General features: G+C 59.2%; 100 protein-coding genes (1 of these 100 running past the window's edge). 53 read left to right on the top strand and 47 right to left on the bottom strand.

Features of this window, described 5'->3' with window-relative positions; genetic code table 11:
* Positions 1-2,650 carry the 3' portion of a YhaN family protein gene (locus tag HCK86_RS03280; RefSeq protein ID WP_176083063.1) on the top strand. It extends 791 nt beyond the left edge of the window, so only the last 2,650 of its 3,441 coding nucleotides appear in the window; its start codon lies beyond the left edge, outside the window; its stop codon occupies positions 2,648-2,650.
* 38 nt (positions 2,651-2,688) lie between these two features.
* Here HCK86_RS03280 and HCK86_RS03275 read toward each other — a convergent pair whose 3' ends face one another.
* The 4 genes from HCK86_RS03275 to HCK86_RS03260 form a co-directional block, all read right to left on the bottom strand.
* On the bottom strand, positions 2,689-3,114 hold the full coding sequence (locus HCK86_RS03275) for an HIT family protein (protein WP_176083062.1): 426 nt from the start codon (positions 3,112-3,114) through the stop codon (positions 2,689-2,691).
* Between the two features lie 20 nt (positions 3,115-3,134).
* Complete coding sequence (locus tag HCK86_RS03270) at positions 3,135-4,313, bottom strand: GNAT family N-acetyltransferase (RefSeq protein WP_176083061.1); 1,179 nt, start codon at positions 4,311-4,313, stop codon at positions 3,135-3,137.
* Positions 4,314-4,390: 77 nt separating this feature from the next.
* A complete protein-coding gene (locus HCK86_RS03265; protein ID WP_176083060.1) occupies positions 4,391-5,104 on the bottom strand; it encodes a glycerophosphodiester phosphodiesterase family protein in 714 nt (237 codons plus the stop codon).
* Positions 5,101-5,574 carry a RidA family protein gene (locus HCK86_RS03260; protein WP_176083059.1) on the bottom strand — a complete coding sequence of 158 codons (474 nt, stop codon included), beginning with the start codon at positions 5,572-5,574 and terminating at the stop codon, positions 5,101-5,103. The genes HCK86_RS03265 and HCK86_RS03260 overlap by 4 nt, the downstream gene beginning before the upstream one ends.
* A 96-nt stretch (positions 5,575-5,670) precedes the next feature.
* On the opposite strand from HCK86_RS03260, the gene HCK86_RS03255 reads away from it, so the two are divergent.
* From HCK86_RS03255 to lpxB, 14 genes are all read left to right on the top strand, one after another.
* Positions 5,671-6,495: a DUF1849 family protein gene (locus HCK86_RS03255; protein ID WP_176083058.1), complete on the top strand. Its 825-nt coding sequence runs from the start codon at positions 5,671-5,673 to the stop codon at positions 6,493-6,495.
* 215 nt (positions 6,496-6,710) lie between these two features.
* A complete protein-coding gene (rpsB, locus tag HCK86_RS03250) occupies positions 6,711-7,496 on the top strand; it encodes a 30S ribosomal protein S2 (protein WP_176083057.1) in 786 nt (261 codons plus the stop codon).
* Positions 7,497-7,774: 278 nt separating this feature from the next.
* On the top strand, positions 7,775-8,701 hold the full coding sequence (gene tsf, locus HCK86_RS03245; RefSeq protein WP_176083056.1) for a translation elongation factor Ts: 927 nt from the start codon (positions 7,775-7,777) through the stop codon (positions 8,699-8,701).
* A gap of 92 nt (positions 8,702-8,793) precedes the next feature.
* Entirely contained in the window at positions 8,794-9,513 is a 720-nt protein-coding gene (gene pyrH, locus HCK86_RS03240) for a UMP kinase (protein WP_281409580.1), read from the top strand.
* A gap of 68 nt (positions 9,514-9,581) precedes the next feature.
* Positions 9,582-10,142, top strand: coding sequence for a ribosome recycling factor (gene frr / locus HCK86_RS03235; RefSeq protein ID WP_176083054.1), 561 nt, complete (start codon positions 9,582-9,584; stop codon positions 10,140-10,142).
* 32 nt (positions 10,143-10,174) lie between these two features.
* Complete coding sequence (locus HCK86_RS03230) at positions 10,175-10,918, top strand: isoprenyl transferase (protein WP_176083053.1); 744 nt, start codon at positions 10,175-10,177, stop codon at positions 10,916-10,918.
* The gene (locus HCK86_RS03225; RefSeq protein WP_176083052.1) at positions 10,918-11,790 is read left to right on the top strand and encodes a phosphatidate cytidylyltransferase; all 873 of its coding nucleotides are present in this window, start codon (positions 10,918-10,920) and stop codon (positions 11,788-11,790) included. Before HCK86_RS03230 ends, HCK86_RS03225 begins: the two co-directional genes overlap by 1 nt.
* Positions 11,790-12,917, top strand: a complete 1,128-nt coding sequence (gene rseP / locus HCK86_RS03220) for an RIP metalloprotease RseP (RefSeq protein ID WP_176083051.1) — start codon at positions 11,790-11,792, stop codon at positions 12,915-12,917. Before HCK86_RS03225 ends, rseP begins: the two co-directional genes overlap by 1 nt.
* Positions 12,918-13,291: 374 nt before the next feature.
* A complete protein-coding gene (gene bamA / locus HCK86_RS03215; RefSeq protein WP_176083050.1) occupies positions 13,292-15,628 on the top strand; it encodes an outer membrane protein assembly factor BamA in 2,337 nt (778 codons plus the stop codon).
* Between the two features lie 45 nt (positions 15,629-15,673).
* The gene (lpxD, locus tag HCK86_RS03210) at positions 15,674-16,732 is read left to right on the top strand and encodes a UDP-3-O-(3-hydroxymyristoyl)glucosamine N-acyltransferase (protein ID WP_176083049.1); all 1,059 of its coding nucleotides are present in this window, start codon (positions 15,674-15,676) and stop codon (positions 16,730-16,732) included.
* A gap of 1 nt (position 16,733) precedes the next feature.
* Complete coding sequence (gene fabZ / locus HCK86_RS03205; protein WP_176083048.1) at positions 16,734-17,201, top strand: 3-hydroxyacyl-ACP dehydratase FabZ; 468 nt, start codon at positions 16,734-16,736, stop codon at positions 17,199-17,201.
* Positions 17,198-18,022 carry an acyl-ACP--UDP-N-acetylglucosamine O-acyltransferase gene (lpxA, locus tag HCK86_RS03200; protein WP_176083047.1) on the top strand — a complete coding sequence of 275 codons (825 nt, stop codon included), beginning with the start codon at positions 17,198-17,200 and terminating at the stop codon, positions 18,020-18,022. The genes fabZ and lpxA overlap by 4 nt, the downstream gene beginning before the upstream one ends.
* On the top strand, positions 18,019-18,882 hold the full coding sequence (gene lpxI, locus HCK86_RS03195; protein ID WP_176083046.1) for a UDP-2,3-diacylglucosamine diphosphatase LpxI: 864 nt from the start codon (positions 18,019-18,021) through the stop codon (positions 18,880-18,882). Before lpxA ends, lpxI begins: the two co-directional genes overlap by 4 nt.
* Positions 18,883-18,916: 34 nt before the next feature.
* Entirely contained in the window at positions 18,917-20,068 is a 1,152-nt protein-coding gene (gene lpxB, locus HCK86_RS03190; protein ID WP_176083045.1) for a lipid-A-disaccharide synthase, read from the top strand.
* A gap of 53 nt (positions 20,069-20,121) precedes the next feature.
* Here the strand turns inward: lpxB and hspQ are convergent, their stop codons facing one another.
* The 3 genes from hspQ to HCK86_RS03175 form a co-directional block, all read right to left on the bottom strand.
* On the bottom strand, positions 20,122-20,451 hold the full coding sequence (gene hspQ / locus HCK86_RS03185) for a heat shock protein HspQ (protein WP_176083044.1): 330 nt from the start codon (positions 20,449-20,451) through the stop codon (positions 20,122-20,124).
* A gap of 155 nt (positions 20,452-20,606) precedes the next feature.
* Positions 20,607-22,016, bottom strand: a complete 1,410-nt coding sequence (gene glnA, locus HCK86_RS03180) for a type I glutamate--ammonia ligase (protein WP_176083043.1) — start codon at positions 22,014-22,016, stop codon at positions 20,607-20,609.
* 69 nt (positions 22,017-22,085) lie between these two features.
* Positions 22,086-22,424, bottom strand: coding sequence for a P-II family nitrogen regulator (locus tag HCK86_RS03175; protein WP_176083042.1), 339 nt, complete (start codon positions 22,422-22,424; stop codon positions 22,086-22,088).
* Between the two features lie 346 nt (positions 22,425-22,770).
* Between HCK86_RS03175 and HCK86_RS03170 the strand changes: the two genes are divergently transcribed.
* Together HCK86_RS03170 and HCK86_RS03165 are read left to right on the top strand one after the other, a co-directional pair.
* Positions 22,771-24,234 (top strand): NAD(P)H-hydrate dehydratase, encoded by a 1,464-nt coding sequence (locus HCK86_RS03170; RefSeq protein ID WP_176083041.1) that lies wholly within the window; start codon positions 22,771-22,773, stop codon positions 24,232-24,234.
* A 171-nt stretch (positions 24,235-24,405) separates the two neighbouring features.
* Positions 24,406-24,852: a type II toxin-antitoxin system RatA family toxin gene (locus HCK86_RS03165; RefSeq protein ID WP_176083040.1), complete on the top strand. Its 447-nt coding sequence runs from the start codon at positions 24,406-24,408 to the stop codon at positions 24,850-24,852.
* Here HCK86_RS03165 and HCK86_RS03160 read toward each other — a convergent pair.
* Both HCK86_RS03160 and HCK86_RS03155 read right to left on the bottom strand, forming a co-directional pair.
* On the bottom strand, positions 24,843-25,343 hold the full coding sequence (locus HCK86_RS03160; protein WP_176083039.1) for a CinA family protein: 501 nt from the start codon (positions 25,341-25,343) through the stop codon (positions 24,843-24,845). The two genes, HCK86_RS03165 and HCK86_RS03160, sit on opposite strands and share 10 nt — an antisense overlap.
* Positions 25,340-26,551, bottom strand: coding sequence for a bifunctional 2-C-methyl-D-erythritol 4-phosphate cytidylyltransferase/2-C-methyl-D-erythritol 2,4-cyclodiphosphate synthase (locus tag HCK86_RS03155; protein WP_176083038.1), 1,212 nt, complete (start codon positions 26,549-26,551; stop codon positions 25,340-25,342). Before HCK86_RS03155 ends, HCK86_RS03160 begins: the two co-directional genes overlap by 4 nt.
* Before the next feature lie 147 nt (positions 26,552-26,698).
* Between HCK86_RS03155 and dusB the strand changes: the two genes are divergently transcribed.
* The 8 genes from dusB (at position 26,699) to hflX (ending at position 37,443) form a co-directional block, all read left to right on the top strand.
* The gene (gene dusB / locus HCK86_RS03150) at positions 26,699-27,721 is read left to right on the top strand and encodes a tRNA dihydrouridine synthase DusB (RefSeq protein WP_176083481.1); all 1,023 of its coding nucleotides are present in this window, start codon (positions 26,699-26,701) and stop codon (positions 27,719-27,721) included.
* Positions 27,718-28,851 carry a nitrogen regulation protein NR(II) gene (locus HCK86_RS03145; protein WP_176083037.1) on the top strand — a complete coding sequence of 378 codons (1,134 nt, stop codon included), beginning with the start codon at positions 27,718-27,720 and terminating at the stop codon, positions 28,849-28,851. Before dusB ends, HCK86_RS03145 begins: the two co-directional genes overlap by 4 nt.
* A gap of 20 nt (positions 28,852-28,871) precedes the next feature.
* Positions 28,872-30,329: a nitrogen regulation protein NR(I) gene (gene ntrC, locus HCK86_RS03140; protein WP_176083036.1), complete on the top strand. Its 1,458-nt coding sequence runs from the start codon at positions 28,872-28,874 to the stop codon at positions 30,327-30,329.
* Between the two features lie 201 nt (positions 30,330-30,530).
* Positions 30,531-32,840: a PAS domain-containing sensor histidine kinase gene (locus tag HCK86_RS03135; protein ID WP_176083035.1), complete on the top strand. Its 2,310-nt coding sequence runs from the start codon at positions 30,531-30,533 to the stop codon at positions 32,838-32,840.
* Positions 32,830-34,194 (top strand): sigma-54 dependent transcriptional regulator, encoded by a 1,365-nt coding sequence (locus tag HCK86_RS03130; protein WP_176083034.1) that lies wholly within the window; start codon positions 32,830-32,832, stop codon positions 34,192-34,194. The genes HCK86_RS03135 and HCK86_RS03130 overlap by 11 nt, the downstream gene beginning before the upstream one ends.
* An 89-nt stretch (positions 34,195-34,283) precedes the next feature.
* On the top strand, positions 34,284-35,660 hold the full coding sequence (gene trkA / locus HCK86_RS03125; protein ID WP_176083033.1) for a Trk system potassium transporter TrkA: 1,377 nt from the start codon (positions 34,284-34,286) through the stop codon (positions 35,658-35,660).
* A gap of 176 nt (positions 35,661-35,836) precedes the next feature.
* Positions 35,837-36,079, top strand: a complete 243-nt coding sequence (gene hfq, locus HCK86_RS03120) for an RNA chaperone Hfq (protein WP_141146982.1) — start codon at positions 35,837-35,839, stop codon at positions 36,077-36,079.
* A 14-nt stretch (positions 36,080-36,093) separates the two neighbouring features.
* Complete coding sequence (gene hflX, locus HCK86_RS03115; RefSeq protein WP_176083480.1) at positions 36,094-37,443, top strand: GTPase HflX; 1,350 nt, start codon at positions 36,094-36,096, stop codon at positions 37,441-37,443.
* 39 nt (positions 37,444-37,482) lie between these two features.
* On the opposite strand, the gene mazG is transcribed toward hflX, so the two are convergent.
* Positions 37,483-38,316 carry a nucleoside triphosphate pyrophosphohydrolase gene (mazG, locus tag HCK86_RS03110; RefSeq protein WP_176083032.1) on the bottom strand — a complete coding sequence of 278 codons (834 nt, stop codon included), beginning with the start codon at positions 38,314-38,316 and terminating at the stop codon, positions 37,483-37,485.
* A 28-nt stretch (positions 38,317-38,344) separates the two neighbouring features.
* Positions 38,345-38,932, bottom strand: coding sequence for a nucleoside deaminase (locus HCK86_RS03105; RefSeq protein WP_176083031.1), 588 nt, complete (start codon positions 38,930-38,932; stop codon positions 38,345-38,347).
* A gap of 199 nt (positions 38,933-39,131) precedes the next feature.
* Between HCK86_RS03105 and cysG the strand changes: the two genes are divergently transcribed.
* The 5 genes from cysG (at position 39,132) to HCK86_RS03080 (ending at position 44,143) form a co-directional block, all read left to right on the top strand.
* A complete protein-coding gene (cysG, locus tag HCK86_RS03100; RefSeq protein ID WP_176083030.1) occupies positions 39,132-40,583 on the top strand; it encodes a siroheme synthase CysG in 1,452 nt (483 codons plus the stop codon).
* A complete protein-coding gene (locus HCK86_RS03095) occupies positions 40,573-40,890 on the top strand; it encodes a DUF2849 domain-containing protein (RefSeq protein ID WP_176083029.1) in 318 nt (105 codons plus the stop codon). Before cysG ends, HCK86_RS03095 begins: the two co-directional genes overlap by 11 nt.
* Positions 40,891-40,893: 3 nt before the next feature.
* Entirely contained in the window at positions 40,894-42,549 is a 1,656-nt protein-coding gene (locus tag HCK86_RS03090) for a nitrite/sulfite reductase (RefSeq protein ID WP_176083028.1), read from the top strand.
* Positions 42,550-42,559: 10 nt separating this feature from the next.
* A complete protein-coding gene (locus HCK86_RS03085; RefSeq protein ID WP_176083027.1) occupies positions 42,560-43,057 on the top strand; it encodes a DUF934 domain-containing protein in 498 nt (165 codons plus the stop codon).
* Positions 43,058-43,330: 273 nt separating this feature from the next.
* Positions 43,331-44,143, top strand: coding sequence for a ferredoxin--NADP reductase (locus tag HCK86_RS03080; RefSeq protein WP_176083026.1), 813 nt, complete (start codon positions 43,331-43,333; stop codon positions 44,141-44,143).
* Positions 44,144-44,224: 81 nt separating this feature from the next.
* On the opposite strand, the gene HCK86_RS03075 is transcribed toward HCK86_RS03080, so the two are convergent.
* From HCK86_RS03075 to HCK86_RS03065, 3 genes are read right to left on the bottom strand one after another with little or no spacing between them, the layout of a single operon-like run.
* The gene (locus HCK86_RS03075) at positions 44,225-45,430 is read right to left on the bottom strand and encodes an ABC transporter permease (RefSeq protein WP_176083025.1); all 1,206 of its coding nucleotides are present in this window, start codon (positions 45,428-45,430) and stop codon (positions 44,225-44,227) included.
* Complete coding sequence (locus tag HCK86_RS03070; protein ID WP_176083024.1) at positions 45,420-46,139, bottom strand: ABC transporter ATP-binding protein; 720 nt, start codon at positions 46,137-46,139, stop codon at positions 45,420-45,422. The genes HCK86_RS03075 and HCK86_RS03070 overlap by 11 nt, the downstream gene beginning before the upstream one ends.
* A gap of 19 nt (positions 46,140-46,158) precedes the next feature.
* Positions 46,159-47,517: an efflux RND transporter periplasmic adaptor subunit gene (locus HCK86_RS03065; protein WP_176083023.1), complete on the bottom strand. Its 1,359-nt coding sequence runs from the start codon at positions 47,515-47,517 to the stop codon at positions 46,159-46,161.
* A gap of 268 nt (positions 47,518-47,785) precedes the next feature.
* Here HCK86_RS03065 and HCK86_RS03060 point away from each other — a divergent pair, with 268 nt between their 5' ends.
* Positions 47,786-48,319, top strand: coding sequence for an invasion associated locus B family protein (locus HCK86_RS03060; protein ID WP_176083022.1), 534 nt, complete (start codon positions 47,786-47,788; stop codon positions 48,317-48,319).
* A gap of 389 nt (positions 48,320-48,708) precedes the next feature.
* The gene (locus HCK86_RS03055; protein WP_176083021.1) at positions 48,709-49,260 is read left to right on the top strand and encodes an AAA family ATPase; all 552 of its coding nucleotides are present in this window, start codon (positions 48,709-48,711) and stop codon (positions 49,258-49,260) included.
* Positions 49,261-49,277: 17 nt separating this feature from the next.
* Here the strand turns inward: HCK86_RS03055 and tgt are convergent, their stop codons facing one another.
* The 5 genes from tgt to coaD all read right to left on the bottom strand — a co-directional run bounded on the left by tgt (position 49,278) and on the right by coaD (position 53,222).
* Complete coding sequence (gene tgt / locus HCK86_RS03050; RefSeq protein WP_176083020.1) at positions 49,278-50,411, bottom strand: tRNA guanosine(34) transglycosylase Tgt; 1,134 nt, start codon at positions 50,409-50,411, stop codon at positions 49,278-49,280.
* Positions 50,408-51,478, bottom strand: a complete 1,071-nt coding sequence (gene queA / locus HCK86_RS03045) for a tRNA preQ1(34) S-adenosylmethionine ribosyltransferase-isomerase QueA (RefSeq protein WP_176083019.1) — start codon at positions 51,476-51,478, stop codon at positions 50,408-50,410. The genes tgt and queA overlap by 4 nt, the downstream gene beginning before the upstream one ends.
* Positions 51,479-51,559: 81 nt before the next feature.
* Positions 51,560-52,069: a peptidylprolyl isomerase gene (locus HCK86_RS03040; protein WP_176083018.1), complete on the bottom strand. Its 510-nt coding sequence runs from the start codon at positions 52,067-52,069 to the stop codon at positions 51,560-51,562.
* Positions 52,070-52,109: 40 nt separating this feature from the next.
* On the bottom strand, positions 52,110-52,682 hold the full coding sequence (locus tag HCK86_RS03035) for a peptidylprolyl isomerase (RefSeq protein WP_176083017.1): 573 nt from the start codon (positions 52,680-52,682) through the stop codon (positions 52,110-52,112).
* A 45-nt stretch (positions 52,683-52,727) separates the two neighbouring features.
* The gene (gene coaD, locus HCK86_RS03030; protein ID WP_176083016.1) at positions 52,728-53,222 is read right to left on the bottom strand and encodes a pantetheine-phosphate adenylyltransferase; all 495 of its coding nucleotides are present in this window, start codon (positions 53,220-53,222) and stop codon (positions 52,728-52,730) included.
* A gap of 255 nt (positions 53,223-53,477) precedes the next feature.
* Here coaD and modD point away from each other — a divergent pair, with 255 nt between their 5' ends.
* Positions 53,478-54,314 (top strand): ModD protein, encoded by an 837-nt coding sequence (gene modD / locus HCK86_RS03025; RefSeq protein WP_176083015.1) that lies wholly within the window; start codon positions 53,478-53,480, stop codon positions 54,312-54,314.
* A 77-nt stretch (positions 54,315-54,391) separates the two neighbouring features.
* On the opposite strand, the gene gyrA is transcribed toward modD, so the two are convergent.
* On the bottom strand, positions 54,392-57,175 hold the full coding sequence (gene gyrA, locus HCK86_RS03020) for a DNA gyrase subunit A (RefSeq protein ID WP_176083014.1): 2,784 nt from the start codon (positions 57,173-57,175) through the stop codon (positions 54,392-54,394).
* Between the two features lie 218 nt (positions 57,176-57,393).
* Between gyrA and HCK86_RS03015 the strand changes: the two genes are divergently transcribed.
* On the top strand, positions 57,394-58,038 hold the full coding sequence (locus HCK86_RS03015; protein ID WP_176083013.1) for a MarC family protein: 645 nt from the start codon (positions 57,394-57,396) through the stop codon (positions 58,036-58,038).
* A gap of 52 nt (positions 58,039-58,090) precedes the next feature.
* Here the strand turns inward: HCK86_RS03015 and HCK86_RS03010 are convergent, their stop codons facing one another.
* Complete coding sequence (locus HCK86_RS03010; RefSeq protein WP_176083012.1) at positions 58,091-58,633, bottom strand: single-stranded DNA-binding protein; 543 nt, start codon at positions 58,631-58,633, stop codon at positions 58,091-58,093.
* A gap of 242 nt (positions 58,634-58,875) precedes the next feature.
* On the opposite strand from HCK86_RS03010, the gene uvrA reads away from it, so the two are divergent.
* Both uvrA and HCK86_RS03000 read left to right on the top strand, forming a co-directional pair.
* The gene (gene uvrA, locus HCK86_RS03005) at positions 58,876-61,797 is read left to right on the top strand and encodes an excinuclease ABC subunit UvrA (protein WP_176083011.1); all 2,922 of its coding nucleotides are present in this window, start codon (positions 58,876-58,878) and stop codon (positions 61,795-61,797) included.
* 10 nt (positions 61,798-61,807) lie between these two features.
* Positions 61,808-62,605, top strand: a complete 798-nt coding sequence (locus tag HCK86_RS03000; protein WP_176083010.1) for a DUF72 domain-containing protein — start codon at positions 61,808-61,810, stop codon at positions 62,603-62,605.
* Between the two features lie 280 nt (positions 62,606-62,885).
* Here the strand turns inward: HCK86_RS03000 and lipA are convergent, their stop codons facing one another.
* From lipA to HCK86_RS02935, 13 genes are all read right to left on the bottom strand, one after another.
* Positions 62,886-63,860 carry a lipoyl synthase gene (gene lipA, locus HCK86_RS02995; RefSeq protein WP_176083009.1) on the bottom strand — a complete coding sequence of 325 codons (975 nt, stop codon included), beginning with the start codon at positions 63,858-63,860 and terminating at the stop codon, positions 62,886-62,888.
* Between the two features lie 63 nt (positions 63,861-63,923).
* Positions 63,924-64,169 (bottom strand): GlsB/YeaQ/YmgE family stress response membrane protein, encoded by a 246-nt coding sequence (locus HCK86_RS02990; RefSeq protein ID WP_176083008.1) that lies wholly within the window; start codon positions 64,167-64,169, stop codon positions 63,924-63,926.
* 61 nt (positions 64,170-64,230) lie between these two features.
* Positions 64,231-65,673 (bottom strand): dihydrolipoyl dehydrogenase, encoded by a 1,443-nt coding sequence (gene lpdA / locus HCK86_RS02985; RefSeq protein WP_176083007.1) that lies wholly within the window; start codon positions 65,671-65,673, stop codon positions 64,231-64,233.
* 77 nt (positions 65,674-65,750) lie between these two features.
* Positions 65,751-65,987 carry a DUF465 domain-containing protein gene (locus HCK86_RS02980; RefSeq protein WP_176083006.1) on the bottom strand — a complete coding sequence of 79 codons (237 nt, stop codon included), beginning with the start codon at positions 65,985-65,987 and terminating at the stop codon, positions 65,751-65,753.
* A gap of 90 nt (positions 65,988-66,077) precedes the next feature.
* Complete coding sequence (locus HCK86_RS02975) at positions 66,078-66,716, bottom strand: SGNH/GDSL hydrolase family protein (protein ID WP_176083005.1); 639 nt, start codon at positions 66,714-66,716, stop codon at positions 66,078-66,080.
* 18 nt (positions 66,717-66,734) lie between these two features.
* Positions 66,735-68,078: a pyruvate dehydrogenase complex dihydrolipoamide acetyltransferase gene (locus tag HCK86_RS02970; RefSeq protein ID WP_176083004.1), complete on the bottom strand. Its 1,344-nt coding sequence runs from the start codon at positions 68,076-68,078 to the stop codon at positions 66,735-66,737.
* 12 nt (positions 68,079-68,090) lie between these two features.
* Positions 68,091-69,467: a pyruvate dehydrogenase complex E1 component subunit beta gene (locus tag HCK86_RS02965; RefSeq protein ID WP_176083003.1), complete on the bottom strand. Its 1,377-nt coding sequence runs from the start codon at positions 69,465-69,467 to the stop codon at positions 68,091-68,093.
* Positions 69,468-69,487: 20 nt separating this feature from the next.
* A complete protein-coding gene (gene pdhA, locus HCK86_RS02960) occupies positions 69,488-70,519 on the bottom strand; it encodes a pyruvate dehydrogenase (acetyl-transferring) E1 component subunit alpha (protein ID WP_176083002.1) in 1,032 nt (343 codons plus the stop codon).
* Between the two features lie 152 nt (positions 70,520-70,671).
* Positions 70,672-70,989, bottom strand: a complete 318-nt coding sequence (locus HCK86_RS02955) for a septum formation initiator family protein (RefSeq protein WP_176083001.1) — start codon at positions 70,987-70,989, stop codon at positions 70,672-70,674.
* Between the two features lie 155 nt (positions 70,990-71,144).
* On the bottom strand, positions 71,145-72,419 hold the full coding sequence (gene eno / locus HCK86_RS02950; RefSeq protein ID WP_176083000.1) for a phosphopyruvate hydratase: 1,275 nt from the start codon (positions 72,417-72,419) through the stop codon (positions 71,145-71,147).
* A gap of 207 nt (positions 72,420-72,626) precedes the next feature.
* Positions 72,627-73,466, bottom strand: coding sequence for a 3-deoxy-8-phosphooctulonate synthase (gene kdsA / locus HCK86_RS02945; RefSeq protein ID WP_176082999.1), 840 nt, complete (start codon positions 73,464-73,466; stop codon positions 72,627-72,629).
* A 1-nt stretch (position 73,467) separates the two neighbouring features.
* Positions 73,468-74,349, bottom strand: a complete 882-nt coding sequence (locus HCK86_RS02940; RefSeq protein ID WP_176082998.1) for a VOC family protein — start codon at positions 74,347-74,349, stop codon at positions 73,468-73,470.
* 351 nt (positions 74,350-74,700) lie between these two features.
* Positions 74,701-78,543: an autotransporter-associated beta strand repeat-containing protein gene (locus HCK86_RS02935; RefSeq protein WP_176082997.1), complete on the bottom strand. Its 3,843-nt coding sequence runs from the start codon at positions 78,541-78,543 to the stop codon at positions 74,701-74,703.
* A 302-nt stretch (positions 78,544-78,845) separates the two neighbouring features.
* On the opposite strand from HCK86_RS02935, the gene HCK86_RS02930 reads away from it, so the two are divergent.
* The 5 genes from HCK86_RS02930 to glp are packed head-to-tail and all read left to right on the top strand — an operon-like array spanning position 78,846 to position 84,313.
* Positions 78,846-80,738 (top strand): SurA N-terminal domain-containing protein, encoded by a 1,893-nt coding sequence (locus HCK86_RS02930; protein WP_176082996.1) that lies wholly within the window; start codon positions 78,846-78,848, stop codon positions 80,736-80,738.
* 15 nt (positions 80,739-80,753) lie between these two features.
* Positions 80,754-81,785: an anthranilate phosphoribosyltransferase gene (gene trpD / locus HCK86_RS02925; RefSeq protein ID WP_176082995.1), complete on the top strand. Its 1,032-nt coding sequence runs from the start codon at positions 80,754-80,756 to the stop codon at positions 81,783-81,785.
* Positions 81,782-82,597 carry an indole-3-glycerol phosphate synthase TrpC gene (gene trpC / locus HCK86_RS02920; protein WP_176082994.1) on the top strand — a complete coding sequence of 272 codons (816 nt, stop codon included), beginning with the start codon at positions 81,782-81,784 and terminating at the stop codon, positions 82,595-82,597. The genes trpD and trpC overlap by 4 nt, the downstream gene beginning before the upstream one ends.
* A complete protein-coding gene (gene moaC / locus HCK86_RS02915) occupies positions 82,594-83,088 on the top strand; it encodes a cyclic pyranopterin monophosphate synthase MoaC (RefSeq protein ID WP_176082993.1) in 495 nt (164 codons plus the stop codon). The genes trpC and moaC overlap by 4 nt, the downstream gene beginning before the upstream one ends.
* Before the next feature lie 4 nt (positions 83,089-83,092).
* The gene (gene glp, locus HCK86_RS02910) at positions 83,093-84,313 is read left to right on the top strand and encodes a gephyrin-like molybdotransferase Glp (RefSeq protein WP_176082992.1); all 1,221 of its coding nucleotides are present in this window, start codon (positions 83,093-83,095) and stop codon (positions 84,311-84,313) included.
* A 104-nt stretch (positions 84,314-84,417) separates the two neighbouring features.
* Here the strand turns inward: glp and HCK86_RS02905 are convergent, their stop codons facing one another.
* Entirely contained in the window at positions 84,418-84,735 is a 318-nt protein-coding gene (locus HCK86_RS02905) for a DUF1476 domain-containing protein (protein WP_176082991.1), read from the bottom strand.
* A gap of 287 nt (positions 84,736-85,022) precedes the next feature.
* On the opposite strand from HCK86_RS02905, the gene HCK86_RS02900 reads away from it, so the two are divergent.
* From HCK86_RS02900 to purQ, 3 genes are read left to right on the top strand one after another with little or no spacing between them, the layout of a single operon-like run.
* Entirely contained in the window at positions 85,023-85,787 is a 765-nt protein-coding gene (locus HCK86_RS02900; protein WP_176082990.1) for a phosphoribosylaminoimidazolesuccinocarboxamide synthase, read from the top strand.
* A 16-nt stretch (positions 85,788-85,803) separates the two neighbouring features.
* Positions 85,804-86,046, top strand: coding sequence for a phosphoribosylformylglycinamidine synthase subunit PurS (gene purS, locus HCK86_RS02895; protein WP_176082989.1), 243 nt, complete (start codon positions 85,804-85,806; stop codon positions 86,044-86,046).
* 22 nt (positions 86,047-86,068) lie between these two features.
* Positions 86,069-86,743 (top strand): phosphoribosylformylglycinamidine synthase subunit PurQ, encoded by a 675-nt coding sequence (gene purQ, locus HCK86_RS02890; protein ID WP_176082988.1) that lies wholly within the window; start codon positions 86,069-86,071, stop codon positions 86,741-86,743.
* A gap of 454 nt (positions 86,744-87,197) precedes the next feature.
* Here purQ and clpA read toward each other — a convergent pair whose 3' ends face one another.
* The 3 genes from clpA to HCK86_RS02875 form a co-directional block, all read right to left on the bottom strand.
* The gene (gene clpA, locus HCK86_RS02885) at positions 87,198-89,603 is read right to left on the bottom strand and encodes an ATP-dependent Clp protease ATP-binding subunit ClpA (protein ID WP_176082987.1); all 2,406 of its coding nucleotides are present in this window, start codon (positions 89,601-89,603) and stop codon (positions 87,198-87,200) included.
* A gap of 10 nt (positions 89,604-89,613) precedes the next feature.
* Positions 89,614-89,967, bottom strand: a complete 354-nt coding sequence (clpS, locus tag HCK86_RS02880) for an ATP-dependent Clp protease adapter ClpS (protein ID WP_176082986.1) — start codon at positions 89,965-89,967, stop codon at positions 89,614-89,616.
* Positions 89,968-90,442: 475 nt separating this feature from the next.
* The gene (locus HCK86_RS02875; protein ID WP_176082985.1) at positions 90,443-91,426 is read right to left on the bottom strand and encodes an extensin family protein; all 984 of its coding nucleotides are present in this window, start codon (positions 91,424-91,426) and stop codon (positions 90,443-90,445) included.
* Positions 91,427-91,703: 277 nt separating this feature from the next.
* On the opposite strand from HCK86_RS02875, the gene HCK86_RS02870 reads away from it, so the two are divergent.
* Together HCK86_RS02870 and HCK86_RS02865 are read left to right on the top strand one after the other, a co-directional pair.
* Positions 91,704-92,093: an acyl-CoA thioesterase gene (locus tag HCK86_RS02870; protein ID WP_176082984.1), complete on the top strand. Its 390-nt coding sequence runs from the start codon at positions 91,704-91,706 to the stop codon at positions 92,091-92,093.
* Positions 92,094-92,177: 84 nt separating this feature from the next.
* A complete protein-coding gene (locus HCK86_RS02865) occupies positions 92,178-93,026 on the top strand; it encodes an RDD family protein (RefSeq protein WP_176082983.1) in 849 nt (282 codons plus the stop codon).
* 7 nt (positions 93,027-93,033) lie between these two features.
* Here the strand turns inward: HCK86_RS02865 and HCK86_RS02860 are convergent, their stop codons facing one another.
* Both HCK86_RS02860 and HCK86_RS02855 read right to left on the bottom strand, forming a co-directional pair.
* The gene (locus HCK86_RS02860) at positions 93,034-94,203 is read right to left on the bottom strand and encodes a DUF1501 domain-containing protein (protein ID WP_176082982.1); all 1,170 of its coding nucleotides are present in this window, start codon (positions 94,201-94,203) and stop codon (positions 93,034-93,036) included.
* A 10-nt stretch (positions 94,204-94,213) separates the two neighbouring features.
* Complete coding sequence (locus HCK86_RS02855; protein ID WP_176082981.1) at positions 94,214-95,584, bottom strand: DUF1800 domain-containing protein; 1,371 nt, start codon at positions 95,582-95,584, stop codon at positions 94,214-94,216.
* Positions 95,585-95,885: 301 nt separating this feature from the next.
* On the opposite strand from HCK86_RS02855, the gene uvrB reads away from it, so the two are divergent.
* Together uvrB and HCK86_RS02845 are read left to right on the top strand one after the other, a co-directional pair.
* A complete protein-coding gene (uvrB, locus tag HCK86_RS02850; protein ID WP_176082980.1) occupies positions 95,886-98,663 on the top strand; it encodes an excinuclease ABC subunit UvrB in 2,778 nt (925 codons plus the stop codon).
* Between the two features lie 198 nt (positions 98,664-98,861).
* Positions 98,862-99,566 (top strand): 2OG-Fe(II) oxygenase, encoded by a 705-nt coding sequence (locus HCK86_RS02845; protein WP_246739441.1) that lies wholly within the window; start codon positions 98,862-98,864, stop codon positions 99,564-99,566.
* Here HCK86_RS02845 and HCK86_RS02840 read toward each other — a convergent pair.
* The 3 genes from HCK86_RS02840 to HCK86_RS02830 all read right to left on the bottom strand — a co-directional run bounded on the left by HCK86_RS02840 (position 99,552) and on the right by HCK86_RS02830 (position 102,567).
* Positions 99,552-100,529 carry a mitochondrial fission ELM1 family protein gene (locus tag HCK86_RS02840; protein ID WP_176082979.1) on the bottom strand — a complete coding sequence of 326 codons (978 nt, stop codon included), beginning with the start codon at positions 100,527-100,529 and terminating at the stop codon, positions 99,552-99,554. The genes HCK86_RS02845 and HCK86_RS02840 overlap by 15 nt on opposite strands.
* Positions 100,526-101,866: a dGTP triphosphohydrolase gene (gene dgt, locus HCK86_RS02835; protein WP_246739440.1), complete on the bottom strand. Its 1,341-nt coding sequence runs from the start codon at positions 101,864-101,866 to the stop codon at positions 100,526-100,528. The genes HCK86_RS02840 and dgt overlap by 4 nt, the downstream gene beginning before the upstream one ends.
* Before the next feature lie 68 nt (positions 101,867-101,934).
* The gene (locus tag HCK86_RS02830) at positions 101,935-102,567 is read right to left on the bottom strand and encodes a DnaJ domain-containing protein (RefSeq protein ID WP_176082978.1); all 633 of its coding nucleotides are present in this window, start codon (positions 102,565-102,567) and stop codon (positions 101,935-101,937) included.
* 467 nt (positions 102,568-103,034) lie between these two features.
* Here HCK86_RS02830 and HCK86_RS02825 point away from each other — a divergent pair, with 467 nt between their 5' ends.
* The 3 genes from HCK86_RS02825 (at position 103,035) to proX (ending at position 106,537) form a co-directional block, all read left to right on the top strand.
* The gene (locus HCK86_RS02825; RefSeq protein ID WP_176082977.1) at positions 103,035-104,261 is read left to right on the top strand and encodes a glycine betaine/L-proline ABC transporter ATP-binding protein; all 1,227 of its coding nucleotides are present in this window, start codon (positions 103,035-103,037) and stop codon (positions 104,259-104,261) included.
* 14 nt (positions 104,262-104,275) lie between these two features.
* A complete protein-coding gene (locus HCK86_RS02820) occupies positions 104,276-105,187 on the top strand; it encodes a proline/glycine betaine ABC transporter permease (RefSeq protein ID WP_176082976.1) in 912 nt (303 codons plus the stop codon).
* A gap of 348 nt (positions 105,188-105,535) precedes the next feature.
* The gene (proX, locus tag HCK86_RS02815; RefSeq protein WP_176082975.1) at positions 105,536-106,537 is read left to right on the top strand and encodes a glycine betaine/L-proline ABC transporter substrate-binding protein ProX; all 1,002 of its coding nucleotides are present in this window, start codon (positions 105,536-105,538) and stop codon (positions 106,535-106,537) included.
* Positions 106,538-106,651: 114 nt separating this feature from the next.
* On the opposite strand, the gene HCK86_RS02810 is transcribed toward proX, so the two are convergent.
* The 4 genes from HCK86_RS02810 to HCK86_RS02795 all read right to left on the bottom strand — a co-directional run bounded on the left by HCK86_RS02810 (position 106,652) and on the right by HCK86_RS02795 (position 112,007).
* The gene (locus HCK86_RS02810; RefSeq protein WP_176082974.1) at positions 106,652-107,743 is read right to left on the bottom strand and encodes a hypothetical protein; all 1,092 of its coding nucleotides are present in this window, start codon (positions 107,741-107,743) and stop codon (positions 106,652-106,654) included.
* A 115-nt stretch (positions 107,744-107,858) separates the two neighbouring features.
* Positions 107,859-109,130: an anaerobic sulfatase maturase gene (locus tag HCK86_RS02805; RefSeq protein WP_176082973.1), complete on the bottom strand. Its 1,272-nt coding sequence runs from the start codon at positions 109,128-109,130 to the stop codon at positions 107,859-107,861.
* A gap of 135 nt (positions 109,131-109,265) precedes the next feature.
* Complete coding sequence (locus HCK86_RS02800; protein ID WP_176082972.1) at positions 109,266-110,264, bottom strand: HAD family hydrolase; 999 nt, start codon at positions 110,262-110,264, stop codon at positions 109,266-109,268.
* A 96-nt stretch (positions 110,265-110,360) separates the two neighbouring features.
* On the bottom strand, positions 110,361-112,007 hold the full coding sequence (locus tag HCK86_RS02795) for an arylsulfatase (RefSeq protein WP_176082971.1): 1,647 nt from the start codon (positions 112,005-112,007) through the stop codon (positions 110,361-110,363).
* A gap of 1,374 nt (positions 112,008-113,381) precedes the next feature.
* Here HCK86_RS02795 and HCK86_RS02790 point away from each other — a divergent pair.
* Together HCK86_RS02790 and HCK86_RS02785 are read left to right on the top strand one after the other, a co-directional pair.
* A complete protein-coding gene (locus HCK86_RS02790) occupies positions 113,382-114,359 on the top strand; it encodes a helix-turn-helix transcriptional regulator (protein WP_176082970.1) in 978 nt (325 codons plus the stop codon).
* Positions 114,356-114,652: a hypothetical protein gene (locus HCK86_RS02785; RefSeq protein ID WP_176082969.1), complete on the top strand. Its 297-nt coding sequence runs from the start codon at positions 114,356-114,358 to the stop codon at positions 114,650-114,652. The genes HCK86_RS02790 and HCK86_RS02785 overlap by 4 nt, the downstream gene beginning before the upstream one ends.
* Positions 114,653-115,343 lie beyond the last annotated feature (691 nt).

Genomic DNA, 115,343 nt, shown 5'->3' with positions numbered 1-115,343 from the left:
TCTCGCGCCGATTTCGCCGGAAATGGCGCGGCGCATTGGCGTGCTTGCCAGCGAGATCGACGACAATGCCACAGCACTTGCGGAGCGCCGCCAGGACGCCGGAACCCTGCATGAGGCGCTGCAGGCGGTTGCGGTCGATGAGACCCTGCTGGCCCACGGTGCTGAAATCGATGCGCTGACGCTCGATGAGGCCGTTTATCGTCAGGCCGTCGAGGATCTTGGCGAGATTGACGGGCTTTTGCTGCGCTCGGAAGCGCTGCTTGCCGAGAGCGCGCGGCGGATCGGCGAGGCGGACGCATCGGCTTTGCCGCACCGCCTGGCCGATGACATGGCGCTGGCACGGCTGGCGCAGGCATTGCGTGACGGCAAGGAGCTTGCCGGTAACCGCAAGCGCCATGGCGAGGAGTTGCAGCGGGCGCAGGACCGTCTGCAGCTGCTTGAAGCGGACGCTCCCGGTGAACGGGTTATCGATCCGGCGCCGCTGCGGCAGCGTTTTGACAGCCTGAGCGAGGATTTGCGGCAGGCCCTCGAAGCCGACCAGCTCGCCCGGACGCTGGCCAGGGCGGAGCGCGAGCTGGCCGATGAAGCTGCAGCCCTGCGGCCGCCGCTTGGCGCGGTCATGACGGTTTCGCCCGCCGATCTGCCGGATATGGATGCGCTGGCAGAGGCCGAGCGGCAGCATCGCGATGCAGCCCAGGCCTTGCGTGAGGCCGAAGCCGGATTGCTGAGGCTGCGCAGCGAAAGGGCGGCGCTCGAAAGCCAGCTGGCGGAGATTACCGGCAAGGACATGGTCCCGAGCCGCGAAATGCTGACCGAAGCACGCCGTGAGCGCGACAGGATCTGGCGGGAGGCCACTGCACAACCCGACGATCAGAGCCTCAGGCTTGGCTTTGTCGATCTCGTTTCCAGAACCGACAGACTGGCCGATCAGCTTCTTGATGAAGCCGACCGTGTAGCCATTCGAGAAGAAAAAGTACGTAATATCAGAAGACTGGATGCTAATATTGAGAAATCAATGGAAGACGTCCAGCGGTGTGAGACAAGATTTAGCGCCGTCAAATCGGCCATAGCCGCCTTGTTTGCGGCACTTGGTTCGGCGCCTGAACCGGGCGACATGCTGGTCTGGCGGCAGGACGCCGGTCACCTGTTGAAGCGACGGGCCCAGTTACGTGACGAGCGCGACAGGCTTTCCGGTCTTGAGCGCGCGGCGGCTGGGCTGCATGCGGCGCTGGAGGCGCTTGCCGGCTCCATGCTGCTTTCCGGCGGCGACAGCCTGCCGCTTGGGCCGCTGGCGCGGCTGGTGGCGGACCGGATCAGGGAGATTGGCGACACTTTCGAGCGTCAGCGTGGCCGCGAAAGTGATCTGAAGGCGCTGCGCGGCGAGATTGACCGTCACATGGCGGCAGGCGCAAGGCTCGCCGCGGTTGAGGCGGACTGGCGTGACGGCTTTGCCGCAGCACTTGCCGCCTGTCACCTGAGCGCCGATACCGTGATCGAGGGCGGCGAGGCGGCGCTGGAGGTGCTGAAACAGCTGCCGGCGCAGCTCGACGATCACCAGCGCCAGACCGCCCGCAAGGCGCGCAGCCTCGGGATAACCGAAAGCTTTGAGGCCCGCGCCCGTGCTCTTGGCGAAGCCGCAGACAGGACGCTTCTGGCTGGCCATCCGCTCACCATCGCGGCCACGCTGAAGAAACGGCTCGGTGAGAACCGTGCAGCCGAGGAGCGGCTTAGATCCGGCCGTGAGCAGGCGCGGTCGGTGGCGGCGAAGCTTGAAGCGCTTGAGACGCATGAGGCGGTGCTGCGCGCGGAATTTGCCACACTCATTGCCGCGCTGGAGGCGGGGGTCGTCGCGAACGATCTTGTTGCACGGCTGTTGCAGCGGGCGGATCTTGCCGACAAGCTTTCGGCAGAGAGGCGCCATTTTGCCGCGATTGCCGGTGATGCGGACGAGCCCGCGATCCGGGCCGCGATCGGCGAAAAGGATGCCGATGCGATGGCGCGTGAGATTGCCGGTCGCGAGGCTGATCTTGGCGATCTGCGACGCCGCTGGGACGGGCTGATTGAGGAACGCTCGCTGCTGCGTCAGCGCCGTGACGCGCTGGAGGAGGGCGAGAGCGCGGAAATGGCCGCCTTCACCCGGATGTCCGCCGAAGCAGAGGCACTGGAAGCGGCCCGCGAATGGCTGGTGACCAGGCTTGCCGCCGATCTTCTCGACCAGGCCTCTGAGCGGTACCGGCAGAGCCGCGCCGATCCCGTTATCACTGCCGCCGGGCGGCATTTCGCGACACTGACCTGCAATGGCTTTTCAGGCCTTGGACAGAGCTTTGATGATCAGGATAATACCATCGTGACGGCAAAGCGCATCGACGGTTCCGAGGTTGGCATTGCGGGGCTCAGCGATGGCACGCGCGATCAGCTTTATCTGGCGCTGCGGCTGGCCTTTGTCGAGGATTATGCCCGGCGCAACGAGCCGTCACCGCTGATCGTCGACGATATTTTCCAGACCTTTGACGATCAGCGCAGCCTTGCCGGATTGCGGACGCTTGCCGGGCTTGGCGGTGTGCAGACGATCCTCTTCACCCATGAACGCGCGCTGGCCGACATGGCGGGCGAGGCGCTGGGCGATGCTGTTGACATGATCATGCTGTGAGCGGGGCCGGCCCGGCCCCGTCTCGCCGGGCGCCGCGTTCAAAGCGCGGCGCGGATCTTTTCGGCATTGGCTGCCAGCACGGCACTGTCTTCCATCTTGTCGTGATGGCGCTTCAGTTCGATGCCCTCGTGCCGCGGAATGACATGGAAATGCAGGTGAAACACCGTCTGTCCTGCGGCGGGCTCGTTGAACTGGCAGACGAATACGCCGTCCGCTGCAAAGGCCTTCTTCACCGCCACCGCGATCTTCTGAACGGTCGGGATGATGGCCGACAACACCGCCGGATCGGCATCGAGAATGTTGCGGGACGGTGCGCGCGGGATCACCAGAACATGGCCGGGCGCCTGCGGCATCACATCCATGACCGCGATGGCATGCTCGTCTTCATAGACGCGGACGGAAGGGATATCGCCTTTCAAGATCAGGGCAAAGATATTGCTGTCATCATAGGCTTGTGTCGTCATGATTTCCTCCAGAGCTGCGGTTAGTCCGCATCGGTTTTTCTGAATGGCGTATGTTCGGAAAGATAGGCCTTGGTGTCCGCCACGCCTTCACGTTCATGTTCGAGATAATCGGCGATGGCACGGCGCAGCCCGGCATGGGCGATGTAATGCGCGGAATGGGTGGTGACGGGCAGATAGCCGCGGGCCAGCTTGTGCTCGCCCTGGGCGCCGGCTTCGACCCGCTTGAGACCGCGCGCAATGGCGAAATCGATCGCCTGATGATAGCAGACCTCGAAATGCAGAAAGGGGTGGTCCTCGATACAGCCCCAGTGACGCCCGAACAGCGCCTCCGAGCCAATGAAATTGATGGCGCCGGCGATATAGCGGCCATCCCGCTTTGCCATCACCAGCAGAATATCGTCGGCCATGCGCTCGCCGATCAGCGAATAGAAAGCGCGGGTAAGATAGGGCCGTCCCCATTTGCGGCTGCCGGTATCCATATAGAAGGCAAAGAACTGGTCCCAGATGTCTTCGGTCAGGTCAGAACCGGTCAGCCAGTCGATGGTAATGCCGTTCTCAAGAGCGGCGCGGCGTTCCTTGCGCAGCGTCTTGCGCTTGCGCGAGGCCAGCGTTTCCAGAAAATCCGCGTGGCTGGCATAGCCCTCGTTGAAAAAATGGAACTGCTGATCGGTGCGGTGAAGAAAATCGGCCTCTTCGTAAATGCCGATCTCGTCTTCCGGCACAAAGGTGACATGGGCCGAAGAGACGCCGAGCCGCTGGGTCACCTCTTTCAGCGCGTCGGCCAGGAGAGCCTGACCCGCGCTCAGATTGAGGCCGTCGGCGATCAGGAGATGAGGCGCGGTTGCGGGCGTGAACGGCAGGGAGGCCTGCAGTTTCGGATAATAGCGTCCGCCCGCGCGCTCAAAGGCATCGGCCCAGCCATGGTCGAAGACATATTCGCCCTGACTGTGATTCTTCAGATAGCAGGGCAGTGCGCCAACCAGCGTCCCGCCCTCGGTTTCCAGGAGCAGGTGATGCCCGAGCCAGCCGGTATCGGCGGTCGCCGAGCCTGATTCTTCAAGGGCGGACAGAAACGCGTGCGACAGAAAGGGATTGTAAGGCGCCGCACCGCCGCGTGTGACATGCGGCAGCGCCGCCCACTGTTCCGGTGCGATGTCGGCAAACGCGTTTTCGATACGGATTTGCAGGTTTTCGCTCAAGATCGACTCATGACTGGGGCGGATCCGGGGCGATGCGCTGAGCACAAGCCGGCCCGGAGCCGCAGGATGAAGGGGCGTCAGACGCGCGGATCAAAGCCTTCAAAGGTCATCTGATCGGCGTTGGCAAAGGTGATGTCTCGTGCGCGCTCGTCCCGTACGGTCCAGGTGATGATCGTCTTGCCATCCGACCTGAGGCCGGCGATGAACGCATTGGGGAGATGATCATAATAATAAGAGATAAAATCAAGGCCGATCGACATGGCCTTGCGATGCGCGTCGAAAGCTTCTTCGGTATCACCCATCGCGGTCAGACCCAGCGGTTTGGGGGCGCCTGCGCTTTTGAGGTCACGCAGGAGCTGGGCGTCGAAGCTCATCAAGGCGACCGGCCCCTTGTAGCCTGCCAGGCAATCAAGCACGGCGGTGGCAAAGAGCGGGTTATGCGTCGGCGCCGTTTTCAGTTCCACCACCAGCGGAACGCGACCGTCGGTCAGCGCCAGCAGATCGGTGAAGCGCGGAATGGTCGCTTGCGTGGTGCCGATGCGGATGGCGGCGAGACGGTCTGCGGTCTCGTTTTCGGGGATGAGATCAAGGCCGCACAGGCGTTTCAGGTCATCGTCATGAAACACCATGGGAATGCCGTCTGCGGAAAGATGCAGGTCGCATTCAATGGCAAAACCGGCATCGATCGCACGACTGAAGGCGGGCAGAGAATTCTCCCACACCGCCTTGTTCATGTCGTGATAGCCGCGATGCGCGATTGGCCGGGCTGTCAGGAACGGAAAATCGCTCACAGAGCGATTTCCATGATGGCGTCGATCTCGACCGCTGCGTTGAGCGGCAGCGAGGCCATGCCAACGGCGGCGCGCGCATGCTTGCCGGCATCACCGAAGACATCGCCGAACAGGTTCGACGCGGCATTGATGACGAGGTGCTGATCGGTGAAATCCGGCGTCGAGGCGACGAAGCCATTCAGCTTGACGACCCGGACGATGCGGGAAAGATCGCCGCCGAGTGCAGCATTGGCCTGAGCGATGAGATTGATGGCGCAGGCCCGCGCGGCCTTCTGGCCGTCCTCGAGCGATACGCCGTCACCGAGCCGGCCTGAGGCGACCATGGCGCCGTTTTCCGTCGGCAATTGCCCGGAAATGATGAGCTGATTGCCTGAGATGACAAAGGGAACATAGTTCGCTGCGGGTGCCGCCGGCGAAGGCAGCGTGATGGAAAGGGCTTTCAGACGGTCGTCAATGGAACTTGCAGTCATGGCACACCTGATGGACTTGTATGAAAATTGAAAGAGAATTGGCAGAGCCTAGGCTTTTCTATACGATCATGTTTCAAAGCCAAGGGGAGTTTGCCAATGCGGGTCGTTGCCGCCGTAAAAACCATAACCCTTTCTGTTGGCCTGGGTGTGACAGCCCTGCCGGCAGCCGGCATGGCTGCAGCGCTTGCACCCCACCGCGCAATCTACGATCTTTCGCTGGAATGGGCTTCCAAACAGTCGGGCATTGAAGGCATTGACGGTCGTTTCGTCTATGAATTCACCGGCGGCCTCTGTTCCGGCTACATCACCAATATGCGCATGGTGACCGATATACTGAAGGAATTCGAGACGGTGAATTCCGACCAGAGCTCCTCCAGCTTCGAGGATCTGGGCGCCGGTACATTTTCATTTTCGTCCAAGGTCTTTTCCAACGCCGATCTGCAGTCGGAGCGCAAGGGGGAGGCCGTCCGCCAGAGCGACAAGGCGATTGACGTGACCGTTGAAGACGGTGACGGCGCCAAGCTTCCGGAGGCGGAATTCCCGACCGAATATATGGAAGGCATCATCAGGGCGGCGGCGAACGGAAAAACGGTCTATCAAGCCAGGACCTTTGATGGCTCCGGCAACGAGATCATGCTTGCGGTGACGATGATCGGTCATGCGGTGGATGTGCCGAAGGCTGCAGATCTCAAGGCCGTGAGCGGGCCGCGTGAGCGCGCCTGGCCGGTCACCACCGCCTATTATCCGACCGGCGATGCGACGAGCGACGAGATGCCGAGCTACACCATGTCGATGCTGCTTGGCGAAGACGGAATCAGTCACGATCTGCTGATGGATTTCGGTGATTTCCGCATTTCGGCGGAAATGAAGGCGCTTGACCTGTTGCAGCCTGTTGCCTGCACCGCCAAGAAAGACGGCTGATCAAAACGCCCCGAAAGGCGCATTTTCCGCAGCCTTGGCGCGAAAAGACGCGCTTTCGCCTTGCATTTGGCGGTGAAAGCAGGTATCGGCCAGCCATTCCACACGCAGGCTTTGGGATCTTCCGGGAGAAATCCGGCTGGTTCCGCCGGTGATGTCCGCCCCTTGGGCGTTCATTCATGGGCCTGCGGAGGTTAAACCGGAAAAGGAGAAAAGGCATGGCATTGCCTGATTTTACCATGCGTCAGCTGCTTGAGGCTGGTGTGCATTTTGGTCACCAGACCCACCGCTGGAACCCGAAGATGAAGCCCTTCATCTTTGGCGAACGCAACAACATTCACATCATGGACCTGGCCCAGACCGTTCCGATGCTGAGCCGTGCGCTGCAGGTTGTCTCTGACACCGTTGCCCGCAATGGCCGCGTTCTGATGGTCGGCACCAAGCGCCAGGCTTCGGAAATCATCGCCGACAGCGCTCAGCGTTCGGCCCAGTATTACGTCAACTCCCGCTGGCTCGGCGGCATGCTGACCAACTGGCGCACGATTTCGAACTCGATCCAGCGCCTGCGCAAGCTCGACGAAATCCTGTCCAACGAAGCTCAGGGCTTCACCAAGAAGGAACGCCTCAACCTGGAGCGCGAGCGTGAAAAGCTTGACCGTGCTCTCGGCGGTATCCGCGACATGGGCGGCGTTCCGGACCTGATCTTCATCATCGACACCAACAAGGAAAAGATCGCGATCGAAGAAGCCAAGCGTCTTGGCATTCCGGTCGTGGCCGTTGTTGACTCCAACTGCGATCCGGATGAAGTCGATTACCCGATCCCCGGCAATGACGACGCTTCGCGCGCCATCTCGCTCTACTGCGACCTGATCGCGCGCGCTGCCATCGACGGTATTGCCCGCCAGCAGGGCGCTGCAGGCATCGATCTCGGTGCAGCCGTTGAAGCACCGGCTGAGCCGGCGCTTGACGATGCTGCCGACGATGCCGAAGGCAAGGCCGAGTAAGGCTAAAATGATGTGGCGGCCGGGCTGAGGCGCGGTCGCCGATCCTCCAGTTTCTGGAGGAGGGATGGCCGGGCGCTGCAAGGCGCTGCACCATCGAGATGCAAGGGCCGCAAGCGGCCTTTCATCGGTTTTCGACCATCCGGACGCGCATGGCGCGGATTGCGGGTGGTGACGGCGGTGTTTCATCACCCTGTCACAGTTAAGGGTACATTTCGTTGCCCAAATGCGGCGCTGGCCAGACGGTGCTGCGCCCTGAGCGAATGGACAAGAGGCAAGATATGAGCACGATTACGGCTGCTATGGTGAAAGAGCTGCGCGAAAAGACCGGCGCAGGCATGATGGATTGCAAGAAGGCTCTGGCCGAAACTGACGGCGACATGGAAGCCGCGATCGACTGGCTGCGGGCCAAGGGCATCGCCAAGGCGGACAAGAAGTCCGGCCGTACCGCTGCCGAAGGTCTCGTCGGTATCGCCAGCAATGGCACGGACGCCGTTGTCGTTGAAGTCAACTCCGAAACCGACTTCGTTGCGCGCAATGACGCTTTCCAGGAACTGGTTGCCGGCATCGCCGATGTTGCACTCGGCACCGACGGTACTGCTGAAGGCATTGCTGCTGCGACCTATGCCAAGACCGGCAAGTCGGTTGACGAAAGCATCAAGGATGCGGTTGCCACCATCGGTGAGAACATGCATCTGCGCCGCGCGACCAAGCTGTCGGTTGCCGACGGTGTTGTCGCGACCTATGTTCACAACTCCGTTTCGGATGGTCTGGGCAAGCTCGGCGTTCTCGTCGCGCTCGAATCGACCGGTGACAAGGACGCTCTGGTCGCCATCGGCCGCCAGGTTGCTATGCATGTTGCCGCCACCAACCCGCTGGCCGTGACGCCGGACGATGTTGATCCGGAAATTGCCGCCCGCGAACGCGCCGTGTTCCTGGAACAGGCCAAGGAATCGGGCAAGCCCGCTGAGATCGCCGAAAAGATGGTCGAAGGCCGCATGCGCAAGTTCTTCCAGGAAGTCGCGCTTTTGTCGCAGGCTTTCGTCATCAACCCTGATCTGACGGTCGCTGCTGCCGTCAAGGAAGCGGAAAAGGAAGTCGGCGCACCGATCAAGGTTGCTGCGATTGCCCGCCTCGCGCTTGGCGAAGGCGTCGAGAAGGAAGAAAGCGACTTTGCTGCTGAAGTTGCTGCGACGGCCAAGGGCTGATTTCGCTTTAGATCTGTAAAACCGTAGGGCACCGCGTGACAATGCGGTGCCCTTCGTGTATCCGGGTTTTATTGCATTTCGGGAGTGGATTTTTGGCTAAACCTATTTTTAATCGTGTTCTTCTGAAAGTCTCCGGCGAAGCGCTGATGGGTAATCAGGGGTTCGGGATCGACGTCGCGATCGCTGACCGGATTGCTGCAGATATTGCAGAAGTGCGGGCGATGGGCGTCGAGATCGGCCTGGTTGTCGGTGGCGGCAATATTTTTCGCGGCGTCGCCGTTGCCTCCAAGGGAGGCGATCGCGTGACTGGCGACCACATGGGCATGCTTGCCACTGTGATCAACGCACTGGCTCTGGCGACATCCTTGCGCAAGATCGGTATTGAGACTGCTGTGCTGTCGGCGATTGCCATGCCGGAAATCTGCGAATCCTTTTCCCAGCGTGCGGGTCTTGCGCATCTTGCAGCAGGCCGCGTGGTTATTTTCGCCGGCGGTACCGGCAATCCCTTCTTCACCACCGATTCGGCCGCTGCTCTCAGGGCTGCGGAGATGGGTGCCGAGGCGATCTTCAAGGGTACGCAGGTTGATGGTATCTATTCGGCCGATCCGAAGAAGGATCCTGATGCCGTGCGCTTTGACGAAATCAGTCACGCCGAGGTGCTCGAACGCGGATTGCAGGTCATGGATGTGGCCGCTGTTGCGATTGCGCGGGAAAACAATATACCGATCGTCGTCTTCTCGATTCATGAAAAGGGCGGTTTTGGGCAGATCATGACGGGCAGCGGCTTGAAGACGATCGTTGCCGACGTCTGATATGGAACGCAGGCACGCGCCGGGCGCCGCGAGAAGAGAGCCCCGCGTGCTGGAACGGGAGAAATTACATGAGTGACGCTAACGATCTCAGTGATCTGAATCGCCGTATGGAGGGCGCAGTCAGCGCTTTCATCAGTGATATCAATTCGCTTCGTACCGGCCGCGCTTCGGCCAATATTCTCGATCCGGTGATGGTTGAAGCCTATGGTTCGCGCGTGCCGCTGAATCAGGTCGGCAATATCACCGTACCGGAATCGCGCATGCTGGCGGTCAATATCTGGGACAAGTCGATGGTGAACGCCGTCGACCGAGCGATTCGTGAATCGCATCTCGGCCTGAACCCGATTATGGATGGCCAGACGCTGCGCATTCCGCTGCCTGAGCTCAATGAAGAGCGCCGTCGCTCACTGGTCAAGGTCGCCCACGAATATGCCGAAAAGGCGCGTGTGGCCGTGCGCCATGTCCGCCGCGATGGTATGGATGACCTCAAGAAAGCGGAGAAGAACGGCGACCTCGGTCAGGACGAGAGCCGTGCACTTTCCGACAGGGTTCAGCAGCTCACCGATGCGGCTATTTCACGGGTAGATGAATTGCTTGCTGACAAAGAAAAGGAAATCATGCAGGTTTAGCCTTCCTTTGGTCTGAAGTGTCGAGTGTTCGAATGACAAAGTATCCCAATGATACGGTGCCTGAACACGTAGCCATCATCATGGATGGCAACGGACGGTGGGCCAATGGGCGTGGTCTCAAGCGCATCTTTGGTCATCGCAAGGGTGTCGATGCTGTCAAGGTGGCTGTCGAATCGGCCAGAGATGCGGGTGTCGGTTACCTGTCTCTGTTTGCGTTTTCTTCGGAGAACTGGAAGCGGCCCAAGGATGAGGTTGACAGCCTGATGGGGCTGATCACGATTTTCATCCGGCGCGAGCTTGCCAATTATCATCGTCAGAATATCCGGTTTCGCATGATTGGCGACAAGAACGGCCTGTCGGATGTGGTCGTGGCGGCCCTGAATGACGCTGAAGAGACGACGCGCGACAATACCGGACTGACCGTGATTGTCGCCGTCAATTACGGTGGTCGGGCAGAGATTGCCCGTGCCGTTGCCGATATTGCCCGGGATGTGGCGGCGGGGCGGCTTGATCCAGAAGATGTCGGCGAGGACGCAATCGCGGCCAGGCTCGACACATTTGGCATCCCCGATCCGGACCTTATCATTCGCACAAGCGGTGAGCAGCGCCTCTCCAATTTCATGCTCTGGCAGGCGGCATATTCGGAATTCCTGTTCCTTCCGGGCCACTGGCCGGACTTCTCGAAAGAGACCTTCTTGTCCGCACTGGAAACATATGCCCGTCGTGACCGACGTTTCGGTGGCGTGGTCGAGCGGGCCGCATTGACGGGTATCTGATGCAGCGAGAACTGAAACTTCGCATCCTTTCGGGGATCGTCATGGCCGTTGTCGTGCTGGCGGCCACCTGGTTTGGCGGCCTGTCCTTCAGGCTGCTGTCGGTGCTGATCGGCCTGCTGGCCTATTATGAATGGTCGACAATGGCTGGCGGCAGCAAGGGCCGGTTTCGCTCGGAATTCCTGATCGGCTGGGCCGGGCTGCTGCTGGTCTGTGCACTCGTTCTCGCGGATGTCTATGGTTTTGCATTGCTGGTGTTGCTGGTCGCCGGCGTGGTCGTGGCGACGGGCATTGTCGGGCGGATGCAGCGCATGTTCGCGGCCGGCGGGCTGGTCTATGCCGGTCTCATCGCCATTGCGCTGGCATCGCTGCGCGGCGAGGGGCAGGGCGGGCTGTTTGCGCTGCTCTTTCTGTTTGCTGTGGTCTGGGCCACGGATATCACTGCCTATTTCGTCGGCCGTGCGGTCGGCGGCGCGAAGCTTGCGCCGTCGATTTCACCTGGCAAGACCTGGTCGGGCGCGATTGGCGGCACGATCGGTGGTGTGATTGCAGGGCTTGTCGTGGTGCTGATCGCGCTCGGCTCTGTCGGGCCGGCTTTCGTCGTGCTCAGCCTTGTGCTTTCGATTGTCAGTCAGATTGGCGATCTTGCTGAATCAGCGATGAAGCGTCACTTCGGCGTCAAGGATTCCAGTCATCTCATTCCGGGTCACGGTGGGGTCATGGACCGGGTCGACGGACTCGCCGTCGCCGCATTCCTGCTGTTTGCTGTTGCGGCGATTCTCGTCGGCTTCAGCGGCGCAACATCGCTGCAATCGGCAGGTCATATGCTGTTCGGTGCTGATACTGTGCTCCAGCAACCGATGGGAACTGATTGATGGATCTGATCTTCACCAGTGTAATCGGACGCATTGTGGCGTTTATCGTCGCGGTCTCGTTTCTGGTCTTTTTTCATGAGCTGGGGCACTACCTCGTTGCGCGCTGGTCGGGCATTCGCATTCTTGCCTTTTCGATCGGCTTCGGTCCGGAGATCTTCGGCAGGACTGACAAGCATGGTACGCGCTGGAAGGTGTCGGCGATTCCGCTTGGCGGCTATGTTCGCTTCTATGGGGATGAGGATGCGGCGAGCCAGCCGGATTTCGAATCGCTGGCCGCGCTTTCGCCGGAGGAGCGGGAAACGACGTTCAATGGCGCGCGATTGTGGAAACGTGCTGCCACCGCTGCTGCCGGCCCGATCGCCAATTTCCTTCTGGCAATCGTGATCTTTGCCATACTCTTTTCAGTCTATGGTCGTCAGGTTGCCGATCCGGTTGTCGCGCAGGTGCAGCCGGACAGCCCAGCTGCAACAGCGGGAATCGTCGCTGGCGATGTGATGAAGGCGCTCGACGGGCATCCGGTTTCGACCTTCGACGACGTCAGCCGCTATGTCAGTGTCCGGCCGGAGACGCCGATCACGGTAACGGTCGATCGTGATGGCAAGCTTCTGGACATCAAGCTGGTGCCCGAGCGCGTCGATATCAAGGATCAGTTTGGCAACAGCGTCGAGCTCGGCCGGATCGGCGTGGTTACCAACAGCAAGGCCGGCAATTTCCGGGTTCAGGCCTACGGCCCGCTTGAAGCGATCTGGCAGGGCGTGATCCAGTGCTGGCATATCGTTTCCGGTACCTATGATTACCTGGTCAGCGTCTTTGCCGGGCGGATGGCGGCCGATCAGATCGGTGGGCCTGTCCGGGTCGCGGAGATGGCCGGGCAGATGGCTTCGCTCGGCTTTGCCACCTTCCTGAACTTTGCCGCAGTGCTTTCGGTTTCCGTTGGCCTGTTCAATCTGCTTCCGGTGCCAATGCTCGATGGCGGGCACCTTCTGTTTTATGCGATCGAGGCCGTGCGCGGCCGCCCGCTCTCGGAGCGTTCGCAGGCGATTGCGTTCAGGATAGGGTTGGCGCTGGTTGTCTCACTGATGATTTTTGCCACCTGGAATGACACGATCGGCAGGATGGCGGGCTGAATATATTCAATTCAGAGTTGATATATCATCAATTTACGACTAACGATTGATATTTGGGATTGATGATTCAGTATGCGGTCTGCGTCGGGATGCGACGTCGCTGCGCTTGCTCCGGCGGCAAAGCTATGCAAATGTGCGCTTGCGTTTGTGCGGGGACATGTTACGAACGGGTTAATGATGCGTAAACAGCCACTTGTGTGCTCAGGTTACGGTTCATTTACGATAATTCAAAGAGATAGTGGCGATTTGGTCACTCTTGCGGTGTATTAGGTATTTCTGGCACAAGGCATCTTGCGATCCGGGGCCGGTTCATTGCAAAAATGCTGATGAAGTCTGGGCAGAGATTCCGAGCGAGTACAAAGGTAGATTTTAGCATGGCCGGTTCAAAGTTCTTGAACACAGTTTCTGGTGCGGCACTTTCCATAGCTTTGGCTGTTACAGGTGGCGTTGTCTCCGCTGTCGCCTTGCCGGGAGAAGCGTTGGCCGCCGTGGTCAGCAAGATCGTCGTCAACGGAACGGGCAATGCCGGTACCGATGCGGTGAAGTCGAAGCTCACGATCGTTCCCGGAAAGAGCTTTACCGATGCCGACATCAATCAGTCGATTCGCAATCTCTACAGCTCGGGCTATTTCTCTGACGTGAGCATGTCGGTTTCCGGCTCGACGCTCGTGGTCAATGTTTCCGAGAATCAGATGATCAACCAGGTCGTCTTCAACGGAAACAAGAAGGTCAACGACGAGAAGCTGAAGGGCGTTGTCCAGCTGAAGTCGATGGGTCCCTACAACAAGGCACAGGCAGAGCTTGATGCGCAGCACATCAAGGATGCCTATGCGCAGATCGGCCGTTCCGATGTTGAGGTGACGATCGATACCGCGACGGTTCAGGACAATCGCGTCAACGTAGCCTTCGTGATCAATGAGGGCGGTCGCACCAAGACCAAGAAGATCATCTTCAACGGCAACTCCGCTTTCGCTGACGCGCGCCTTGCCGGCGTGATCGCAACGCGGAAGTCGACGCCGCTGTCCTTCCTGACCCGCGCGGATATCTATAATCCCGACAAGGTGCGTCACGACGAAGATCTGTTGAAGACCTTCTACAACAATCACGGTTATCCTGATTTCATCGTTAAATCGACCGATGTCGATTACGATGAAGACAGCAACAGCTACACGATCACCTTCAATCTCGATGAGGGCGACAAATATTCCTTTGGTGATGTTGCCATTGATAATTCGGTTTCGGGTGTCGATGTTGCCAAGCTGCAGAAGCAGATCAAGACCAAGGCTGGCAAGACCTATGATGCAGACAACATTCAGGAGTCTGCCGAATCGGTGACCGCTTCGGTATCGTCGCAGGGATATCCTTTCGCGCAGGTGACGCCGCGCGGGACGCGTAATTTCACGGACAATACCGTGTCGCTGAAATATTCGATCGATCCCGGTCCGCATGCCTATATCGAGCGTATCGATATCGTCGGTAATACCCGCACGCGTGATTATGTCATCCGTCGCGAGTTCGATCTCGCCGAAGGCGATGCCTATAACATCGAGATGATCAATCGCGCCAAGCGCCGGCTCGAAGCACTGGGCTATTTCAGCAAGGTCGACGTGACGACCCGGCAGGGTAGCACGCCTGACCGCGTGATCGTGACGGTGAACGTGACGGACGAACCGACCGGCTCATTTGCAATCGGTGCAGGTTATGACGCCGAAGGCGATTCGCTGGTGCTCGAACTTTCGATCCAGGAAAAGAACTTCCTTGGTCGTGGCCAGTTCATCCGTGCATCGGTTGGTGCAGGCGCCGACAACTCGCAGATCTATAATTTCAACTTCACCGAGCCTTACTTCCTCGGTTATCATATCGCTGCGGGCTTTGATCTCTATCGCGCCGTGTCGTCTTCGAACGATTATTACGATTATGCCGAGACCGCAGGCGATATCCGCTTTACGGCTCCGCTGACGAATAATCTGTCATCGACGTTCCAGTATAATCTGCAGCACTTCGATTATACCGGTTCGGGTGACTGGGAGAACGACAGCAATCTGTCGCCGATCTATCAGAACCTGATCACCAATGGTCCGTGGACGGTTTCATCGCTCTCGCAGAGCTTCGACTATTCGGATATCGACAATCCGCAGCTGCCGCGCGAAGGCATTCTGGCGTCTCTGACAAACGAATTCGCCGGTATCGGTGGCGACTCGCACTACTACAAGATTTCCGGTAAGGCGCGTGCCTACCAGATGCTTTCTGACGAGGCCGATATCATCGGTTCGTTGACGGTGCGTGGTGGTTACGTCGTTCCGACCGATGGCGATCTGAATGTGTTTGACCAGTTCGTCATCGGCGGCAATGAAATCCGCGGCTTCAAGTCCAACGGTATCGGTCCGCGCACGACTCAGGGCGATGCGCTTGGCGGTACGACCTATGCGACGATTTCTGCAGAGGCGAACTTCCCGGTTCCGTTTATTCCGCAGGATATCAGCCTGCGCGGCGCGGCCTATGTTGATGCAGGTACGCTGTTTGGCAACAAGGTCGACACCCAGGGTTACTCGATCAACGGTGCAACGGCAGCGATGCGTGCTTCGGTTGGTATCGGTCTGATCTGGAACTCGCCCTTCGGTGATCTGCGCTTCGACTATGCTGTGCCGTTCATGAAGCAGAGCTACGACGACGTCGAGAATTTCCGTTTCGGTATTGCAAACACGTTCTGATTTCGTCATCCAGAACCTGGATATTTTGTTCTGGAGCTTTGGCTGATGGAAAACACCAAATTCTTCGGCACGCGTAATGCGGTTCGTCTCGGCGAACTTGCTGAGCGTGTCGGAGCTGAATTGAGCGACCGGTCCGCGAGCGAAAGGCTCGTCGAGTCGGTCGCCCCGATTTATCGGGCTGGCGCATTCGATGTTTGCTATATCCTCTCGCGTGGAAGTCTTTCCGAACTGACAACCTGTCATGCGGGCGGAATTTTCTGTTCGCCGGAGATGCGGGATTCGATCCCTGCGTCGATCCCGGCGCTTGTGGCGAAGAACCCGCAATTTGCATTCGCCCGTGCTGCAGCTCTGCTGTATCCCTTGGCGGTGCGGCCGCAGATTGCGATCGAGGGCAGTGACCGTATCTCGCCCTTTGCCTCTATTGATCCGACGGCGGTGCTGGAAGAAAGCGTCGAAGTTGGTCCGAACGCCGTTATCGGCGCACGGGCGCAGATCGGTCGCGGCTCATCAATCCAGTGCGGCGCGGTTATCGGTGCGGATGTGAAGATCGGCCGCAATACCACCGTCAGCGCCAACGCCTCGGTCTATTATGCCCTGATCGGCAATGACGTGATCCTTCATCCCGGTGTGCGCATCGGCCAGGATGGCTTCGGCTATTCAGGGTCGCCGACGGGCCTGTTCAAGATCGTCCAGACCGGACGCGTCATCATCCAGGACAAGGTCGAGATCGGTGCCAATACGACCATCGATCGCGGTGCCATGGATGACACGGTGATCGGTGAAGGCACCAAGATCGATAATCTCGTTCAGATCGGCCATAATGTCCGGATCGGACGCCATTGCGGCGTCGTCAGTCAGGTCGGTATTGCCGGCAGTACCGAGATCGGCGATGGCGTGATGATTGGCGGCCAGGTTGGCATCAACGGACATATCCGCATTGGCGATGGCGTTCAGATTGCCGCCAAGAGCGGTGTGTTTACCGATGTGGAAGCGGGCCGGCGCATTGGCGGTATTCCGGCGATATCGATCCGGGATCACTTGCGGCATGTAGCGGAGATCATGGCGCGCTCTGCGGGCCGAGAGCGTAAGCGGGGAGAAAAATAGCTTGACAGACGCAGCGACAGAGACGTTGGGAGCCATGGAACTTCTGGAGATCATGAAGTTTCTCCCGCATCGTTATCCCTTTTTGCTGGTCGATCGGATCGTTGAGATCAACAGCGATCACAGTGCGGTCGGCATCAAGAATGTGACGGCGAACGAGCCGCATTTTGTTGGCCATTTCCCCGAAATGCCGATCATGCCGGGCGTGCTTCTGGTTGAGGGCATGGCGCAGACGGCAGGTGCCATCTGTGCGCGCCAGGCTGGCGAGACGGGCAATCTCGTATATTTCATGACCATCGATAACGCCCGCTTCCGTAAGCCGGTCGTGCCCGGTGATCAGGTGCGCTTCCACGTCGAGAAGCAGAAGCAGCGCCGCAATGTCTGGAAATTCCACTGCGAAGCGAAGGTGGATGGTATGCTCGTTGCCGAGGCTGATATCGGCGCGATGATGGTGCATAAGGAAGACGAATGAGTGCGATAGCCAGCTCGGCGCGGATCGACCCCCGGGCATGTGTCGAAGATGGTGCTGTGGTTGGCGAGAACGTCTCGATCGGCCCGTTTGCTTATGTCGGTGCGAAAGTTCGGCTGGGTGATGGCGTGACACTGATGCATCATGCGGTGGTTTCGGGTGCGACGACGATCGGCCCGAATTCCAGCGTCTTCCCGATGGCGGTTATCGGCGGGGATCCGCAGAGCGTGCGTCATGATGGCAGCGAGACGACCCTTGAGGTTGGCGCGAACTGCATCATGCGCGAAGGCGTGACGATGAATACCGGCTCGTCTCATGGCGGCTGCAAGACCGTTGTCGGCGACAACAATCTGTTTCTCGCCAATTCGCATGTCGGACATGACTGCATTCTCGGAAACCAGATCATTCTGTCGAATAATGTCATGGTCGGCGGTCATGTCGAGATTGCGGACCGGGTGATCCTCAGCGGCGGAGCGGCAATTCACCAGTTTGTCCGCATCGGTCGACAGGCCTTTGTCGGCGGCCTCGCCGGTGTGGTGAACGACGTGATCCCTTATGCCATGATTGTCGACAATCCGGCTTTCATGGGTGGGCTGAATGTCGTTGGCATGACCCGTTCCGGCATTGCGCGCGCTGATGTACACGCTGTGCGTCGCGCCTATAAGGCGATTTTTGCCGATGGCCGCATCAATGAGAATGCCAGTGCCATCCGAGCAGACTTTGAAGACTGTGTGCCAGCGCTCGAGTTGATCGACTTTGTCCTCAACCGCGGCGAACGTGGTCTGACGACGCCGGGGTCGCGGCGCAAGGGAAGCGACGATTGACGACGTTGCCAGCAGGCGAAACGGTTGCGATCATCGCCGGAAACGGGCGCTTGCCGCATCTGGTCGCCAAGGCGGCCAGGGATCGCGGATTTTCGCTTCTGATCGTGCAGCTTGCTGGCGAAAACAGCCTGCCCTGGGATGGCTATGATGACCTCATCGAGGTCGATCTCGGCGCCTTTTCAGCCGTTGTTGGCGCGTTGAAGGCGCGTGGTGTGCGCAAGATTGTCCTGTCGGGTGGCGTGCGCCGTCGGCCGGAGCTGCGTTCACTCAGGCCAACGCTGCGGCTGATTTTCTCACTTCCTTCGATCCTGGCAGATCTTCGCGGCGGCGGTGACGATCGCGTGCTCAGAATGGTGATCAGCCTGTTTGAGCGGCACGGATTCGAGGTTGTTGCCGCGCAGGATCTCGCCGATGATCTTCTGGTCACCTCTGGCGTACTCGGCCGGTACGCTCCTGATTCGACGGCGCTTTCGGATATCAAGGTGGCGGCGGATGCGGCGCACGCGCTCGGAGCGCTCGATATCGGGCAGGGCGCTGTCGCCATTGGCGGACGCGTGGTTGCCGTTGAGGGGCCGGAGGGGACGGACGAGATGCTCGCCCGCGTGGCGGGCATGCGCCAGACGCGACGGATTTCACCAACGCGGCCCGGCGTCTTGGTGAAGATGTGCAAGCCGTCGCAGGACATGCGTGCCGATCTGCCTTCAATCGGTGTTGACACGGTCAGGCGCCTTCAGGACGCTGGTCTGAACGGGGTCGCGGTGGAAGCGGGGAAGGCCTTTATTCTCGATCGTGGCGAAACCATTGCCGCAGCTGATCAGGCCGGGCTTTTCATTTACGGGCTTGAACCGGAATCTGACTGACGCCGTACCAATCTCATTCATGAGGTGAGCAGATATGTCCGCGCCGTTGAAAATAGCCGTTATCGCCGGGGAAGCGTCGGGCGACCTTCTGGCGGCCGATGCGATCGCCGAGATGAAACAGCTCAGCGACCGACCAATAGCACTGATGGGGGTTGGTGGCGATCAACTGGCAGCCCAGGGTCTGCAGTCGCTCTATGACTATTCGGAATTGTCGGTCATGGGATTTACGCAGGTGATCGCCAACCTGCCGCGGCTGCTGCGGCGGATTTCCGAGACTGCCAGTGCCGTGATCAAGGCGCGGCCGGACATCTTGTTTATCGTCGACAGCCCCGATTTCACCCACCGCGTTGCCCGGCGCGTGCGCAAGGCGCTGCCCGACCTTCCGATCGTTCAGTATGTCTGTCCCAGTGTCTGGGCCTGGAAGGAATATCGCGCACGCGAAATGACGGCCTATGTCGATCATGTTCTGGCTGTTCTGCCGTTCGAGCCGGAGGCCATGGCGCGGCTCGGCGGGCCGCCGACGACCTTTGTCGGACACCGGCTGACGGCGAATCCGCAGGTTGTCAGGGCGCGCCAGACCATCCGTGGCACCGATGCGGAGGGGCGCAGGACCATTCTGATTTTGCCAGGTTCGCGCAGCGGCGAAATCAAAAGCCTGTCACCGGTGTTTGCAGATGTGGCTTCTATCCTTTCTGAGCGAGGCGGCAACTACCGCTTCATCACGCCGACCGTTCGCCATCGTGAGAGCCAGGTGCGCGCTGCCATCGAAAGCTGGCCGGTAAAGCCGGACATCGTTGTCGGCGAGGAGGCCAAATGGCAGGCATTTGCCGTTGCCGATGCAGCTGTGGCGGCCTCCGGCACTGTGGTGCTGGAGCTGGCGCTCGCCGGTGTTCCAGTCGTTTCCGCCTATAAGGCAGATTTCATCGGCCGGTTCCTGCTCAAGAAAATCGTCATATGGTCGGCCTCGCTGCCGAACATTATCGCAGATCGTCCGCTGGTGCCGGAATATTTCGACGACACAATGCGCGCCGGCGCACTGGCCCGCTGGATGGAATTGCTCGCTGCCGAGACGGCGCAACGACGCGTGATGCTGGATGGCTTTGCCACGGTCTGGAAGACCATGCTGACCGATGTGGCGCCTGGCCGCAGGGCGGCGGAGATCCTGCTTGAATATGTGAAAGCCTGACGCTGCTTCCTGCTAAAAAAAGAGCCGGTCTAGGCCGGCTCTGATCCAGTTTGTCAGTGTGCCACCGCGTGGCGGGGCGTGAAGTGGCCCGTCTCATTCGTCTGAAACATCTCCTCAAGCCTCGGATTGCTCAAGGGCTCTCCACTGCGGTCGTTTTCGATATTGCTCTCTGCAATATAGGCGAGGTAGCTTCCCTCGTCATTTTCCGCGACCAGCGTATAGAAGGGCTGGTTCTTGTCGGGACGAAGCTCCAGCGGCAGCGAGCGGTACCATTCCTCTGTGCGGGAAAAGACCGGATCGACATCCAGAACAACGCCGCGCAGCGGAAGTGAACGGTGAGACACAACATCACCAATGCAGAATTTCGCGTTCCGTATTTCCATGGTTTTTCCTTTCATCAATTGATATGGCGATGAAAAGCCCGAAAACAAGAGCTGATAGCGGTGTCAGTACGCGTTGCTGCACGATCGAAGCGCTCAACAAAAAAAACCGGCCGCTTGAAGCGGCCGGTTTCCGGAATTGTGAACTGATCGAAAGATCAGACCGAATAGTACATGTCGTATTCGACCGGATGCGGGGTCATTTCGAAGCGCTGAACTTCTTCCATCTTCAGGTCGATATAGGCGTCGATCTGGTCGTCGTCGAATACGCCACCGGCGGTGAGGAATTCGCGATCCTTGTCGAGGCACTCAAGCGCTTCGCGCAGCGAGCCCGAAACGGTCGGGATTGCCTTGAGTTCTTCCTTCGGCAGGTCGTACAGGTCCTTGTCCATGGCATCGCCAGGATGGATCTTGTTCTTGATACCGTCGAGGCCAGCCATCATCAGGGCAGCGAAAGCGAGGTAGGGGTTCGCGCCCGGATCGGGGAAGCGGACTTCAACGCGCTTTGCCTTCGGCGAGGAGCCGAACGGAATACGGCAGGAAGCCGAACGGTTGCGGGCGGAATAGGCCAGCAGAACCGGAGCTTCAAAGCCGGGGACCAGACGCTTGTAGGAGTTGGTCAGCGGGTTGGAGAAGGCGTTGATGGCCTTGGCATGCTTGATAACGCCGCCGATGTAATAGAGGCAGGTTTCCGACAGGCCGGCATATTCATCACCAGCAAAGGTCGGCTTGCCGTCTTTCCAGATCGACTGGTGAACGTGCATGCCCGAGCCGTTGTCGCCATAAACCGGCTTCGGCATGAAGGTTGCGGTCTTGCCATAGGCATTGGCAACCTGGTGGACGCCGTACTTGTAGATCTGGGTCTTGTCGGCCATGCGGGTCAGCGTGTCGAAGACCATGCAGAGTTCGTGCTGGGCAGCAGCAACTTCGTGGTGATGCTTTTCAACGACGATGCCCATTTCAGCCAGAACCGTGAGCATTTCCGAGCGCATGTCCTGAACGGAGTCGACCGGCGGGACCGGGAAGTAACCGCCCTTGGTGCGCGGACGATGGCCGAGGTTGCCGGTTTCATAGTCAGCATCGTTGTTGCTGGGCAGCTCGGTGCTGTCGACCTTGAAGCCAGTGTTATAGGGGTCAGTGGCGAACTTGACGTCGTCGAAGACGAAGAATTCCGGCTCGGGGCCGAAGAATGCGGTGTCGCCGATGCCGGTCGACTTCAGATAGGCTTCAGCCTTCTTGGCCGTGCCGCGCGGATCGCGGTTATAGGCTTCGCCGGAGAGCGGCTCAAGAACGTCGCAGAATACGACGAGCGTGGACTGCGCGAAGAAGGGGTCCATGTGGGCGGTTGCCGTATCGGGCATCAGCACCATGTCGGACTCGTTAATGGCCTTCCAGCCAGCGATCGACGAACCGTCGAACATAACGCCATCTGCGAACATGTCTTCGTCGACAGCCGAAACGTCCATCGTCACGTGCTGCAGCTTGCCCTTGGGGTCGGTAAAGCGCAGGTCGACGAACTTGACGTCGTTGTCCTTGATTTGTTTCATAATATCTGCTGCGGTCGTCATTAACGTTTTCCTTGCATGTGATGACGATATGATTTCCCCGCCTTGAAAAAGGTGGAGGGAAGGCTCGGATTAGATGGCGTCTACCCCGGTTTCACCGGTTCGGATGCGAACTACACCCTCGATGTTGGAAACGAAGATCTTTCCGTCGCCGATGCGTCCGGTCTGAGCGGCATTGCGGATAGCCTCGATAACGGCGTCCACATTCTCGTCGACCAGTACAACCTCGACTTTTACTTTCGGCAGAAAGTCGACGACATACTCAGCCCCGCGATAGAGCTCGGTATGTCCTTTCTGGCGCCCGAAGCCCTTTGCTTCGGTAACTGTAATGCCTTGCAAGCCGACTTCCTGAAGGGCTTCCTTCACTTCGTCCAGCTTGAAGGGCTTAATGATCGCTTCGATCTTTTTCATGAGAAAATTTCTCTCCGCTTCTCCCGTTGAAGCAGGCATGGACCCGCTCGGACAGACAGATGCAGTTTGTGTGCCAGTTTCACACCAGCTCACGCAGCTGCCGCAGAAAATGCGGTATCATCCCCCAAGCCCGGTGCCTCGTTGATTCAAGACGCTTAAACAATCATCAAATAGCGGGTAAGCGTCAAGTGGTCATTCGCGTGATTGACATGGCTTTGATATGGCAGGCTTTTTATGTCAAAATTCGTGACTAAATTATGAGCATCTGATTATCGCTTGTTCACAGTCTGCGTGCAGACTGCCTGTTTTGCAAGCGGGGTGAAGAAAAGGGAAATCGGAGATCGCGATGCAGATTCTCACACCTGAGGAAATGGCGGCAGCCGATAGGCTTGCAGCGCAAAGCGGCATTGATAGTTTCGGCCTGATGGTCAAGGCAGGGCATGCCGTCGCGGCCGCAGCTCTGCGTCACTTTCCCGCAACTCGGCGGGCCGTCGTCTTCTGCGGGCCCGGCAACAATGGCGGCGATGGCTATGTCGCGGCCAGTGTGCTGGCGGATTCTGGCGTTCCTGTCGCGCTGTTCCATCTGGGGGATCCGGCGCGGCTGAAGGGCGATGCTGCGATTGCGCGCAATAGCTGTAATCTTGAAAGCCGTGATATTGCCGCCTTCCTGCCGGAGGCGGGGGATCTGATCATCGATGCGCTGTTTGGTGCGGGTCTGTCGCGGCCTCTGGGCGGCGCAGTTGCGGCGCTGATCGAGACGGTGCGGACGAGCGGTACGCCGGTGCTCGCCGTCGATCTGCCGTCGGGCCTGTGCGGGCGGCGTGGCATCATTCTCGGCGCAGCATTCGAGGCAACGCGAACGATAAGCTTCATGGCGCCGAAGCCCGGTCACTATCTGCTGCCCGGTCGATCATTATGCGGTGCTGTCGACATCGCCGATATCGGCATTCCCCGGCGGATCATCGATCAGGCCGCCGGACGCTGGGTTCTGAACGGACCAGAGGCATGGTGCAGCCTGTTGCCGAGGCCGGGGGCGGAAAGCCACAAATACAGCAAGGGGCATCTGGTCGTCTTTTCCGGACCCCGCCATGCGACGGGTGCGGCCCGGCTCGCGGCGCATGCCGGGCTGAAGGCCGGAGCCGGTCTTGTGACCCTGGCCGTCCCTTCGCAGGCGGCAGATATTGCCGCCGCGCATGAGACGGCCATCATGCTGCGCAGCATGGATACGGTGGATGCGCTGGAGCGCTTTGTGGAAGATCGAAGGCTCTCAGCCTTCGTTCTCGGTCCAGGCTTTGGCGAGGCGGCGAGGGCGCGCGCCTTTGTCGCGGTTCTGGCCGGTCGGCCACTGGTTCTGGATGCCGACGGGATCTCGGCCTTTGCCGGCGAGCGGGATCGGCTGTTCACGTGTCTGAAGAGCGGGGCGGTGCGCACGGTCATGACGCCGCATGAGGGCGAGTTTCGGCGGATGTTCCCCGAAATCGCCGCGGACCCTGAGGCGGGCAAGGTTGAGAAGGCGCTCAGGGCTGCGGCCCTTTCCAATGCGGTCTTATTGTATAAGGGGGCCGACACCGTCATCGCCGCGCCGGACGGGCGCGCAGCAATCAACGCCAATGCACCGCCATTTCTGGCGACCGCGGGGTCCGGTGATGTGCTGGCCGGGGTGATCGGCGGTCTCATGGCCCAGGGCGTTGCCGCCTTCGAGGCAGCCTGTGCGGGGGCCTTTCTGCATGGCGAGGCCGGAAACCGTGCTGGTCGCGGGCTTTCTGCGGAAGATCTGGCTGCCAACCTGCCGCCGATCGAGGCGCTTTGATAAAACGGCGATGTCTTTCCCTGGCAATCGGCAGGAAGCAGATGTGTTGATCTTGAAATTTCGCGCTATATCTGTGATTGCGGTCACGTGTCGCAATTTTGCAGGCGCTGCGTCGCCAGAGACTTGCGCATGGGACTTGCGTTTAGAGTGACAGATCATTAGCTGGAAGACATGCCGGAATATAAAACCACCCGCCACGTTAAGCACTCGGCCGAGCGAATGTTCGATCTCGTTGCCGATATCGAACGCTATCCCGAATTCGTGCCGCTCTGCGAAGCGCTGATCGTGCGTTCCCGCCGGGAGCGTGATGGCAAGCAGCTCGTGATCGCGGACATGACGGTCGGCTACAAGGCCATCCGCGAAACCTTCACCACCCAGGTGGCGCTGGACCGGCAGATTCGGCGTATCGACGTCAAATATGTCGACGGGCCGTTCCGCTTTCTCGATAACCAGTGGCTGTTCGAGGATAATGGCGAAAACGCCTGCGATGTGAAATTCTACATCAATTACGAGTTCAAGAACCGGTTGCTCGGCGGGCTTATGGGGTCGATGTTCGACCGTGCCTTCCGCAAATTCTCCGAAGCATTTGAGGTTCGGGCCGACAAGATCTATGCCTGAGCGAGCGCCTCGAGCATGCCCAGCGCCGATCTGACGGTCGCCCGGCGGATCGCCGCGCGGCCGATATCGCCATAACGGCTCTCGATATGGTGGACATGTCCGGCGCGGTTCCGGGCGACGAGGTGAACGAGGCCGACGGGCTTTTCATCCGTGCCGCCGGTCGGGCCGGCAATACCGGTCACGGCAATCGCCATCCGGGCATTGGAGCGCCAGAGCGCACCGCTTGCCATCTGCAGCGCAGTTTCACGCGAGACGGCACCATATTGGTCGAGAATGGCTTTCTGGACGCCGAGCATCTCCATCTTCGCCGCGTTGGAATAGGTGACGAAGCCACGATCGACAACCGCGGACGAGCCTGAGATTTCCGTCAGCGCAGCAGCGATCAGGCCGCCGGTGCATGATTCAGCCGTTGCGATCATCGCGCCGGTGCGGCTGCAATATTCGATCAGAACGCGGGCGCGCTCCTCCAGGTCTGGATCGAGAATACTCATTCAGGCTCTCCGTAGTGCACCGAGGCGGTTGCGATCGCCGCTATGCCTTCCCTCCGGCCGACAAAGCCGATGGTTTCGTTGGTGGTTGCCTTGACCGAAGCGCGTTCGAGCGCAATGCCGAGGCATTGGGCGATGTTCTCGCGCATGGCAAGGCGATGCGGGCCGATCTTCGGGGCCTCGGCAATCAGCGAAACATCGGCATTCAGGATGGTGCCGCCTTTGGCGCGGACGATCCCTGCCGCATGTTCGAGAAAGATCCTGGAGGCCGCGCCACGCCATTGCGGATCGGATGGCGGGAAATGATCGCCGATATCGCCTTCACCGCAGGTGGCAAGAAGCGCGTCGGTCAGGGCGTGAAAGGCGACGTCCGCATCCGAATGACCGGACAACGTCATATCGTGAGGAATAAAGACACCGCAGAGGGTTACGCCATCACCTTCAACCAGTTTGTGAACATCATAGCCATTACCGGTGCGAATATCGGGAATGGTTGCGGAGGACAGTTTCTCATCGGCCATGGCGATATCCCGCTTCAGTGTGAGTTTGACATTGTCGGCAAGGCCTTCGACCAGGGTCACCGGCAGGCCCGCCCATTCGGCAATGCCGGCGTCGTCGGTAAAGTCCAGTTTTCCGGCCGCGAAGGCTTGCTCATGGGCCTGCCGGATGGCCGGATAGGCGAAGGATTGCGGTGTCTGCGCCGCATAAAGCCCGTTGCGTGGCACGGTCTCGGCAACCGTTCCATCCTCGGCGCGGCGCTTCAGCGTATCGGCGACGGCTATCGCCGGCAGCACGGCGGGCGCGCCGCGCTTCAAGGCATCCGCAATACGCTCCAGCAGCGCGATGTCGAAAAAGGGGCGGACGGCATCATGAATAAGCACATGAGTCGCGCCGTACGGCTCGAGCGCGCGCAGACCGGCGAGCACGGAAAGCTGCCGTGTCGTACCGCCATGCACAAATGTGATGTCTTCCGCACCTGCGACAATAGCGCGCGCTGCAGCAAACAGGTTCTCATCATCCGGGTGGATGACGACGACGATGCGTCCTTTGGCCTGGCGCCAAGATGAAAACACTGAAAGCGTGTGGGAGATAACGGGTTTTCCGCCGATCGGGCGATATTGTTTGGGCCCTTCCTCGGGGGCGCCGGCCCTTTCACCGCGTCCGGCGGCGACGATGATGACGGCGGGCTGAAAGCTTGATCCGGGTTGCATGGCCGATAAAAGTCCGAGAAAATGATTCCTGTTGGCGCCGACGTTACAGTGATAGCGTCATATTTCCAGCGTTTGCCTAAAATTTGTGTATCGCAACCGAATTCACTTGGCAGATCGGATCATTTTGTCTAAAAATAGGGCAAAATAATTGACTGCGTGAAAGATAGTCATTTGCACAAATTCAACCCTTCCGACACATTTGAAATCGGTGGCGTGACACTTCGCAACCGGGTGGTCCTTGCACCCATGTCCGGTGTGACGGATCTTCCCTTCCGGCAGATCGCCTGGCGCTACGGGGCCGGTCTGGTCGTGACCGAGATGATTGCCAGCCGGGAACTGACCTTTAATACCGCCGAAAGTTGGGCAAGGCTCAAGGGTGCCGGTCTGAAGCCGCATATGGTTCAGCTTGCGGGCCGGGAGCCTGCCTTCATGGCGGAGGCGGCGCGGATCTGCGAAGGCGAGGGCGCTGACATCATCGATATCAATATCGGCTGTCCGGCGAAAAAGGTCACCGGCGGCTTCACCGGTTCGGCGCTGATGCGCGAGCCGGAGCGTGCCATTGCCCTGATCGAGGCAACCGTTCAGGCCGTCAAGGTGCCGGTGACGGTGAAGATGCGGCTTGGCTGGGATTCAGACAGCCTGAATGCGCCTGAGCTTGCTCATGCCGCTGAAAAAGCGGGTGCACGCGCCATCACGGTTCACGGGCGGACCCGGATGCAGTTCTACAAGGGCCGGGCGGACTGGGATGCGATTGCCGCTGTTGCAGACCGGCTGACGGTGCCACTGATTGCCAATGGCGATGTCGAAACCGAAGCAGATGTATCGGAGATTGCGCGCAGATCGGGCGCGACGGCGGTAATGCTCGGTCGCGGCTGCCAGGGGCGGCCCTGGCATGCCGGGGTGCTGGCCGGGCATTCAGGGCCTGATGCCGCCGAGACGAGGGCGATTGTACTGGAACATTACGAGGCGATGATGGCCTTTTACGGTTCCCACGTCGGCGTGCGGCATGCCCGCAAACATGTGGCGTGGTATCTGGAGCGCCTGGCTCCTTCGCTTGATGATGGTCGGAAGGCCGAAATCATGACGGCACGGGACCCCGGTTTCGTGCTCAGACAGCTTGAAGATATTCTTGGCGATCAGGGCGCCACGGAAGGCAGGAAGGCCGCATGAATATGAAGAAGAACGGTCTCGGTGACGCAGTGCGGCCGGAAGATTCGCTCGCCGCCGACGTGCTGAATGCAATCCAGAACCCGGTGGTGCTTGTGGATGAGCAGGGGCATATCACTTACGCGAACTGGGAGGCCGAAGTGTTTTTCGGCGCGAGCGCGGCGCATCTCGCCCGTCAGCCGCTGTCAAAATATATCCCCTTCGACAGCCCGCTTCTGTCGCTGATCTCTCAGGTGCGCGGGCGCCGTGCGCCGGTCAATGAATATCGCGTCGATCTGTCGTCGCCGCGGCTCGGTCAGGACAAGCTGGTCGATATCTATGTCGCCCCGGTCGGCGACCAGGGATCGGTGGCGCTGGTGTTTCAGGTTCGCTCGATGGCCGACAAGATTGATCGCCAGCTGGTACATCGGGCTGCTGCCCGTTCGGTCACCGGACTTGCCGCGATGCTGGCCCATGAAATCAAGAACCCGCTGTCAGGGATACGCGGCGCCGCACAGCTTCTGGAAACCAATGCCAGTGATGACGACAGGGCGCTGACCCGGCTGATCTGCGACGAGACCGACCGTATCGTGTCGCTTGTAGACCGGATGGAGATCTTCTCTGACGAGCGGCCGATCGATCGGGTGCCGCTCAACATCCACTCGGTGCTTGACCATGTGAAGGCGCTGGCTCAGGCCGGATTTGCCCGGGATATCAAGATCATCGAGAATTACGATCCGTCGCTGCCGCAGATCTATGCCAATCGCGACCAGATGGTGCAGGTGTTCCTGAATCTGGTGAAGAATGCTGCCGAAGCCGTTTCCGGCAAGCCGGATGCCGAAATCGTGCTGACAACGGCCTATCGGCCGGGTATCCGTCTTTCCGTAGCCGGTTCACGCGAGAAGATTTCGTTGCCGCTGGAATTTTGCGTGCATGACAATGGACCTGGTGTTCCGCCAGATCTGATGGCACATCTTTTCGATCCCTTTATCACGACGAAACCGAACGGAACGGGGCTCGGTCTTGCTCTTGTTGCCAAGATCATTGGCGGCCATGGTGGCATAATCGAGTGCGAAAACCAGAGCAGCCGCACGACATTCCGTATTCTGATGCCGGTTTCGAAAGACGTCTCGACAGGCGCGATCACACAATAAGACAGACAGGACATTTTCCGATGACCGCTACCATTCTTGTCGCAGATGACGATGCAGCCATTCGCACCGTTCTCAACCAGGCACTGAGCCGCGCCGGTTATGATGTTCGCATTACATCAAATGCCGCAACGCTGTGGCGCTGGGTTTCATCCGGCGAAGGCGATCTGGTTCTCACCGATGTGGTGATGCCGGATGAAAACGCGTTCGATCTCCTGCCCCGGATCAAGAAGTCTCGCCCCGAGCTGCCGGTGATTGTGATGAGTGCGCAGAACACCTTCATGACCGCTGTCAGGGCGTCGGAGAAGGGGGCCTATGACTATCTGCCCAAGCCCTTCGACCTGACCGAGCTGATCGCGATTGTCGGCCGGGCGCTGTCGGAGCCGAAACGCAAGCCGGCACCCATGGATGATGACATGCAGGATGGCATGCCGCTGGTCGGGCGCTCTGCTGCGATGCAGGAAATCTACCGGGTTCTGGCGCGGCTGATGCAGACTGACCTGACGCTGATGATCACCGGTGAATCGGGAACGGGCAAGGAACTGGTGGCCCGTGCGCTGCATGACTACGGCAAGCGCCGCAACGGTCCGTTCGTTGCGATCAACATGGCCGCCATCCCGCGTGATCTGATCGAGTCGGAGCTTTTCGGTCACGAAAAGGGGGCCTTTACCGGTGCCCAGACCCGTTCTTCGGGCCGGTTCGAGCAGGCTGAAGGCGGCACGCTGTTTCTTGATGAGATCGGCGACATGCCGATGGATGCCCAGACCCGGCTTTTGCGCGTGCTCCAGCAGGGCGAGTATACCACCGTCGGCGGACGCACGCCGATCCGCACCGATGTCCGCATCGTCGCCGCCACCAACAAGGATCTGAAGCAGTCCATTCATCAGGGCCTGTTCCGTGAAGACCTCTATTACCGCCTGAATGTCGTACCGCTTCGCCTGCCGCCTCTGCGCGAGCGGACCGAGGACATCGGTGATCTGGTCCGCCATTTCGTCCAGAGCGGCGAGGCTGAAGGGCTTGGCGGCAAGCGCTTCGAGCAGGAGGCGATTGATGCGATGAAGGGCTATGGCTGGCCGGGCAATGTGCGCGAGCTTGAAAACCTCGTGCGGCGGCTGATGGCGCTTTATCCGCAGGATGTGATCACACGCGAGATCGTCGAACAGGAATTGCGTTCCGATCAGCCGGAAGCCCCCGTGGACAAGGCAAGCAGCCGCAATGGCATGCCGACAATTGCCCAGGCGGTTGAGGAAAATATGCGCAGTTATTTCGCCAGTTTCGGCGAAAGCCTGCCACCTTCGGGCCTTTATGAGCGGGTATTGAGCGAAGTCGAGTATCCGTTGATCCTTGCCGCACTGACTGCGACACGCGGCAATCAGATACGCGCCGCCGATCTTCTGGGGCTGAACAGAAACACCCTGCGCAAGAAGATCCGTGAACTTGGCGTTTCGGTTTACCGCAGCTCGCGCAGCGCGTCGTCATAAGTCGCTGCAGGGCTCGACAAAAATTCAGTGGCTGCGGTTGTGAACCGGAAGGATTTCCCGTCATGAATGGCGTGGTCGGCGGCATGGTCGTTGCATTTGTGCCACAATCTGTTGCATATAATCCACATATATCGTTGACGCGGCAGGCCTGATTCCGGTTCACCGCTCGATACTGGTGTTCAGTCTGGCAGACGGTGGGGCATGGCCGCTTCGGCAAGTGATAGTGATGATTTTCAGCAGCAGGATGCTGACGCGCGCGCGGATGAGCTCGATTATCGCCAGGGTACGGCGCGGGCTATCCTGCGCTCTCCGGGCATGGCGCTTGTTGGCGGCGCCCTGCTGATTGCGATAGCAACGCTGTTTATTTTGCTGGGGCTGACGCCGGTCAAGCCGACCGGACATGTGGTTGTCGGCCTCGTGGCAACCAATTCCCTTTCGGTCCTTGCGCTCATCTATCTGATCTCGAGCGAAGTGATCCGCCTGCTGAAGGCCCGCCGCCGCGGCCGCGCTGCCGCGCAATTGCACATTCGCGTTGTTCTGCTGTTCTCGATTGTTGCGGTGACGCCGGCGATCCTGGTGGCGATCTTCGCGACATTGACGCTGAATGCCGGCCTGGACCGCTGGTTCTCGATGCGCACGCAGGCGATCGTGGAATCATCGCTCAGTGTTGCCGAGGCCTATATGGAGGAGAATAACAGCATCCTTCAGGGGCAGACATTGTCGATGGCCAATGATCTGGAACGCAACCGCTCGCTTTATGTGCTTGATCGCAAGGGCTTTACCGATCTCGTGACGCGTCAGGCACGCGGTCGCGGCATGATGGGGGCATTTCTGGTACGCAGTGATGGCAGCGTGATCCTCCAGGCCGATATGGGGACGGGCGAACCGAAACTGCCGGATGTGCCCAAGGATGCGCTTGAGAAAGCCGCTGCAGGCCAGCCGACGCTCATTCCTTCGGGGCCGACCAATTTCGTCGGCGCCGTTGTCGCTCTTGAAGCGATACCGGGCAGCTATCTTTACACCATCCGCGCCGTAGACGCCAACGTCATGGGGGCGATGCGGATGATCAAGGACAACTTCACCGAATATCACACCATGGAGAAGGGGCGGCTGTCGCTGCAGATCGCCTTTGCTGTTCTTTACCTCGGTTTTGCTCTGATCGTGTTGCTGGCAGCGATCTGGACCGGTATCGCCGTCGCCGACCGGATCGTGCTGCCGATCCGGCTGCTGATCGGCGCGGCTGACCAGGTGGCCTCCGGTGATTTGCGGGTGGTTGTTCCCGTCCGCACGATTGACGGCGATGTCGGCCGGCTGTCGCGCACGTTCAACAAGATGGTTGCCGAGATTCGCGGCCAGCAACGCGAAGTGCTGCTGGCCAAGGACGAGATCGATGATCGCCGCCGGTTCATCGAGGCCGTGCTGTCCGGTGTGACGGCGGGCGTTATCGGCGTTGACGAGAACCGCGTCATCACCATCGTGAACCGCTCGGCGGAAGATATGCTCGCCCTCAACGAAGGCGAATTGTCGGGGCGCAAGCTCAAGGAAGTGGCACCCGAGATCGATATCGTCATGACAGCGGCGATGCGCCGGCGTCGCAAGAATTTCCTGCGTCAGGTCAACCTCATGCGCCACGGCAATGAGCGGACCTTGTCCGTTCAGGTGACGCGCGAAGAGGCCAATGATGTCGACAGTTCCTATGTCATCACGCTGGATGATATTACCGATCTCATCATCGCACAGCGGTCCTCCGCCTGGGCTGATGTCGCACGGCGCATCGCCCATGAGATTAAGAACCCGTTGACGCCGATCCAGCTTTCGGCAGAGCGGCTGAAGCGCCGCTTCGGCCGGCAGGTCGAAAGTGAGGACGACCGCAAGGTCTTCGATCAGTGTACCGACACGATCGTTCGTCAGGTTGGGGATATCGGCCGGATGGTCGACGAATTCTCGGCCTTTGCCCGCATGCCCAAGCCATCAAAATCGCAGGTGGATCTGCGTGAGATCCTGGTGGATGCCGTGTTTCTGAGGGAAATGGCGCAGAATGATGTGACCTTTACCCGTGAACTGGGCGACAAGCCGCTGAAGGGCTATTTTGATGGCCGCATGCTGGGGCAGGCCTTTGCCAACATTATCAAGAATGCCGTCGAGGCGATCGAAGCAGTTCCCGCTGATGAAATCGACGGTGAAAAGAAAATACTGGTGCGCGCCGGATATGACGCGGCGAGAGACCGTTTCGTTGTTGACATTATCGACAACGGAAAAGGCCTGCCCGTTGAAAACCGGCATCTGATACTCGAACCATATATAACCATGCGCGAGAAGGGGACGGGGCTGGGGCTGGCCATCGTCCGCAAGATTATCGAAGAGCATGGCGGTACGCTTGGCCTGCATGATGCGCCAGACGATTTTGCCGGTGGTCGAGGAGCTATGATCCGCGTGGAACTGCCCCACATCCAGGATGTGGAAGGCGGGCGTGAAGAAAAAGACAAGGAAGCAAAACAAGATGGCGTCTGATATTCTTGTCGTTGACGACGAAGCAGATATACGAGACATCGTTTCCGGCATTCTCTCCGATGAAGGTCATGAAACCCGTGTCGCTCATGACAGCGACAGCGCGCTAGCGGCGATTGCCGACCGCGTTCCGCGCCTTATCTTTCTGGATATCTGGATGCAGGGAAGCCGGCTCGATGGGCTCGGCCTTCTGGATGAAATCAAGGCCCGTCACCCGGATCTGCCGGTCGTGATGATTTCTGGCCATGGCAATATCGAAACGGCGGTATCGGCAATCAAGCGGGGGGCCTTCGATTTCATCGAAAAGCCGTTCAAGGCCGACCGGCTGGTGCTGATTGCCGAGCGGGCGCTTGAGAATTCTCGGCTGAAGCGCGAAGTCTCCGAACTGAAGCGCAAGAGTGGCGACCCGGAAGAACTGGTGGGATCTTCCCTGTTGATTTCTCAGCTGCGCCAGACGATCGAGAAGCTTGGGCCGACCAATAGCCGGGTGATGATCTTTGGCGGTTCGGGCAGCGGCAAGGAAGTCGCCGCACGCCTGCTGCACAGCCGCTCACTGCGCGCCGAAGGGCCGTTTGTCGCCGTGAACGCAGCAGCAATCACGCCGGAGAATATGGAAATCGAGCTTTTCGGTGTCGAAGGCGGCGGTGGCAATACCCGCAGGACCGGTGCGCTGGAACAGGCCCATCGCGGCACGCTTTATCTTGACGAAGTCGGCGAGATGCCGCGGGAAACCCAGAAGAAGATCCTGCGTGTGCTGGTCGATCAGCAGTTCGAACGTGTCGGCGGCAGCCGGCGGGTGAAGGTTGATGTTCGCATCATTTCCTCGACCGCGCTCAACCTGCAGCAGCGCATTGATGACGGCCTGTTCCGCCAGGATCTCTATCACCGTCTTGCCGTGGTTCCGGTGCGCATTCCAAGCCTTGCCGAGCGGCGCGAGGATATTCCCTTTCTTGTGGATCTGATCCTGCGTCAGCTTTGCGATCAGGCGGGCATCCGCCAGCGCAGGATCGGCGATGATGCAATGGCGATCCTTCAGGCGCATGACTGGCCGGGCAATATCCGGCAGCTGCGCAACAATCTGGAGCGGCTGATGATCCTGGCGCGTGACGAGGATGCCCAGACGCCGATTTCGGCTGATCTCCTGCCCGCGGATCTGTCCGACGTGCTGCCGCAGATCCAGGGCTCCGGCGATGCCCATATCATGACGTTGCCGCTGCGTGAGGCGCGGGAGCGATTCGAGCGGGATTATCTGATGGCGCAGATCAACCGGTTCGGCGGGAATATTTCCCGAACGGCAGAATTTGTCGGCATGGAGCGCTCTGCTTTGCATCGCAAATTGAAATCGCTTGGCATATAGATATGCTCCGGAAGCAGACGCGGCGATCGCGTCTGCTTCGACTGGCAAGCGACTGAACGTGAACATGGCCATGCGCCGGAACGGACGACATGAAGATCATCATCTGCGGGGCAGGGCAGGTCGGCTTCGGTATCGCCGAGCGACTTTCCCAGGAATATAACGATGTCTCGGTCATCGATACATCGGCAACGCTGATCAGCGCGATCACCGAACTTCTGGATGTGCGTGGCTATGTCGGCCACGGTGCGCACCCGGATGTGCTGGCCCGGGCCGGCGCCGATCAAGCTGACATGATCATCGCCGTGACGCTGCATGACGAGATCAACATGGTTGCCTGCCAGGTGGCCCACTCGCTGTTCAACGTTCCGACCAAGATCGCCCGAATCCGCTCGCAGAGCTATCTTCAGGCGCATTATTCGGATCTGTTCTCACGCGATCACATGCCCATTGATGTGACGATTTCGCCGGAAGTCGAAGTCGGCAGGATGGTGTTGCGACGCATCTCCTTCCCCGGCGCCACCGACATCGTACGGTTCGGTGACGGCAATATCGCCATGCTCGCGGTCGAGTGCCACGATGACTGCCCGGTGGTGAACACGCCGCTGCAGCAGCTCAGCCAGCTTTTCCCCGATCTCAGCGCGACGGTGACCGGCATCTACCGTCATGACAAGATCATCATTCCGCATTCCTCCGACCAGATCCTGGTTGGCGACATGGTCTATGTGGTCTGCGAACAGGATCAGATCCGCCGGACGCTGGCGCTGTTCGGCCACGAAGAGCAGGAAGCGCGGCGGATCGTGATTGCCGGTGGTGGCAATATCGGCTTCTTCGTTGCCAAGTCGCTGGAAGAGCTGCAGCCCAAGACCAAGGTGAAAATCATCGAGAATGATCGCGAGCGTGCCATTGCCGTCTCCGATCAGCTGCACAATGTGATCGTGCTGCAGGGCTCGGCACTCGACCAGAACCTGATGATCCAGGCGGATGTGCCGGATGCGCATCTGATGGTGTCGCTGACCAATAACGACCAGACCAATATTCTGGCTTCCGTGATTGCCAAGCAGCTGGGCTGTGATTCCAATCTGGCGCTGCTGAACAATCCTTCTTTCCACGATGTGACCAAGTCGCTCGGCATCGATGCCTATATCAATCCGCGCGCGGTGACGATCTCGCGCGTTCTGCAGCATGTTCGCAAAGGGCGTATCCGCTCGGTCTATGCGGTGCAGAAGGGGGCGGCGGAAGTGGTGGAGGCCGAGGCGCTCGCAACGTCGCCGCTGGTCGGAACGCCGTTCCGCGATCTCGAACTGCCGGAAGGCATCAGGATCGGCGCAGTCTACCGGGGCGAATCATTTCTGCGGCCGACCGGCGACATGAAGATCAAGACCGGTGACCGGGTGATTCTTTTTGCCGCGGCCTCGGCCGTCCGCCATGTCGAGCAGCTGTTTCGCGTCTCGATTCAGTATTTCTAGTCCTGGATGCAACGATTTGTGCGGTGCGACGTTTACGGGTATCGTTTTCACCGTTGCGGAAAGCATAACGATTTGGTACGACCGTCAAAGAGATTTCACTTGGTCAGTAGGACATGGCGAAATCAATGAGGTGGATACCGGCGAAATTCCGGCAAAAGTAAGAAAGAAGCGGCGCTATGGCGGAACGTTCTCAAAATCTTCAAGATCTTTTTCTTAATACAGTTCGTAAGCAGAAGATTTCATTGACGATTTTTCTCATAAATGGGGTCAAACTTACGGGTGTTGTGACATCCTTCGACAACTTCTGTGTTCTGTTGCGTCGCGATGGCCACTCCCAGTTGGTCTACAAGCATGCAATCTCGACCATTATGCCCGGTCAGCCGGTTCAGATGTTCGAGGGCGAAGACAGTTCGTCGTAATCGGGTGAACCCACATTTCTGAGCAAGACAAATCGAAATTTCCGGAAAGTGAATACGAGAACAGGGATTCCTCCCGCGCCCTCGTTTTGGTTCCGGTCCTGAAAGCAGCGCGCGGCGGAGACGCCGCAGCGTCGTTGAGCACGCGTTCGGCGGAGAGCCGTCAGCAGGAAGCTGAAGGGCTTGCCCGCGCGATTGGGCTTGAGGTGGTCAGATCGGTGATCGTTCCGGTCAACGATCCGCGTCCCGCAACACTGATCGGTCAGGGCAAGATCGAGGAAATCGACCAGGCCCTTGATGACAACGATGTCGGTCTTGTTATCGTCGACCATCCATTGACACCGGTGCAGCAACGCAATCTGGAAAAAGCCTGGGTGGCAAAGGTCATCGACCGTACTGGCCTCATTCTCGAAATTTTCGGTGAGCGCGCGTCGACCAAGGAAGGCCGGCTTCAGGTTGAACTGGCGCATCTGAATTATCAGCGCGGCCGGCTGGTACGAAGCTGGACCCATCTTGAGCGTCAGCGCGGTGGCGGTGGCTTCATGGGTGGTCCGGGTGAAACGCAGATCGAGGCAGACCGTCGCCTGCTGCGCGAACGTATCGTCAAGCTGGAGCGTGAGCTGGAGCAGGTGGTGCGTACGCGTCAGCTGCATCGTTCAAAGCGCAAGAAGGTGCCGCATCCGATTGTTGCCCTGGTCGGCTATACCAACGCCGGAAAGTCGACACTGTTCAACCGGATCACCGGCGCAGGCGTTCTGGCCGAGGATATGCTGTTTGCCACGCTTGACCCCACGCTCAGGCGGATGAAGCTTCCCCATGGGCGCACCGTCATCCTTTCCGATACGGTTGGTTTTATTTCCGATCTGCCGACACATCTCGTGGCCGCATTCCGTGCGACGCTGGAAGAGGTGCTGGAGGCCGATATCATCCTGCATGTGCGGGATATGTCGGATCCGGACCGGGATGCGCAGGCGGAAGATGTTCTTCGCATTCTTGGCGAGCTCGGCATTGATGAAGATGATCGCGATGCCAGGATTCTCGAGATCTGGAACAAGGTCGATCTGCTCGAGCCCGAGGCGCATGATGCGCTGATGGAACGCGCCAGCGGCGACGATGCGGTGATGGGTGTATCGGCCATCACCGGCGAAGGCGTCGAGGCGTTGATCGACCGGATCGCCAAGCGGCTTGCCGGGGTGTTGACGGAAACGACCATCACGCTCGCGGTGACGCAGCTGCAGATTCTTCCCTGGCTCTATGAGCACGCCATCGTTGACGACCGGCGTGATCTTGAAGACGGCTCGGTCAGTCTCGATATCCGTCTGCCGGCGAGCGAAGCCCAGCGGCTGGAAAGCATGCTGGAGGGCTGAGCGTCTGACAGCTTTGCTGTTTGCTGAACGGGCGCGAACTCAGCCGAGTTTGCGCTCGATCTTTTTTGCATCCTGCCAGAGCGCTTCCATACGTTCCAGCGTTGCGTCGTCAAGGCTTTCGCCTGCATTCTCAAGAGACGTCTCTATGTAATTGAACCGACGCCTGAATTTTGTATTGGTTCCACGCAGAGCCTGTTCGGGGTCGGTGCCCGTATGGCGGCCGAGATTGACCGCGGCGAAAATCAGGTCGCCCAGCTCGTCAGCGATAGCCGCACGATCGCCGGCCGTGAGCGCCTCGCGCAGCTCGCCGATCTCTTCTTCGAACTTGTCGAGAATAGGCTCCGGCTCGGACCAGTCGAACCCGACACGAGCGGCGTGTTCCTGCAGCTTCAGCGCTTCGGTGAGGGCCGGGAAGGAGCGCTGCACGCCACCGAGATGACCGGCCTTGAAATCCTCGGTCAGCCCCCGTTCGGCGCGGCGCGCGGCGCGGGTCTGCTTTTCCTTCCGTTTGACATCGTCCCAGATTGCCTTGACGGCCTCCGGCGTATCGGCATCGGAGCGGGCGAAGACGTGCGGATGGCGGCGGATCATTTTCGACGTCACGGCATGAACCACATCGCCGAACGAGAATTCGCCGGCCTCTTCGGCCATGCGGGCGTGAAACACGACCTGCAGCAGCAGATCGCCGAGCTCGTCGCAGAGATCGTCGAGGTCGTTGCGCTCGATCGCATCGGCAACCTCATAGGCCTCTTCGATCGTATAGGGCTTGATGGTCTCGAAATTCTGCCGGACATCCCAGGGGCAGCCGGTTTCAGGATCGCGCAGGGCGGCCATGATTTCGAGAAGGCGCGCAATATCGCGTGACGGTTCCATCACATCTCTCCGGGATTGGGCAGAGCGTTCAGCTCAGGGGGATCTTCGTATCGCCCTTATGCGACTGATAGGTGGATGACGCAAGCTGGTAGGTCGCCTTGATCGCGGCTATGCGTTCCAGAAAGGCGCTGCGTTCCGGTGCCTTCGCCAGCGCGGCCATGTCGACGATGGAGCGGGCGGTGAAGAAGGCATTGCTGCGCCGATAGCCACCGGGTTCAAGCCCGTAGAGCTCCTTCATGATCTTCAGATCATGGGGAATGCCGAAGCTGTCGCGGGAATCTTCGTGGCTGAAGAAATAGAAATAATTGTCAAAACCGGCCCATGTGATTGCTGACATGCACATGGTGCAGGGTTCATGGGTCGACAGAAACAGAAGGTCCTTGGTGGCGGGCAGGTCGGCCAGCTCATAGAATTGTTTCAGCGTGTTCACTTCGCCATGCCAGAGCGGGTTTTTGGTCTCGTCATTGGTGCCGGCGATGACGAGTGAAAGGTCGGATTTGCGCAGGATTGCCGCACCAAAGACCTTATTGCCCGTTTCAACCCCCTTCATGGTGAGGGGCAGGATGTCCTGTTCGATCACCGCGAGCAGGCGGTCGGTGAGGGCGCTTTCGTTCATATATGGTCTCCGGAACACGTCTGCCTGCGAAAATATCGTTTCGCATGAGCCAAGTAAATCGCAATGCGGGGCAAATTTGCCCCGCTTTCGGTGAATTTGAGGAATGAAATGTCGTTGCCTCTATCGCCGCGCATTTTCGTTTCTTCAATTTCAGCCGCCGAACAACGATCATTCTCACAAACGAAAAAGGTTTGTAGCGATGACCGCAAAAGAAGAATTGCTGACGACATTTCCGGCATTTTTCCGCGTTGACGGCCGCAAGGTCGCGATTTTCGGAAACGGTGACGAGGCCTATGCCAAGGCCCGCCTGATGGCCAAGACGTCAGCTGCTATCGTTGCCTATAGCGACGCGCCCGAGGATGATTATGCTGCCTTTCTGAGCGAGCACGGCTATGCGCGCATTGATGCGCCCTTCTCCGCCGGGCAGCTCGAAAATGCCGCCATGATCTTTGCCGCGACAGGCGATCAGGCACAGGATGCCCATATTGCCGAAACGGCACGGGCGCATTCAATCCCCGTCAACGCTGTCGATCAGCCGGAGGCCTGCGATTTTCTGACACCGGCGCTGGTCGTCCGGCCGCCGGTTGCCATCGCCATCGGCACGGAAGGAGCGGGCCCCGTTCTGGGGCAGCTGATCCGTGCGCGGATCGATACGATACTGCCGCCTTCGCTTGGCCGTCTGGCACGCCTGGCGCAGAATTTCCGCGGCAAGGTGGAGGCGCATGTGCCACGCGGAAACGCGCGGCGCGCCTACTGGTCGCGCTTCTTCAACGGTTCGGTTGCCCGTGCGCTCGAGAAGGGCCGCGACATCGAAGCTGAGTGCCTGGCCGATGAAATGCTCTCCGATGCCCATCGTCAGAACGGACATGTGGCTCTGGTGGGGGCCGGGCCGGGCGCCGAGGATCTGCTGACCCTTCGGGCCCATCGCCTGCTGATGGAAGCCGATGTCATTGCCTATGACGCGCTTGTGCCGCAGGCGATTGTTGATATGGGGCGTCGTGACGCGCAGCGTGTCGCGGTTGGCAAGCGTAAAGGCTGCCACTCGAAGTCACAGAATGAAATCAATGATCTGTTGGTTGATCTTGCCAAAGAAGGCAAACGTATCGTTCGCCTGAAATCCGGTGATCCGCTGATTTTTGGCCGCGCCGGCGAGGAAATGGCGGCGCTGAGGGCTGCCGGTATTTCCTACGAGATCGTGCCTGGCATCACATCTGCAGTTGCCGCAGCCGCCGATTTTGATCTGCCGCTGACATTGCGCGGTGTGGCCTCATCACTGGTTTTTACGACCGGCCACGACCTCAATGGTGAAACCCTGCCGGACTGGGCACAGCTTGCTGCCCGGGGTGCAACCATTGCCGTCTATATGGGCCGTTCCGTCGCTGCCAAGACCGGTGCCCGGCTGGTGGAGGCGGGCGTTCCCGCTGATACCACGATCGCTGTCGTCGAGAATGCAAGCCGCAAGAACCGGCGGCTGTTTCATGGAGTCCTCGCTGAGCTTGGTCTGCTCGAGGACCGGGAAGATCTGACCGGTCCGGTCATGGTCATCATTGGTGATGCCGTTGCCGGTGCTGATTTCAGCCAGTCGAGTGCTCTGGCGCTCAACAATAATTCGACCGCACTGCCGAAGAAGGAGGTATCCCATGTCCGCTAAGGTTTTGACCGCCAATCGCCTCACGGATGGCATATCTGTCTGGCTCGACGTGAATGGACGCTGGGTGACCGATCTGCAGACCGCGCTGATTGCCCGTCACGATGCCGCAATCGTTACGCTGCAGGAGATCGGCAAGCGTGATTTCTCCGAAAACCGTGTTGTCGATGTCAATCTGATTGATGTCGAGGAGCGGCCGGATGGCTCGATATGGCCGCTGAGGCTGCGGGAGCGCATTCGCGCCGAGGGGCCGACAATTTCCTATGCGCCGGGCTTTCCCGTGGCGCGAGCCGAGCGCGTGGAGGCCTAGAACATGTATCGCTACGATGAGTTCGATCGCAGCTTCGTTGAACAGCGGGTTGCGCAATTTGCCGATCAGGTTGCGCGACGGCTTTCGGGTGAGATCACCGAGGATGCCTTCAAGCCGCTTCGCCTGATGAATGGTGTCTATCTGCAGCTTCACGCCTATATGCTGCGTATCGCCGTTCCCTATGGCACGATGAACGGCCGGCAGATGCGTATGCTCGCCCATATCGCCCGCAAATATGACCGTGGCTACGGCCATTTCACCACCCGCCAGAACATCCAGTTCAACTGGCCGCGGCTGGAAGATATTCCGGCGATCCTGCGCGAGCTGGCATCGGTTGAGATGCACGCGATCCAGACCTCAGGCAACTGCATCCGCAATGTCACGGCGGATCATTTTGCCGGGGCTGCCCATGATGAGGCCGATGATCCGCGGCCCTATGCCGAGATCCTGCGTCAGTGGTCATCGCTGCACCCGGAATTTTCCTTCCTGCCGCGCAAGTTCAAGATTGCCGTGACAGGTGCGGAGCATGACCGTGCGGCGATCCAGGTCCATGACATTGGCCTGCAGCTGAAGCGCAATGAGAACGGCGAACTCGGCTTTGCCGTCTATGTCGGCGGTGGCCAGGGGCGCACGCCGATGATTGCCAAGAAGGTGCGTGATTTCCTGCCGGAGCAGGATCTTCTGGCCTATGCGACGGCTATCCTGCGCGTCTACAATCTCAGTGGGCGCCGCGATAACAAGTATAAGGCGCGCATCAAGATCCTCGTTCATGAGACGGGCACGGAAGAACTGACGCGGCAGATCGAACAGGAATTCGACCAGCTGCGCCACGGCAACCTGCAACTGCCCGCAGCCGATATTGCTGCGATTCGCTCCTATTTTGCTGCACCCGACCTGCCGCAGCGCGAGCGCGACCGATATGACACGGCCGATGCCGAGTACATCACCTGGCTTACGCGTAACACCGGCCGTCACAAGCGCGATGACTACGCCATGGTGACAATTTCGCTGAAGCCGATCGGCGGCATTCCGGGCGACGCAACCGACCATCAGATGGATGCCGTGGCAGCGATCGCGGAAAGATACGGGTTCGACGAGATCCGTGTCAGCCATGAGCAGAACCTGATCCTGCCGCATGTGGCGCGGGCAGATCTGCCGGCGGTCTATGCAGCGCTGAAGGAGGCAGGTCTGGCGACCGGCAATGCCGGTCTGGTGACCGATATGATCGCCTGTCCCGGGCTTGACTATTGCGCGCTCGCCAATGCCAGATCCATTCCGCTGGCGCAGGAGATTTCGGCGCGTTTCGGCAGTGCGCGGCGGCAGGAAGAGATCGGGGATCTGAAGATCAAGATTTCCGGCTGCATCAATGCCTGCGGTCACCATCATGTCGGCCATATCGGCCTTTTGGGGGTCGAGAAGAAGGGGGCGGAGCTGTACCAGATCACGCTTGGCGGCTCTGCCGATGAAAATACGTCGATCGGTGAGATTGTCGGACGCGGTTTCGAACCGGAAAAGGTGACCGACGCAATCGAGACGATTGTCGATACCTATCTGGGGCTGCGGCTCAGCCGCGATGAAGCCTTTATCGATGCCTATCGTCGGGTCGGCGCGCAGCCTTTCAAGGATGCGCTCTACGGCGACAATGCCAAAGCCGCCTGAGGAGAAAAAGATGACACGTATATGGCGTCAAAGCGGATTCGCGGAGAATGATCCATGGGTGGTGGAGACGGATGACCTGAAGGCGGGCGAGGGGCAGCGCCGGCTTGTGCCTTTCGAAGAGGCTGTTGAAAGTCCCCTCGGCGGAAATGGCTCTTTCGGCGTTATCGCTGGCCCCTTCGACGATATCCGCCTGCTCGCACCGGTGCTGGACCGGATCGAAATCATTGCGCTGACCTTTCCGGGATTTGGCGACGGCCGGGCTTTCAGTCAGGCCAGCCTGCTGCGTGACCGGCTCGGCTATCAAGGTGAGTTAAGGGCCGTCGGCGATATCCTGATCGATCCACTGGTGCATATGCTGCGCTGCGGCTTTGACAGCTTCGCTGTTTCAAATCCGACGGCAATCCGGCGGCTGGAGGAGGGGCGGTTGCCCGAGGTTACGCTCTATTATCAGCCAGCAAGCCGCGATGCGAAAAGCGAAGGTGGCTATAGTTGGCGACGGAGCCTCTAGAGCGCCGTGCGTCCTTTTGCATGCACAAGGACGCTCCAATTTATTGAATCTGCGCATCGTTCTTTTTGAAAATCGATTCCGATTTTCGAGCCGGTGAGCTAGGCCGGGGCGGTGCTTCTGCCGATATAAAAGATGACGCTGAAAGGCATGTTTTTCGCCGAATTCAGCAGACAGTTTTGCAATCGCCGGGCTTCGGTAGTATGGAGAGGTCAATAGACCTGCTGAATTGAAGCGTGGCCGGACCGGAACCAGAAAGAATCTGACAGGACCCACATGAATGTTGAAGTGAAGACAGAAGACACGACAGCCGCCCTGCCGGCTGGTGTCTTTGCCGAAACCGTGCTGAGTGTCACCCATTATACGGACCGGCTGTTCCGTTTCTCGATGACCCGCCCGGCAAGTTTCCGTTTCCGTTCTGGCGAGTTTGCCATGATCGGCCTGATGGTCGATGGCAAGCCGCTTTATCGTGCCTATTCGGTCGCAAGCCCGGCCTGGGCGGAAGAGCTGGAGTTCTTTTCGATCAAGGTGCCGGACGGACCGCTGACTCAGCATCTGCAGAAAATTCAGCCTGGTGATACCGTTCTGATGCGCAAGAAGCCAACCGGCACGCTGGTGCTGGATGCACTGACGCCCGGCAAGCGGCTTTACATGTTCTCGACGGGTACCGGCATCGCACCTTTCGCCAGCCTGATCCGTGAACCGGAAACCTATGAGAAATTCGAGCAGGTCATTCTGACCCATACCTGCCGTGAAGTTGCCGAGCTGCAATATGGCTTCGATCTCGTCAACGAGATCCGCAATGACGAAATCCTGAGCGAGATCGTTGGTGACAAGCTGATCCATTATGCCAGCGTCACGCGCGAACCCTTTGAACGGCAGGGACGCATCACTGACCTGATGTCGAGCGGCCGCCTGTTTGAAGAACTCGGCGTGCCGTTGCTTGATCCGGAAACCGACCGGGCGATGATTTGCGGCTCGACGGAAATGCTGAAGGACACCAAGGCGCTGCTGGAAGCCGCGGGCCTCACCGAAGGCGCCAACAACAAGCCATCGGAATTTGTGATCGAGCGTGCTTTCGTCGGCTGATCAGCCGGAGCGCAATGCTGACAGATTGAGAAAGCCGCCTGCTCCGTCCCGAGCCGGCGGCTTTTTGTTTGTGTCCGCGCGCTATTCGTGGCGCAGGGCATCAATCGGGCTCAGCCGTGCTGCCCGACGCGCCGGATAATAGCCGAAGACGACGCCGATCAGCGCCGAGACGGCAAAGGCGATGGCGATGACCGGCAGGCTGATGACGAAGGGAACGGCCAGATAGTGCACGACAGCAAAGGCGACGGCGAGCCCAATGATGATCCCGCCGATCCCGCCGGAGATCGAAAGCGCTATGGCTTCGACCAGAAACTGGGTGAGAACCTGACGTTCCAGCGCACCGATGGCGAGGCGAACGCCAATCTCGCGGGTTCGCTCGGTGACGGAGACAAGCATGATATTCATGATGCCGATGCCGCCGACCAGGAGTGACACTGCGGCTACTGCGCCGAGAAGTCCGGTGAGCGTGCGGGTTGTGCCGGTCATGGTCTCGGCCATCTGAACCATGTCGTTGACTTCAAAATCATTCGGCCGGCCGAAAGGCACATTCCGGTTTTCCCGCAGCAACGAGGTGACATCAGCCTGTACCGTCGCAGTGGAGACACCATCGCGCGCCGAGAGGATGATGTTGTCGATATAGGCGGCGCCGCCGATCCGCCGCTGAAACACGCCGATCGGCATCAGCACGATATCGTCGCGATCATTCCCCATGCCGCTGTCGCCCTTGGGTGCGAGAACGCCAACGATATTGCAGGCGACATTGCCGACACGCAGGCTGTCGCCGACCGGGTCGGCGGCGCCGTAAAGCGCGCTGCGCACGGTCTCGCCAATGATGCAGGCCGTGGCGCTGCCGCTGTTCTCGGCCTCGTTGAAATCGCGACCGCTGGCGATGGTCCAGTCCTGCGTCGACAGGTAGTCGTTGGTGGTTCCGATGATCACGGTACGACGGTTGGCGCCGCCGGCGACGACCGTGTCGGTGGTGACATTATAGGGGGCAACACCGCGCAGGCCGCGGATCTGATCGCGAATGGCTGCAATGTCGCGCTCGGTGAAGCCCTTGGCACTTGCCGTCGGACCGCCCGGGTCGCGCTGTCCGGGACGGACATAGAGCACATTCGTTCCCAGTTTGGTGAGTTCGGCCTTCACTTGCGCCGTCGTGCCGTTGCCGATGGTGACCATGGCGATCACGGCAGCAACGCCAATGACCACACCAAGCACGGTCAGAAACGAGCGCAGAAGATTGCGGCGGATCGCCCTGAGCGCCAGTCGAAGCGTTTCAAGAAACATGTTCGCCCTCCTCGGCGCGGGAACCCGGTCCCGAAACCAGATGGCCGTCAAGGAAACGGATCCGGCGAGCCGCATGGCTCGCAATGGCGTGGTCGTGCGTTACCATGATGACCGTGATGCCGCGGCTGCGATTGAGGTCTGAAATCAGGTCCATGATTTCCGAGCTCGTCCGGGTGTCGAGATTGCCCGTTGGCTCATCGGCCAGAAGCACGGCCGGATCGGTGACAATGGCGCGGGCAATGGCAACGCGCTGCTGCTGGCCGCCGGAAAGCTGCTGGGTGAAATGGTGCATCCGGTCACCCAGACCGACATTTTCGAGCGCGGCCTCCGCCATCTGACGACGTTCCCGCCGGCCTATGCCACGATAGACCAGCGGAAGTTCGACATTCTCGAGCGCCGAAGTCCGGGGCAGAAGGTTGAAGCCCTGAAACACAAAACCGAGCAGGTAGCGGCGCAGCAGGGTGAGCTTGGAGGAGGGGAGGTCGGCGGTTGAAACCCCCTGGAACATATATTGGCCGCTCGACGGTGCATCGAGCCAGCCGAGAATATTCATCGCCGTCGATTTTCCCGAACCGGACGGTCCCATGATGGCAACGAACTCGCCCGCCTCAATCGAGAAGCTGACACCGTTCAGCGCCGAAACTGTCGCTTCGTCCATGCCATAGGACTTGTAGACGTTGCGGAATTCAATGAGCGCGGCTGTACTCATGATTGCCCCCTCTCAAGCATCATGGCTGTGAACCTGTGATAACCTGGTCACCGGTTCTCAGATCGCCGTCAACGACCTGTGTCTGGGTGCCGTCGGATGGGCCAATGGTGATATTGATCGGCATCGGATCGCCATTTCTGAGGATCCAGACGATACGGTGATTGCCGCCGTTCGTTGCCGCGCTATCGGTCTGCGCTGGTTCAGAGGCGGGCTGCCCTGCGGGCAGCGGCGTGGAGGGCCGCAGCAGCTGCAGACCGGTGCGTGTTTCCGATCCGGCAGCGCCGTTTCTGCTGGCCGGCACAAAGCGCAGCGCCGCATTGGGAACGAGCAGCACATCGTTCAGCTGGTTCACCAATATGCTGGCCGTGGCCGTCATGCCCTGCCGCAACAGCAGATCGGAGTTATCGACGCTGAGCACGGCCTGATAGGTCACCACGTCATTCTTGATGGACGAGGCAAAATGGATCGACTGGATCTCTGCGGGAAAGCTTTTGCCGGGATAGGCCGAAACGGTGAAATTGGCTTTCTGGCCAACGCTGACCATGCCGACATCGGCTTCATCGATATCGACCTGCAATTCCATATCCTGAAGATCACCGGCGATGACGAAAAGGGTTGGTACTTCCAGAGAGGAGGCGACGGTCTGGCCGACATCGACATCGCGGTCGAGCACGATACCGTCAATCGGGCTGACAATATCGGCCTTGGACAGGCGAAGCTGAGCGAGCTCCACATCGGCCTGTGCAACAGCGACCTGCGCTTCTGCGCTCTGAAGCGCTGCCTCGGCAGCGTTGACGGCAAATTGCGCGTCCTCGAGGTCCTGACGCGGGGCGACATTGCGTTCGGCGAGCCTCTGCGTTCGCTCCAGCGTGGTCTTCTTGGCCTCAAGATCGGACTGGTCGCCAGCCACATCGGCGTTGGCGGCAGCAAGCCGGGCCTTTGCTGCAAGAACGTCGGCGTTCAGCTCGTCGGTGTCGAGCCTCAGCAGAACATCACCTTTTTTGACCGCGTCATTATAATCGACAAGAACCGCGCGCACGGTACCGGAAAGCTCGCTGGAGATCTCAACCTGCTCCGTCGGTTCGACCGAACCGGTTGCCGTCACCGAAACGGTGAGATCACCATGCCTGACGTCGGAGGTAACGTAATGGATGGCCGGGGCAGGGAGAATGGAGCCACCGCGCGAAAACGCCATATAGCCACCGGCGCCGAGCGCCAGCACGATGACGATCGCCGTCGCAGATTTCCAGGGAAAATGACGCTTTCGCGAAGCCTTGTGATTGCCGAGAATGGCATTGATATCGGGCATTGCCGGCGTCGGACGGGAAACAGGCTGTTCGTCGGCAGGCTTGTTTTCGTCACCCGAGACTTCGGACATGAATAGACCTCACATTAACGCCGGGCAGGCGGGCCGCACGGGCTGAATGCAGCTCTACCGCCCCTGAATTACTCCCCAAGGTGGTCGCATAATTGCAGCCAAGATGGAAGCGCCGAGTTTGATCTTTTCCGCAATGGATTTTGTCGCCGACCATTCCCTGATCGGCGGGCTCTGAACTTGACACCGGACGTTGAGGCAGGCACAAAACTCACCCATGAATACTGCCCCTGTGCGTTTTTCATTTTATTTCGGATATTTAGGGACGACTATGAAGAAACTCCATATCTCTGCCGGACTGGCCGGCCTGTCGCTTGCCGCAGCCTTGTCTGTCCCCGCCTTCGCCGAGCTTCCCGGCGGTGCAAACTCCCTGAACGAGACCTACCAGGACTGGCAGGTGAACTGTGTCAGTGGCGAAAAAGGCGTGCAATGCGCCATGACACAGAAGCAGCTCGACAAGGATTCCGGCCGCACCGTATTGTCGCTGGAACTGATGTCGACACAGGACGGCATCCTGCGCGGCGTCATCGTCATGCCGTTCGGTCTGGCCGTGACACAAGGTGCAACCGTTTCGATTGATGACCAGACCACCGGCAAGAAATACGACTTCTCGACCTGCCTGCCGCAGGGTTGCCTCGTTCCGGTCTCGCTCGACAAGGACATGATCGACAAAATGAAGAGCGGCACCAAACTCAATGTCAGCGGCACTGTGGTGAACAACGGCAAGACCGTGACGATCGCTGCGTCGCTCAGCGGGTTCACTGCGGCGATGAACCGGCTCGGTGTGCTGAAGTCGGCGAAGTAGCCCTGGCAATCGATCACCGCCTTGAGGGCTTCTTCGCAGTGATCTGAGCCGGACAGCAACCGGCCTTTCAGGCAGCGCGCTGCAATTGCACGCTGCCTGACATTCTTACGCAGCTGAGCCGTTGGCTATGGCAAAAGTTCCATAATCTGCATTATATGATTTTGATTTCACCCAGGATGTCCTGAAGGCTGACCCTGCCCGGATGGTTGTTTGGCGCCCTTTTGAAATGTCACCGGCGCGCCGAGTGCAAAAGCGCCAGTCATGTGACCGTCCGGTGTCGCTCCATGTGATTTTCACATTGGCAATTCCTGTCGGATCATAACTGTTTGACATCCGCTCAGGACGGCCTCATTGGTTGTCGCCCCAGTTCATCATAGCGGTATCGGATCATGACCAGTCTTGCGACGCTTGGCCAGCGCATCGTTATCCTCGGGCCTTCAAATGCCGGTAAGTCGACCCTGTCTGTGGCGCTGTCACAGAAGCTCGCTCTGCCAGTCATCCATCTCGATCAGCTCAGGCATCTGCCGCATACCGACTGGCAGGAACGGCCGGACGATGAATTTGCCCGGCTGCATGATGCCGCCATTCTTGGAGATCGGTGGATTATCGAGGGCAACTATACCCGCCTGATGCCGAAGCGGCTGGATCGGGCGACCGGTGCCATTCTGCTGACATCCAGCCCCTGGCTGCGGCTCTGGCGCTATTTCAGGCGGACTCTGATCAATCGTTCAGATCGCGCCGGTCATCTTGATGGCGCGAAAGACAGCATCAAATGGGCGATGATCAAGTGGGTCTTGGTGAAAAGCCGCAACAGCGACAAGCGCTATGCGGCCATTCTGCGTGATACCGGAATGCCGCTGGTGGAGTGCCAATCGGCGCGGGCGGTGAAAGAACTTTACCGGGACTGGGAGCTGCCCTGGCCCGGCAAGCCCGCGCGCTGAGGCGGCCTGTCGCCCCGTCAGACCGGGTCGATATCGCCCCTCGCCCACATTTCCTGGGTTTCTGCCATGAAATCGGCAAACCGGCCTTCGGCGATGGCACCACGTATGCCCTTCATAAGGTCCTGATAATACGCCAGATTTGTCCATGTCAGCAGCATTCCGCCGAGGGATTCATTGGCGCGGATCAGGTGATGAAGATAGGCACGGGAGTAATCGCGCGCGGCCGGGCAATCGCTTTCTTCGTCCAGCGGGCGCAGATCTTCGGCATGGCGGGCATTGCGCAGGTTGACCTTGCCACGCCGCGTATAGGCAAGACCATGCCGCCCTGCCCGGGTCGGCATGACGCAATCGAACATATCGATGCCGCGGGCAACCGATTTGATGATGTCGTCCGGCGTGCCGACGCCCATCAGATAGCGCGGCTTGCTGGTTGGCAGAACCGGCAGGGTGATGTCGAGCATCTCGAGCATGACGTGCTGGGGTTCGCCGACGGCCAGTCCGCCGACGGCATAGCCCTTCAGGTCCAGATCGGCGAGGCCCTGTGCCGAGCGGATGCGGAGTGCGCCGATATCACCGCCCTGAACAATGCCGAACATGGCCTTGCCCGGCTGCGTGCCGAAGGCAACGCGGCAGCGCTCGGCCCAGCGCAGCGACATTTCCATCGATTGCTCGATCTCCTTCGGCCCCGCCGGAAGGCGCACGCATTCATCAAGCTGCATCTGGATATCGGAACCGAGCAGGCCCTGAATCTCGATCGAGCGCTCCGGGCTCATCTGGTGAATGCTGCCATCGACATGGGAGCGGAAGGTAACGCCCTTCTTCTCGTCGATCTTGCGCAGATCCGACAGTGACATGACCTGGAAACCACCGGAATCGGTGAGGATCGGATGTGGCCAGCGGATCAGCGAATGCAGACCGCCAAGCCTGGCCACCCGTTCGGCACCCGGCCTGAGCATCAGGTGATAGGTGTTGCCGAGGATGATATCGGCGCCAAGATCGCGCACCTGATCGAGATACATCGCCTTGACTGTGCCGGCTGTGCCGACGGGCATGAAGGCAGGGGTGCGGATCTCGCCGCGCGGCATGGTGATTTTGCCAAGACGCGCCTTGCCGTCCGTTGCCTTGAGGTGAAACTGGAATTCTTCGCTCATCGGTCTTTCCGCATCAGGAGGCTGGAATCGCCATAGGAATAAAAACGATAGCCCGATGCAATGGCATGGGCATAGGCGGCCTGCATGGTTTCAAGGCCTGAAAAAGCCGAAACCAGCATGAAAAGCGTCGATTTCGGCAGATGAAAATTGGTCATCAGCGCATCCACCGCCTTGAAGCGGTAGCCGGGCTGAATGAAGATGCCGGTTTCGCCATGCCATGACGGGATCGTGCCATCGTCACGTGCGGCGCTTTCCAGCAGCCGCAGTGATGTCGTGCCAACGGAGACAATCCGTCCGCCGCGCGCCTTCACCGCATTGAGTGCCGCCGCCGTTTCGTCGGTGATATAGCCACGTTCGAAATGCATCTTGTGATCGTCGGTGTCATCGGCCTTGACCGGCAGGAACGTCCCTGCGCCGACATGCAGCGTGACGAAATGGCGCTCCACCCCGGCCCGGTCCAGCGCCTCGAACAGCGACGGCGTGAAATGCAGCCCCGCGGTCGGCGCGGCAACGGCGCCGCGTTCACGGGCGTAGATCGTCTGGTAATCGTCGCGATCGCGACCGTCTTCTGCACGCTTTGAAGCAATATAGGGCGGCAGCGGAATATGGCCGACGGCCATCAGCGCCTCGTCCAACGCGCCACCACGTTCAGAAAAGGTCAGGACAACTTCGCCAGCCTCGCGCTTTTCCGTCACCTCGGCTTCAAGCTGTGCATCATCCTTCTGGAACACGAGCCGGTCGCCTTGCTTGATCCGCTTGCCAGGTCTGGCAAAGGCATGCCAGACATTGTCGGCGCTTCTGAGATGAAGGGTCGCCGAGACGGGCGTTTCCTGAGCCCCTGCCCTGATCCGAAAGCCTTCCAGCTGCGCCGGAATGACCTTGGTGTCGTTGAACACCAGCGCATCGCCGGGCCGCAGAAATTTCGGCAGATCGAAGACCTGATGGTCGGACAGCGTTGTTTCGCCGTCAGGCTCGACCAGCAGCAGCCGGGCGCTGTCACGGGGATTGGCCGGGCGAAGTGCAATCCGCTCATCCGGGAGGTCGAAATCGAACAGATCGACGCGCATGGGTATGTCCTTCAAATTCAAAAACCCGCCGGCGCTGCTTGAAGCGCCGGTCGGGCCATAGTCGTGCGTTCAGTACGCCACTCAGAGGTCGGCTTCAACCTTGACCGAGATGATGTGGTCAGGGTTGCGGACGGGTTCGCCGCGCTCGAATTTGTCGACGATATCCATGCCTTCGACGACCTTGCCCCAGACGGTGTACTGCTTGTCGAGCCAGGGTGCATCGGTAAAGCAGATGAAGAACTGGGAGTTGGCCGAGTTCGGGCTCTGCGAGCGGGCCATGGAGCATGTGCCACGCACATGGCGTTCGGCGGAGAATTCTGCAGCAAGGTCCGGCTTGTCCGAACCGCCCATGCCAGCGCGGCCGGGATGGTAGCTTGAGGATTCCTTGTTGCCGAACTGCACATCGCCGCCCTGGGCCATGAAATCGGAAATCACGCGGTGAAACACGACGCCGTCATAGGCGCCTTCGCGGGTCAGTTCCTTGACGCGGGCGACGTGCAGCGGCGCGACGCCGGGCAAAGTCTCGATGACGATCTTGCCCTTCGAGGTTTCCATGATCAGGGTGTTTTCGGGGTCTCTGGTCTCAGCCATTGTCCTCTCCTTGTGGCGTTTCCGGTCTATAGGGATTTATTCAGTTGCTCTCAACCGTCGCAGTCACGATACGGTCTGGGTTCTCGACCTTGCCGTTATCGGCCTGGCTGCCCTTCTTGATCTTGTCGACATTGTCCATGCCGTCGACGACCTTGCCGATCACCGTATACTGGTTATCCAGGAATGGTGCATCGGCGAACATGATGAAGAACTGCGAATTTGCCGAATTCGGATCCTGTGCACGGGCCATGCCGACAATGCCGCGCTCATAGTGAATGTCGGAAAATTCGGCAGGAAGGTCCGGCTGGTTCGATCCGCCCATACCAACGCGGGCGTCATCGAAGTCCTTGTCCATGTTGCCATACTGTACATCACCGGTCTGGGCCATGAAGCCGTCGATCACACGGTGAAAGGCGACGCCGTTATAAGCACCCTCTTGCGCCAGTTCCTTGACGCGAGCGACATTCTTCGGCGCAACATTGTCGTAGAGTTCGATCGTGACCGGGCCCTGGCTGGTCTGAAGCTTGAGCAGGTCCTTCGCGTCCTCAGCAAAGGCGGAACCCGCCATGGCCAACATCAGTCCGGCAGCGGCAAGGCTTGCAAATTTCTTCATCGCGTTCTTCTCCATTTGAGGGATGACGGGCGCCTCTTGCGCTTTCTAGCGGCTGAACCGCGCAGCAAGTGCTTCGGCGACATAAGGCGGGACGAAACGGGAGACATCGCCGCGCATGGCTGCGACCTGCCTTACCAATGTGGCCGATATCGGACGGGAAAGCGCCATTGCCGGCAGAAAGACCGTCTGAATGTCGGGCGCCATGGTCTGGTTCATACCGGCAAGCTGCATCTCATAGGCGAAATCGGTGGAATCACGAAGTCCGCGGATCATCATTCCCGCAGCGTTCTGCCGCGCGGCATCGATCGCAAGGCCGCTGAAGGCGACGACCGTCACGTCATCGCCGCGGTCGGGAAGATGTTCGGTAACCGCACGGGTGATAAAGGCGGCGCGCTCCTCAAACGTGAAAAGCGGTGTCTTGCCGGCATTGATGCCGATGCCGACAACCAGCCTGTCCGCGATGTTGAGCGCCTGAAGCACGACGTCCAGATGGCCGTTGGTCATCGGATCGAAGGAGCCGGGATAAAACGCTGTCGCCATATGAAAGAGCCCGTTTTGGTTTCCGGCCTTTTGTCACGTAAGCAGACAATCTGCAAGAAAAAGCGCGGGTGTTTGTTTCAATTGAGACAGGCATGGCCTGAATGCAAGAGGCAAAACCGACAAATCGGGCCAGAGATCCCGCGTTTCCCCGCGCAGCCTCCCGCTCTACCGTCTGGCATGGAAACTGCTAGGCAGTCGTTATGTAGGTCGCCTGCATAACGGAAGGTGACCGCTGGCTCAAAAAGGGGTAATCACATGCTGACGGTGAGCGATGAAACACTGGCGGGCTTTCTGGCGGAAGACGTGCCTTTTGGCGACCTGACGACGCGATCACTTGGCATCAATGCCGTTCAAGGCGTGATGACGTTTTCGGCCCGTGGCGCAATGACGCTGGCATGCGTTGAGGAAGCGGCCCGTCTGATCGTCCTCGCGGGCGCTACGGTCACGCTTTCGGCGCAAAGCGCCGATCAACTCGATCCCGGTCAGCCGATCCTGACCGCGTCCGGCACTGCAGAGGCGTTGATGGCGGGCTGGAAGGTCGCACAGACACTCGTTGAATGGGCGTCAGGCATTGCGAGCTCGGCCAATCGGATTGTCATGGCTGCGCGGGCGGCACGGTCAGACATTGTCGTTTCCTGCACGCGCAAGGCCATTCCCGGTACGCGGGCACTGTCGGCAAAGGCGGTCCTGGCGGGCGGAGCGCAGCTCCACCGCACCGGGCTTTCCGAAACCCTGCTTGTCTTTCCGGAGCACCGCGCCATTGCGCAGCAGCCGCTTGCCGCGCAGATCGGTTGTCTGAAACGCAATTGCCCGGAACGCAAGATCGTTGTCGAGGTGAAGAGCGCGGACGCGGCGCTGGCTGCCGTCGATGCCGGGGCCGATATTGTTCAGCTGGAAAAGTTCAACCCAGCGCAGATCGCCGCGCTGATGGCCGCGGAGACGCCGGACCTTGCTGCAAAACTGATCGCTGCGGGCGGCATCAATGCTGACAATGCTGCTGCCTATGCCGGAACCGGCGTCGCCGTGCTTGTGACCTCTGCGCCCTATACGGCCAGGCCCTGCGATGTCCAGGTGACGATCGGACCAGCGTGACCGGCGACCATGTGGGGAGCGAAAAGGGCCCTTTTCTTTCGAAAAGGGCCCTATTTTCAGTGGATTATGAAGATGTCTTATTCTTCTGTATCAGGTGCGTCTGAGCCGGTGACAGGGGCCTCCCCGTCATCGCCAAGCTCGTCACCATCCACATCGTCCGGTTCGCTGATGCCTTCGACCGAGACGACCTTTTCGTCGGCTCCGGTCTTGAACACCGTGACACCCTTGGTGGCGCGGCTGGCAATGCGGATCTGGTCAACCGGGACGCGGATCAGCTGGCCACCATCGGTCACAAGCATGATCTGATCGGTATCGAGAACCGGGAAGGCGGCAACCAGTTCACCGATTTCGGCAACCTTGGCCGTGTCGGTGGCACGGATACCCTTGCCGCCGCGGCCTGATATGCGGAAATCGTATGAAGACGAACGTTTGCCAAAGCCCTTTTCGGAGACGGTCAGCACGAATTGCTCACGTGCCTTCAGCTCTTCATAGCGCTCGTCGACAAGCGTGCCTTCTTCCACCACCTCTTCGCCGACCAGTGCGATCTCTTCCGCTTCACCTGTTTCCGTGCGCCGCTCAAGCGCCGAGCGCTTGAGATAGGCGGCGCGTTCCCAGGGCTGGGCGTCGACATGGCTGACGATCGACATGGAGATCACGCGGTCATCATCGGCAAGAGCAATACCGCGGACACCGATCGAGTTACGGCCGGCAAAGACACGCACGCTCGGAACGGGGAAACGGATGGCCTGGCCAAGCGCCGTGGTCATCAGTACGTCGTCATCCGGCGTACAGGTCCAGACCGAGAGAATGCGGTCATTCTCATCGTCCAGCTTCATGGCGATCTTGCCGTTGCGGTTGACCTGGACAAAATCCGACAGCTTGTTGCGGCGGACCGTGCCACGGGTCGTTGCGAACATCACATCGAGTTCGCCCCAGCTCTCCTCATCCTCCGGCAGCGACAGGATCGAGGTGATGGTTTCACCCTGTTCCAGCGGCAGCATGTTGATCAGGGCCTTGCCGCGCGATTGCGGCGTGCCAAGCGGCAGGCGCCAGACCTTCTCCTTGTAGACGATGCCACGCGAGGAGAAGAACAGAACCGGCGTATGGGTGCTGGCAACGAACAGACGGGTGACGAAATCATCGTCGCGCATCGACATGCCTGCCCTGCCCTTGCCGCCGCGGCGCTGGGCCCGGTAGGTGGTCAGCGGCACGCGCTTGATATAGCCGAAGCGCGAAACGGTGACGACCATTTCTTCGCGGGCGATCAGATCTTCATCGTCCATGTCCGGGCCGCCATCGAGGATCTCGGTGCGGCGCGGTGTGCCGAATTCGTCACGCACGGCGGCGAATTCTTCCTTGATGATTTCCTGAATGCGCAGGCGCGAGGACAGGATTTCCAGATAGTTGCGGATCTCCTCGCCGATCTTGTTCAGCTCATCGCCGATCTCATCGCGGCCAAGCGCCGTCAGTCGGGCAAGACGCAGCTCCAGAATGGCGCGCGCCTGTTCTTCCGACAGCTGATAGGTGCCGTCTTCGCCGATCTTGTGGCGCGGATCATCAATCAGCAGGATCAGCGATTCCACGTCATGGGCCGGCCAGTGGCGCTCCATCAGCTGTTCGCGGGCTGTGCCCGGATCAGGCGCACGGCGGATCAGACTGATGATTTCATCGATATTGGCAACCGCGATGGCGAGACCGACGAGCACGTGCGCACGATCACGGGCCTTGCGCAGCAGATATTTGGTGCGGCGGCTGACGACATTTTCGCGGAAGGCGACAAAGGCCTTCAAAATGTCGATCAGGGTCATCTGTTCCGGCTTGCCGCCGTTCAGCGCCACCATGTTGCAGCCGAATGAGGTCTGCAGCGGCGTGTAGCGGTAAAGCTGGTTCAGCACGACTTCGGCATTGGCATCGCGCTTCAGCTCGACGACGACGCGATAGCCCTCGCGGTCGGACTCGTCGCGCAGATCCGAAATGCCTTCGATCCGCTTGTCGCGGACCAGCTCGGCCATTTTCTCGATCATCGTCGCCTTGTTCACCTGATAGGGAATTTCAGTGATGATGATCTGCTCGCGGTCACCGCGCATCGGCTGGATCGATGCCTTGCCGCGCATGACGACGGAGCCGCGTCCGGTCTCATAGGCCGATTTGATGCCGGCCCGGCCGAGGATCTGCGCGCCGGTCGGAAAATCAGGGCCGGGAATGATCTGCATCAGTTCCGGCAGTTCAATGCCCGGATTGTCCATGATGGCGATACAGCCGTCGATGACCTCACCCAGATTATGGGTCGGGATATTGGTGGCCATGCCGACCGCGATGCCGCCGGCGCCATTGACCAGAAGATTCGGGAACTTCGCCGGCAGAACAACGGGCTCGGAGAGCGTGCCGTCATAGTTCTCACGGAAGTCGACCGTATCCTTGTCGAGGTCGTCGAGCAGCGTATGCGCAGCCTTTTCGAGCCGGCATTCGGTATAACGTTCCGCTGCCGGCGGGTCGCCGTCAACCGAGCCGAAATTGCCCTGCCCGTCGATCAGCGGCAGTCTGAGCGACCAGTCCTGCGCCATACGGGCAAGCGCGTCATAGATCGCAGCATTGCCGTGTGGATGGAACTTACCCATGACGTCACCCGTGACACGGGCGCATTTCATGTATTTCTTGTTCCAGTCGACGCCGAGCTCGGACATGCCATAGAGAATGCGGCGGTGTACCGGTTTCAGACCGTCGCGGACGTCAGGCAACGCGCGCGCAACGATCACGCTCATCGCGTAATCGAGATAGGAGCGCTGCATTTCCTCCGTAATGGATATGGGCTCGATACCCGGCGGGAGCCCCCCGCCCGAAGATGTCGTTTGTTCAGTCAAATCGAATCACGATCTTAAGCTAGAATCACTGGTGTTTTTATAGCCGAAACAGGCGTCAGACGCCAATTTGCCGACGGGATTGCCCGTGGATATCGGCAAAAGCGTCGCGTCGAAAAAACACTGCATTCTTTGGTTGTGCTGTGCCATAGTGGCGTAACCACTGTATGTGAGCTAAATCACTTGAAATCAAGTGCGTTCTTCGCTGAGAAAGGGGCTTAATGGCAACGCTTTCGACCCTGGCCAATGGCTTCACCACATTGATGGTGACGATCGATCCGCCCGGCCTGATACCGCTCTTCATCGGTCTCACGGCGGGCATGAACCGGCTTCAGCGCCGCCAGGTGGCGTTTCGCGCTTCGGTCATCTCGTTCCTGTTGCTGGTCGTCTTTGCCGTCTTTGGCGAGAAAGTGCTGAATGCACTTGGCATTTCCATGAGCGCCTTTCGCATCGCCGGTGGCATTCTGCTGTTCTGGATCGGTGTTGAAATGATTTTCGAGAAGCGGCAGGAGCGCAAGGAGAAGGTCAGCGAAGTGGCGATCACCCAGGATCATATCGCCAATATCGCCGTCTTTCCGCTGGCCATGCCGCTGATCGCCGGACCAGGTTCGATCTCTGCCACCATCCTGCTTGGATCGCGCATGCATGGCTTCGTCGCCAATATGCAACTTATTGTTGTTCTGCTGATCGCCGCCGTGATCACCTTTGCCTCTCTGCTGCTGGCGGGGCTGATCGACCGCGCACTTGGCCAGACCGGGCGCAATATCCTGACGCGGATCCTTGGCATGGTGCTGACGGCGCTGGCGGTGCAGTTCGTGATCGACGGTATCGTCACGGCCTTCGGCCTTCATCTCGTCCAGGGCTAAGAGCAAAACGAAAGAACCGGCCCATCGCGGCCGGTTCTTCTGTGCTGATTGCTCAAAACGGAATGTCGTCGTCAAGATCCGGCGAGAAACCGCCGCCACCGCCGCCGCCACTGCTGCGGCCGCCGCCGGAGGGCTGCGAGCCGTAATCATCATAACCGCCGCCGGAAGAGCCGCCGCCAAAGTTACCGCCGGAAGAGCCGCCGCCGTAAGACGAGCCACCGCCGCCGCCGCCGCCGCCTTCGCCGCGGCCGTCGAGCATGGTCAATGTCGCGTTGAAGCCCTGCAGAACGACTTCGGTCGAAAAGCGTTCCTGACCGCCCTGATCCGTCCATTTGCGGGTCTGCAGCTGACCTTCCAGATAAACCTTCGATCCCTTGCGCAGATATTGTTCCGCGAGCTTGCAGAGCCCCTCGCTGAAGATCACGACGCGGTGCCACTCGGTCCGTTCTTTGCGCTCGCCGCTATTGCGGTCGCGCCATGTTTCCGACGTGGCAATGCGCAGATTGGCGATCGGCCGGCCGTCCTGCGTTCTGCGGATTTCCGGGTCAGCTCCGAGATTGCCGATCAGAATGACCTTGTTTACACTACCTGCCATATTCACCACCTGCTATACCGCTTGCGCGGCGCTTCAAAATCAGTTTGCGCAACTGTAAACGATCCCGCGCCAGAGGGCGAAGATGTGCGCGAAGACTGGCAGCGAAATCCACAAATAAAATGTTCTTTATTTGTTCTAGGATGCTGCTACGATAGTGTCAAGAGTCGTGTCGACGCCCCTCGACTCCTTACATTGACGAACTACATAGAGCCCGAGTTTCCGAACGTCTTTTTCGAGATATCATGAGCGAACTGAAAACCATTTCCATCCGTGGTGCGCGCCAGCACAACCTCAAGGGTGTCGACGTCGACCTGCCACGCAATTCTCTGATCGTGATGACGGGCCTGTCCGGCTCCGGCAAATCATCGCTGGCTTTCGACACGATCTATGCTGAGGGGCAGCGGCGTTATGTCGAGAGCCTGTCGGCCTATGCACGGCAGTTTCTCGAGATGATGGAGAAGCCCGATGTCGACCGCATCGAGGGCCTGTCGCCTGCCATTTCCATCGAGCAGAAAACCACGTCGAAGAACCCGCGCTCGACTGTCGGTACGGTGACCGAGATCTACGACTATATGCGTCTGCTCTTCGCCCGCACCGGCATTCCCTATTCGCCGGCGACCGGTCTGCCGATCGAAAGCCAGACGGTGACGCAGATAGTTGACCGGATCCTGGCGCTTGAGGAGCGCACCCGGCTCTATCTGCTGGCGCCGATTGTGCGCGGCCGCAAGGGCGAGTTCCGGAAAGAACTGGCGGATCTGCAGAAGAAGGGGTTCCAGCGGGTCAAGATCGACGGCACCTTTTACGAGATTGCCGACGCGCCCAAGCTGGACAAGAAATACAAGCATGACATCGATGTGGTGGTGGATCGCATCGCCGTACGTGACGATCTGGCGACCCGCCTGGCAGACAGCCTGGAAACCTGTCTGCAGCTTGCTGAAGGCCTTGCCGTCGCCGAGTTCGCCGACAAGCCGCTGCCCGAAGCCGAAACGGCGGCGGGCGGTGCGGCAAACAAGTCTCTGAACGAAACGCATGAACATATTCTTTTCTCAGAGAAATTTGCCTGCCCTGTTTCCGGGTTCACCATTCCTGAAATTGAGCCGCGCCTGTTCTCCTTCAACAATCCGGTCGGTGCCTGCCCCACCTGTGACGGCCTCGGCTTCCAGCAGAAGATCGATGAAGGCCTGGTCGTGCCGGACAGCACGGCCAAGCTCTCCGATGGTGCCATAGCACCCTGGGCGAAATCGAGTTCCCCCTATTACAAGCAGACGCTGGAAGCGCTTGGTGGCCATTTCGGCTTCAAGCTGACGGCGCGCTGGAATGCGCTTGCAGAAGAGGCGCGTGCGGCGATTCTTTACGGCACCCGGGAAAAGATCGAATTCAACTATTCCGACGGTGCCCGCAGCTACAAGACGACCAAGACCTTCGAGGGCATTGTTCCCAATCTCGAGCGGCGCTGGAAAGAGACCGACAGCGCCTGGGCGCGCGAGGAGATCGAGCGCTATATGTCGGCTGCACCCTGCCCGGCCTGTAACGGCTTCCGTCTGAAGCCCGAGGCGCTGGCGGTCAAGATCGACGGTCAGCATATCGGCCAGGTGACGCAGATGTCGATCCGTCATGCGGCCAGCTGGTTCGAGACCCTGCCGGCGCATTTTTCGCAGAAGCAGAATGATATCGCGGTGCGGATCCTCAAGGAGATCCGTGAGCGTCTGCGGTTCCTCAACGATGTCGGGCTGGAATATCTGACGCTGTCGCGCAATTCCGGCACGCTTTCGGGCGGCGAGAGCCAGCGCATCCGGCTGGCATCGCAAATCGGTTCCGGCCTGACGGGCGTCCTCTATGTGCTCGATGAACCCTCGATCGGGCTGCATCAGCGCGACAATACCCGCCTGCTCGATACGCTGAAGCATCTGCGTGATATCGGCAATACCGTGATTGTCGTCGAACATGATGAAGACGCCATTCTGGCTGCCGATTATGTGCTGGATATCGGCCCGGCCGCGGGCATTCACGGCGGCGAGATTGTTGCTGAGGGCACGCCGCCGGAGATTATGGCCAACCCGAAATCGCTGACCGGGCAATATCTGTCCGGCACGCGCTTTGTTGCCATTCCCGGTGAACGGCGTAAGGCGAAGAAGGGCAAGGAAATCAAGATTGTCGGCGCCACCGGCAATAATCTGAAAAATGTCACGGCCTCGATTCCGCTTGGCGTTTTCACCGCCGTGACCGGGGTTTCCGGTGGTGGCAAGTCGACCTTCCTGATCGAGACGCTCTACAAGGCTGCCGCGCGCCGGGTCATGGGCGCGCGCGAGAACCCTGCCCCGCATGAGCGGATTGACGGGCTCGAATTCATCGACAAGGTGATTGATATCGACCAGTCGCCGATCGGCCGGACGCCGCGCTCCAACCCGGCGACCTATATCGGCGCTTTCACGCCGATCCGCGAATGGTTCGCCGGCCTGCCAGAGGCGAAGGCGCGCGGCTATCAGCCTGGCCGTTTCTCCTTCAACATCAAGGGCGGGCGCTGCGAGGCATGCCAGGGCGATGGTCTGATCAAGATCGAGATGCACTTTCTGCCGGATGTCTATGTCACCTGCGATGTCTGCCACGGCAAACGCTATAACCGCGAGACGCTGGAAGTGAAGTTCAAGGAAAAGTCGATTTCCGACATTCTCGACATGACGGTAGAGGAAGGCGTCGGCTTCTTCGCCGCCGTGCCGGCGGTGCGCGACAAGCTGCAGACGCTTTCCGATGTCGGCCTTGGCTATATCAAGATCGGTCAGCAGGCCAACACGCTGTCAGGCGGCGAGGCACAGCGCGTCAAGCTCGCCAAGGAGCTGTCGCGGCGCTCGACCGGACGAACACTCTATATTCTTGATGAGCCGACGACGGGACTTCACTTTCATGATGTCGCCAAGCTGCTTGACGTGCTGCAGAAGCTCGTCGATCAGGGCAATTCGGTCGTTGTCATCGAGCATAATCTCGAAGTCATCAAAACGGCCGATCATATCATCGATATCGGGCCGGAGGGCGGTGACGGCGGCGGCGAGATCGTCGCAACCGGCACGCCGGAGGAGATCGTTGCGGCCGAGCGGTCCTATACCGGTCACTACCTGAAGGAACTTCTGGAGCGGCGACCGACGAAGCGGCTGAGTGCGGCCGAATAGGAGGCGGATAATGGCTGGTGTTGTAAGGGTTGGAATCGGCGGCTGGAATTTTGAGCCGTGGGATAGCTCTTTCTACCCCGAAAAGCTGGCAAAGGCGCGGCAGCTGGACTTTGCCAGCCGCCAGCTTGCCGTCATCGAGGTCAACTCCACCTATTATTCGTCGCAGAAACCCGCCACATTCGCCAAATGGGCGAGCTCGGTCCCGGACGGGTTTGTCTTCTCGCTGAAGGCAAGCCGTTTCTGCACCAATCGCAAGAAGCTTGCGGACTCGGCGGAGTCTGTTGGAAAATTTCTCAAACAGGGCATTGTCGAGCTTGGAGACCGGCTCGGCCCGATCCTCTGGCAATTCATGCCGACGAAAAAATTCGAGGCGGAGGATTTCGAGGCCTTCCTGCAGCTTCTGCCCGAGAAACAGGATGGGTTGCCTCTCAGACATGCCGTTGAAGTGCGGCACATTTCCTTCCTTACGCCGACATTTGTTGCGCTGGCCCGTCAATATGGCGTCGCCATCGTCCTTGCCGACCATGCGGATTATCCGCTGATAGCCGATGTCACAGGTGATTTCGTCTATCTGCGCCTGCAAAAGGGCGAGGACCACAATCCGAAATGCTACCCTGAACCCGAATTGCCGGTCTGGGGGAAACGGATCGCAGCGCTTGCTTCGGGTGGCACAGCCCCCGGCCTGCCGCATCTCGACGACGAGCGCGCGCCAGATGTGCCGCGCGATGCCTATGTCTTTTTCATTACCGGCGGCAAGGTCAACGCACCCGCGGGTGCCATGGCGCTGCAGGCGATGCTGTCACCCTGACCTTTTAGCTGACATGAAAAAGCCGCCCGCAGGCGACTCAGACTGCTGGCAAACCGGGGCCCTTTTCTGACGTCATGCCTGTGCTTGGTCCACAGGCATTCAGTTGCTGTGCGTCTGCACGGCGAAAGACTCTTATAATCAATGCTATGAAGAGCCTGGATCCCCGTGACGAGCACGGGGATGACAACGGACGGGGTGGTTTCCCCCAAGCAGGCAATCTGAATGACGTTGTCTCAGTCTGAGCCGCTCGAAGGCGGCTTTTGAGGTCGACATGCGCCGCTTATTCGGCGGCCTGTGCCAGCTTGCGGGCGCGGTTTTCGCGAAGCCGCGCAAAATCCTCACCGGCATGATGCGATGAACGGGTCAGCGGGCTGGCCGATACCATCAGAAAGCCCTTGGTATAGGCAACCGTCTCATAGGATTTGAATTCGTCAGGCGTGACGAAGCTGACGACGCGGTGATGCTTGCGGGTCGGCTGGAGATACTGGCCGATGGTCAGGAAATCCACGTCTGCCGTTCTCAGGTCGTCCATCAGCTGCAGCACTTCGTTGCGCTCTTCGCCGAGGCCGACCATGATGCCGGACTTGGTGAACATGTTGGGATCAAGTTCCTTGACCCGCTGCAACAGGCGCACCGAATGGAAATAGCGGGCGCCTGGACGAACCGTCAGATAGTTCGACGGTACGGTTTCCATATTATGATTGAAAACATCCGGCCGCGCGGCAACGACGGTCTCGAGCGCACCGGGCTTGCGCAGAAAGTCGGGCGTCAGCACCTCGATCGTCGTCGATGGCGACGCGGCGCGGATGGCGCGGATCACTTTGGCAAAATGCTCGGCGCCGCCATCTTCCAGGTCATCGCGGTCAACGGAGGTGATCACCACATGCATGAGCCCCATCTGGCTGACGGCCTTGCCGATATTTTCAGGCTCGTCCTGGTCGAGTGCGCCGGGCTTGCCGGTTGCCACATTGCAGAAGGCACAGGCACGGGTGCAGATCTCGCCCATGATCATGAAGGAGGCGTGCTTCTTGTCCCAGCATTCGCCGACATTGGGACAGCCGGCCTCTTCGCACACCGTGACGAGCTTATTGGTGCGCACGATGCCGCGGGTCTCGTGATAACCCTTCGATGTCGGTGCCTTGACGCGGATCCAGTCCGGCTTCTTCATCACCTCGGTATCGGGTTTATGCGCCTTTTCCGGATGACGGATGCGCTTCTGCTCGCCCGTCTTGGTGGTGTCGAGAAGTGTGACCATGATATCTAGAACCTGCTATGGACCGGAGGCAGGCTCCGGTCCGGTTGCGATCTTAATGCGAAATCAGCGACGGATGATCCGTCCAAGGAAAATCAGGATGACGGCGCCGACAAAGCCGGTGATCAGGTAGCCGAGCCATCCGGCGGCGACATAAACACCAAATACGCTCAAAATAGCATTGGCGACGATCGAGCCGACGATGCCGAGAATGATGTTCATGATGATGCCCATGTCGGACTTCATCACTTTTTCCGCCAGCCAGCCGGCGATGCCGCCGATGATAATTGCTGTAATCCAGCCTACACCCATAAAACTGTCTCCCTCAGGTCAATCGCGGGCAATCTACCCGCGATTGCCACCTTAGCAGAAATCAGGCGTTGAGCGCACGCCCGTAAGCATCAAGCACACTTTCCTTCATCATTTCCGACAGCGTCGGATGCGGGAAGATGGTGTGCATCAGTTCTTCTTCGGTGGTCTCGAGGTTCATGGCGACGACGAAGCCCTCGATCAGTTCGGTGACTTCCGCACCAACCATATGGGCACCGAGCAGCTCGCCGGTCTTCTTGTCGAAGACGGTCTTGACCATGCCCTGGTCTTCGCCGAGTGCCACGGCCTTGCCATTGGCGACGAAGGAGAAGCGGCCGACGCGGACGTCATAGCCGGCGTCCTTCGCCTTTGCCTCGGTGAGGCCAACGGAGGCAACCTGCGGGTGGCAATAGGTGCAGCCCGGGACCTTGCGCTTGTCGAGCGGATGGACGTGAAGGCCGGCAATCTTCTCAACGCAGATGACGGCTTCGTGCTCGGCCTTGTGGGCCAGCATCGGCGGTCCGGCAACATCGCCGATCGCGTAGATGCCGGCAACATTGGTGCGGCAATAGTCGTCGATGACGATGCAGCCGCGATCCGTCTTGATGCCAAGGGCCTCAAGGCCGATATTTTCGATATTGCCCTGAACGCCGACTGCTGAAATCATCCGGTCAGCCGTGATCTGCTGCACCTTGCCATCCTTGGTCTCGACCGAGGCGGTCACCGAGTTGGCACCCTTCTCAACCTTGGCAACCTTGGCTTCGAGCAGGATCTTGATGCCGCGCTTTTCCAGACGCTTGCGGGCGAATTCCGAAATCTCGACATCCTCGACCGGCATGATCTGTTTCATCACTTCGACGACCGTCACATCGACGCCGAGCGAGCGGTAGAAAGAGGCAAACTCGATGCCGATGGCGCCAGAGCCCATCACCAGAAGCGATTTCGGCAGTGTTTCCGGCTTCAGCGCTTCAAAATAGGTCCAGATCAGCTTGCCATCGGGCTCGATCCCCGGCAGCGAACGCGGACGTGCGCCGGTGGCAACAATGATATGCTTGGCGGTGTAGGTGCCGGCGCCGAGCGTGTTCTTCGGCTTTGGCGCCTGCGGCTCGACAACCTTCTTTTTGGTATCGGTGACGGTGAGCTCACCGGGCTTGGAAAGCGTCGCCTCACCCCAGATGATGTCGACCTTGTTCTTTTTCATCAGAAAGCCGACCCCGGCATTCATCCGGCCGGCAATGCCGCGCGAACGGGCGACGACAGCCTTCAGGTCTGCCTTGACATGGCCTTCGACAACGAGGCCGTAATCCTTGGCGTTTTCAGCGAAGTCGAGAATTTCGGCAGAACGCAGCAATGCCTTGGTGGGAATGCAGCCCCAGTTGGAGCAGATGCCGGCCATGTGTTCGCGCTCGACAATGGCGGTCTTCAGGCCGAGCTGCGCGGCGCGGATTGCTGCGATATAGCCACCAGGACCGGCACCTACGACGATGACATCATAATTCTGAGACATGGGCTTTCCATCTCCTTCGATCGGACCGGCACGCACCTTCAGGCGGTTCGGCCCAGTGTCAGGGATGTCGCAACCGGTCAGGTCTCAAGCATCCCGTAAATTTCATCCTTGAGAGCCATCCGCCGCCTGCGCATGAACATCATGTGCCTGTCATCGGCCGGCTCGATTTTCGTCTCCGCGCGAAAGATCGCGCGGTCAATGCTCTGATAGGCCTGAACAAGCCTGTCAAAATGACTGTCCTGCTGTCTCAGTTCGCGCATGCGTTTGCTGAAACGGGGCAGCTGCTTCGTAAGGTCACGGGGCGGTATCGGCATCGGGCATTTCCTCTCATACGCGTATTTTTGCCCGCGCCTAATCTAAAAGTGTGTCCACTCCTTGACCGTTTGCCGAATGTGACGCCCGCCCTAAAGGCCGAGCATCATACGTGTGATCGGTTCCAGACCGCGTCCGAGTGCCCTCGTATTCTCGGCGTCCATATGCACACCGTCGAGCGGACTTGCCTTGGCGACCGAAGCCGCATCGAAGAAACCGCAACCGCTATTATCTGCGAGGTCGCGATAAAGGGTTGAAAGCATCTGCGACTGGGCAATCAGCCCCGGCATGATCGCCATGCTGGTGTCATTGGCCGTTTCGACGATATGCGGCGGCGAAACGATCAAAAGCTCGGGCACCTCGATATTCATCGGAATGACGCGCTGGCGGACCAGCTCGATCAGCCGTGACATGCCGCGGGCAGCGCCCAGAGCGCCCGCCCCGGTCCAGGGCTTCAGATCATTGGTGCCGAGCATGATGATCACGAGATCAAGCGGTGCGTGACTTGCCAGAAGCGTTGGCAGAACACGCGCACCGTTGCGATCCGCATCGGTGCAGTGGTCGTCAAACATGGTTGTCCTGCCGCCAAGGCCTTCGGGAATGACATAGACGTCATTCCCGAGCCTTTCCTGCAGAACCAGCGGCCAGCGATCCCTGTGGGCATGGGCGCCGTTGCCGGCGGGATCATGCCCGAAGGTCAGGGAATCGCCGAAGCACAGCACCGTCTTCATGATCGGCTCCGTTCAGCCTCAGACCAGCATCGACATCGGGCTTTCGATGTAGCCCTTGAAGGCACCCAGAACCTGGGCGGCAAGAGCGCCATCGACGCAACGATGATCGGTGGACAGCGTGACAGTCATGACCGTGGCGATGGTCAGTTCGTCATTCTTGACGACGGCCCGCTTCTCGCCTGCGCCAACCGCAAGGATCGATGCATGCGGCGGGTTCACCACGGCGGCAAAGTCCTTCACACCCATCATGCCCATGTTGGAAACAGCCGTTGTACCGCCCTGATATTCGGCGGGCTTCAGCTTCTTTTCCTTGGCACGACGGCCCATGTCCTTCATCTCGTTGGAGATGACCGACAGCGGCTTTTCCTCGGCCTTGCGGATGATCGGGGTGATCAGGCCACCGGGGATCGAGACGGCGACTCCAACATCGACGTGGTTGTGCACGACCATGTTATTGTCGGTCCAGGAGACGTTGGCATCCGGAACATCGCGCAGCGCCAGTGCCATGGCCTTGATGACCATGTCATTGACGGAAAGCTTGTACGCCGGCTTCTCGCCCTTCATCGGCGCGGCCTTGTTCAGCTGGCCGCGCAGCGCCAGCAGCGCATCGAGCTCGCAATCGATCGAGACGTAGAAATGCGGGATGGTCTGCTTCGATTCCTGCAGCCGCTTGGCAATCGTCTTGCGCATGTTGTCATGCGGGACCAGCTCGTAGGAACCTTCCTCGAACAGCTTGAGAACCGCATCATCGGAGGCGGGCTTGGCAGCGGCGGGTGCCGGCGCGGCAGCTTCGGCGACCGGTGCTGCGGCAGCGGCGGGCTTGGCGGCGCCACCGGCCTTGGCTTTCTCGATGTCGGACTTGATGATCCGGCCATGCGGGCCGGAACCGGCAACTGCTGCGAGGTCGAGACCGGCTTCCTTGGCCAGACGGCGCGCCAGCGGCGAGGCAAAGACACGTTCGCCCGAAGCCGTTGCCGGTGCAGCCGGAGCGGCCGGCTGCGGAACCGGCGTGTCGGCCGAAGGCGTTGCGGCCTTCGATGCTTCGGCAGCCGGCTTTTCCTGAGCAGCTGGCGCAGCCGCGTCATCGCTGCCAGCAGCCGCTGCGGCCGCGACGTCTTCACCTTCACCGGCGAGGATGGCGATCAGGGCATTCACCTTGACGCCTTCGGTTCCGGCAGGAACGACGATCTTGGCAACCGTGCCCTCATCGACGGCTTCGACTTCCATCGTTGCCTTGTCGGTTTCGATCTCGGCAATCACATCGCCGGAAGCGACGGTGTCGCCTTCCTTGACAAGCCACTTGGCCAGATTGCCCTCTTCCATGGTCGGCGAAAGCGCCGGCATCGTGATCTTGATCGGCATGGAACGCCTCCCTTACTTGTAGCAGACAGCCTTGACCGCATCGATGACTTCACCGACGTTGGGCAGGGCCAGCTTTTCGAGGTTCGCGGCGTAGGGCATCGGAACGTCCTTGCCGGCAATCGTCAGGATCGGCGCATCGAGATAGTCGAAGGCCTGCTGCATGACGCGCGTGGCGATTTCGGTTCCGACGGAAGACTGCGGGAAGCCTTCTTCGACGGTGACCAGGCGACCGGTCTTCTTGACCGATTCGATGATCGCCGGCAGATCCATCGGACGGATGGTGCGCAGATCGATCAGCTCGACGTCGATACCCATTTCAGCAAGCTTTTCAGTTGCTTCAATGGCGTAGGTCATGCCTATGCCGAAGGATACCATCGTGACATCCTTACCCGGCTTGTGGATGCGGGCCTTGCCGATCGGCAGGACGAAATCATCGAGCTTCGGCACATCGAACTTGTGACCGTAAAGGATTTCGTTTTCCAGGAAGATGATCGGGTTCGGATCGCGGATCGCAGCCTTCAGCAGGCCCTTGGCATCGGCAGCCGTGTAGGGCATGACGACCTTGAGGCCCGGAATGTGGCTGTACCAAGCGGCGTAGCACTGGGAATGCTGGGCTGCAACGCGGGCAGCGGCACCATTCGGACCACGGAATACGATCGGCGATTCCATCTGGCCGCCGGACATGTAATGGGTCTTGGCCGCGGAGTTGACGATCTGGTCAATCGCCTGCATGGCGAAGTTGAAGGTCATGAACTCGACGATCGGGCGCAGGCCGCCAAGGGCAGCACCGACGGCGATACCGGCAAAGCCATGTTCGGTGATCGGCGTGTCGACGACGCGCTTGGCGCCGAATTCCTGCAGCAGGCCCTGGGTTACCTTGTAGGCGCCCTGATATTCAGCGACTTCTTCACCCATGACGAAAACGTCCGGGTTGGCGCGCATTTCTTCGGCCATGGCGTCGCGCAGCGCTTCACGAACGGTCATGTTGACCATTTCGGTGCCAGCGGGAATATCGGGGTCGGAAGCAACTTCCACGGCGATCGGCTGGGCCGGAACCGGTGCAGGCGCTGCTGCGGGAGCTGCGGCAGGTGCTGCCGCTTCGGGAGCCGGTGCGGCGGCAGCGGCCGAAATGTCGTCAGCGCTTTCGCCTTCTTCGAGCAGAATGGCGATCGGTGTATTCACCTTCACGCCTTCAGTGCCTTCGGCAATCAGGATCTTGCCGATAACGCCTTCGTCAACGGCTTCAACTTCCATCGTGGCCTTGTCGGTTTCGATCTCAGCAATCACGTCACCGGAGGAAACGCTGTCGCCTTCCTTCTTGAGCCATTTGGAAAGGTTGCCCTCTTCCATCGTCGGAGAGAGCGCAGGCATAAGGATATTGGTGGGCATTGTTCTTGTCCCTCCCCGTCTTAACGCAGAATATCGGTGTAGAGCTCGGATACATCGGGCTCGGGATCGGTCTGGGCGAAATCGGCAGCGTCAGCGACGATACCGCGAACGTCCTTGTCGATATTCTTGAGTTCGTCTTCGCTCGCCCATTCCTTGTCGAGAAGGCGGGCCTTGACCTGTTCGATCGGGTCATGCTCGGAGCGCATCTTCTGCACTTCGTCCTTGCTGCGATACTTCGCCGGGTCGGACATCGAGTGACCGCGGTAACGATAGGTGTTCATTTCAAGGATGATCGGCCCCTTGCCGGCGCGGCAATGGGCTTCCGCCTCGTCAGCGGCGGCCTTGACGGCGCGCACATCCATGCCATCCACGGCAAGACCGGGAATGTTGAAGGACGAGCCGCGCTTCGAGAAATCACCCAGCGCCGAGGAGCGCGCAACCGACGTGCCCATGGCATAGCGGTTGTTTTCGATCACATAGATGACCGGCAGGTCCCAGATCTTGGCCATGTTGTAGCTTTCATAGACCTGGCCCTGGTTGGATGCACCGTCACCGAAATAGACGACCGAAACATTGTCGTTGCCGCGGTAGTTGTTGGCGAAGGCGAGACCGGTTCCGATCGGAACCTGGGCACCGACGATGCCGTGTCCGCCATAGAAATTCTTTTCCTTGGAGAACATGTGCATCGAACCGCCCTTGCCCTTGGAATAACCCGAGCGGCGGCCGGTGAGCTCAGCCATGACACCGCGGGCATTCATGCCGGTGGCGAGCATGTGGCCATGGTCACGATAGCTGGTGATGATCTGGTCGCCGTCCTTCAGAGACATCTGCATGCCGACGACAACGGCTTCCTGGCCGATGTAAAGGTGGCAGAAACCACCGATGAAACCCATACCGTAAAGCTGGCCGGCCTTTTCCTCGAAACGCCGGATCAGCAGCATTTCGCGGTAGGCGTGAAGCTCCTGATCGCGGTCGAAATCCACAATCGGTGCGCCATTGTCTTTTTTGGATGATTTACGAGATGTGCCGGACGCTGAATTCTGGGGCGCCATGCGAACCTCCCTTTTTGAAGGATACACTTATAATGTGACGCTCAACATAGGGAGTTTTATGTGCGACGGCAATGCTAGATTTAGGACAAAAAAACTAGACTTATCTATATGTTATCAAATGATAAAATAGTAATTAGCTTGATTTCAGTTAATTAGAGGTCTCTGTCAAAGATAACGATTTCGTCCGGTCTCGACATGTTGAGGGAATAGCGGGCGCGCTCGTCAAGTGCGTCTTTCATCAGCGAGCCATCGGAAAGCGCTTTGACCTGCAGCTGAAGGGCTTCCCGCTCGGCGACCAGCTTGTCGAGTCGGCGCTGGTTGAGCTCCTTGTGCTCATCGAACTGCTTGGCCGCGATCATGCCGAAGTCGCCATGGATGGAATGATAGACAAAATAGCTCATGAAGCAGGCGGCAATAGCCGGGACAACAAGACGTCCGTAGATTCGAGCTTTATGATGACGGGTCCACATGAGGCCTACCAGTAAATAACGCAATACAATACCGTTTCACGTTATTCGGATAAGCTTAACAAGGCTTGAATGACAAAGCCCGCGATTACAGAAAATCGCGGGCTTTGCTTTGAATTTTATGCAACCATAACAGGTGGTTGCCTTGACCGTTTCGCTCAGGCTTTCAGGATCGAGCGGCCAGCGTAGACAGCCGACGGGCCGAGGTCTTCCTCGATGCGGATCAGCTGGTTGTACTTGGCCAGACGGTCGGAACGCGACAGCGAGCCGGTCTTGATCTGTCCGCAATTGGTGGCGACGGCGAGATCGGCAATGGTCGAATCTTCGGTTTCACCGGAGCGATGCGACATCACAGCGGTATAGGCAGCCTTGTGAGCGGTCTCGACGGCGTCAAGCGTTTCCGTCAGCGAGCCGATCTGGTTGACCTTGACGAGCAGCGAGTTGCCGACGCCCATCTTGATGCCATCACGCAGGCGCTTGGAATTGGTGACGAACAGGTCATCGCCAACCAGCTGGCACTTGGAGCCGATCAGCGAGGTCAGCGTCTTCCAGCCTTCCCAGTCATCTTCGGCCAGACCATCCTCGATCGAGAAGATCGGGTATTTGCCGATCAGATCAGCAAGATAGGCGGCCATCTCACCGGAATCGAAGGTCTTGCCTTCGCCTTCCATGACATATTTGCCGTCCTTGTAGAATTCGGTCGAGGCGGCATCCATGGCGAGGAAGACATCCTCACCGGGCTTGTAGCCGGCCTTCTCGATCGACTTCATGACGAAGTCGAGTGCCGAATGGGTGCTTTCAAGCGCCGGTGCGAAACCGCCCTCATCACCGATTGCGGTGTTGTAACCTGCAGCGGACAGCTGCTTCTTCAGCGTGTGGAAGATTTCCGAACCCATGCGGATCGCGTCGGCCACGGTGTCGGCGCCGACCGGCATGATCATGAATTCCTGGAAATCGATCGGGTTGTCGGCATGTTCGCCGCCATTGATGATGTTCATCATCGGGACGGGCAGCAGGTGGGCATTGGCACCGCCGACATAGCGGTAGAGCGGCAGGCCGGCTGCATTGGCGGCAGCCTTTGATGCTGCCAGCGAAACGCCGAGAATGGCATTGGCGCCGAGGCGGCCCTTGTTGGGCGTGCCGTCCAGCTTGATCATCGTTTCGTCGATTTCCATCTGGTTTTCGGCTTCAAGACCAACGACGGCTTCGAAGATTTCGGTGCGCACCGCGTTGACGGCCTTCTGGACGCCTTTGCCAAGATAACGGCTGCCGCCATCGCGCAATTCGACGGCTTCGTGGGCGCCGGTGGAAGCGCCCGAGGGAACAGCGGCGCGGCCCATGCTTCCGTCTTCCAGGTACACGTCCACCTCAACAGTCGGGTTGCCACGGCTGTCAAGGATTTCGCGGGCGAGAATATCAGTAATTGTCGTCATGTTTTTTTACCTGTCGACTTTGCTTTTAAACCAATGTGAGCCGCTTGGGAGGCGGCGGGAGCATTTCCCGCAGATGCGGGCCGTCGGCCCGGCTCACTGCGACAAAACGCATAATGCAGTTTCTCCGCCAGTACTATGACGATTGAAAAATTTCGATCGATTGAATGCGAAAAAACGCTGGTGGAACCTTTGCATGCATGCGTGACATTACCCTGCCTTTGCCAGCGCGTCAAAAGCCATAAGCTTGGCAATCAGGCGTGGCATTTCAGCAAGGGGAACCATGTTCGGACCGTCTGAAGGCGCATTGTCCGGATCTTCATGTGTCTCGATGAAAACACCCGCAACGCCGACGGCAACAGCCGCGCGTGCAAGGGTTTCAACGAATTCGCGCTGACCGCCGGTCGAGCCGCCCTGCCCGCCCGGCTGCTGCACGGAATGGGTGGCGTCGAAGATCACCGGCGCACCGGTTGCGGCCATGATCGGTAGCGAGCGCATGTCGGAGACCAGCGTATTGTAGCCGAAGGATGCACCGCGCTCACAGAGCAGAACATTGGGATTGCCGCTGTCAACGATCTTGGCGAGCACGTTCTTCATGTCCCAGGGCGCCAGGAACTGGCCCTTCTTGACGTTGATGACTCGGCCGGTCCTGGCGGCGGCAATCAGCAGGTCGGTCTGACGCGAAAGAAAGGCCGGGATCTGCAGCACGTCGACAACGGGGGCGACTTCGGCGCATTGCTCTTCCGTGTGAATGTCGGTGAGAACCGGAAAGCCGAATTCCTTCTTGAGATCGGCAAAGATCTCGAGCGCCTTGTCGAGGCCGATGCCGCGCGCTGCCCCGAGTGAGGTGCGGTTGGCCTTGTCGAAGGAGGATTTGTAGACCAGACCGATGCCCGCTTCGGCGCAAATTTCGGTAAGCTTGCCAGCCATCATGAAAGCATGGTCGCGGCTTTCCATCTGGCACGGCCCGGCAATCAGCGAAAGCGGTGCGCTGCTGGAAAAGGCCACGGCCTTTTCGCCGCTGCCTGCAATTACGGTAGAATTGGTCATGTCATGCTTCCCTGAACGCGAAGGTGACGCCCTGACCGGGCGCCGGCGGAACGGTGATCAGTCCGTCCCCTGCATGGTGATTTACGCCATTGGCGTCAAGCAAATTGTCGCAGGCGGCAAGATCAGCAACATCGAAAACGACACCACGCGCAACAAGCCCGCGCTCGCGGGTGTCCGTGGCCGAATTCAGCATGGTTTCGGCCTGGCCATGTTCGAATACCGAAATTGTGGCCGTCCCCGTGGAAAAACAGACACCATGCGGGTGGAGCGTCACGTCATGGCTGAAGGACACGGTATGCACGAAAGGTTCGAAATCCATCGGCCTCACCTCCCCCAAGATGATTTCGGCCATGCCGGTAACGCCATTGGGGTGTGACAGCAGCGCGCCGGGCACGGTCAGCGGTGCGGTCCGCTGGCAGGTGAAGAAAAACAGATCGGGCGCGCGCAGGTCTGCGGCGAAGGCAAGCGAGAAGCTTGCCGTGCCTTCAAGCCCGTCAGCGTCAAGATAAGGCCGCGAAAAGCGCAAGGAACCGGCGGCAATAGCCTTTTCCCTGAAGACTGCTTCATCCGCCTCACTATCTTCGCTCGTCAGTACAATCGCCGACATGCCGTCTTCGCCGCGGCGAAAACGATAGGCAGCGTCGCGTTTGACAAAGGGATTACCGTTTTGCGCCGACTGCCGGTAGAGCTTCAGGTCGGCGATGGCCAGCGGCTCGAGATAGGTCGAATCAGTGAAATAGACGCAGGCATTTTCCGTGCCGAAGGGATGACGTGCCTCTGGCGCGACGGCGAAACCGAGTGCGGAAAGACGCAGCCTTGCGGTTGCGAGATCAACGACCGGCAAGACCAGGTGATCGACCGATCGATGGCTTATGGATGCCATGATTTCCTCCCTTGCGAAAAGCCGATAGTGGAAGCATGGGCGCGCTTGTCTCGATTTGCAAGTATCGAAAGGGCAAGCGGCCAAAACATGGCCGCAAAGACTGCTGACAAGGCCGTTCATATTGCATGTTTGCGATGAAATAGCCCTCTCTCCATCGTCATCCCCGTGCTTGCCACGGGGATGACGATGCCTAAGGCATTGAATAGAGACGTTCTTTCGCCGCGCCGACATGTGGCGGCTGGATGCCTGTGACAGGCACGGGCATGACGTCAGAAAAAGGGGCGAGGTCTATCAGCAGTCCGAACGGCCAGAAGATGGCCACCATCGCGCCTCGGCCTGCTATCACCCGTCTTACCAGATGTAGCGCAGCTTGGCCGAGGCGATCAGCGTCGCATAGTCCGGCGACCACTCGCCATAGGCGGTGAAGGAAATGTCCGTCTGGGTCGAGATTCGCACCGTTGCACCGAGATTGGCTGCGACGGCACTGCCCGTGGGGGCGTTGCTGGCGATCGTGAAGCCGTAGCCCGGCAGGGCAATAAAGCTTGCGGTCGCGCCACTGGCATTGCCATAGCGATAAAGGTAAGAGGCGCGGCCATTGATCGAGAAACTGCGCGGGACGCGTCCGGCGGCGGTGTCGAAGCCGATGCCTGCTTCGACCGTGCCGCGCAGGATGTCGCTGCCGCCATAGGCAAGCGCCGACGTGCCCGTGCCGGAGGAGACTTTTTCATGATAGCCGGGCGCGCTGGTATAGGCGATGCTGGCGGCGGCGAAGGGGATCACGGCAAAGTCGTCTGCGGCAATGCGGAAACCGCCTTCCGCCCGGCCGCCGACGCTGGTGGCGTTGTAGCTGCCGCGCAGCTTGTCCGTGACGCCGTTGAGCGAGACAGTGCGATTGGTGTCGACGCCGTCAACGCCGACGCCAAGTGCCGCCGTGCCATAGGCGCCCTCTTCCGTCTGTCCCATCGCAACGAGCGCTGCGTGGAAGCTGGTGTCGTTGGCATAGCCATCCTGATCATTCTGGTCGTAGCGGCTGTTGCCGCCGCCAATCACCACGCCGATCTGGCTGCCGGCATCGAGCGAGGCCATGAAGCCGCCTTCGAACACATTGCCGCTGATATCGGCAGACGAATTGCCTGCCTGGCTGTCGCCGCTGATGCTGCTTGCCTGATGGCTGTATTCGAACCAGCCCGAATGGCTGGGGGCGAAATCCCGGTAAACCGATCCGCGGCCGGCATAGGCCCAATCCCATTGCGGCTGCGCCCGGGTTTGGGTTGTCCAGTAGCCGGCTGCAACGGTCGGCAGCGCATCACTGCTGTCGCCGGATTTTTCCGAGATCGGCCGCCAGGCATTCGTCATCCGGGAGGGATTGGTTGCCCGGCTCAGGAAGCCCTGCATGGCGTAGCTGGCAGTCGTGGTGGCATTGACACCGAGCTCGCCACCGAGCGTGGTCATGGCATTTTCGTAGTCGCTGCCATCAAGAAGCATTGCCGCAGACAGTGCTCCCGACAGTGAATTTCCGTCATTGAATGCATTGACGAGTGCGGTGTTCACGCCCTGGCCGAGCGTGGAGAAACTGTAGTCACCGCCGACATAAACCAGGGAGAAATCAAGATTGCTGCCGTCATCCGTGACCGTTCCCTTGAAATGGCTCGGCAGGTTGCTGACCGTTGCGCTGTAGTCACCGGAGATGCTGCCGGCCTCAAGCAGCGTATAGCTCTGCTTCAGCGTGCCGCCGGGCGCGAAGGTGACGGCGACTTCGGTGCTGTCGAAGCTGACATCGCCGCTGACCGTCGCGGTGTCGGAGCCATCGGCGATATAGGCGACATAGGTGGCGCCGGTCGAAAAGGTCAGGTCGCCATCAACGCTGATGGCACCGTTTTCATCGCCGGACTGGAAGGTGCCGCCGGTTGCAACCGCGACATCGCCAACCGTGCCCGAGCCGCCAAGCGTAGCCCCGGAGCCCACGCTGAAGGTCGATGCGGCGAGCGAGCCATCCACCAGAAGCGTGCCGCTGACGACATCGGTCGTGCCGGAAAAGCTGCTGTCGGCTGTCAGTGACAGCGTGCCCGCGCCGTCCTTGACCAGGGTACCATCGCCGGAAATGATGCCGGCGAAACTGGTGGTGTCGGAGCGGTTGAAGGCCAGTGTGCCGCCGTCTTCGATCGTCACGTTACCGCCAAGTGTGCCCGTCGTCCCGCCATTGCCGATCTGAAGCGTGGCGCCATCGTAAATCGAGGTGGTGCCGTCATTGGTGTTTTCAGCGGTGAGAATGGTTGTGCCGCTTTCAACCAGAATGGTCCCCGTGCCGGATATGACCGTGTCGAAGACATAGTCGCTGTCGGTGAGATTGAAGACCAGGGTTCCCGTGCCGCTGCCGAAACTGACGGTGTCAATGTCGAGCGTACCCGCCGCCGCAGCGGTCTCACCATCCGCTGCGCCGATGTTGAGCGAGCCGGTCGAGCCGCTTTCAGAGGCGATGGTGAGGCTGTCAGCGGTGACTGTTGCGCCATCGGCGACGGTAAGGCTGCCGGTGCCCGAGGCGCCGACGGTGATGCCGCCCGTCACTGTCCATGTGCTGGACGCGCCGCTGACACTGACGCTTCCCGTTGAGCCGCTGGCAGAGCCGATCACGGTCTGGGTGCTGGTGACTGTGCCGCCATCCTCCACCGAGAGCGAGCCTGTGCCGCTGTCTGCGACTGTGAGATCGCCATTGACCGTCCAGGTCGAGCCGGATCCTGTCACGGTCACGCTGCCGTCACCCGTGGCATCTGCACCGATCGTCGTGGTGGTGTTGGTCGCCGTTGCGCCATTCTCGACGGTGAGCGATCCCGTGCCGGACTGGCCGACGACAAGTGTCGAACTGTTGGCCCAGCTTGCTCCGTCTCCGGAAACCGTAACCGATCCATCGGCGCCTTCGCTCGCGCCGATGACGGCGCCATTGGTCGAAAGCGTTGCCCCGTCGCTGACTGACACAGACCCCGTGCCGGCATTGGCGACCGTGATGGCATTGGTGGTTGTCAGGCTGCTGTCGCTGTCGGTGAGCTGAATGGAGCCGTCTCCGGTGGTCGAATCGCCGATAACTGCCGAATCTGCCGTTACCGCGCCGCCATTGCTGATATCGACCTCGCCCGTGCCGGAAGCGCCGACGGAAAGCGTGCCGCGCAGCGCCCATTGCGATCCGGCACCATCGACATTGACTGTGCCGGTGGACCCTTCTGCGGAGCCAACCGTGGCGTTGGTGGCAGACATGATCGCGCCATCCAAGACGGAAAGCGTTCCGTCGCCCGAGGTTCCCGTGCCAGCAACATTACCGCCGAGGACAATGTCGTTATAGACGGTCCAGGTCGAACCGCTGCCCGTGACGGTCGCCGTTCCTGTTCCGTCGCTGAAAAGGCCGATGCTGACATTGTCGCTGATGACGGCTGCGCCGTCGGAGATCGTCAGTGTTCCCGTGCCGCCGCGACCGATCTCGAGATCGCCATACCCTTCCCAGGTCGTGCCGCTGCCGGTCACCGTCATGGTGCCGTTTCCGGTGGAGAATAAGCCGATGGTCGTGTCGTTGGTCAGGAGATAGGCGCCGTCTGAAACCGTCAGCGTACCCGTTCCCGAATTGCCGACGCGAAGGCCAACCTGACTCAGCGAGCCGTAAATGTTGAGGGACGAACCGCTCCCGCTGAGCGTTACGGTTCCCGAACCTGTCGAAGCGTTGCCGATAACAAGGCCCTGACTATTGCCATCCGCATCATCGGTGATGCTGAGCGTTCCCGTGCCTCCATCGCCGACATAAATTGCGCCCGTATTGGAGAAATAGCCGCCAGATGTTGAAATCGAGAGTGTGCCGGTGCTGTCCGTGTCCTGGCCGATTGTGATCGACTGGGTCTGAAGAGCGGCGACCGATGTCATCGAGCCCGTGCCGGTGGTGCCTATCACCAGCGTTCCGACATTGACGCCGCCGTCAGTTGCAAGAGACGGGTAGACGCTTGTGTCGTTGATGTTAGCGGTATCGTCGTAGCCCGGATACGTGTTTGTGGTTGTGTCCGACGTCGACCAGTTATCAGCGTTATACCAGGATGTATCGGTGCCAAGCCAATCGAAAGTGGCGGCAAAACTCTGGGCAGGCAGCAAAAGCGACAATGCTGACGAACACAGAAAGAGCCCCTTCAAGGTCTGGCTCGCTCTCTTGCGCTTTATCATGCTGATTCTCCCCGCTCGCCTGCTATCGGTCGTCTTGTGTTGAGTGAAACCCCGTTCATTCGACTCAACTTGGTTCGGAACAGTTCTCTTTTGACAGCGAAGCCTTAAAAAGCTCTTGCATCCTCGGCTGTTGTGGCGCTCCCCGGGGTTATGGTTAATAAAGGGTTGCCGTCTGCGGCCGATCTGACCGCAATTCGGCTGCATTGGCTTTCAATGATTGGCGCTGCGGCTTCAATTCCGTTTCGTCTTGGTCTAAGAAGCTTGCTCGATAACCAAAGACTGCGAACAGGAACTGCTCAAGAATGCTCGATGTCATGCGAAAAGGCGCCCAGACCTGGGTGGCAAAACTTCTGCTGATTGTCCTTGTTGTCTCATTTGGCATCTGGGGTGTTTCAAGCTCGCTGCTGTCGGGCAGCTCGGATGTGGTGATCAAGGTCGGCGACCAGGAAGTCTCCACCAATGAGTTCCGGCTTGCCTATCAGCGCCAGCTCAACAGTCTGTCGCAGCAATATGGCCGGCAGCTGAGCAGTGAACAGGCGCGCATGCTTGGTGTCGACCAGCAGGTCTACGCCCAGCTGATTGCCGGTGCCGCGCTTGATCAGATCGCCTCGGAAATGAAGCTTGGACTGTCGGAAGACCGCCTCGCCCAGATCATTTCCGAAGACAAGTCTTTCCAGGGTGCAAATGGCCAGTTCAGCCGCCAGCAGTTTACCGCGCTGCTTCGCAATGCCGGGCTGAGTGAGGATGACTATGTCGCCGCGACCAGCAAGATCGCCGTGCGCAGCCAGATCGTCGATGCGCTTGCTGATGGATTCACGCCGCCCAAGACGCTGGTCGATGCCATTCGCGAGTTCAGGACGCAGTCGCGCGTGGTTGACTATCTCGTGCTCACCAACGCCTTCATCGATCCGATCAAGTCTCCGGGCGATGACGTGCTCAAGCCGTGGTTCGAAGAGCGCAAGCCGATCTACAAGGCACCGGAATATCGCGGTATCTCCTATGTTGAGCTGAAGCCTGCCGATATCGCCGATCCGGCTGCTATTTCCGACGCTGATGTAAAGGCTGATTACGAATCGCGGATCGCCAATTACACGACGCCGGAAAAGCGCACCATCGAGCAGCTGACCTTCGCCAATCAGGCCGACGCAGAAGCGGCGGCTGAAGCGCTGAAGGACGGTTCGAAGACCTTCGATCAGCTGGTCAAGGATCAGGGCGCGACGATTGACGACGTGTCACTCGGGACATTTGCAAAGGGTGAGCTTCCCAATGCTGCCGTTGATGAGGCCGCCTTTTCCATCCAGAAGTCTGGCGGCACCAGCGGCGTGGTTCAGGGCGCATTCGGTCCGGTCATCGTCCGTGTCAGCAATATCACGCCCGAATCTGTCGCGAGTTTCGATAGCGTCAAGGCTCAGATCCGCCAGGATCTTGCGATCCAGCAGGCCTCGGATGACATCCTGAATGTCGAAAATCAGTATGATGACCTGCGCGCCTCCGGCAAGACGCTGGCAGAGGCTGCCGAAGCGCTGAACCTGAAGCCGAAGACAATCGACAATGTCGACAGCAAGGGGCTGGATCAGAATGGTGATCAGGTTCCCGATGTACCGCTGGGCACGCAGCTGATCTCCGCTGCCTTCGCCGCCGAACAGGGCACTGAAAATCTGCCGCTCCGGCTGAGTGACGGCGGTTATGTCTGGTATGAGGTAACCGATGTAACCCCTTCCCGCGACAGGACCTTTGACGAAGTTCGCAGCAAGGTGGAGGCCGATTGGGCTGCTGCCGAGCAGAAGAAGGAACTGGAAGCCAAGGCCAAGGAGCTTCAGGCTGAAGTTGAAGCCGGCACCAGCCTTCAGGACATTGCCGATGACCTGGCGATCAGCGTTCAGGAAAGCAAGCCGATCCGCCGCAACAGCCAGGATCCGGATCTCGGTCCCGATGCGGTTGCTGCTGCCTTTTCGGGTCAGCTTTCAACCGTCGCCACGGCCCCGCGTGACAATGGCGACGAGCAGATCTTGCTGAAGGTGACGGCGATTGTCGATGCGGGTGATGCCATCGCCTCCAATGCCGACGAACAGTCAATCAATCAGGTTGCGACGGCTGCCGGGGACGATATCCTCGACGAAATGGTCAACAAGCTGAGAAGCGAATATGGTGTCAAGATCAACCAGACGCTGGCGCAGCAGATCACCAATATGTAGTCGACTGGAAAGATTATGTCTGAACTTAAGCCCTTCATCGCCAAAGTCGCCGCGCGTCAGTCCCTGACAAGCGCGGAGGCCGAGCGCGCTTTTGATATCATCATGTCGGGAGAAGCCACGCCATCGCAGATCGGCGGCTTCCTGATGGCGCTCCGGGTGAAGGGTGAGACGGTTGACGAGATTGTCGGCGCGGTGACGACCATGCGCGCCAAGATGCTGACGGTTGCAGCGCCGGAAGGCGCTGTCGATATTGTCGGCACGGGCGGTGACGGAACCGGAACCTACAATATCTCTACCCTCGCCGCTCTCATCACGGCGGGGGCCGGCACGCCGGTTGCCAAGCATGGCAACCGGGCGCTCTCATCGAAATCGGGCGCGGCAGACAGCCTGTCCGAACTTGGGGTCAGGCTTGATATCGGTCCGGCGCTGATCAGCCGTTGCATTGCCGAAGCCGGTATCGGCTTCATGTTTGCCCAGACCCATCACGCGGCCATGCGCCATGTCGGGCCGTCACGGGTCGAGCTCGGAACCCGCACGATCTTCAATCTTCTCGGGCCGCTCTCCAGCCCGGCAGGCGTCAAGCACCAGCTGCTCGGTGTCTATTCTCAGGAATGGGTGGAGCCGCTGGCTGAAGTGCTGCGCGATCTCGGCTCCGAGCATGTGTGGATCGTTTATGGTTCAGGCATGGACGAAATCACCACGACAGGCCGAACCAATGTCGCCGAACTGAGTGATGGCAAGATCAGGACCCTGGAACTGACACCGGATGATTTCGGCGTTCCGACGGTCGCTTTGTCAGCGCTTCAGGGTGGCGATGGCAAGGTCAATGCCAAAGCGCTGCGCGACGTTCTGTCGGGCGCGCGCAATGCCTATCGTGATGTGGCACTTTGCAACGCCGCCGCCGCACTTTTGATCACCGGCCGGGGTGAAACCATTGCCGATGCCATGGCGATCGCTGCCGATGCGCTTGACAGCGGCAATGCAGCGGCGGCGCTCGATCGCCTCGTCGCCGTCTCCAACGAGGAAGAAGAGGCCGCGAAACCATGACCGATATTCTCAAGAAGATCGAGGCCTACAAGCGCGAGGAAATCGCCGCTGCGAAGGCCGCCTGCCCGCTCAACGACATCAAGGCAAAGGCCGCCGATCAGGATGCGCCGCGCGGCTTCTACAAGGCGCTGCGGGCCAAGCAGGAGGCAGGCCTGTTCGGGCTGATTGCAGAGATCAAGAAGGCGAGCCCGTCCAAGGGGCTGATCCGTGCCGACTTCGACCCGCCGGCTTTCGCCAGCGCCTATGAGGATGGCGGCGCGGCCTGCCTTTCGGTGCTGACGGATGCCCCGAGTTTTCAGGGCGCGCCCGAGTTTCTGATGGCAGCACGGGCGGCATGCAGCCTGCCGGCGCTGCGCAAGGATTTCCTGTTTGAGCCCTATCAGGTTTACGAAGCGCGGGCCTGGGGCGCCGACTGCATTCTGATCATCATGGCCAGCCTTTCCGATGACGACGCCGAACGTCTGCAGGATACCGCCTTTGAGCTGGGCATGGATGCGCTGATCGAGGTGCATAATGCCGAAGAATGCGAGCGGGCGCTGAAGCTCTCCTCGCCGATGATCGGCATCAACAATCGCAATCTGCGCAATTTCGAGGTCTCACTGGAAACCAGCGAGCGGCTGTCGCGGATGATCCCGGATGATCGCCTCATGGTCGGTGAAAGCGGCATTTTCACCCATGATGATTGCCTGAAGCTCGAGAAATCCGGAATTTCGACATTCCTGGTTGGCGAAAGCCTGATGCGCCAGAAGGATATCGCCACCGCGACCCGCAGTCTGCTGTTTGGCCGTGCCGAGGATGTTGCGGCCCAATGAGTGACGACGCTCCGTGCCTGACGCATCTTTCCGAAACCGGCAAGGCGGATATGGTCGATGTCGGCCAGAAGGCCGTCACCGAGCGGCGGGCGACGGCGGAAGGGTCGATCCGCATGCAGCCGGAGACGCTGGCCCTGATCCTCAGCGGCAATGCGAAAAAGGGTGATGTCATTGCGACAGCCCGGCTCGCCGGCATCATGGCGGCAAAGAAGACTGCTGACCTTATCCCTCTGTGCCATCCGCTGATGCTGACCAGGATCGCCGTCGATATCACGCCAATGGAGGATCTGCCTGGCCTTCATGTGACTGCAACCGTCGGGCTGGCCGGTCAGACCGGGGTTGAGATGGAGGCGCTGACCGCCGTTTCCGTCGCCTGCCTCACCATTTACGACATGGCCAAGGCCGTCGACCGCGCCATGGAGATCGGTGCGGTACGCCTTGTTGCAAAGAGCGGCGGCAAGAGCGGTGATTTCAATCGCGAGGCCTTGTAAGCCCGTGAAAGCGCCCCTCCTTCCCGTAGAAGAGGCCCTGCAGCGGCTTCTGGCAATGGCCTCACCGGTGAGCAGCCCTGAAACCGTGTCTCTGAGCGCTGCCGACGGGCGTGTGCTTGCGCATGATCTGTCTTCCCGGCTGACCCATCCTCCCTTTGCCGCATCCGCCATGGACGGCTATGCCGTGACCGCGCCGAACGGCGTTGCTGCTTCTAGCGTGTTCAGCGTGATTGGCGAGACGGCCGCCGGAGATCCGCCCGCATCGAACCTTCGCTCCGGTGAGGCCATGCGCATTTTCACGGGTGCGCCTCTGCCCGCAAATGCCGATACGGTGATTATTCAGGAAGATACGCAACGCCGTCCCGACGGTGCAATTGCGGTCACGGAGGCGGTCGCGGCCGGCGCCAATGTGCGTACCGCCGGGCTCGATTTTTCCGTTGGCCAACCGATCCTCGGCGCAGGTCTGAAACTTGATTTTCGCGCGCTTTCTCTGGCTGCTGCTGCGGGGCATGACCGAGTTGAAGTCTATCGCAAGCCGAAACTCGCCATTCTCGCGACGGGCAACGAGCTCGTGCCACCGGGAACAACACCCGGAACCGGCCAGATCGTCGCCTCAAGCGGAACGGGCATTTCGGCCCTGATGCGCGGCAGCGGCGCTGATGTCGTTGATTGTGGGATCGCCGGCGACAGTGAAGCGGCGACGCGAACGGCGATTGCTGCGGCATTGGCGACGGCGCCCGATGTGCTGGTCACCATTGGCGGCGCGTCTGTCGGCGATCACGACCTGGTGCGACCGGTCCTGCAATCCATGGGCATGACGCTGGACTTCTGGCGCATCGCCATGCGCCCCGGAAAACCGTTGATGGTTGGAAAACTGGACGGCACCATCATCGTCGGCCTGCCCGGCAATCCGGTCTCCAGCTTTGTCTGTGCGCTGGTCTTCCTTGAACCCTTGATGCGCATGATGGCTGGCTTGCCGCCAGCGAAGCGCTTGCTGAAGGCGCGGCTTTCCGGAAAGCTGCCGCCGAACGGTCCGCGTCAAGCCTATCTCAGGGCGCGGATTGACCAGGATGCCAATGGTGGAGATGTGGCGGAACCGCTGCTTCAGCAGGATTCCTCCCTGCTCAGCGTTCTGGCGCTGGCTGACGCCTTGCTGATCCGGGCGCCGCATGCGCCAGAGGCAAAAGATGGCGACCCGGTAGACGTGCTTATTCTCGACTCATGAATACATGAAAAACAATGGCTTGCTGGGTCTGGCTGATGGATCGCCTTAATGGCCGACCTGGTGCGTTCTTTTCGAAAATCGATTCCGATTGTCGAGCCGGTGCGCTAGACCCATTCGGCCTGCTGGCGCGCAGCATTGGCAAAGGCCAGCATCTTGATCCGCAGAACCTCCTCCTCCATGGCGATCCCGGCCTCGGCAAAATCGCGCATCAGTTTGCGCAGAACATCTTCATCACCGAGCCGGGTAAAATCGGCGGCAATGACTTCGCTTTCATAGACTTCGAGATCTTCCCGTCCGAGCAATTGTGCGGCCCAGGCGGCCAGCATCCGGTTCCGACGGGCAGTATTGCGGAAGCGCATGGCTTCCTGGTGGGCAAAGGCAGCCTCGAAGGCTTGTTCACGGTCGTGAAGCAGATTGGCCATGTCACGTCTCCCTTGTCCTGGTTGTCGCAAGCCACAAGCGGTGCGATTTCTTTGGAATTGTCAAAAGGATGACGCTAAAACTGACGATTGAAAAGCACCCCTTGAGAGCTAATTCGATTGAAATAAATTGGCTTAATCGATTTTTATGGCTCGGCTTCCTGCCACAATAGGTGATTAAGGTTGGAAAGATGTGCGCCCGCATTGAGTATGAATTGCATTTTCGCTATTGCGGCGCTTAATAAAAGAACTGCGCAGCCATTCTGCTGCGCCAACGAAGCGAGTTCATCATGAATCGTCGCCGCCGCGTCTATGAGGGCAAGGGCAAGATCCTCTACGAGGGCCCCGAGCCCGGAACATTGATTCAGTTTTTCAAGGATGACGCCATCACCGTACCGGAAGCCCGGGCTGAGACCATCGATGGCAAGGGCGTATTGAACAACCGCATCTCTGAATATGTCTTTACCCATCTCAACCAGATGGGCATTCCGACCCACTTTATCCGGCGGCTCAACATGCGCGAGCAGCTGATCAAGGAAGTCGAGATGATCCCGCTCGTGATAGCGGTACGCAATGTCGCTGCCGGTTCGTTTTCACGCCGTCTCGGCATCGAGGAAGGGACAATTCTGCCGCGCTCGATCATCGAGTTCAATCTGAAGTCTGACGAGCTGAACAACCCTCTGGTTTCCGAAGAACACATCACCGCTTTCGGCTGGGCAAGCCCGCCGGAGCTCGATGACATGATGGCGCTGGCGATCCGGGTCAATGATTTTCTCTCGGGTCTTTTCCTCGGCGCCGGAATTCAGCTGGTCGATTTCAAGATCGAATGCGGCCGCTATTATGAGGGCGACCTGATGCGCATCATTCTGGCAGACGAGATCTCGCCGGATTCGTGCCGTCTGTGGGATATTTCCAGCCATGAAAGGCTCGATCGGGACCGGATGCGACTGGACAAGACCGGTCTCTTGAGTGCTTATTCCGAAGTGGCCCGCCGGCTGGGCATCATCAATGAAAACGAGCCTGCCCGCGCCAGCGGACCGGTTCTGGTTAAATAGTGTTGGGGAAATAGCAGTGATCAAAGCTCGCGTAATCGTCACCCTGAAGAACGGCGTTCTCGATCCGCAGGGAAAGGCTATCCAGGGAGCGCTTGGCACGCTCGGCTTCGGCAATATCGCCGAAGCACGTCAGGGCAAGGTGTTTGAACTGTCGGTCGATACGTCTGACGAAGAGGCCGCCCGCGCCGAAATCGCCGATATGTGCGAGAAGCTTCTGGCCAATACGGTCATCGAGAACTACGCAATCGAGATTGCCTGAGCCAGGCTGAAGGACACCTGCCATGAAAACCGCGCTGATCCAGCTTCCCGGCCTCAATCGTGACCGCGACATGATGGCTGCCATCACCAAGATCTCCGGCATTGCCCCGGTGACGGTCTGGCAGACGGAAACGGAATTGCCCGATGTTGATCTGATTGTCATTCCGGGCGGCTTTTCCTATGGCGATTACCTTCGCTGTGGCGCCATTGCAGCCCGCATGCCGGTGCTGCAGGCCGTGGCCGCAAAGGCGCGTCAGGGCGTGCGCGTGATCGGTGTTTGCAATGGTTTTCAGATCCTGGTTGAGGCCGGTCTCCTGCCCGGCGCCTTGATGCGCAATGCCTCGCTGAAATTCGTCTGCCGTGAGGTCAAGCTTGAGGTTGCCAACAACCGGACGGCCTTTACCAGCAATTACGCCGAAGGCCAGATCATCCGCTGCCCGGTCGCCCATCATGACGGCAACTATTTCGCCGAGCCCGAGACGCTTGCAGCGATGGAAGACAAGGGCCAGGTTGTCTTCCGCTACGCAGAAGGCACCAATCCCAATGGGTCGGTCCATGATATTGCCGGTATCGTCAACGCGGCCGGAAATGTTCTCGGCATGATGCCGCATCCCGAAAATCTGATCGAAGCCGCCCATGGCGGCAGTGATGGCCGCGCTCTGTTCGAAGCCGCGCTGGGTATTGTCGAGCCAGCCTGACACACTTTATCGTCTGCCGTCATTCCGCGCCTGTCAGTCGGCTATCCGGCGTGGCCGCTAGACGGGCGGACCCCCGGTCGGTCCGTCCGGTAGCAAACGATCTCTCCCCTTGAGGGACATAGCTCCGATAGGGGCAGAGGGTGAACCCTGCCGGCGAATACAGAATTTGCCGTGCCAGCCCATGAGATCGATGACGTGAACCGGACAGCAGCCTGGCCGGTCAGGTGAATCCAAATCTGCAATCTTGAAACAATGAGTCATTCGCCATGCAGATGCACGGCGAATGACTCTTTCAATCCAATGTCCTGAAGGGCCTGGATCCCCGTGACGCGCAAGGGGATGACGACGGAAGGGGCGGCTATTCTCCCCCGAACAGACACTCTGAATGACTGTGTCGCCGATCATGAAAGCCGGGCAGAACCCGGCTTTGCTTTTGTCTTGCCTGCCTCAAGCCTTACGAGCTGGCTTCAGACTTGCGGCTGCGGCTGCGTCCCTTGCTCGACTTGCCTTCGGCTTTCGGCGCGTCGGCCTTGAGTTCCGACGGCTTGACCGGGGTCGTGTCCGAAATCGCTTCCAGCAGCAGCGCGCTGGGACCGCCCTCTGTCGTCTTGACGGAAACGCGGACGATACCGCCCTTCTTCAGCTTGCCGAACAGGATCTCATTGGCCAGCGGCTTCTTGATATGCTCCTGAATGACACGCGAGAGCGGCCGTGCGCCCATCTTCTCATCATAGCCGCGCTCGGCCAGCCACTCGATTGCCGCATCTTCAAGCTCGAAGGTGACGTTGCGATCAGAGAGCTGGGTTTCCAGCTGCATGATGAATTTCTGCACGACCTGATGAATGACTTCGGTCGGCAGCGGCGCGAAGGGAATGATCGCGTCGAGGCGGTTGCGGAACTCCGGCGTGAACATGCGGTTCAGCGCCTCTTCGTCATCACCTGTGCGCTTCGAAGAGCCAAAGCCGATGGCCGATTTGGACATCTCTGTCGCACCGGCATTGGTCGTCATGATCAGGATCACATTGCGGAAATCGATCTTCTTGCCGTTGTGATCGGTCAGCGTTCCGTGATCCATCACCTGCAGCAGGATATTGTAGATATCCGGATGCGCCTTCTCGATCTCGTCCAGCAGCACGACGCAATGCGGGTGCTGATCGACGCCATCCGTCAGAAGACCGCCCTGATCAAAGCCGACATAGCCGGGAGGTGCGCCAAGCAGGCGGGATACCGTATGGCGTTCGCCATATTCCGACATGTCGAAGCGAAGCAGTTCCACGCCAAGCGAGGAGGCCAGCTGTTTTGACACCTCGGTCTTGCCGACGCCGGTCGGGCCGGAGAAGATATAGGAGCCGATCGGCTTGTTGGGCTCGCGCAGGCCCGCACGGGCGAGCTTGATGGCGGTTGCCAGCGCGTCGATCGCCGCATCCTGACCGTAAACGACAGAACGCAATTCCTTTTCCAGATTGGCAAGCACCTGCTCGTCATCCTTGGAAACCGTCTTCGGCGGGATCCGGGCCATGGTCGCGATCGTCGCCTCGATCTCCTTTTCGGTGATCATCTTGCGGCGGCGCGATGCCGGCAGCAGCATCTGTGCTGCACCGCTCTCATCGATCACGTCAATCGCCTTGTCGGGCAGCTTGCGGTCGGTGATGTAGCGGGCAGACAGCTCGACGGCTGCCTTGATGGCCTCATTCGTGTAGCGCAGGTTGTGATATTCCTCGAAATAGGGCTTGAGGCCCTTCATGATCTCGATGGCATCATCAACGCTTGGTTCATTGACGTCGATCTTCTGGAAGCGACGCACCAGAGCCCGGTCCTTTTCAAAGAACTGCCGGTATTCCTTGTAGGTGGTCGAACCGATGCAGCGGATCGAACCAGAGGAAAGTGCCGGCTTCAACAGGTTGGAGGCGTCCATCGCGCCGCCGGACGTCGCACCGGCGCCGATCACCGTGTGGATCTCGTCGATGAACAGCACGGCGCCGTCATATTCTTCGAGTTCCTTGACCACCTGCTTCAGGCGCTCCTCGAAGTCACCGCGGTAACGCGTTCCGGCCAGGAGCGTGCCCATGTCGAGCGAAAAGATCGTCGCATCAAGCAGCGCTTCAGGCACCTTGCCCTCGACGATGCGCTTGGCAAGACCTTCCGCAATCGCTGTCTTGCCGACGCCCGGATCACCCACATAAAGCGGGTTGTTCTTGGAACGGCGGCACAGAACCTGAATGGTCCGGTTGACTTCGGCCTCGCGGCCGATCAGCGGATCAATCTTGCCGCCCATCGCCTTCTCATTGAGGTTGACGCAATAGGCCTTCAGCGCATCCGGCTGCTTGCGGCTGGTCTCCTCGCTGTCGCGCGACTGGCTGGTTTCGTTCTCTTCCGACGCGCCCGAAATCCCGCGCGGCGGCCGGCTCTCCGATGTGCCCGGCTTCTTGCCGATACCATGGGAGATGAAATTCACGGCGTCATAGCGGGTCATTTCCTGCTGCTGCAGGAAGAAGGCGGCATGGCTTTCACGTTCGGCGAATATCGCCACAAGAACGTTTGCACCGGTCACCTCTTCGCGACCGGACGACTGGACATGAATCACCGCACGCTGGATCACGCGCTGAAAGCCGGAGGTCGGCTTGGAATCCTCGTCATAGCCGGTGACCAGATTGGCGAGCTCGGTATCGACATATTCGGTCACGCTGGTACGCAGGACGTCGAGGTCTACACTGCAGGCGCTCATGACGGCAGCAGCATCCGAATCATCAATCAGCGCCAGAAGAAGATGTTCCAGCGTTGCATATTCGTGATGCCGTTCATTTGCATAGGTCAGAGCCTGATGCAGCGCCTTTTCAAGACTGGGAGAAAATGTTGGCACGATCAGAACCTCACTTCTTTTCCATGACACATTGCAATGGATGCTGATGCTGGCGGGCAAAATCCATGACCTGACTGACCTTGGTCTCAGCCACCTCATAGGTATAAACACCGCATTCGCCGACGCCATTATTGTGTACGTTCAACATGATGCGGGTAGCCGCCTCGCGATCTTTCTGGAAAAAGCGCTCCAGAATGTGAACCACGAATTCCATTGGCGTGTAGTCATCGTTCAACAGGAGAACCCGGTAGAGGCTGGGTTTTTTAGCCTTGGGCTTTGTGCGCGCGATCACCGCTGTTCCGCGGCTCGGATTGCCCCCTTTTTCGGGTGGATCATCTTGCATCCGGATCGGCATCGCGATCATTTCATCTGGCTCCGTTTATCCTTTCGGGTCTCAACGAAGATATCATCAGGCCCATGCTTCTTATCTCTATCTGTTCGTTCCGAGTTCGTTTTCAAGCTCCCTTCGACAGATACGATCTTAATGCTCATCCCGCGATGTTGTCATTAAGAAAATATCCGTCACCCATGGAACGTCAGCGCAGTGAAGCCGGAACATTACCAGTTGGTTTCAGGCCGGTTTCGGAGATTCTGAAGAGATCTCTTCAGTCTGCCTGCACCTGCGGTGATGCGCCGGGCGGATGGGGTATAAGGTGGGCTTGAGGACGACGAAAACGATGGCAGGCACACCGCTGGACGATCCCTTTTGGTGCGCCTGAAGGGTTTCAGATGGGGTTTATGGGAGGCGATTTCAACCGGTCCGGCGCCGGCTTCCTTGGCGATAAATATTTTTTATCGACTGACCCGGGGAGGAAGGATGAGCTTGTATACCCCTCCCCCTATTCGCAATAGTGCTTGCCGGAATTGCGCTGCATCAGGTCAAGGTGCAGATGATCGTCGTGCTCAGGATAGCCGGGGCCGAGCACGGTGTTGAAATAGGAGCAGCTGTCGGTTCTGATGGCCGTCAGCAAGCCCCGCTCCCGGAAGGCGAAGATGCTCTTCTTCGAGACGTCGATGGTCTTGCCGCTGTTCAGGGTCAGTCCGCCAACATCGATCGCATTGCCCGAGGCATGTTCGGACCAGCCGGGATTCTTGCTGCCATTATTCATCCGGCGGCAGGAATAGCCGCCCATTGTGTTGATGGAGGCGATGCCGGTGAGATAGCGTACCCGCACGGCAGGAGCGACATCGTTCTGCACCCATTCGGCAAGCGAGAGCGCGGTTTCGCAGTTGATGGTGACGGCCGGCGATACCTTGATATCGCCCGAAAGTCCCTTGAGCTTGATCGGATAGGGAACGTCGCAGTGGACGCCGTTGGCGATCGCCTCCATTTCGGCGAAGCTGACCCCCATCTTGGCGAGCTCGCTGCGGCACTGGCGCTCGGCGAGCGGCATGATCTGCGGCATCTTGCTTTGCGAGGGCGACTGCGATGCCGGCGGCATCTGTGACATGTCCGGAGGTGCAACGGGCGTGATCGATGCGGTTTCGATCGGGTCGATATCGGTCTTGGCTTCGGCGATGACGGCAGCCACGGCATCGTCAGTCGGACCGGTGGTGGTGATGTCCGTGGTGGCAATGGTCACTGCGGGCGTTTCGGCGGCAAAGCCGAGATAGCCGTCAATGGATGTGCCCTGCCCGGCCGATGCCTGGGCGACATCCTGGCCAACCGTCGGTGTTGCTGCGGCTTTCGCGATTGATGGCGCAGGCGATGCTGCCCGACCCGGCGCCGGTGTCGGAACCGGGGGCTGTTCGGGCACAGTGGCGGCCACTCTGGTTTGCGGCGGCGGCGAGTTGTCCTTGGTGTCGATTGAAAACGAGGTCATCAGCCCCGAGACCGAACATGAAGTCAAGGCAGCTGCAAGGGCGGCCACGGAAGCCGTCCGCCTAAGGAGCGAGGGATACGCCATACTATTCCGCTCTTTTTTTCTCAAACCGATGGAACGAGTAAAGCAGAGAAGCGTAAACAAATGCTTTTCTGACGGCGCTTTTGCATGGCTGGCTTGCGCTTTGTCATCTTGTACAGGCGGGTCGGATTTCTCATCTTGCAGCACATGTTCAGGACACGCGCGACGTGCGACACGATAGTTTCAGGAGTTGGAGATGATTGACAATGGATCGCCCAAGGGCGAGCTGACCATGCGGACGGTTGCGATGCCGGCAAATGCCAATCCGGCAGGTGATATTTTCGGCGGCTGGGTCATGTCGCAGATGGACCTTGCCGCTTTCGTCCGCGCCTCGGAGCGGGCCGGAAACCGCACGGTGACGGCGGCTGTCAATTCAATGTCCTTCAAGCTCCCGGTCAAGATCGGCGACACGCTCTGCGTCTACACGCATTTCGACCGCGTCGGCCGGACCTCGATGACCGTGGATGTCGAAGCCTGGGTGCATCGTCATGACAAGCCGAAGCGTGAAAAGGTGACCGAGGCGCAGTTCGTCATGGTTGCTGTCGACAAGGACGGACAGCCAACACCGGTGCCACCGCAGCACTGAGGCGGCGCCTTTGGCGTTGAAGCACGGGGCGATCTCGCGTTACAGCTTGTTTACACAGCAAATGCGACGAATCGGAATGACCTGATGCCTGCCACAACGCCGACGAAATCCGGACCGCCACGCTTTTTTCTGCGCCGCGCTGGCGCCTTCATCATCGACAGTCTGATCTACTCGGTGTTGTTCACCTTTCTGGTCGGGGCCCTCGGCTTTCTCGTGCCATCGCTGCAGCCGGCACTTGGAACATCCTTTCTGAACAGTCGCACCTGTTCCAGTACCGATGTGCCGGACATTGCCGGCGAGATCGAATCGCTCTGGCCCGATACCAGCGGCGATGGCCTCAAGGCGCAGCGCTGTATCGTCGACAGTGTCTTCATGGCGAAGAAATATTTTGTCGTGGTCACTGAAAGCCGGAAGGTAGACGAGCAATCCAGTGAAACGCGCTCGGTATCGATCCAGACCGATGCGAATGGCACGCCGATCTTCCCGTCGACCTTGGCGACCCGTCTGACGAGCTTGCTTGATATTGCCATTCTTCCACTCTACTTCGCTGCCGCCACAGGTCTGTTCGGCTGGACTCCGGGAAAGCGCGCGCTCTCGCTCATCGTCACGCGGCAGCCCTATGAAAAGGCGCCAGCGTCGATCGGCTTCTACGTCTCGGCAATGCGTGAATATCTGAAGTTCTGGCCGATCTGCGTCTTCGCCGTCATCCAGTTCATCCTGTCGGGCGCCACTCCCGAAATCCATTCGGTCGCAGAGGGCGTGGCACTGCTGGAGACGATGGGCGCGCCCTCGCGTGCACTCGGCCTGTCGCTCCTGTCCGGCTCGGCCACTCTTCTGGTATTGTTCGTCTGGTGGGTCTTCCCGATGGCATTGTGGCGCGGCCGTATGTATCACGATGCCATCTGCGGCAGTTTCGTCGTGCTGCGCAACTGATGCGGCGCTACCCGCGCAGCTGCGTTTCCATGCTGGTATAGCTGAGACCGGGAAAGACTGTGCTCGCCAGCGCATTGCGGGAAATCCCGAACTGCCGGTTCAGCATCAGTGCGAAGATCTCGCGGATGTCGGCCGTCGGCTTCAGATCGCGATCGTCAAGCAGGTCGCCATCCTTCAGTCCGGGCCAGTCGGTGATGACCCGGCCGCCGGGAATTGCGCCGCCGGCCAGAATGGCACAGCTGCCGGTTCCGTGATCCGTGCCGCCCGTACCATTCTGGCGGGCCGTGCGGCCGAATTCGGTTGATGCGACCACAGCCGTGTGACGCCATGCATCTTCGCCCATTGCCTGCCTTAGCGTCACAATGGCGCTGGCCAGCGTGTCGGTGGCGCTGGCAAACTGCCGCGTCTGGTCGATATGAGTATCCCAGCCCAGCACCGAGAAGGCCGCCATACGATAGTCGGTCTTCAGGAAGCCGCCGGCCATTCGGGCAAGACCGGTGGTCGAGGCGCCTGGCTTGCGCTTGCCGAACGTGGATCGTGTGTTCTGATCGGCATCCAGTGCCTGCTGAAAGGCGGTGGCAAAGTCCTGTTCGTCGGAAAACAAGTGCTGCAGCATGGCAATCTCATCACCCGACATGCCGACACTGTCGTGCGGTGACCAGATCTCTGCCGGACTGTCGCCCTGAAGGATCAGGTCAGCGCCGGTTGCAACGTCAATGGCGCGGATATCACCGCCGCGCACCAGGCCGACGGCACGGTTCAGCCAGCCGCTGCTTTCGGCATGGCTGTTGCCACCGGTTTCCAGAATGTCCTGACCGTCGAAATGGCTGCGCTGATTGCGATAGGGGGTTGAAACCGAGTGCACAAAGCTCAGCTCCTGCGCCTTAAACAGGGGAAAGAGCTCTTTTGCTGCCGGATGCAGGCCAAAGCGTCCGTCAAGATCAAGCAGGCCCTTGTCCGGCGTCAGGGCCAGCTCCGGGCGCAGGGAAAAAAGACGCGCATCACCATAGGGCTGGACCAGATCCAGCCCGTCCATGGCTCCGCGCAGAACGATGGCGACGAAGCGGTTCTCCCCCGGCCCTTTGGCGAGCGCGAAACGGCTGGTCAGCGGCAAGGCGGCAAGCGAGCAGGCACCGGTGAGAAAGGCACGGCGACTGCTGGTCGTGGCAAGGTCCATTGATCTTCCTTCATCGCTGATTGAATTGCGGGGAAGCCAGAACGGCGAGCCGTCCCGCCTCGCGGCTTGGTGCCCGCGCAATGGCCGTTTGAAGCGACGCGGACGCAAGCGGCCCCAATGCGTTTTCGGCCAGCTGTGCAGGCTCGATGCGCGAGTTGACATGCTGGGTCAGCTGCTGTGCAAGCTGCAGCCGGGCGGCCAGCTGATGGGCGGTAATCCAGCTCTCGCGGCGTTCATCAAAGCCCTCGGGGCTTGGCGGATCCCATATCGCCTGCCCCATCGACGGAAGCACCGCATTGAATAGCTGGTCGATCTCATGACCGGCGAGCGCCTTGCGGCTGACCGTGAGCGCACGCAGTGATGAAACAAGATAGTCACAAGGCTGTTTCGCCTTGGTGAATGCGGGCGACCACGCCGACGGGTGGCGCAGCATGACCGCATAGACCTGATCCAGAGCCCCGCCACTGTCGAGCCAGGTCTGTGCCATGGCAGAGACCAGCTGCTCATCCGGCTGGTCGGAGATAAAATGCACCGCCAGCTTGCGGCTTATGGTTCTGGCGGTTTGCGGAGCGACAGCGAGATCTGTCAGCAGACGCTCGATCTCGGCCAGGCTGTGCCTGTCGGTCGCATAGTGCTGCCCCATGACGGTAAACGGTCCCGCCGCGCTGCGGGCGGGATCGAAGACAGTTCGCATTTTCGGTCTTTCCACGGTCAGTCCCGCAAGCAGATAGGCGGTCTGTCGGACGTCATCCTGCGTATATCCGCTGCCAGCGCCCAGCGTATGCAGCTCAAGCAGCTCACGCCCGAGATTTTCGTTGATGCCCCGGCCCTGCTTTTGGCCGATGCGGGAATCGGGATCCATCGATTTGGTCTGATCGAGATAGATCAGCATGGCCGGATCGAGGGTTGCCGCGCGCAGAAGCGTGCCGAACTGGCCGGCGATGTTCGGCCTGATGCTCTCGGCTTCAAACAGCGGAACCATGAGCAAGAGTTCCGAGACTTTGCTGCTGGCGATGCTGAAATGATCAGACCAGAAACGGACAAGCCGCTGGCCAAACCCGTCAGATGAGGTCACGGCATCAGCCAGCATCGCTGTCCGGTCCTGCTGAAACGCGCGAATGGCGGAGCCACGCAGCTGACGAATACCGTCCTTGTCGCGGCTGCCCTGTCGCTGCTTCTCTTGCTCTGCAGCAAAATGCTGAATGTAACTTGTGAGTTGCTGTTTACGCTTGCCAATGCCTTCGACCGGATAAGGCGCCTGAGTGCGGGCAACGGCATGTGCCATCGCCAGGATCGAGTCAGGACTGGCGAATTTGCCGTGATCTGCCGGCAATCCGTAACCGAAGCGTATAGAAGCTATGGCGGCTTGATTATCAGGCATGAGCTTTCGAAATCCGGGCTTGTGTCGTTTCAGGACGGTATCCGACCCGATCGGGGTTCGGCTGAGCTGGCACCAGGCATGTCGTTCTGTTCGATGATGATTACACAGTAAATGTGGAGAAAATTAAGGAACTTCTGGGCAATTTGTTGCAATGCGACGACAGCTGGCCCGGTATTCAGCCGATTTCGCGTTTCTGTGATCGGTGAGGCGTTGCCGAACGTCAATAAGAAAGTTCCTCTTTCGTTCTATTTTTCCCGGCCGGGCTCTTCCAATTCTGCGGGGAAGCGTCCATAGTCCGGCCATGGCCAGAACACCGAAGAAACCTGCATCCGACAACGGCTTTGAAGAAGCGCCTCAGGCTCCCTTCGAGGCAGCCCCTTTCGAAGGCTCTGTCAGTGATTGGGTGAAAGATCTCGAGCGCGAGGCAGAGGCGGAGGCGACCGATTCGCAGCGCAAGCTTGCCTCCCGGGCGGGAAAGCATCGTGCACGCGCGTCCGATGGCGCCAGCACCCGCGGCGGCAAGGAGAGCCCGACTGCGGGACGGACCGCGCGCGGGGTTTCGCTTGGTGCTTCAAACGACCCGAAGACACGCGCCGCCGCCGGTCTCAACCCGGTTGCTGGCGTCGATGTTTCGCTGGAAGAGGCCGGTGCGCTTGCAACCGGTGCCGTCACGGCCACGGTGGATGCGCTTTCGAAACTGATCGAGAGCGGCAACCCGCTGTTCAAGGATGGCAAGATCTGGACGCCGCACCGCCCCGAACGGCCGGAAAAGTCGGAAGGCGGAATCCAGCTGAAGATGGTGACCGAATACAAGCCCTCGGGTGACCAGCCGACCGCGATCGCAGATCTCGTCGAGGGGCTGAATTCCGGCGAGCGCAGCCAGGTGCTGCTCGGGGTAACCGGTTCGGGCAAAACCTTCACCATGGCGAAGGTGATTGAGGAAACGCAGCGTCCCGCCGTCATTCTGGCACCCAACAAGACGCTGGCGGCGCAGCTCTATTCCGAGTTCAAGAATTTCTTCCCCGACAATGCGGTTGAGTATTTCGTCTCCTATTACGACTACTATCAGCCTGAAGCCTATGTGCCGCGCTCGGACACCTATATCGAAAAGGAATCGTCGATCAACGAACAGATCGACCGCATGCGTCACGCCGCAACGCGTGCCATCCTCGAGCGGGATGACTGCATCATCGTCGCCTCCGTCTCCTGCATCTATGGTATCGGCTCGGTCGAAACCTATACGGCGATGACCTTCCAGATGCAGGTTGGCGATGTGCTTGATCAGCGTCAGCTGCTCGCCGATCTCGTGGCCCAGCAATATAAGCGGCGCGACATGGACTTTCAGCGCGGCTCCTTCCGCGTGCGCGGCGATACGATCGAGATCTTTCCGGCCCACCTTGAAGACGCGGCCTGGCGCATTTCGATGTTCGGCGACGAGATCGACCAGATCACCGAATTCGATCCGCTGACCGGGCAGAAGACCGGCGATCTGAAATCCGTCAAGATCTACGCCAACTCACATTACGTGACACCGCGTCCAACCCTGAATGCGGCGATCAAAGCGATCAAGGAAGAGTTGAGGCAACGTCTTCAAGAACTTGAAAAAGCAGGAAGACTTCTTGAGGCGCAAAGGTTGGAGCAGCGCACGCGATATGATCTCGAGATGATGGAGGCGACGGGATCTTGTGCCGGTATCGAGAATTATTCGCGCTACCTGACCGGGCGCCGGCCTGGCGAGCCGCCGCCGACACTGTTCGAATATATTCCCGATAATGCGCTGATCTTCATTGATGAAAGCCACGTCACCATTCCGCAGATCGGTGGCATGTATCGCGGCGACTTCCGGCGCAAGGCGACGCTTGCGGAATATGGTTTCCGCCTGCCCTCCTGCATGGACAACCGACCGCTCCGCTTCGAGGAGTGGGATGCGATGCGGCCAGACACGGTTGCCGTCTCCGCGACGCCGGGCAACTGGGAGATGGAGCAGGCTGGCGGTGTCTTTGCCGAACAGGTTATCCGCCCGACCGGGCTGATCGATCCGCCGGTGGAGATCCGGCCGGCCAAGGCGCAGGTCGACGATGTGCTCGGCGAGATCCGCGAAACGGCGCAGAAGGGCTACCGCACGCTGGTCACGGTTCTGACCAAGCGTATGGCCGAGGACCTTACCGAATATCTGCACGAACAGGGTGTCCGGGTCCGCTACATGCATTCCGATATCGACACGCTGGAGCGGATCGAGATCATTCGCGATCTGCGGCTCGGCGCTTTCGACGTGCTCGTCGGCATCAACCTGCTGCGCGAAGGCCTTGATATTCCCGAATGCGGTTTTGTCGCGATTCTCGATGCCGACAAGGAAGGCTTCCTGCGCTCGGAAACCTCGCTCATCCAGACCATCGGCCGGGCGGCCCGAAATGTCGATGGCAAGGTCATTCTCTATGCCGATCAGATGACCGGATCGATGCAGCGCGCGATGGACGAGACGGCGCGTCGGCGCGAGAAGCAGCTGGCCTATAATGAAGAGCATGGCATCACGCCGGAATCGGTCAAGGCCAAGATTTCCGATATCCTTGATTCGGTTTATGAAAAGGATCATGTCCGTGCCGATATTGGCGGCAAGGACGGCAAGGGCTTCGCCACAGGCGGCCATCTGGTCGGCAATAACCTTCAGGCCCATCTGGACGCGCTTGAAAAGAACATGCGCGATGCTGCGGCTGATCTCGACTTCGAGACGGCAGCGCGCCTGCGCGACGAGATCAAACGGCTGAAGGCGGCCGAGCTCGCCAATATGGATGATCCGATGGCGAAGGAGGCGGCGCGCGGTGCCGAGACACGCAAATCGGCGTCAGGCTATTTTGCCAAGCCGTCGCTTGATGATATGGGCCCCGGCACGGATACGGCCAGACCGCTTTTCCGCAAGAACACGCTGGATGAAATGACCGTTGGTCGCACTGAGAAGCCGGCTGGCGGCGACGCAAAACCCGTTCAGCGCGGCAAGATCGGTGCTGGCAGCTATGAGGATCCTGGCGAGGCAAAGGCGCGCGGGCGGCGAACGGGCAAGACCGGCAAGCCAGGACGCTGAACCCATTGTATATATTTACCAATTTTATTTTTGCTTAATATTGGCAGCCATCGCCGTCTTGATGTCTTGTAATGCCGAAAAGGCGGAAGCTGCAGGCTCACGGCTTTGGTGACACCGATGGGAGCGACTGCCCGTTGGGATGCATTGTCGTGTGCCGGAACGCGCCGTCGGAGTTTCTCCAACGCAAACTCGGTATTTATGAAACAATCTGATGCTTTTCTCGAAGACGATCGCATGTCGTCGGCGATTTCCGACGCTTGCCTTTCTGCCAAGGTCAATTCCTGGCCTTATCAGCACTGGTTTCTCACGGACATCTTTCCGCGATCGACCCTTCAAGCACTGCAGACGCTGAAATTCCCGGTCGGTGATTTGAGCGGTCTGTCCGGACGGCGCGAACTGCACAATGACAGCAGGCATTATCTCGATCAGGAGAACATTCAGCGCCATGCGGTTTGCCGTGCGGTTGCAGCGGCTTTCCAGGCAAGGCAGACGACGGATCTGCTCGAGCGGTGTTTCGGAGCCTCACTGGATGGTACCTACCTGCGGCTGGAATATACGCAGGATGTCGATGGGTTCTGGCTTGAGCCGCACACGGATATCGGTGTCAAATGCTTCACGATGCTGGTCTGTCTGTCTGATGATGAGGGGCATGATACGCTGGGCACGGATATCTATGCCTCAGCCACCCAGCATGTCGGACGAACGCCGTTTGTGGCCAATGGTGCGACCGTTTTCATTCCGGGCGACAACACATGGCACGGCTTTGAGCGACGCCCGATCCGGGCTGTCAGGAAATCGCTGATCGTCAACTATGTCACCGCTGATTGGCGTAGCCGCGAGCAGCTCGCTTTCCCTGACTGCGCGGTGGGAAATGCACATCCGAGCGCCTCAGCGCCGCTCTGAGAAGCTTTCCTCGATCTTCGCGGCGATTGCCAATGTCGCGTCGACAGGCGCATAGGAATAGGGTTCGATCTTTCCCGAAAGCGGGCGAACGAGCCCTTTTTTCGTGATGTTGGTCAGAAACCGGTCAAGCTTGGGATTAATGCCCTCGGGGCGGATGGTGAAAACCGGCTTGCCGGTAAAAAGCGCCTCTCCGACCATATTGTGGCTGTCGCCGGTCACGGCCAGATAGTCCGCCCCCGCCAGCAGTGCCGGATAGGGGTTCGCCCCCTCGCCTGACCAGATCCAGTGCGGCTTCTCTTCAAGCAGCGAACTGATGGCTGCGACCAGGTCTTGCGGCGTCCGGCGCGATGTCACCACGGCGACACTGCCAACGGCCGGCAAGGCTTCGCTTATCGTATCGAGAAAGGCCGAGAGCGCTGATTGCCGGCTGCGCGCGCGCGACAGCGGATCGCCGAGGATCAGCGCAAGACGCGGCGCCGGCTGTTGCATGAATGGCCAGACCTGCGCCTGAAGCGCCTCATTCAGCCCCTCATGTGTCAGCCGGTGGGGCGCCGTGTCGGTGACGAAGACATTATCGCCGCGCAAGCCGTCATGTGCCGGTACCCAGATCAGATCGGCAAAAGACGGAGCAACGCGCGGATCCTTGAGGAAGACGGTGAAGGTCCTGCCGCCGGATGCCTTTCTGATCGCCCGCAGATAGGCCACCAGCCGTCGCCCGGAGGCGATGGCGATATCAGGAAAGGGCGGAGCGATCGGGCTATCTGCTGCGCCCGAGCGATGTCGCAGAGGGATCGGGCCGCGCGGCATGAACCATTCCCAGGGCCGGCCCGGAAGGATGGTTTTCTCGGTGACGCGAAGGCCAAGACGATTGGCCACGCCGAGGCATTGCACCCGATCACCGATCTTGCCATCGGTGAGCAGCCAGGCTGTCCTTCCCTGAAGCCTATGCGAATTTTCGCTCATGCGCCGCGCACCATCTGGGCAATCTTGACCGCATAGCGATCTGTCATGCCGGAAACATAGTCCGATAATGCGTGTAGCGCACTATAGTGATCGGTCACGCTGCGCAGATCGATGCCGGTCGCCCGTGCGAGCTGCTGCGGATAGGATTTCAGCTGCTCTGCATCCCAGCCGGCAGCGGCCAGCGCATCCAAGACCGGCATCAGCCCGTCGAGAACCTGATGAACGACATTGCGGCCCATCACTTCGAGTTCGGTTTTGCGCGGCGAGGTGAAAATGCGGGCGTTTGCGAGGTCCTTGATCGTGCCGAAACGCTCCCCGAGCCGCGAGACATCGACGAGGCCGGAGGAAAATGCGCCGGTCATGATCGCATCATAGTGATCACGAAATGCCTCGACGCTGGCCGCGATCGACTGGCTTATCGCCGTGGCGCGCAGAAAGGCGATATTTTCCGCTTCGCTGTTCCCTTCGATCGGCTCGCGCCCGGCCAGCTCCGACAGAAGCTGCGACACTTCGTGGTAGCCGAGATCACGCGATGTGAAGGCATCCTCAAGATCGAGGATGTTGTAACAGATGTCGTCGGCCGCCTCGACGAGAAAGACGAGCGGATGGCGCCGCCACCAGAGCGTACCGGAGGCCGATCTCTCCGCGACAAGCCCGGTCTGCTCCGCGACTTTCGCGAAGTTTTCCGCTTCGCTTGCGAAAATGCCGAATTTCTTCAGGCCGCAATAGCGCTCGGTGAGCGACGTCCTGGATCGCGCCGTCACCGGATATTTGGTGAAGGTCGCAAGTGTGGCATGGGTGAGCCGCATGCCGCCCTCGCCGCGATACATTTCGAGATTTGTGAGGATGCGGAAACCCTGTGCGTTGCCTTCGAATGCTTCGAATTCCTCGGCAAAAGCGGCTTGGCGATCGGCAAACAGACCGCGCCCGGAATCAAACCGTTCGGCGAACCAGGCGCCGATTGCATCCTCGCCCGAATGACCAAAGGGCGGATTGCCGATGTCATGGGCAAGGCAGGCGGCATGGACGACCCCGGCAAGGGTCATGCGACCGCCTTCGGCAATAAGCTTCTGCTCTTCGAGATAGTGTCCGACATCAATACCAAGTGAGCGACCGACACTTGCCGTTTCGACGCTGTGGATCAGGCGGTGATGGATATGGTCATTATCGTAGAGCGGATGGACCTGGGTCTTGTTGGCCAGACGCCGAAAAGGCGCGGAAAAGGAAATCCTGTCGGCATCCTGATCGAAGGCTGGCCGGTGCGGCTGGTGCCGGTAGGACGGATGGCCGAGCCTGCCGAGATCGAGAAGCCGGTCCCATTCCATCATCTGCGTCATCCCTCACCCCGTCCTTTCATGTGAATTATCGCTGCAGCCCCTGCCCGTGCGCCTGCGCCCTGTCGGCGCTACTCGGCGGCTTTGCCGGGCGGAGATTCAAGCGAATAGCTGTCGTCCGGATCGTCATCGCTCTCCAGCTCATAGGCATAGCTTTCGAGCATGGCATAGGCCTGCTCGATGAACTCGATCTGCTGTTCGGCGCTGTGGATGGCATCGGATATCGATTCGGAGCGCGCGCGCAGCATCGAGCCGAGCACATCACTGGCCCCGGCCTTGTTTTTCTTGCGCGCCAGCCGGTCGAGATGCTTGCGGACCCGCGTGCGATGGCGTTCAAGCTCGAGAATATGGAACCGGTTCTTGAGAATGTCGTCCGACAATTTGCGGCGCATTGCCGCAACCGGATCGAAACTGCCGGGTTCGCGCTCATCGAGGATCATCTCGTTGACCAGCGGCTCAAGCAGCATCAGCCCCTTCAGATCCTTCGGATCGGACAGTTCCGGGTCGAAGCCGGTATCGTCGAAGATCTTGCGGCGAACCGGATCCTTCAACAGGTCATAGGATGCCTGCAGCCGGGCGAACTGTTCTTCATCGCCGCCACTGTCAGGATGTGCTTCTTTCGCCAGACGCCGGTAGGCCGTGCGAATTGCCTTCTCGTCGGCATTGCGATCAAGGCCGAGTACTTCATAAGGGTCGATCAACATTCCACCCGCTTTGAGATCCAGTTTGGTGCTCTTCCACTAGCGCGCCGTCATGATGGGTTCAAGGCACAAAGCAGCAACCCGGTCATTGCCGCTATTCACAAAGATTTTGAACGGCTGGTTTGTCATTGATTCATGAAGGGGCGGTTTTATGACGGCCGCGCCGATTTGACATTTCTTCGCCATAATTCTAAACAGCGGCAGTCGCTTTAGACGCGTGTTGACGATCGTCATCTTGCGACACGGATCGCTATCTGGTCCTCACGGTTTGCAGCATTTGCCGTCTCCGATGGCAGCAGGCGCAGAAGCCTTGGCGCTGCAAAGGGTTTCAAACCCGTCGGCTTTCTACAGAAATGCCGTTCCGTTTTACGTGCGTTATCCCGGCCCTTTCCGGGACCTTGCGCCGACAACAATCAAACCGGCCACGTCATTGACGCGCAGTCTCGCGGCAATGCGGGCAAAGGATGTGCATGAACGTTAAACTGAGTGCTCAGAACGTATCGAAACTGTTCAACGACAAGCAGGGTGAAGGCGCATCCCGGCTTGCAAAGGGACAGTCCAAGGAAGAGATCTTCCGGGAAACCGGCGTGACCGTCGGCATCAACAATGTCAGCTTTGACGTCAATGAAGGCGAGATCTTCGTCATCATGGGACTGTCCGGCTCCGGAAAATCAACGCTCGTCCGCACGCTGAACGGTCTTATCCGTCCGACTTCGGGCAAGATCCTGATTGGCGATACGGATGTCGCCTCGTGCAGCAAGGATGCCTTGCGCGATGTGAGGCGGAAGAAAATCACCATGGTTTTCCAGCACTTTGCGCTGTTTCCGCATAAAACAGTTCTGGAGAATGTTGCCTTCGGCCTGAAGCTGAAAGGCATAGCGCGCGAAGATCGGAACAAGGCGGCGCTGAACTCTCTCGCCAAGGTCGGGCTCGATGCCTATGCCGACAGCCTTCCCGACCAGCTATCCGGTGGCATGCAGCAGCGTGTTGGCCTGGCGCGTGGCCTCGCCAATGATCCCGAAATCCTGCTGATGGACGAACCCTTCGGGGCGCTCGACCCGCTCATTCGCCGCGAAATGCAGGATGAGCTGATCGGCCTGCAGCGCGAACTGAAAAAGACCATCATCTTCATCACCCATGATCTCAACGAAGCCATGATCCTCGGAGACAGGATCGCCATCATGAAGGATGGCGCTTTCGTGCAGGTGGGTACCGCGCAGGAAATTGTTTCCGAGCCGTCAGACGATTATGTGCGCGCCTTCGTCGCCGATATCGATCGCTCGCGTGTCTTCAAGGTGTCTGATATCGCCTCGGACGCTGCCTGGGTGAATGCCGATGCGACGGCTTCCGATGCGCTCAAGGTCATGGACCGCCAGAAGAGCGACCTTGCCTATGTGGTGCGGGCCGGTGTTCCGGTCGGGCTGCTGATCCGCTCTGATGCGATGGAATGCGCCAGAACCACGCCCGTGCGCGACATCATGCATGCCGAGCCGCCGGTGGTTGCGGAAGAGGCCTATCTCAATGAAGTCTACGCGGCTGCACAGACAGGTGTTCCCATGGCGGTGACGAATGAGGACGGCAAGCTCGTCGGCGTCGTTTCGCAGGAACAGATTTTCGAGCAGCTCGCAAGCGGCCCTGCCGAAGAGGAGAGCGCGGACAGCGAACCCGCAGCCCCCGCTGGCAAGGTTGCCGAGTAATCTCAGGAGCTTATATGTTCGATCCTTCCGACTACCTTACCATTCCCTTTGACGATTGGGTCAACCATTTCGTCCGCGGCTTTCTGGTACCGAATTTCCGACCGTTCTTCCGCGCATTGCAGGTTCCGGTCAACGAAGTCCTGACGGCGTTCGATTCGTTCTTCAACTGGATGCCGATGCTGGTGACAATGGTGATCTTCGCGCTGATTGCCTGGCGTGTCGTCGGCCGGTCCATGGCCATCATCACCGTGCTTGGCTTTCTGTTTGTCGACCTTATCCAGCTCTGGCCGGATACGATGACGACGCTGGCAATGATCATCACCTCGGTACTGTTCTGTACCATTATCGGTGTTCCTGTCGGCATTCTGGTGGCCCGCAGCGACACCGGCTGGAAGATCATCCGGCCGATCCTCGACATCATGCAGACCGTTCCGAGCTTCGTCTATCTGGTGCCGATCGTCATGCTGTTCGGCGTTGGCATGGCGCCTGGCATCATCGCAACGATCATCTTTGCCCTGCCGCCGATCATCCGCATGACCAATCTGGGCATTCGCAATGTCCGAAAGGATCTGATCGAGGCCGCGGAAGCCTTTGGTGCAACCGGATCGCAGACCCTGATTGAAGTGCAGATCCCGCTGGCCATGCGCACCATCATGGCCGGGTTGAACCAGACCCTGATGCTGGCCATGTCGATGGTTGTGATTGCGGCGCTGATTGGTGCCGGTGGACTTGGCCAGGTGGTCAATACCGGCCTGGGCCGGCTGGATGTGGGCGGTGCAACGGCCGGCGGTGTCGGCATTGTCATTCTCGCCATCGTGCTCGACCGCATCACCCAGGGCTTTGCCGAACCCGGTTCGTCCAGCCGCATGACGTTGTGGCAGGCGCTTGCCACCTTCGTGCGCGGCCAGAAGACGGATGAGGCCTAGCGCATCGGCTCGAAAATCGGAATCGATTTTCGAAAAGGACGATGCGTTGATTCAAGACGATAGAGCGTCCTGGTGCGTCCAAAAGGACGCACGGCGCTCTAGCGCAATGCCCCGGTGGCCGAACTGTTTTTCGGATCAAGGGGCGTGCAGCTTGGATATGTCCGAGCATCTTTCGGGCGTCTTCAATGACGCAGAGGCCCGAAGGAAGAACCGTTTCGGCAGGCACGAATTCGCCTGCCGCAAGACCGGACGGCACTGCCGTCCCAAGGGATCTCCGATCCCGCTCTAGAGGCACTGCCGCCCTTTTCTGCGGCAATGACGCAACACGAACGAAACGGAGAGACACTCATGAATCTCAAACTCACCACGATCGGTGCAGCCATTGCATTGTCGCTGGCCTCGATGGCTCCGGCCATGGCCGCCGACCAGCCCGGCGCCGGCAAGACCATCAAGATGGCTCAGGCCACCTGGGACACCGGCTGGTTCCAGGCTGAAATCTACAAGCAGATGTTTGAAGATCTCGGCTACAGCGTCAGCGGACCGATGACACTCGATGCATCGGCATTCTATCAGGCTGTTTCGCAGGGCGATGTCGACCTTTGGGTCAACGGCTGGTTCCCGCTGCATGAAACCTACAAGCCGACATTCGAAGGCTATGCCGAAGTTGACGGTGCCGTCGCCGTTGGCGGCGCGCTGCAGGGCTATCTGGTCGACAAGGCCGCCATCGACGAATTCGGCATCAAGACGCTGGATGACTTCAAGCGTCCGGAAGTCAAGAAGGCGTTTGACCGCGACGGCGACGGCCGTGCCGATCTCGTTGCCTGCCCGCCCGGCTGGGGCTGCGAAGTCACCATCACTGACACGCTGAACGATTTCGATCTCAATGACGACATCGAAGCGATCAAGGCGGGCTATTCTGCGTCAATGGCTGATGCGATCGCCGCCTATCAGAACGGCGAACATATCCTGTTCTACACCTGGACGCCGAACTGGACCGTGAACGAGCTCAAGCCCGGCAAGGATGTCATGTGGATTGAAGTCCCGCAGAAGGACGGCGTAGACATGCCGGCTCCGGCTGAGGGCCTTGATACCTGCGTTGCCGATCCCTGCTCGATGGGCTTTGTTGCCAACGATATCGTTCCGGTGATCAACACCAAGTTCAAGGAAGCCAATCCGGCCGTTGATGCCCTGCTTCAGGCCGCATCAATCCCGCTTGAGGATATCTTTGCGCAGAATTCTGCCATGAATAATGGTGACGATGACGTCAAGGCACAGGCCACCGCCTGGATCAAGGCACATCAGGAGCAGGTTGACGGCTGGCTCGACGCCGCCCGTGCTGCAGCCAACTGATCACCGGTGCTGATGGAGCGCGGCGCCGGCAGGCGTTAGCCGTTCTGTCGCAGCTGCCGGACAAGGCTCAATGAAGAAGGCCCGAAGCGTCAGCGCTTCGGGCCTTTTGCAGTTCTACGCCTGACGCCGCCAGAACGCCCATTTCGGTATGGGCTGCAATGCAGGGATCAGAACCTGTTTCTTGCGCAATCGCTTGGTCAGATGCTTGGCGGCGCGGTTCCAGCGCCATTGCAGCTTGTCGGCGATGAAAAGACGAAACTCATCAGCCGGGCTGCCGATTGCGCGCTGTGCTCTGCCAAGATCACGGCGAAAGACGTCGAGCAGTTGCGGATCTGCCTTGCGCAGAAGGCTCAACGTCAATGTCGGATTGAGCCTGAGGGCTTCCGCCAGCATCGAGAAACCGGAAATATTGCCGAGCGAGACATTGGTGAAATAGAAGCGCTTGGCGCATGCCATTGCCACAAGATCGGTTAGCGCTGCGAGATTGCGCTGGAAAGCGCCCTGATGCCCAAGCTGATGGCCGAACAACCCGCCATTGTCAGGCACTTCGCTCAGCATCAGCACATCGGCGCAGCCTTTCAGAAGTCCCGGCGCTTCCGCCTGGACTTGCGGGCTGTCGGTGCACAGCAGCACGCGACGGCCCCGCAATGACGGCGACAAGCGTTTCAGAAAGGTCCGATAATCCGTCTGGTAATCGGTGTGACGCACATGAACGGCATCATAGCCAAGCTTGAGTGCCAGCAGACGCCTGACAATTTCCGTTGCTATTAGCGGTTGAAAGCAGACATGCTGCAGGAAATTGAAGGAGTCGCGGCCACCACCGCATTGCTCGTGAACCAGAAGTTGTTCTTCGTGGTCTGCTGACATGTCAAATTGGACCGGCTCTTCAAGGTCCGTCAGCACATAACCCTGCTCGACGAATTTGAGTTCATAACTTGAAAGTCGGTGAGCCACCGCTGCGGGTCTGACGCTGTCCATCTGGTCGAGCGCCTGAAGAAGGTCGGGCGTATAGGTTTTCAGCACCGTGCCAAAGTGAGGAAGCGGTTCAAAATAATTGCTAAACGCGTCTTTGAGGTTGCCTGCGCTGGTATCGATGACGAGCGTTCTTCCGAAACGCTGCGCATAACTTCTGCTCAGCTCGAGCTGCACGAGGCTGTCATTCAATCCGCCCAGCGGTCGCGCCAGAAGAAATTTCTCAAAATTCATGATGCTAGGTAACATTTGTTGACTGAATGTTGTCAACTAATGGAAATCTAAATTTTTGGCAATAATAGCCGAAAAGAAAAACAACCCTGAGTAAAATATTTCGATCGATTTACGCTTATCTGGCCACCAGGTCATTACAAGATTTGATCACGTGACCATAAAAGTCCTGCAACCCATGGCAGAGATAGTGGAGACCGGCTTCGCCATCGGATGTCTTCAGAAATCGGTCCTTCGGACAGTGTCCCCAGCAGAGCTGGAGATAGCGGCATTGCTGGCATTTCTTCGGCAGGTCTTTTGATTTGTCGAAGCCAAATCGCATCTGCTTCTCGCCGAAAGCGAGATTGCCCTCATGCTGTTCGAGAATGTTTCCGATCTTGAATTCCGGATAGACGAAGTGGTCGCAGCTATAGACGTCGCCATTATGTTCGACGGCCACGGCCTTGCCGCAGATCCGGCTGGTGACGCATTGCTGTGAACCGCGTCCGAGCAGCATAGAGAGGATGTTTTCGAACTGATCGACGAAGACCTTGCCGAAATCCCGCTCCTGCCATTCATCCCAAATCGTATTCAGGAACCGACCCCACTGCTTGGGGCTGACCGACCAGTCGGCGACCACCGACCATGATTTCCCGGGCTGAGCGGCGGGCGCATTCTCGCGCGGCAGAAGGTTGGGGTCCCAATGCTGCGGGGCCGTCTGGAAGAAATCCTTCTTTTCCATGCCGGGAATAAACTGGATCAGCCGCGGCTGGATCTCGTCGCGCAGGAAGCGGTAGACCTCGAGCGGATGTTCGGCATTGGCATTGTTGACCACGCAGAGCGCGCTGAAGGGAACCTCATAGGCCTTAAGACGCTTTGCTGCGGCGAGCACCTTCTGGAAGCTCGGCCGGCCGGCCTTGTTGACGCGGTAGAGATCATGCAGATGTTCCGGACCGTCGATCGAAAGACCGACCAGAAAATTATGGTCCTTGAGGAAACGGCACCATTCCTCGTCCAAAAGGACGCCATTGGTCTGCAGGTCATTCTCGATTCGCTGCCCCGGCTTGGCGTAGCGTTTCTGCAGCGCGACCACCTTCTTGAAGAAATCGAGCCCCATCAAGGTCGGCTCGCCGCCCTGCCAGCTGAAGACAACCTCGTCGCCATCCTGAGCCTCGATATACTGACGGACGTGCTGCTCAAGCACGGCATCGCTCATGCGCGGCGCCTTGGGTTGATGGAGGAGCCCTTCCTTGTGCAGGTAGAAACAATAGGTGCAGTCGAGATTGCACTGTGCACCGGAGGGCTTCAGCATGGCATGGAAGCGGTGCGCCTGACCCTTGGCCGCGTAGCGATCGGGGTCAAGGCTGGGAAAGGTTTCTTGCTGGTCCGTCGCCGTATCGGTCAGATCCATGGCGCCCTCCATATTTCACGTCTTCAAGAGTTTGAGAAAAGAGCTGACATGTCAATGGGCTTGCGAAATCTTCCGCTGCGCCCGTGCCCGGGCTTGTCGATCCGGTATGCGAACGCTTCGTTGCCTATAGGCCGTTCATTCCTGCGGAAAGACCGTCATCCAGTCATTTTTCATGCTGATGATGTGCCAGCCCTGGCTTTCGGCATCATCCAACCCCTTGTCGAGCCGACCGAAATGGCTGTCGCGGTCATAGGCATATTCGCGAACGCCGTCATCGTGATGGACGATCATGCCGAGCCGCTTGCCCGCGCCATTCGTGGTCCATTGCAGCATCTGGTAATCGCCGTCGGAATTGCCGAAAGCAGCGATCGGGCGGCGGCCGATATGCGACAGGATGCCGACAGGCTTGCCATCCTTGTCGTCGATGAAACCGATCTTTCCGGTGCGCTCCAGGCTGGGTACGCCGTCGATCACCTTGTATTCGGAGACGATGGATGAGCCGACGACCTGCTCGGGCGGGATACCGTAAACCTTTTCCGTCCAGGGACGCATGAACTCGATGCCACCGCCGGAGACGATATAGGTCTTGAAACCGTTTGCCCGCAGATAATCCATCAGTTCAAGCATGGGCTCATAGACCAGCGAGGTATAGGCCTTGTCGAAATGGGGATCTTTGGCGGTGGAGATCCAGCGCGTCACGATCTCCGCAAATGCATCCGTGCTCATGCCGGCATGGGTCGCGGCGACGATCTCCATGAGGCCTTGCTCGCCGGATGCGCTGAGCGTTTCCATGTCATTTTCAAGAATGGACTGAAATGGCTGCGTCGTCTGCCATTCGGGATGTTGCGGAGCAAGCTGATGGACGCGGTCGATCGCAAAGGCCAGCTGCGTATACATAGGCTGCTCGACCCAGAGCGTACCATCATTGTCGAAGGTCGCCACACGCTCCGGAACCGGAACGAAATCGGCACTGCCTTCGCTCGTGACGTCTGTGACAAAATCGACGATAGCCTGTTTGCTGGCACCATCCTGCCAGGAGGGCAGCGCGGCGTCCTGGGCAAATGCGGCAACCGATACCGATATCGCGCTGCAGATGACGACAGACGCGGTTATGAACACAGAGCGGTGACGCATGGTTATCTTTCCTCCGCTGGAAATGGTGGGATCTTGACGCAACTTCCAAAGCCCCCGCCACGCTCGGGCGTGACGGGGATGTGCTGGGAAACCTGATCAGTTTCCGGTCGGAAGACCGATGCTGAACCCTTTCTCCTTGAGTGCATCCTGAACGAACTTCAGATTCTGATACTGGGTGATCGTGATCGGGCCGGTATAGGTTTCGCTCTGCAGCTTCCGTGGCGGATATTGCAGATAGGTCTTCATGATCTTGGCCATCGCATCATTGGCGGGGATCGTCGCCCATGTGCTTTCCGTGAAATTGTTCATGAAGATGTCGTAGCGTTCCTGCGGGTCGGCGGCCAGATCGAAGACCTGGGGGACCGTTGCAACGTATTTTTCAGCGCCTTTCCAGCCGAGATTGGTATCGACGGCCAGGCCGCCGGTTGTCATGCCATTGTCGCCGCGAAGGTTGAACACATATTTGAAGTTGTCGACACGCACGGCGCCGGGCGTCAGCTCGTTTTCGGTGAAGTAGAACCATTCGCGGCGTTCATCCGGCCCTGTGCCCTCAAGCACCGGCGTCAGGTCATAGCTGTCGAAGATGGTCGGCTTGCCTTCGCGATCTTCCGTCGGCAGGGTAACGCCCGCAGCAGAAGCGAATGTGGCCATCAGATCCAATCCGCCAGCAATGTCATCGCTGCGCGTGCCGGGCTTCACATGGCCGGGCCAGCGGACAATCGCCGGAACACGGCTGCCGCCTTCGCGGTCCGTTCCCTTGGTCGAACGGAACGGCGTATAGCCGGCATCCGGATAGACATCCTGCCATGCGCCATTGTCGACGGTGTAGAAGACGAGGGTGTTTTCGGAAAGACCGAGCGCGTCCAGCTTGTCGAGGATTTCGCCGACGCGGAAATCCAGTTCCACGACCGAATCGGAATATTTCGATTTCGATACCGATTTGCCGATGAAATCGGGGTGCGGAAGGTTCGGCTGGTGGTTCTTCATGAAGTTCACATTGATGAAGAACGGTTCGGACTTGTCCTTGGCCGCCTCTTCAAGGAAGCCCATTGCCGCCTGTCCGACATAGGCATCCAGATAGGGAATGCCGACAATGCCCTTGTCCGGCGTGTCGACATACTGACCATTGACCTTGAAGTCTTCGGTTGCCTTTTCGCCAGCCTTGCCGGAAAGCGCGCCCGTGGTCGTCTTCACATAAACATCACGGATATCCTGGCTCATATTGGGGAAGAATTTGGGGTCGGTATAGGTGTAGGCGTTGAGATGATAGAGAAAGGCATATTTCATCTCGTCATAGCCCTGCGCATTCGGCAGGGCATAGTCGGCCTCGCCCAGGTGCCACTTCCCGGTGAAATAGGTCTTGTAGCCCCCCGTCTTCAGAACGGAAGCGAGCGTCCACTCGGCAGCCGGCAGTCCGCCGCCCTGCCCCTGAAACGCCACGGTGGTCATGCCGGAGCGGTTGGGGATGCGCCCGGTCTGCATGGCCGCGCGACCGGGTGTCGAGCTCGGCTGGCCATAGAAATTCGTGAAGAACATGCCTTCCGAGGCAAATTTATCAAAGTTCGGTGTAGGCATGCCGCGGGCGGCACCACCGAGATAAGGTCCGAGATCGCCCCAGCCCGTATCATCCGAGACGATCAGCAGAATATTCGGCTTGGTCTGTTGCTGTGCGGCCGCCTGCCCGGCCGTCAGGGCAATGGCTGAACAGGCAAAAAGCGATGCAGCGATCGATGACGTTTTCATCCCGTATCTCCAATCTGGATGCTTGCATTTCAGATTATCTGCAGAGATCGGCCTTCATCTGTGAAAACAGACCTCCCACACATCAACGGGATCCTGGTCGTGCTTAATCCTGACGTTTCACGCCAACAGGCCGCCCGCCCCTTGCTCTGATGCAGAACCCTTGCGGCTTCTGATCGGCAGACAACAGATCTAAATCGATTTATCTGCCCATGAGTCTATTTTTCGGATTTGCTATTCTATACAAGTAGAAATCTATAGCTAAATTATATGAAAATCAATAAATCATGAAATTTTCGCAATAAATAACTGCATAATACAAAGTAGAAATGCGTCTTATCAATTATTTTCAATGATGACGAAAATTGTAGTGTTTAGTTAAGAGGCTGAATTGGCTGGTTTTTATTGTAAAACCCTCTGGGTCTCCATCAGCTGTTGCTTTGAACGGAAAGTCTGCGTGAACGGGCCGGAAAGCCGTTGTACAGGCAAGACGCGCCGGACCGTGCCGGGCGGAGGGCTTGGTCCCTCTGACTGATGGGGCGGCCAACTGTTCGGGCTGATGCTGCCAGCCTCAGACCGGCGCCAAGGTCTCGGGTAGCGACAATTTATAATCAGAAAAGGATCAAGCTATAGCTAATTCTATAGTTGATTTTGGGGATCTCCTAAAATCCCTTTATTCTGATCTAGACCCATTCAAGGTAGTCTCGACAAATGCCGCACCGACGGCACCACAGCATCGTCCGACCAGGCAAGCACCACGCCGAATGACATGCCGCCTAAGGCGAGAGACCGGTCAGGATGATCGCTTCTCTTGGAGGTCAATTTGCGCGCCGGTAACAGGTTTTGTTACACACATAGTGCGAACTACGCATCTTGAATGAGGGTGTAGAATTTTAATGAAATAAAATTAGAAACTTAGCGCACTATGAGTGGCTAGTTTTTGGTGCGGTCGAGATGCAACCTGAATTCTATCAGGGCATTGAAAATGAATGATAAAGCTATTTCTATCTAAAAGTTGTTACACGTTTTGTTACGTTTTTTGTTGCGTTTATGTGAACCACTAATTGAGACGCAAATCGGCTTCCGCTGCATACTCAAGAACTGGGAATGCAGCCATGAAATCAGAGTCTGACGAGACATCTGGAAAATAGATGAAACGCCGAACCGAGCCTAGTGGAGTGGCCAAACCGTTCCGGCGAAAGGCGCTGCTAGGTACGGCTCTTTCATAGTGCCATTTTCACTCAAGTGACCATTTTTGTCCAAGAAATGGCCCAAAATCATGCATCTATCGGTCATTTTTTCAATAATTGTCCAATTTTGTACTATTAAAAAATTGTCGAAATTATGTACTTTTCCTCTCGTCAAAAGGAGCTAAAGATGCACATCGAACCAAAACGCGTCAGGACGTTACGCGAGAACAAGGGGTGGTCCCCAGAAGCGCTTGCTGGCCGGACAAGCAAGTTGAAGGGCGAAGACGGGCGTTCCCTCGCAATAAGCGCGAAGACGATCCGGCGCCTAGAATGCAGCGATAATCACAAGCCGCGCGCAAATACATTGTGCAGCCTTGCAAGGGCCCTTGGAGTCGAGAGCGGGGTTCTGACTGGCGAATTGCCAATGCCTAGTGAGCGGAAGCAGGAGGGCAGCAAACCTTCTGTTCAAATCTCTGCTCTCATCCGTTCTCGGTATCGTCTTGCCTATGCGCTGATAAAGCGGCGCTACGGCGTACCGGCTTCTGCCCTCATCGAGATGGCCCCGTTACTCTTCACCCTTTTGGCCGAAGACAGTCTACGCCAGCGGAGGGAGCACCTAACTCGAATTCGCGCGGCCATCGCTGAACTGCGGGGTCAGCACGACGCTGCGGGACGACTCGCGTATGCGCTTGGCGCCTATAGGGCGGAGGACATCGCAGATGGCGAAGAAGCCTCCATCGAAGCGGGTGACGTTTTTGGTCGTATGGTGCCTGAGGCTTCCTATGAGGCGGAAAGCAACTTTGACGCGACAAACCCCTTCGCCGACTATCTGAAAGACTTGGCCGACAAGCTCGAGGTCGCTGAAAAGGTCAGGGTCGACGAAGGTACCGCCTACGCCGATGCTCCGGATGGCTTCCCGGAATACGTGGTTTGCGGTGCGGACCTCGACTTGATCGTCGCATCTTCGGATCGCGCGCGTTTCGGCCTGGAGCAAGGGCATGTGCACTTGGCTGATGTCCCCGACGAACTGCTGAACCACGAGGCTACAGCAGAACGCATCCGATGGATCGAAGAGCGTGTCCCCGAGTCGGAATGGTCCCGCTGGACTTCAATGATCGCATCGTTCGACCTCGATCTGACCTTAGATTCTGGAGCAGCCCAATGATTGCGCTCGAACTCACGCGTCATGCAGCGACACGTATTCGACAAAGGGGCATGCGCGAGGACGATGTTGGCGTCATCGTCGCTCACGGTACTCAGATCGGCGCAGATACATACGTACTGCGCGGCCAGGACGTTGCGGGGCAAATCGCCAAATACAAAAAGGAAATTGCGCGCCTCGAGCGCCTTCGGGACCACAAGGTCGTATTGGCGGGGGACGCGGTCGTGACCTGCTGCCTCGTCCACGAACGTGGTCGGAGGCGGCTTCGCAACAGTGGAAAAGAGAGAGTACAATAATGACTAGGTCAAACCACATTGCGGTCGCGCTACCGGAGGCGACCATAGTTGCACTCGCGCGGCACGCCCGCCCAGGCGAGTCGCTCGCCGAAGTGGTCGCGCGCCTCATCTCGGCCCAGAACGCGGTCGGAGTTTCAACTCCCATCCCTGCAAAACGAAATCGTGACCGCTATAAGATCTCTGTTCTTGGACATGACCGGACGTGCGCGACCTTGGCCGACGTCTTGTCTTACACGCTCACGACGCTGGAGGAACTTGACGACACTTTCCTTCATCAGTTGAGCAAAGGTGGCGGTCGGATCAGGCCTTATGTGACTCCGGGCTTCGATGACGTCCACCCGGGTCGTCCCGACCTAAACCAACAATACGCGCGTGAACTCTGGCCTGGCGCAGGGTGGTGGATAAGCACCAACAGCTCAAAGGCCGATGTGAAACGTATACTGAGCGCCGCATGCGACGTAGCTGGACTCGAGTTCGGCCGCGACGTAGTCTTCTCGAACCGATGATCTTCATATGACTATATCGTATGGAACCGGTCTCTTCGTACGGACTGCAGCGAACGGCAGGAAAGTCCGCACTGCCGGCCGTCGACTTAGGGTCAGGACTTCGGTAAAGGGGCCGTTCCAGTCAAGCGAAAAGTGACGGCCGCAGCAGCGCCATTGTGCTGCCACTGCGGTAAATAATCCCGACA

This window comes from Martelella sp. HB161492 (assembly GCF_013184775.1).
Taxonomy (GTDB): Bacteria; Pseudomonadota; Alphaproteobacteria; order Rhizobiales; family Rhizobiaceae; genus Martelella.
This window is presented reverse-complemented; position numbering and strand designations above follow the sequence as displayed.

What these genes read in the sequence shown, in the direction of transcription:
- HCK86_RS03275 (WP_176083062.1), bottom strand. Translation starts at nt 3,114, where the DNA reads ATGACGACACAAGCCTATGATGACAGCAATATCTTTGCCCTGATCTTG.
- HCK86_RS03260 (WP_176083059.1), bottom strand. Translation starts at nt 5,574, where the DNA reads ATGACTGCAAGTTCCATTGACGACCGTCTGAAAGCCCTTTCCATCACG.
- HCK86_RS03255 (WP_176083058.1), top strand. Translation starts at nt 5,671, where the DNA reads ATGCGGGTCGTTGCCGCCGTAAAAACCATAACCCTTTCTGTTGGCCTG.
- rpsB (WP_176083057.1), top strand. Translation starts at nt 6,711, where the DNA reads ATGGCATTGCCTGATTTTACCATGCGTCAGCTGCTTGAGGCTGGTGTG.
- tsf (WP_176083056.1), top strand. Translation starts at nt 7,775, where the DNA reads ATGAGCACGATTACGGCTGCTATGGTGAAAGAGCTGCGCGAAAAGACC.
- frr (WP_176083054.1), top strand. Translation starts at nt 9,582, where the DNA reads ATGAGTGACGCTAACGATCTCAGTGATCTGAATCGCCGTATGGAGGGC.
- HCK86_RS03230 (WP_176083053.1), top strand. Translation starts at nt 10,175, where the DNA reads ATGACAAAGTATCCCAATGATACGGTGCCTGAACACGTAGCCATCATC.
- HCK86_RS03225 (WP_176083052.1), top strand. Translation starts at nt 10,918, where the DNA reads ATGCAGCGAGAACTGAAACTTCGCATCCTTTCGGGGATCGTCATGGCC.
- rseP (WP_176083051.1), top strand. Translation starts at nt 11,790, where the DNA reads ATGGATCTGATCTTCACCAGTGTAATCGGACGCATTGTGGCGTTTATC.
- bamA (WP_176083050.1), top strand. Translation starts at nt 13,292, where the DNA reads ATGGCCGGTTCAAAGTTCTTGAACACAGTTTCTGGTGCGGCACTTTCC.
- lpxD (WP_176083049.1), top strand. Translation starts at nt 15,674, where the DNA reads ATGGAAAACACCAAATTCTTCGGCACGCGTAATGCGGTTCGTCTCGGC.
- lpxA (WP_176083047.1), top strand. Translation starts at nt 17,198, where the DNA reads ATGAGTGCGATAGCCAGCTCGGCGCGGATCGACCCCCGGGCATGTGTC.
- lpxB (WP_176083045.1), top strand. Translation starts at nt 18,917, where the DNA reads ATGTCCGCGCCGTTGAAAATAGCCGTTATCGCCGGGGAAGCGTCGGGC.
- hspQ (WP_176083044.1), bottom strand. Translation starts at nt 20,451, where the DNA reads ATGGAAATACGGAACGCGAAATTCTGCATTGGTGATGTTGTGTCTCAC.
- glnA (WP_176083043.1), bottom strand. Translation starts at nt 22,016, where the DNA reads ATGACGACCGCAGCAGATATTATGAAACAAATCAAGGACAACGACGTC.
- HCK86_RS03175 (WP_176083042.1), bottom strand. Translation starts at nt 22,424, where the DNA reads ATGAAAAAGATCGAAGCGATCATTAAGCCCTTCAAGCTGGACGAAGTG.
- HCK86_RS03170 (WP_176083041.1), top strand. Translation starts at nt 22,771, where the DNA reads ATGCAGATTCTCACACCTGAGGAAATGGCGGCAGCCGATAGGCTTGCA.
- HCK86_RS03165 (WP_176083040.1), top strand. Translation starts at nt 24,406, where the DNA reads ATGCCGGAATATAAAACCACCCGCCACGTTAAGCACTCGGCCGAGCGA.
- HCK86_RS03160 (WP_176083039.1), bottom strand. Translation starts at nt 25,343, where the DNA reads ATGAGTATTCTCGATCCAGACCTGGAGGAGCGCGCCCGCGTTCTGATC.
- HCK86_RS03155 (WP_176083038.1), bottom strand. Translation starts at nt 26,551, where the DNA reads ATGCAACCCGGATCAAGCTTTCAGCCCGCCGTCATCATCGTCGCCGCC.
- HCK86_RS03145 (WP_176083037.1), top strand. Translation starts at nt 27,718, where the DNA reads ATGAATATGAAGAAGAACGGTCTCGGTGACGCAGTGCGGCCGGAAGAT.
- ntrC (WP_176083036.1), top strand. Translation starts at nt 28,872, where the DNA reads ATGACCGCTACCATTCTTGTCGCAGATGACGATGCAGCCATTCGCACC.
- HCK86_RS03135 (WP_176083035.1), top strand. Translation starts at nt 30,531, where the DNA reads ATGGCCGCTTCGGCAAGTGATAGTGATGATTTTCAGCAGCAGGATGCT.
- HCK86_RS03130 (WP_176083034.1), top strand. Translation starts at nt 32,830, where the DNA reads ATGGCGTCTGATATTCTTGTCGTTGACGACGAAGCAGATATACGAGAC.
- trkA (WP_176083033.1), top strand. Translation starts at nt 34,284, where the DNA reads ATGAAGATCATCATCTGCGGGGCAGGGCAGGTCGGCTTCGGTATCGCC.
- hfq (WP_141146982.1), top strand. Translation starts at nt 35,837, where the DNA reads ATGGCGGAACGTTCTCAAAATCTTCAAGATCTTTTTCTTAATACAGTT.
- mazG (WP_176083032.1), bottom strand. Translation starts at nt 38,316, where the DNA reads ATGGAACCGTCACGCGATATTGCGCGCCTTCTCGAAATCATGGCCGCC.
- HCK86_RS03105 (WP_176083031.1), bottom strand. Translation starts at nt 38,932, where the DNA reads ATGAACGAAAGCGCCCTCACCGACCGCCTGCTCGCGGTGATCGAACAG.
- cysG (WP_176083030.1), top strand. Translation starts at nt 39,132, where the DNA reads ATGACCGCAAAAGAAGAATTGCTGACGACATTTCCGGCATTTTTCCGC.
- HCK86_RS03095 (WP_176083029.1), top strand. Translation starts at nt 40,573, where the DNA reads ATGTCCGCTAAGGTTTTGACCGCCAATCGCCTCACGGATGGCATATCT.
- HCK86_RS03090 (WP_176083028.1), top strand. Translation starts at nt 40,894, where the DNA reads ATGTATCGCTACGATGAGTTCGATCGCAGCTTCGTTGAACAGCGGGTT.
- HCK86_RS03085 (WP_176083027.1), top strand. Translation starts at nt 42,560, where the DNA reads ATGACACGTATATGGCGTCAAAGCGGATTCGCGGAGAATGATCCATGG.
- HCK86_RS03080 (WP_176083026.1), top strand. Translation starts at nt 43,331, where the DNA reads ATGAATGTTGAAGTGAAGACAGAAGACACGACAGCCGCCCTGCCGGCT.
- HCK86_RS03075 (WP_176083025.1), bottom strand. Translation starts at nt 45,430, where the DNA reads ATGTTTCTTGAAACGCTTCGACTGGCGCTCAGGGCGATCCGCCGCAAT.
- HCK86_RS03070 (WP_176083024.1), bottom strand. Translation starts at nt 46,139, where the DNA reads ATGAGTACAGCCGCGCTCATTGAATTCCGCAACGTCTACAAGTCCTAT.
- HCK86_RS03065 (WP_176083023.1), bottom strand. Translation starts at nt 47,517, where the DNA reads ATGTCCGAAGTCTCGGGTGACGAAAACAAGCCTGCCGACGAACAGCCT.
- HCK86_RS03060 (WP_176083022.1), top strand. Translation starts at nt 47,786, where the DNA reads ATGAAGAAACTCCATATCTCTGCCGGACTGGCCGGCCTGTCGCTTGCC.
- HCK86_RS03055 (WP_176083021.1), top strand. Translation starts at nt 48,709, where the DNA reads ATGACCAGTCTTGCGACGCTTGGCCAGCGCATCGTTATCCTCGGGCCT.
- tgt (WP_176083020.1), bottom strand. Translation starts at nt 50,411, where the DNA reads ATGAGCGAAGAATTCCAGTTTCACCTCAAGGCAACGGACGGCAAGGCG.
- queA (WP_176083019.1), bottom strand. Translation starts at nt 51,478, where the DNA reads ATGCGCGTCGATCTGTTCGATTTCGACCTCCCGGATGAGCGGATTGCA.
- HCK86_RS03040 (WP_176083018.1), bottom strand. Translation starts at nt 52,069, where the DNA reads ATGGCTGAGACCAGAGACCCCGAAAACACCCTGATCATGGAAACCTCG.
- HCK86_RS03035 (WP_176083017.1), bottom strand. Translation starts at nt 52,682, where the DNA reads ATGAAGAAATTTGCAAGCCTTGCCGCTGCCGGACTGATGTTGGCCATG.
- coaD (WP_176083016.1), bottom strand. Translation starts at nt 53,222, where the DNA reads ATGGCGACAGCGTTTTATCCCGGCTCCTTCGATCCGATGACCAACGGC.
- modD (WP_176083015.1), top strand. Translation starts at nt 53,478, where the DNA reads ATGCTGACGGTGAGCGATGAAACACTGGCGGGCTTTCTGGCGGAAGAC.
- HCK86_RS03015 (WP_176083013.1), top strand. Translation starts at nt 57,394, where the DNA reads ATGGCAACGCTTTCGACCCTGGCCAATGGCTTCACCACATTGATGGTG.
- HCK86_RS03010 (WP_176083012.1), bottom strand. Translation starts at nt 58,633, where the DNA reads ATGGCAGGTAGTGTAAACAAGGTCATTCTGATCGGCAATCTCGGAGCT.
- uvrA (WP_176083011.1), top strand. Translation starts at nt 58,876, where the DNA reads ATGAGCGAACTGAAAACCATTTCCATCCGTGGTGCGCGCCAGCACAAC.
- HCK86_RS03000 (WP_176083010.1), top strand. Translation starts at nt 61,808, where the DNA reads ATGGCTGGTGTTGTAAGGGTTGGAATCGGCGGCTGGAATTTTGAGCCG.
- lipA (WP_176083009.1), bottom strand. Translation starts at nt 63,860, where the DNA reads ATGGTCACACTTCTCGACACCACCAAGACGGGCGAGCAGAAGCGCATC.
- HCK86_RS02990 (WP_176083008.1), bottom strand. Translation starts at nt 64,169, where the DNA reads ATGGGTGTAGGCTGGATTACAGCAATTATCATCGGCGGCATCGCCGGC.
- lpdA (WP_176083007.1), bottom strand. Translation starts at nt 65,673, where the DNA reads ATGTCTCAGAATTATGATGTCATCGTCGTAGGTGCCGGTCCTGGTGGC.
- HCK86_RS02980 (WP_176083006.1), bottom strand. Translation starts at nt 65,987, where the DNA reads ATGCCGATACCGCCCCGTGACCTTACGAAGCAGCTGCCCCGTTTCAGC.
- HCK86_RS02975 (WP_176083005.1), bottom strand. Translation starts at nt 66,716, where the DNA reads ATGAAGACGGTGCTGTGCTTCGGCGATTCCCTGACCTTCGGGCATGAT.
- HCK86_RS02970 (WP_176083004.1), bottom strand. Translation starts at nt 68,078, where the DNA reads ATGCCGATCAAGATCACGATGCCGGCGCTTTCGCCGACCATGGAAGAG.
- HCK86_RS02965 (WP_176083003.1), bottom strand. Translation starts at nt 69,467, where the DNA reads ATGCCCACCAATATCCTTATGCCTGCGCTCTCTCCGACGATGGAAGAG.
- pdhA (WP_176083002.1), bottom strand. Translation starts at nt 70,519, where the DNA reads ATGGCGCCCCAGAATTCAGCGTCCGGCACATCTCGTAAATCATCCAAA.
- HCK86_RS02955 (WP_176083001.1), bottom strand. Translation starts at nt 70,989, where the DNA reads ATGTGGACCCGTCATCATAAAGCTCGAATCTACGGACGTCTTGTTGTC.
- eno (WP_176083000.1), bottom strand. Translation starts at nt 72,419, where the DNA reads ATGACGACAATTACTGATATTCTCGCCCGCGAAATCCTTGACAGCCGT.
- kdsA (WP_176082999.1), bottom strand. Translation starts at nt 73,466, where the DNA reads ATGACCAATTCTACCGTAATTGCAGGCAGCGGCGAAAAGGCCGTGGCC.
- HCK86_RS02940 (WP_176082998.1), bottom strand. Translation starts at nt 74,349, where the DNA reads ATGGCATCCATAAGCCATCGATCGGTCGATCACCTGGTCTTGCCGGTC.
- HCK86_RS02935 (WP_176082997.1), bottom strand. Translation starts at nt 78,543, where the DNA reads ATGATAAAGCGCAAGAGAGCGAGCCAGACCTTGAAGGGGCTCTTTCTG.
- HCK86_RS02930 (WP_176082996.1), top strand. Translation starts at nt 78,846, where the DNA reads ATGCTCGATGTCATGCGAAAAGGCGCCCAGACCTGGGTGGCAAAACTT.
- trpD (WP_176082995.1), top strand. Translation starts at nt 80,754, where the DNA reads ATGTCTGAACTTAAGCCCTTCATCGCCAAAGTCGCCGCGCGTCAGTCC.
- trpC (WP_176082994.1), top strand. Translation starts at nt 81,782, where the DNA reads ATGACCGATATTCTCAAGAAGATCGAGGCCTACAAGCGCGAGGAAATC.
- moaC (WP_176082993.1), top strand. Translation starts at nt 82,594, where the DNA reads ATGAGTGACGACGCTCCGTGCCTGACGCATCTTTCCGAAACCGGCAAG.
- HCK86_RS02905 (WP_176082991.1), bottom strand. Translation starts at nt 84,735, where the DNA reads ATGGCCAATCTGCTTCACGACCGTGAACAAGCCTTCGAGGCTGCCTTT.
- HCK86_RS02900 (WP_176082990.1), top strand. Translation starts at nt 85,023, where the DNA reads ATGAATCGTCGCCGCCGCGTCTATGAGGGCAAGGGCAAGATCCTCTAC.
- purQ (WP_176082988.1), top strand. Translation starts at nt 86,069, where the DNA reads ATGAAAACCGCGCTGATCCAGCTTCCCGGCCTCAATCGTGACCGCGAC.
- clpS (WP_176082986.1), bottom strand. Translation starts at nt 89,967, where the DNA reads ATGATCGCGATGCCGATCCGGATGCAAGATGATCCACCCGAAAAAGGG.
- HCK86_RS02875 (WP_176082985.1), bottom strand. Translation starts at nt 91,426, where the DNA reads ATGACCTCGTTTTCAATCGACACCAAGGACAACTCGCCGCCGCCGCAA.
- HCK86_RS02870 (WP_176082984.1), top strand. Translation starts at nt 91,704, where the DNA reads ATGATTGACAATGGATCGCCCAAGGGCGAGCTGACCATGCGGACGGTT.
- HCK86_RS02865 (WP_176082983.1), top strand. Translation starts at nt 92,178, where the DNA reads ATGCCTGCCACAACGCCGACGAAATCCGGACCGCCACGCTTTTTTCTG.
- HCK86_RS02860 (WP_176082982.1), bottom strand. Translation starts at nt 94,203, where the DNA reads ATGGACCTTGCCACGACCAGCAGTCGCCGTGCCTTTCTCACCGGTGCC.
- HCK86_RS02855 (WP_176082981.1), bottom strand. Translation starts at nt 95,584, where the DNA reads ATGCCTGATAATCAAGCCGCCATAGCTTCTATACGCTTCGGTTACGGA.
- uvrB (WP_176082980.1), top strand. Translation starts at nt 95,886, where the DNA reads ATGGCCAGAACACCGAAGAAACCTGCATCCGACAACGGCTTTGAAGAA.
- HCK86_RS02845 (WP_246739441.1), top strand. Translation starts at nt 98,862, where the DNA reads ATGAAACAATCTGATGCTTTTCTCGAAGACGATCGCATGTCGTCGGCG.
- HCK86_RS02840 (WP_176082979.1), bottom strand. Translation starts at nt 100,529, where the DNA reads ATGAGCGAAAATTCGCATAGGCTTCAGGGAAGGACAGCCTGGCTGCTC.
- dgt (WP_246739440.1), bottom strand. Translation starts at nt 101,866, where the DNA reads ATGACGCAGATGATGGAATGGGACCGGCTTCTCGATCTCGGCAGGCTC.
- HCK86_RS02830 (WP_176082978.1), bottom strand. Translation starts at nt 102,567, where the DNA reads ATGTTGATCGACCCTTATGAAGTACTCGGCCTTGATCGCAATGCCGAC.
- HCK86_RS02825 (WP_176082977.1), top strand. Translation starts at nt 103,035, where the DNA reads ATGAACGTTAAACTGAGTGCTCAGAACGTATCGAAACTGTTCAACGAC.
- HCK86_RS02820 (WP_176082976.1), top strand. Translation starts at nt 104,276, where the DNA reads ATGTTCGATCCTTCCGACTACCTTACCATTCCCTTTGACGATTGGGTC.
- proX (WP_176082975.1), top strand. Translation starts at nt 105,536, where the DNA reads ATGAATCTCAAACTCACCACGATCGGTGCAGCCATTGCATTGTCGCTG.
- HCK86_RS02810 (WP_176082974.1), bottom strand. Translation starts at nt 107,743, where the DNA reads ATGAATTTTGAGAAATTTCTTCTGGCGCGACCGCTGGGCGGATTGAAT.
- HCK86_RS02805 (WP_176082973.1), bottom strand. Translation starts at nt 109,130, where the DNA reads ATGGATCTGACCGATACGGCGACGGACCAGCAAGAAACCTTTCCCAGC.
- HCK86_RS02800 (WP_176082972.1), bottom strand. Translation starts at nt 110,264, where the DNA reads ATGCGTCACCGCTCTGTGTTCATAACCGCGTCTGTCGTCATCTGCAGC.
- HCK86_RS02795 (WP_176082971.1), bottom strand. Translation starts at nt 112,007, where the DNA reads ATGAAAACGTCATCGATCGCTGCATCGCTTTTTGCCTGTTCAGCCATT.
- HCK86_RS02790 (WP_176082970.1), top strand. Translation starts at nt 113,382, where the DNA reads ATGCACATCGAACCAAAACGCGTCAGGACGTTACGCGAGAACAAGGGG.
- HCK86_RS02785 (WP_176082969.1), top strand. Translation starts at nt 114,356, where the DNA reads ATGATTGCGCTCGAACTCACGCGTCATGCAGCGACACGTATTCGACAA.